The organism is Lysobacter silvisoli (assembly GCF_003382365.1).
Taxonomy (GTDB): Bacteria; Pseudomonadota; Gammaproteobacteria; order Xanthomonadales; family Xanthomonadaceae; genus Lysobacter; species Lysobacter silvisoli.
This window is the reverse complement of record NZ_QTSU01000002.1, coordinates 230,128-344,748: the sequence shown is the minus strand read 5'-3', so window position 1 is coordinate 344,748 and position 114,621 is coordinate 230,128. Positions and strand designations below refer to the sequence as shown.

At 69.5% G+C, this 114,621-nt stretch carries 93 protein-coding genes, 1 other RNA gene, 3 pseudogenes and 1 riboswitch (2 of these 98 cut by a window edge); of the genes and pseudogenes, 65 read left to right on the top strand and 32 right to left on the bottom strand.

What is annotated here, in order from left to right; all coding sequences use genetic code 11:
- The 3 genes from DX914_RS12690 to DX914_RS12680 form a co-directional block, all read right to left on the bottom strand.
- Positions 1–920: the 5' portion of an electron transfer flavoprotein subunit alpha/FixB family protein gene (locus DX914_RS12690; protein ID WP_115859491.1), read on the bottom strand. 19 nt of this gene lie to the left of the window's left edge; only the first 920 of its 939 coding nucleotides appear in the window; it begins with the start codon at positions 918–920; its stop codon lies off the left edge, out of view.
- Positions 920–1,666, bottom strand: coding sequence for an electron transfer flavoprotein subunit beta/FixA family protein (locus DX914_RS12685; protein WP_115859490.1), 747 nt, complete (start codon positions 1,664–1,666; stop codon positions 920–922). Before DX914_RS12685 ends, DX914_RS12690 begins: the two co-directional genes overlap by 1 nt.
- Positions 1,667–1,844: 178 nt before the next feature.
- Positions 1,845–2,636, bottom strand: a complete 792-nt coding sequence (locus tag DX914_RS12680) for a D-hexose-6-phosphate mutarotase (RefSeq protein ID WP_115859489.1) — start codon at positions 2,634–2,636, stop codon at positions 1,845–1,847.
- Between the two features lie 134 nt (positions 2,637–2,770).
- On the opposite strand from DX914_RS12680, the gene DX914_RS12675 reads away from it, so the two are divergent.
- The 3 genes from DX914_RS12675 to DX914_RS20035 all read left to right on the top strand — a co-directional run bounded on the left by DX914_RS12675 (position 2,771) and on the right by DX914_RS20035 (position 6,012).
- Positions 2,771–4,183, top strand: coding sequence for a mannose-1-phosphate guanylyltransferase/mannose-6-phosphate isomerase (locus DX914_RS12675; protein WP_115859488.1), 1,413 nt, complete (start codon positions 2,771–2,773; stop codon positions 4,181–4,183).
- A gap of 255 nt (positions 4,184–4,438) precedes the next feature.
- Positions 4,439–5,788, top strand: a complete 1,350-nt coding sequence (locus DX914_RS12670) for a hypothetical protein (protein WP_147300662.1) — start codon at positions 4,439–4,441, stop codon at positions 5,786–5,788.
- A gap of 20 nt (positions 5,789–5,808) precedes the next feature.
- Complete coding sequence (locus DX914_RS20035) at positions 5,809–6,012, top strand: hypothetical protein (RefSeq protein ID WP_147300661.1); 204 nt, start codon at positions 5,809–5,811, stop codon at positions 6,010–6,012.
- On the opposite strand, the gene DX914_RS12665 is transcribed toward DX914_RS20035, so the two are convergent.
- Positions 6,009–6,929 carry an ATP-grasp domain-containing protein gene (locus DX914_RS12665; RefSeq protein WP_115859486.1) on the bottom strand — a complete coding sequence of 307 codons (921 nt, stop codon included), beginning with the start codon at positions 6,927–6,929 and terminating at the stop codon, positions 6,009–6,011. The two genes, DX914_RS20035 and DX914_RS12665, sit on opposite strands and share 4 nt — an antisense overlap.
- 116 nt (positions 6,930–7,045) lie before the next feature.
- On the opposite strand from DX914_RS12665, the gene DX914_RS12660 reads away from it, so the two are divergent.
- Together DX914_RS12660 and DX914_RS12655 are read left to right on the top strand one after the other, a co-directional pair.
- A complete protein-coding gene (locus tag DX914_RS12660) occupies positions 7,046–7,783 on the top strand; it encodes a CoA transferase subunit A (protein WP_115859485.1) in 738 nt (245 codons plus the stop codon).
- A 36-nt stretch (positions 7,784–7,819) separates the two neighbouring features.
- The gene (locus tag DX914_RS12655; RefSeq protein WP_115859484.1) at positions 7,820–8,452 is read left to right on the top strand and encodes a CoA transferase subunit B; all 633 of its coding nucleotides are present in this window, start codon (positions 7,820–7,822) and stop codon (positions 8,450–8,452) included.
- Between the two features lie 65 nt (positions 8,453–8,517).
- On the opposite strand, the gene DX914_RS12650 is transcribed toward DX914_RS12655, so the two are convergent.
- Complete coding sequence (locus DX914_RS12650) at positions 8,518–10,146, bottom strand: electron transfer flavoprotein-ubiquinone oxidoreductase (protein ID WP_115859483.1); 1,629 nt, start codon at positions 10,144–10,146, stop codon at positions 8,518–8,520.
- 103 nt (positions 10,147–10,249) lie between these two features.
- Between DX914_RS12650 and DX914_RS12645 the strand changes: the two genes are divergently transcribed.
- Positions 10,250–11,068, top strand: coding sequence for a 4'-phosphopantetheinyl transferase family protein (locus DX914_RS12645; RefSeq protein ID WP_115859482.1), 819 nt, complete (start codon positions 10,250–10,252; stop codon positions 11,066–11,068).
- A gap of 150 nt (positions 11,069–11,218) precedes the next feature.
- On the opposite strand, the gene DX914_RS12640 is transcribed toward DX914_RS12645, so the two are convergent.
- From DX914_RS12640 to DX914_RS12620, 5 genes are read right to left on the bottom strand one after another with little or no spacing between them, the layout of a single operon-like run.
- Positions 11,219–11,881: an ABC-type transport auxiliary lipoprotein family protein gene (locus tag DX914_RS12640; RefSeq protein ID WP_115859481.1), complete on the bottom strand. Its 663-nt coding sequence runs from the start codon at positions 11,879–11,881 to the stop codon at positions 11,219–11,221.
- Positions 11,878–12,804: an MlaD family protein gene (locus tag DX914_RS12635; protein WP_115859480.1), complete on the bottom strand. Its 927-nt coding sequence runs from the start codon at positions 12,802–12,804 to the stop codon at positions 11,878–11,880. The genes DX914_RS12640 and DX914_RS12635 overlap by 4 nt, the downstream gene beginning before the upstream one ends.
- A 46-nt stretch (positions 12,805–12,850) precedes the next feature.
- Entirely contained in the window at positions 12,851–13,723 is an 873-nt protein-coding gene (locus DX914_RS12630) for a CPBP family intramembrane glutamic endopeptidase (protein ID WP_196778900.1), read from the bottom strand.
- 26 nt (positions 13,724–13,749) lie between these two features.
- Entirely contained in the window at positions 13,750–14,586 is an 837-nt protein-coding gene (locus DX914_RS12625; protein WP_115860168.1) for an ABC transporter ATP-binding protein, read from the bottom strand.
- Positions 14,583–15,734: an ABC transporter permease gene (locus DX914_RS12620; RefSeq protein WP_425480685.1), complete on the bottom strand. Its 1,152-nt coding sequence runs from the start codon at positions 15,732–15,734 to the stop codon at positions 14,583–14,585. Before DX914_RS12620 ends, DX914_RS12625 begins: the two co-directional genes overlap by 4 nt.
- 275 nt (positions 15,735–16,009) lie before the next feature.
- On the opposite strand from DX914_RS12620, the gene DX914_RS12615 reads away from it, so the two are divergent.
- Positions 16,010–17,260: a threonine/serine exporter family protein gene (locus DX914_RS12615; RefSeq protein WP_115860166.1), complete on the top strand. Its 1,251-nt coding sequence runs from the start codon at positions 16,010–16,012 to the stop codon at positions 17,258–17,260.
- A gap of 127 nt (positions 17,261–17,387) precedes the next feature.
- Here the strand turns inward: DX914_RS12615 and DX914_RS12610 are convergent, their stop codons facing one another.
- The 3 genes from DX914_RS12610 to DX914_RS12600 form a co-directional block, all read right to left on the bottom strand.
- Positions 17,388–17,762 (bottom strand): H-NS histone family protein, encoded by a 375-nt coding sequence (locus tag DX914_RS12610; protein ID WP_115859478.1) that lies wholly within the window; start codon positions 17,760–17,762, stop codon positions 17,388–17,390.
- A gap of 130 nt (positions 17,763–17,892) precedes the next feature.
- Positions 17,893–19,611: a proline--tRNA ligase gene (locus DX914_RS12605; protein ID WP_115859477.1), complete on the bottom strand. Its 1,719-nt coding sequence runs from the start codon at positions 19,609–19,611 to the stop codon at positions 17,893–17,895.
- Between the two features lie 361 nt (positions 19,612–19,972).
- Positions 19,973–20,395: a DUF4124 domain-containing protein gene (locus DX914_RS12600; protein WP_115859476.1), complete on the bottom strand. Its 423-nt coding sequence runs from the start codon at positions 20,393–20,395 to the stop codon at positions 19,973–19,975.
- 105 nt (positions 20,396–20,500) lie between these two features.
- Between DX914_RS12600 and pssA the strand changes: the two genes are divergently transcribed.
- The 3 genes from pssA to rimI are packed head-to-tail and all read left to right on the top strand — an operon-like array spanning position 20,501 to position 22,118.
- Positions 20,501–21,277, top strand: a complete 777-nt coding sequence (gene pssA / locus DX914_RS12595; protein WP_425480696.1) for a CDP-diacylglycerol--serine O-phosphatidyltransferase — start codon at positions 20,501–20,503, stop codon at positions 21,275–21,277.
- Positions 21,274–21,624: an alanine acetyltransferase gene (locus DX914_RS20385; protein WP_425480684.1), complete on the top strand. Its 351-nt coding sequence runs from the start codon at positions 21,274–21,276 to the stop codon at positions 21,622–21,624. Before pssA ends, DX914_RS20385 begins: the two co-directional genes overlap by 4 nt.
- A 53-nt stretch (positions 21,625–21,677) precedes the next feature.
- Positions 21,678–22,118, top strand: a complete 441-nt coding sequence (gene rimI / locus DX914_RS20380) for a ribosomal protein S18-alanine N-acetyltransferase (protein ID WP_196778925.1) — start codon at positions 21,678–21,680, stop codon at positions 22,116–22,118.
- Positions 22,119–22,802: 684 nt separating this feature from the next.
- On the opposite strand, the gene DX914_RS12585 is transcribed toward rimI, so the two are convergent.
- From DX914_RS12585 to DX914_RS12575, 3 genes are all read right to left on the bottom strand, one after another.
- Positions 22,803–25,853, bottom strand: coding sequence for a valine--tRNA ligase (locus tag DX914_RS12585; protein WP_115859473.1), 3,051 nt, complete (start codon positions 25,851–25,853; stop codon positions 22,803–22,805).
- A gap of 224 nt (positions 25,854–26,077) precedes the next feature.
- The gene (locus DX914_RS12580) at positions 26,078–26,503 is read right to left on the bottom strand and encodes a DNA polymerase III subunit chi (RefSeq protein WP_115859472.1); all 426 of its coding nucleotides are present in this window, start codon (positions 26,501–26,503) and stop codon (positions 26,078–26,080) included.
- 19 nt (positions 26,504–26,522) lie between these two features.
- Complete coding sequence (locus tag DX914_RS12575) at positions 26,523–27,992, bottom strand: leucyl aminopeptidase (protein WP_115859471.1); 1,470 nt, start codon at positions 27,990–27,992, stop codon at positions 26,523–26,525.
- Positions 27,993–28,155: 163 nt separating this feature from the next.
- Here DX914_RS12575 and lptF point away from each other — a divergent pair, with 163 nt between their 5' ends.
- Both lptF and lptG read left to right on the top strand, forming a co-directional pair.
- The gene (lptF, locus tag DX914_RS12570) at positions 28,156–29,241 is read left to right on the top strand and encodes an LPS export ABC transporter permease LptF (RefSeq protein ID WP_115859470.1); all 1,086 of its coding nucleotides are present in this window, start codon (positions 28,156–28,158) and stop codon (positions 29,239–29,241) included.
- Positions 29,238–30,341, top strand: a complete 1,104-nt coding sequence (lptG, locus tag DX914_RS12565) for an LPS export ABC transporter permease LptG (RefSeq protein ID WP_115859469.1) — start codon at positions 29,238–29,240, stop codon at positions 30,339–30,341. The genes lptF and lptG overlap by 4 nt, the downstream gene beginning before the upstream one ends.
- A 500-nt stretch (positions 30,342–30,841) precedes the next feature.
- On the opposite strand, the gene DX914_RS12560 is transcribed toward lptG, so the two are convergent.
- Positions 30,842–31,315 carry an RDD family protein gene (locus DX914_RS12560; RefSeq protein ID WP_115859468.1) on the bottom strand — a complete coding sequence of 158 codons (474 nt, stop codon included), beginning with the start codon at positions 31,313–31,315 and terminating at the stop codon, positions 30,842–30,844.
- 81 nt (positions 31,316–31,396) lie between these two features.
- Between DX914_RS12560 and xerD the strand changes: the two genes are divergently transcribed.
- The 22 genes from xerD (at position 31,397) to DX914_RS12450 (ending at position 65,272) form a co-directional block, all read left to right on the top strand.
- Positions 31,397–32,365: a site-specific tyrosine recombinase XerD gene (gene xerD / locus DX914_RS12555; RefSeq protein WP_115859467.1), complete on the top strand. Its 969-nt coding sequence runs from the start codon at positions 31,397–31,399 to the stop codon at positions 32,363–32,365.
- A gap of 764 nt (positions 32,366–33,129) precedes the next feature.
- The gene (locus tag DX914_RS12550) at positions 33,130–34,005 is read left to right on the top strand and encodes a DsbC family protein (RefSeq protein ID WP_115859466.1); all 876 of its coding nucleotides are present in this window, start codon (positions 33,130–33,132) and stop codon (positions 34,003–34,005) included.
- A gap of 157 nt (positions 34,006–34,162) precedes the next feature.
- Positions 34,163–38,113: a phosphoribosylformylglycinamidine synthase gene (gene purL / locus DX914_RS12545; protein ID WP_196778899.1), complete on the top strand. Its 3,951-nt coding sequence runs from the start codon at positions 34,163–34,165 to the stop codon at positions 38,111–38,113.
- A 319-nt stretch (positions 38,114–38,432) separates the two neighbouring features.
- Entirely contained in the window at positions 38,433–41,213 is a 2,781-nt protein-coding gene (locus DX914_RS12540) for a hypothetical protein (RefSeq protein ID WP_158549282.1), read from the top strand.
- Positions 41,214–41,274: 61 nt separating this feature from the next.
- Entirely contained in the window at positions 41,275–44,622 is a 3,348-nt protein-coding gene (locus DX914_RS12535; RefSeq protein ID WP_158549279.1) for an RHS repeat domain-containing protein, read from the top strand.
- Positions 44,623–44,926: 304 nt separating this feature from the next.
- Complete coding sequence (locus DX914_RS12530; RefSeq protein WP_115859462.1) at positions 44,927–47,713, top strand: RHS repeat domain-containing protein; 2,787 nt, start codon at positions 44,927–44,929, stop codon at positions 47,711–47,713.
- A gap of 222 nt (positions 47,714–47,935) precedes the next feature.
- A complete protein-coding gene (locus DX914_RS12525; RefSeq protein WP_158549277.1) occupies positions 47,936–51,001 on the top strand; it encodes an RHS repeat domain-containing protein in 3,066 nt (1,021 codons plus the stop codon).
- Positions 51,002–51,270: 269 nt separating this feature from the next.
- A complete protein-coding gene (gene gspE, locus DX914_RS12520; RefSeq protein WP_115860164.1) occupies positions 51,271–52,992 on the top strand; it encodes a type II secretion system ATPase GspE in 1,722 nt (573 codons plus the stop codon).
- Between the two features lie 38 nt (positions 52,993–53,030).
- Entirely contained in the window at positions 53,031–53,489 is a 459-nt protein-coding gene (locus tag DX914_RS12515; RefSeq protein WP_115859460.1) for a hypothetical protein, read from the top strand.
- A 44-nt stretch (positions 53,490–53,533) separates the two neighbouring features.
- On the top strand, positions 53,534–54,058 hold the full coding sequence (locus DX914_RS12510) for a hypothetical protein (protein ID WP_115859459.1): 525 nt from the start codon (positions 53,534–53,536) through the stop codon (positions 54,056–54,058).
- A 41-nt stretch (positions 54,059–54,099) separates the two neighbouring features.
- Positions 54,100–55,317 carry a type II secretion system protein XpsF gene (gene xpsF, locus DX914_RS12505; protein WP_115859458.1) on the top strand — a complete coding sequence of 406 codons (1,218 nt, stop codon included), beginning with the start codon at positions 54,100–54,102 and terminating at the stop codon, positions 55,315–55,317.
- Positions 55,318–55,579: 262 nt separating this feature from the next.
- On the top strand, positions 55,580–56,014 hold the full coding sequence (gspG, locus tag DX914_RS12500; protein WP_115860162.1) for a type II secretion system major pseudopilin GspG: 435 nt from the start codon (positions 55,580–55,582) through the stop codon (positions 56,012–56,014).
- 5 nt (positions 56,015–56,019) lie between these two features.
- Entirely contained in the window at positions 56,020–56,562 is a 543-nt protein-coding gene (xpsH, locus tag DX914_RS12495) for a type II secretion system protein XpsH (RefSeq protein ID WP_115859457.1), read from the top strand.
- The gene (gene xpsI / locus DX914_RS12490; RefSeq protein ID WP_115859456.1) at positions 56,559–57,020 is read left to right on the top strand and encodes a type II secretion system protein XpsI; all 462 of its coding nucleotides are present in this window, start codon (positions 56,559–56,561) and stop codon (positions 57,018–57,020) included. Before xpsH ends, xpsI begins: the two co-directional genes overlap by 4 nt.
- On the top strand, positions 57,017–57,664 hold the full coding sequence (locus tag DX914_RS12485; RefSeq protein ID WP_115859455.1) for a prepilin-type N-terminal cleavage/methylation domain-containing protein: 648 nt from the start codon (positions 57,017–57,019) through the stop codon (positions 57,662–57,664). Before xpsI ends, DX914_RS12485 begins: the two co-directional genes overlap by 4 nt.
- Positions 57,665–57,678: 14 nt before the next feature.
- Entirely contained in the window at positions 57,679–58,572 is an 894-nt protein-coding gene (locus tag DX914_RS12480) for a type II secretion system minor pseudopilin (RefSeq protein WP_115860160.1), read from the top strand.
- The gene (locus DX914_RS12475; protein ID WP_115859454.1) at positions 58,569–59,786 is read left to right on the top strand and encodes a PilN domain-containing protein; all 1,218 of its coding nucleotides are present in this window, start codon (positions 58,569–58,571) and stop codon (positions 59,784–59,786) included. The genes DX914_RS12480 and DX914_RS12475 overlap by 4 nt, the downstream gene beginning before the upstream one ends.
- A gap of 7 nt (positions 59,787–59,793) precedes the next feature.
- On the top strand, positions 59,794–60,459 hold the full coding sequence (gene gspM / locus DX914_RS12470) for a type II secretion system protein GspM (RefSeq protein ID WP_425480695.1): 666 nt from the start codon (positions 59,794–59,796) through the stop codon (positions 60,457–60,459).
- On the top strand, positions 60,449–61,276 hold the full coding sequence (locus tag DX914_RS12465; protein WP_115859453.1) for a general secretion pathway protein GspN: 828 nt from the start codon (positions 60,449–60,451) through the stop codon (positions 61,274–61,276). The genes gspM and DX914_RS12465 overlap by 11 nt, the downstream gene beginning before the upstream one ends.
- Positions 61,277–61,286: 10 nt before the next feature.
- Entirely contained in the window at positions 61,287–63,500 is a 2,214-nt protein-coding gene (gene gspD, locus DX914_RS12460; RefSeq protein WP_115859452.1) for a type II secretion system secretin GspD, read from the top strand.
- Positions 63,501–63,564: 64 nt separating this feature from the next.
- Positions 63,565–64,398, top strand: a complete 834-nt coding sequence (locus tag DX914_RS12455) for a glycosyltransferase family 2 protein (RefSeq protein ID WP_115859451.1) — start codon at positions 63,565–63,567, stop codon at positions 64,396–64,398.
- A complete protein-coding gene (locus DX914_RS12450; RefSeq protein ID WP_231118260.1) occupies positions 64,382–65,272 on the top strand; it encodes a glycosyltransferase family 2 protein in 891 nt (296 codons plus the stop codon). The genes DX914_RS12455 and DX914_RS12450 overlap by 17 nt, the downstream gene beginning before the upstream one ends.
- Positions 65,273–65,387: 115 nt before the next feature.
- Here DX914_RS12450 and DX914_RS12445 read toward each other — a convergent pair whose 3' ends face one another.
- The 4 genes from DX914_RS12445 to lpxO form a co-directional block, all read right to left on the bottom strand.
- Positions 65,388–66,344, bottom strand: coding sequence for an MBL fold metallo-hydrolase (locus DX914_RS12445; RefSeq protein WP_115859450.1), 957 nt, complete (start codon positions 66,342–66,344; stop codon positions 65,388–65,390).
- A 23-nt stretch (positions 66,345–66,367) separates the two neighbouring features.
- Positions 66,368–67,180: an orotidine-5'-phosphate decarboxylase gene (gene pyrF / locus DX914_RS12440; RefSeq protein WP_115859449.1), complete on the bottom strand. Its 813-nt coding sequence runs from the start codon at positions 67,178–67,180 to the stop codon at positions 66,368–66,370.
- A gap of 245 nt (positions 67,181–67,425) precedes the next feature.
- Entirely contained in the window at positions 67,426–69,087 is a 1,662-nt protein-coding gene (ettA, locus tag DX914_RS12435) for an energy-dependent translational throttle protein EttA (RefSeq protein ID WP_115859448.1), read from the bottom strand.
- 490 nt (positions 69,088–69,577) lie between these two features.
- Positions 69,578–70,480, bottom strand: a complete 903-nt coding sequence (lpxO, locus tag DX914_RS12430) for a lipid A hydroxylase LpxO (RefSeq protein ID WP_231118259.1) — start codon at positions 70,478–70,480, stop codon at positions 69,578–69,580.
- Between the two features lie 215 nt (positions 70,481–70,695).
- On the opposite strand from lpxO, the gene glyA reads away from it, so the two are divergent.
- The 11 genes from glyA to thiL all read left to right on the top strand — a co-directional run bounded on the left by glyA (position 70,696) and on the right by thiL (position 79,914).
- Positions 70,696–71,949 (top strand): serine hydroxymethyltransferase, encoded by a 1,254-nt coding sequence (gene glyA / locus DX914_RS12425; protein ID WP_115859446.1) that lies wholly within the window; start codon positions 70,696–70,698, stop codon positions 71,947–71,949.
- The gene (locus tag DX914_RS12420; protein ID WP_115859445.1) at positions 71,942–72,634 is read left to right on the top strand and encodes an energy transducer TonB; all 693 of its coding nucleotides are present in this window, start codon (positions 71,942–71,944) and stop codon (positions 72,632–72,634) included. Before glyA ends, DX914_RS12420 begins: the two co-directional genes overlap by 8 nt.
- 56 nt (positions 72,635–72,690) lie before the next feature.
- Positions 72,691–73,209 carry a transcriptional regulator NrdR gene (gene nrdR / locus DX914_RS12415; RefSeq protein ID WP_115859444.1) on the top strand — a complete coding sequence of 173 codons (519 nt, stop codon included), beginning with the start codon at positions 72,691–72,693 and terminating at the stop codon, positions 73,207–73,209.
- 16 nt (positions 73,210–73,225) lie between these two features.
- Positions 73,226–73,708, top strand: coding sequence for a hypothetical protein (locus DX914_RS12410; RefSeq protein ID WP_115859443.1), 483 nt, complete (start codon positions 73,226–73,228; stop codon positions 73,706–73,708).
- Positions 73,705–74,802: a bifunctional diaminohydroxyphosphoribosylaminopyrimidine deaminase/5-amino-6-(5-phosphoribosylamino)uracil reductase RibD gene (gene ribD, locus DX914_RS12405; protein ID WP_331250649.1), complete on the top strand. Its 1,098-nt coding sequence runs from the start codon at positions 73,705–73,707 to the stop codon at positions 74,800–74,802. The genes DX914_RS12410 and ribD overlap by 4 nt, the downstream gene beginning before the upstream one ends.
- Positions 74,803–74,954: 152 nt before the next feature.
- Positions 74,955–75,680, top strand: coding sequence for a class I SAM-dependent methyltransferase (locus DX914_RS12400; protein WP_158549275.1), 726 nt, complete (start codon positions 74,955–74,957; stop codon positions 75,678–75,680).
- A 186-nt stretch (positions 75,681–75,866) separates the two neighbouring features.
- A riboswitch (FMN riboswitch) is annotated at positions 75,867–76,016 on the top strand.
- Positions 76,017–76,139: 123 nt separating this feature from the next.
- Positions 76,140–76,745, top strand: a complete 606-nt coding sequence (locus tag DX914_RS12395; protein ID WP_115859440.1) for a riboflavin synthase — start codon at positions 76,140–76,142, stop codon at positions 76,743–76,745.
- The gene (gene ribB / locus DX914_RS12390) at positions 76,742–77,872 is read left to right on the top strand and encodes a 3,4-dihydroxy-2-butanone-4-phosphate synthase (protein ID WP_115859439.1); all 1,131 of its coding nucleotides are present in this window, start codon (positions 76,742–76,744) and stop codon (positions 77,870–77,872) included. Before DX914_RS12395 ends, ribB begins: the two co-directional genes overlap by 4 nt.
- A gap of 123 nt (positions 77,873–77,995) precedes the next feature.
- Positions 77,996–78,484 carry a 6,7-dimethyl-8-ribityllumazine synthase gene (gene ribH / locus DX914_RS12385; RefSeq protein WP_115859438.1) on the top strand — a complete coding sequence of 163 codons (489 nt, stop codon included), beginning with the start codon at positions 77,996–77,998 and terminating at the stop codon, positions 78,482–78,484.
- A complete protein-coding gene (gene nusB, locus DX914_RS12380; protein WP_115859437.1) occupies positions 78,481–78,942 on the top strand; it encodes a transcription antitermination factor NusB in 462 nt (153 codons plus the stop codon). The genes ribH and nusB overlap by 4 nt, the downstream gene beginning before the upstream one ends.
- An 18-nt stretch (positions 78,943–78,960) precedes the next feature.
- Positions 78,961–79,914: a thiamine-phosphate kinase gene (gene thiL, locus DX914_RS12375; RefSeq protein WP_115859436.1), complete on the top strand. Its 954-nt coding sequence runs from the start codon at positions 78,961–78,963 to the stop codon at positions 79,912–79,914.
- A gap of 132 nt (positions 79,915–80,046) precedes the next feature.
- Here thiL and DX914_RS12370 read toward each other — a convergent pair whose 3' ends face one another.
- The 4 genes and pseudogenes from DX914_RS12370 to DX914_RS12355 all read right to left on the bottom strand — a co-directional run.
- Positions 80,047–81,429: an FAD-binding oxidoreductase gene (locus tag DX914_RS12370; RefSeq protein ID WP_115859435.1), complete on the bottom strand. Its 1,383-nt coding sequence runs from the start codon at positions 81,427–81,429 to the stop codon at positions 80,047–80,049.
- Positions 81,426–81,965: a metal-dependent hydrolase gene (locus DX914_RS12365; RefSeq protein ID WP_115859434.1), complete on the bottom strand. Its 540-nt coding sequence runs from the start codon at positions 81,963–81,965 to the stop codon at positions 81,426–81,428. Before DX914_RS12365 ends, DX914_RS12370 begins: the two co-directional genes overlap by 4 nt.
- A 7-nt stretch (positions 81,966–81,972) precedes the next feature.
- The gene (locus tag DX914_RS12360; RefSeq protein ID WP_115859433.1) at positions 81,973–82,365 is read right to left on the bottom strand and encodes a YraN family protein; all 393 of its coding nucleotides are present in this window, start codon (positions 82,363–82,365) and stop codon (positions 81,973–81,975) included.
- A gap of 6 nt (positions 82,366–82,371) precedes the next feature.
- Positions 82,372–83,655, bottom strand: a pseudogene (locus tag DX914_RS12355) (penicillin-binding protein activator); the annotation flags it as partial.
- A gap of 208 nt (positions 83,656–83,863) precedes the next feature.
- Between DX914_RS12355 and rsmI the strand changes: the two are divergent.
- Together rsmI and rnpB are read left to right on the top strand one after the other, a co-directional pair.
- Positions 83,864–84,688: a 16S rRNA (cytidine(1402)-2'-O)-methyltransferase gene (rsmI, locus tag DX914_RS12350; RefSeq protein ID WP_115859431.1), complete on the top strand. Its 825-nt coding sequence runs from the start codon at positions 83,864–83,866 to the stop codon at positions 84,686–84,688.
- 113 nt (positions 84,689–84,801) lie between these two features.
- An RNA gene (rnpB, locus tag DX914_RS12345) (RNase P RNA component class A) lies at positions 84,802–85,162 on the top strand.
- Positions 85,163–85,406: 244 nt separating this feature from the next.
- Here rnpB and DX914_RS12340 read toward each other — a convergent pair.
- The gene (locus DX914_RS12340; protein WP_115859430.1) at positions 85,407–85,793 is read right to left on the bottom strand and encodes a bleomycin resistance protein; all 387 of its coding nucleotides are present in this window, start codon (positions 85,791–85,793) and stop codon (positions 85,407–85,409) included.
- Positions 85,794–86,304: 511 nt separating this feature from the next.
- Between DX914_RS12340 and mraZ the strand changes: the two genes are divergently transcribed.
- The 15 genes and pseudogenes from mraZ (at position 86,305) to lpxC (ending at position 103,413) form a co-directional block, all read left to right on the top strand.
- Positions 86,305–86,751, top strand: coding sequence for a division/cell wall cluster transcriptional repressor MraZ (gene mraZ, locus DX914_RS12335; protein WP_115859429.1), 447 nt, complete (start codon positions 86,305–86,307; stop codon positions 86,749–86,751).
- An 11-nt stretch (positions 86,752–86,762) separates the two neighbouring features.
- A complete protein-coding gene (rsmH, locus tag DX914_RS12330; protein ID WP_115859428.1) occupies positions 86,763–87,701 on the top strand; it encodes a 16S rRNA (cytosine(1402)-N(4))-methyltransferase RsmH in 939 nt (312 codons plus the stop codon).
- Positions 87,698–87,964, top strand: coding sequence for a cell division protein FtsL (gene ftsL, locus DX914_RS12325; protein ID WP_115859427.1), 267 nt, complete (start codon positions 87,698–87,700; stop codon positions 87,962–87,964). Before rsmH ends, ftsL begins: the two co-directional genes overlap by 4 nt.
- Complete coding sequence (locus DX914_RS12320) at positions 87,961–89,925, top strand: peptidoglycan D,D-transpeptidase FtsI family protein (protein ID WP_115859426.1); 1,965 nt, start codon at positions 87,961–87,963, stop codon at positions 89,923–89,925. The genes ftsL and DX914_RS12320 overlap by 4 nt, the downstream gene beginning before the upstream one ends.
- A 14-nt stretch (positions 89,926–89,939) precedes the next feature.
- Positions 89,940–91,400 (top strand): UDP-N-acetylmuramoyl-L-alanyl-D-glutamate--2,6-diaminopimelate ligase, encoded by a 1,461-nt coding sequence (locus DX914_RS12315; RefSeq protein WP_115860154.1) that lies wholly within the window; start codon positions 89,940–89,942, stop codon positions 91,398–91,400.
- Complete coding sequence (locus tag DX914_RS12310; RefSeq protein ID WP_115859425.1) at positions 91,397–92,803, top strand: UDP-N-acetylmuramoyl-tripeptide--D-alanyl-D-alanine ligase; 1,407 nt, start codon at positions 91,397–91,399, stop codon at positions 92,801–92,803. Before DX914_RS12315 ends, DX914_RS12310 begins: the two co-directional genes overlap by 4 nt.
- The gene (gene mraY, locus DX914_RS12305; RefSeq protein WP_115859424.1) at positions 92,793–93,878 is read left to right on the top strand and encodes a phospho-N-acetylmuramoyl-pentapeptide-transferase; all 1,086 of its coding nucleotides are present in this window, start codon (positions 92,793–92,795) and stop codon (positions 93,876–93,878) included. The genes DX914_RS12310 and mraY overlap by 11 nt, the downstream gene beginning before the upstream one ends.
- Positions 93,878–95,176, top strand: a complete 1,299-nt coding sequence (ftsW, locus tag DX914_RS12300; protein WP_115859423.1) for a putative lipid II flippase FtsW — start codon at positions 93,878–93,880, stop codon at positions 95,174–95,176. Before mraY ends, ftsW begins: the two co-directional genes overlap by 1 nt.
- Positions 95,173–96,285: an undecaprenyldiphospho-muramoylpentapeptide beta-N-acetylglucosaminyltransferase gene (murG, locus tag DX914_RS12295; protein ID WP_231118258.1), complete on the top strand. Its 1,113-nt coding sequence runs from the start codon at positions 95,173–95,175 to the stop codon at positions 96,283–96,285. Before ftsW ends, murG begins: the two co-directional genes overlap by 4 nt.
- The gene (gene murC / locus DX914_RS12290; RefSeq protein WP_425480683.1) at positions 96,282–97,727 is read left to right on the top strand and encodes a UDP-N-acetylmuramate--L-alanine ligase; all 1,446 of its coding nucleotides are present in this window, start codon (positions 96,282–96,284) and stop codon (positions 97,725–97,727) included. The genes murG and murC overlap by 4 nt, the downstream gene beginning before the upstream one ends.
- Entirely contained in the window at positions 97,724–98,701 is a 978-nt protein-coding gene (locus tag DX914_RS12285) for a D-alanine--D-alanine ligase (protein WP_115859422.1), read from the top strand. Before murC ends, DX914_RS12285 begins: the two co-directional genes overlap by 4 nt.
- Positions 98,698–99,393, top strand: a pseudogene (locus tag DX914_RS12280) (cell division protein FtsQ/DivIB); the annotation flags it as partial. The gene DX914_RS12285 and the pseudogene DX914_RS12280, both read left to right, overlap by 4 nt.
- A gap of 56 nt (positions 99,394–99,449) precedes the next feature.
- Entirely contained in the window at positions 99,450–100,688 is a 1,239-nt protein-coding gene (ftsA, locus tag DX914_RS12275) for a cell division protein FtsA (RefSeq protein WP_115859420.1), read from the top strand.
- Positions 100,689–100,855: 167 nt separating this feature from the next.
- Positions 100,856–101,930: pseudogene (gene ftsZ / locus DX914_RS12270) on the top strand (cell division protein FtsZ); the annotation flags it as partial.
- A gap of 574 nt (positions 101,931–102,504) precedes the next feature.
- Positions 102,505–103,413, top strand: coding sequence for a UDP-3-O-acyl-N-acetylglucosamine deacetylase (gene lpxC / locus DX914_RS12265; RefSeq protein WP_115859418.1), 909 nt, complete (start codon positions 102,505–102,507; stop codon positions 103,411–103,413).
- 221 nt (positions 103,414–103,634) lie between these two features.
- Here lpxC and DX914_RS12260 read toward each other — a convergent pair whose 3' ends face one another.
- Positions 103,635–104,084: a DciA family protein gene (locus DX914_RS12260; RefSeq protein WP_115859417.1), complete on the bottom strand. Its 450-nt coding sequence runs from the start codon at positions 104,082–104,084 to the stop codon at positions 103,635–103,637.
- A 7-nt stretch (positions 104,085–104,091) separates the two neighbouring features.
- On the opposite strand from DX914_RS12260, the gene DX914_RS12255 reads away from it, so the two are divergent.
- The 3 genes from DX914_RS12255 (at position 104,092) to DX914_RS12245 (ending at position 109,139) form a co-directional block, all read left to right on the top strand.
- On the top strand, positions 104,092–105,003 hold the full coding sequence (locus tag DX914_RS12255) for a M23 family metallopeptidase (protein ID WP_115859416.1): 912 nt from the start codon (positions 104,092–104,094) through the stop codon (positions 105,001–105,003).
- 301 nt (positions 105,004–105,304) lie between these two features.
- Positions 105,305–108,025, top strand: coding sequence for a preprotein translocase subunit SecA (secA, locus tag DX914_RS12250; RefSeq protein ID WP_115859415.1), 2,721 nt, complete (start codon positions 105,305–105,307; stop codon positions 108,023–108,025).
- A gap of 130 nt (positions 108,026–108,155) precedes the next feature.
- The gene (locus tag DX914_RS12245) at positions 108,156–109,139 is read left to right on the top strand and encodes a Nudix family hydrolase (protein WP_231118256.1); all 984 of its coding nucleotides are present in this window, start codon (positions 108,156–108,158) and stop codon (positions 109,137–109,139) included.
- A gap of 268 nt (positions 109,140–109,407) precedes the next feature.
- Here the strand turns inward: DX914_RS12245 and coaE are convergent, their stop codons facing one another.
- The 5 genes from coaE to DX914_RS12220 form a co-directional block, all read right to left on the bottom strand.
- Positions 109,408–110,019, bottom strand: a complete 612-nt coding sequence (gene coaE / locus DX914_RS12240; protein ID WP_115859413.1) for a dephospho-CoA kinase — start codon at positions 110,017–110,019, stop codon at positions 109,408–109,410.
- Between the two features lie 5 nt (positions 110,020–110,024).
- Positions 110,025–110,888 (bottom strand): prepilin peptidase, encoded by an 864-nt coding sequence (locus DX914_RS12235; RefSeq protein ID WP_115859412.1) that lies wholly within the window; start codon positions 110,886–110,888, stop codon positions 110,025–110,027.
- Between the two features lie 23 nt (positions 110,889–110,911).
- Complete coding sequence (locus DX914_RS12230; RefSeq protein WP_115859411.1) at positions 110,912–112,165, bottom strand: type II secretion system F family protein; 1,254 nt, start codon at positions 112,163–112,165, stop codon at positions 110,912–110,914.
- A gap of 3 nt (positions 112,166–112,168) precedes the next feature.
- Complete coding sequence (pilB, locus tag DX914_RS12225) at positions 112,169–113,896, bottom strand: type IV-A pilus assembly ATPase PilB (protein ID WP_115859410.1); 1,728 nt, start codon at positions 113,894–113,896, stop codon at positions 112,169–112,171.
- Between the two features lie 147 nt (positions 113,897–114,043).
- Positions 114,044–114,621 carry the 3' portion of a hypothetical protein gene (locus DX914_RS12220; protein ID WP_147300660.1) on the bottom strand. 1,351 nt of this gene lie beyond the right edge of the window, so only the last 578 of its 1,929 coding nucleotides appear in the window; its start codon lies off the right edge, out of view; it ends in the stop codon at positions 114,044–114,046.

Genomic DNA, 114,621 nt, shown 5'->3' with positions numbered 1-114,621 from the left:
TCCGGCAGCAACTGGAACAGATCCCCCACCAGGCCGATGTCGGCGATCTCGAAGATCGGCGCGTCGCCGTCCTTGTTGATGGCCACGATGGTGCCGGCGTCCTTGATGCCGGTCAGGTGCTGGATCGCGCCGCTGATGCCCACCGCCACGTACAGCTCGGGGGCGATGATCTTGCCGGTCTGGCCGACCTGCAGCTCGTTGGGCACGTAGCCGGCGTCGACCGCCGCGCGCGAGGCGCCGACCGCCGCGCCGAGCTTGTCGGCGAAGTCGTAGATGATCTTGAAGTTCTCCTGCGAGCCCACGCCGCGGCCGCCGGAGACCACGCGCTTGGCGCTCTGCAGGTCGGGGCGGTCGGACTTGCCGGCGGCCAGGCCGATATAGCGGGTGTGGCTGGGCAGGGCGGCGTCGACCGAGGCGGCTTCGACCGTGGCGCTGCCACCCTTGCCCGCTTCCGGCCAGGACGCGGTGCGCACGGTGGCGACCACGGCGTGATCGGCCGGAGCCTCGACGGTGACGATGGCGTTGCCGGCGTAGATCGGGCGCTTGAAGGTGTGGCTGCCTTCCACGGCCATCACGTCCGAGACCTGGGCCACGCCCAGCAGCGCGGCCACGCAGGGCATCAGGTCCTTGCCGAAGGTGGTCGAGGGGCCGAACACGTGGCTGTAGCCGGCGGCCAGCGCGGCGATCTGAGGCGCCTGCACCTGGGCGATGGCGTTGGTGTTGGCGGCGTTGGCCACGGTCAGCACCTTGGCCACGCCGGCGATCTGCGCGGCCTCGGCGGCCACGGCGGCCGGGTCGGCGGCGAGCACGACCACGTCGATGGACTCGGGCTTGAGCGCCTGCGCGGCGGACACGCACTTGGCGGTGGACGCGTTGAGCTTGCCGTCCAGATGTTCGGCGACGATAAGAACCTTGCTCATCACAGCAGCCCCTTAGCCTTGAGTGCGGCGACCAGTTCGGCCGCGTCCTTGACCATCACGCCCTTGCTGCGCTTCGGCGGCGGGGCGTAATGGGTGGTCTTGAGCGTGTCGCCGACATCCACGCCGAGGTCGGCGAACTGCACGGTCTCCAGCGGCTTGCTCTTGGCCTTCATGATGTCGGGCAGCTTGATGAAGCGCGGTTCGTTCAGGCGCAGGTCGGTGGTGACCACGGCCGGCAGCTCGACTTCCAGCGTTTCCAGGCCGGCGTCGACTTCGCGGGTCACGGTGGCCTTGCCGTCGGCTACTTCGAGCTTGGAGGCGAAGGTGGCCTGCGGCCGGCCCCACAGCGTGGCCAGCATCTGGCCGGTCTGGTTGGCGTCGTCGTCGATGGCCTGCTTGCCCAGGATCACGATGTCCGGCTGTTCCTTCTCGATCAGCTTGAGCAGGGTGCGCGCGGCGGTCAGCGGCTGGATCGGCTGGTCGCTGACCACGTGGATGGCGCGGTTGGCGCCCATGGCCAGGCCGTTGCGCAGGTGCGCCTGGGCGTCGGCCGGGGCGATCGTGGCGACCACGACCTCGGTGGCCACGCCCTTGTCGCGCAGGCGCAGCGCTTCTTCCAGGGCGATTTCGTCGAAGGGATTGGCCGACAGCTTGACGCCATCGGTGACCACGCCGGAGCCATCCGGCTTGACCTGAATGCGGACGTTGTAGTCCACCACGCGCTTATAGCCGACGAGGATCTTCATCGTGCGGGGGTTCCTTGGGAATGCCCTAGTGGGGGTGCGCGGCCCGGGGGCCGAGAACCGCCAATTCTAGCGGAGACCGTCGCGCGGCGCAGGCCGGCACGATACCGGAGACGGCAGGCAGGCGCGGGCTAAATGCCGTCAGTGTGCTGGCAACGTGCTTGGATCCGTGCCTAAGGGCTCAATCCGGTACGGTCAGGGTCTGGCGGCCGTGCCAGCGCTCGCCGGGGCCCAATCGCAGCGGCTGCGCCGCGGCGGCGGCCTCCACGCAGACGAAGCGCTCGTGCTCGCGGGGCCCCAGGTCGGCCAACTCGACGGCCAACGCCGGCCCCGGGTTCCAGACGACGGTGTCGGGGAAGCCCTCGGCGTCGATGCGCAGGCGGCGGCCGTCGTCGTCGAGCGCCAGGCCGCCGGCCGCGCCGGGGTAGAGGCGGTCGAGTTCGCCGGCGAAGGCCAGGGCCGCTTCGGTTTGGGTCGCGCGCGTGCCGCCGCGGGCCGCGTCGTAATAGGCGCGCCCGCCCAGGCCGTGCAGATGGGAGCCTGCCAGCGCATCCACCGCCAGATAGGTGTGCAGGGCAGCGGTGAACGCGAAGGCGTCATCGCCGGTGTTGGCCACGTCCAGGCCGACGCTCAGGGCGCGCGCCTGCAGCGACACCGTCAGTTCGAGCTCGAAGCCGTGCGGCCACAGGGCGCGCGTGGCGTCGTCGTCGCGCAGGCGCCAGCGGCCCTCGCCGGCCGGGGTCCAGGCGCGCACGCGGGCGAAACCGTGGCGCGGGCCGGGGCCGCGGTCGCCGAATTGGGGAAAGATCACCGGCACGCCGCCGCGGATGGCCTGACCGGAGGCGTGGCGGGCGCGCGGGCTCAGGTACAGGCGCTCGTGGCCGGCGCAGACCCAGGACAGCAACTGGCCGCCGTGGGCGCAAACGCGCGCGGTGGCGCCATCCGGGCCCTGCAGTTCGACGATGTCGCTCATGCGATCCGCGCCGTCCTGCGCACAAGCCGGGTGACTGCGGCCTGAGCGGTGGCGCCGGCCGGCCTGGCCCGAAGCCGGCGGTGCGCGGCCCCGATCCGGTACCCTTCACGGCGTAATCCCCATGCGGAGTCGAAATGTTGCACCCGGTCATCCTCAGCGGCGGTAGCGGTACCCGATTGTGGCCGCTTTCGCGACAGAACCAACCCAAGCAGTTCCTGTCGCTGATCGGGGACCACTCGCTGTTCCAGGAAACCGTGCTGCGCGCCAACGCCCTGCCCGACGCGCAGCCGCCGATCACGGTCTGCGCCGACGATCACCGCTTCATGGTCGGCGAGCAGTTGCAGGCCATCGGCGTGCGCAGCGGCGGCATCCTGCTGGAACCGGTGGCGCGCAGCACCGCGCCGGCGATCGCCGCCGCCGCCCTGCACGCGCTGGCCGGCGACCCGGACGCGCTGCTGCTGGTGATGCCGGCCGATCACCTGATCGAGGACGAGGCCGCGTTCCGCGAAGCCGTGTCCGCCGCGCGCCGGCTCGGCGACGAGCACTGGCTGGTCGCGTTCGGCATCCGCCCCGACTACGCCGAAACCGGCTACGGCTACATCCTGCGCGGCGCGGCGCTGGGCGAGGACAGCTACCGCATCGAGCGCTTCGTCGAAAAGCCCGACCTGGCCACCGCGCAGCGCTACCTGGACGAGGGCACCTACGCCTGGAACTCGGGCATGTTCCTGTTCCGCGCGCGCAGCTACCTGGACGAACTGGCGCAACGCGCGCCGGCGATCCACGCCGCCGCGCGCGCGGCCTTCGACGCCGCCCACGCCGACCTGGATTTCCTGCGCCTGGACGCCGATGCCTTCGCCGCCAGTCCCAGCGATTCGATCGACTACGCGGTGATGGAGAAGACCGACCGCGCCGCGGTGGTGCCGGTAAGCTGCGGCTGGAGCGACATCGGTTCCTGGTCGTCGCTGTGGTCGGTGGCGCAGCGCGACGCCGACGGCAACCGCCACGAAGGCGACGTGATCTCGGTCGACACCCGCGACAGCCTGGTGCGCGCCTCCGACCGGCGCATGATCGCCACCCTCGGCGTCGAGGACCTGGTGATCGTGGACACCGCCGACGCGACCCTGGTGGCGCGCAAGGACCGCGTGCAGGACGTCAAGATCATCGTCGATCAGCTCAAGGCCGCCGGCCGCACCGAGCACCTGTTCCACCGCAAGGTCTACCGCCCCTGGGGCAGCTACGACTCCATCGGCGTGGGTCCGCGTTTCCAGGTCAAGAAGATCGTGGTCAAGCCCGGCGCCGCGCTGAGCCTGCAGAAGCACGAGCACCGCGCCGAACACTGGATCGTGGTTTCGGGCGTGGCCGAGGTCACCTGCGACGAACGCGTGTTCGAACTGCGCGAGAACGAGAGCACCTACATCCCGCGCGGCAGCGTGCACCGCCTGCGCAACCGCGGCAGCGAGCCGGTGGAACTGATCGAGGTGCAGTCCGGCGGTTACCTGGGCGAGGACGATATCGTCCGGCTCGAGGATGTGTACGGGCGCAGTTGACCCCAGCTCAGTGGCGCGGCGAATTTGTCCGGTGCGCCACCGTTTTCGCGTCAAACATATGTTCGGCTTGCGCGCTTCTTGCGCGCCCGGCCTACCGTTCATCGCCGATCGCTTGTCAAGCCTCCCGCGCTGGGTTAATCCAAGCGCGGGGGATCCGATACGGGCGAACGCGAATTCGTGCAGATCTGAGCGGTACTGACGAATCCCATCCCTGGTCGGTCATGGACGACAACGCTGCCAGCATAGGGGAAGGCTATGGACGGCCGTCGGCATATCGCCGCTATTCGCGCTTTACTATGGATCCTGCTGCCTTGCGCCCTGTTGGGGTGCGCGACGTCGATACATCGCAGCTCGACGCCTTGGGGTAATCGGGCGCACATCCTCAGCATCGACGCGAAGCAACGCAACGTAATCAGCGCGATGGGTCAGCCCGTCGATGGCAAGACTTATCGCCGCTTTTGTTCGGAGCCACCGCCGGATGTGTTCACGGCCTTGGCTACCAGCCTTTCGGCGGGGGCCGAAGCCACGTTCTCGGCCGACAAAGCCCAGGCGCTGAGCGGGGAGATCAAACACGCCCTGTCGGAAAATGCAGCGACCATCGAGCGCACTCAGACGATCAACATCCTGCGCGAGGCGATGTTCCGCAATTGCGAGCGCTATCTCAGCGGTGCGGTCAGTACCGACGAGTTCATCGTGCAGGCCGCGCGCGATCAGCGTGCGATGGTGCATATCCTGGCGATCGAACAGATCACCGGCGTGGCCCGCGCGCAGTCCACCGCCTTGACCACGCTGGCCAAGGCCACCGACGCGGGCACCACGGAAGAAACCATCAAGCTGCTCGATGGCGCGCGTCAGCGCGAGGCCGATGCCAAGAAGGCCAGCGCGGCCGCGGCCAAGGCAGCATTCGATCAGGCGCCCGAAGGCGAATGCGCGAGCGCGCCGAAAGCCGCCAGCGGAGCCGTCACCGATGCGCAGATCAAGGAAAAGAAGGCCAAATGCGATGCGGCCGATGGTGCGGCTGCTGCGCACAAGGAAGCTGCCGCATATCAGGCAACGTTAGCGACAGCGTTGCAGCGGCAGGGCGAGGCCTTGGTGGCCGCGTGGGGTGCGGCGAGTTCGGCGCATAACAACGCGCCGGCGGCGGGTAGGGAGATCGCGCAGACGGTGCTGGAGATCGTGCGTCAGAGCGATGACTTCAACGAGATCGAGATGACCTGCGTGGTTCGTCTTCGCAACGGCCTGAAGATAGGAGACGGGGACAAGGAGTTCTACGATGCATGCCTGGGCCTGGTTAAACAGCTGGCGCAGACGCAGAGAGCTAAGGCCGAAAGCGAGGAGGCGGAATACAACGCTTTGGTGTCGAAGTTTCAATCGGCCTATCAAAAAGGCATAGCTGATCAAAGCGACATGCTTTGGGCCTACTTTGGGCAGGGTAGTAAGCTCGACGCGGTGAGGTTGGATGCGCTGGCGGCAAAGGCCGGGGTGCCGCTTGCGCACACCGATCGGCTTGATTTCCTAGCTGTCAAAAGCTTGTCCGACATGAGGGTGGTGGTGGCGAAATTGACCACATCAGAGGCAAATCGTCTCGCAGAAGCGACTCGATAATCTTTTGCTAGGGGGCAGCAATGTCCAGGATCATGATTTTCACTGGAAAAAAGGAACAAGTAAGAGCAAAAGAAAATGCTCTTGAGCACGCTGGGGTCGAGTTCAAGGTGTTGCTGCGACGTGGGCCATACGACAAGCTGCAGGCTGAAAAGCTCAACGATAATCCGCAAGATTGGACGGCCACCGATGACGACACCTGCTGCGCTGTCCTGGAGGTTTCCTAGGATGTGGCGCTGATTTTTATGGCCCGCTGCAGCACCGCCACGAACCGGTCGGCGCTGCCTTCGCCGTGCGGGAAGAACAGCGAGGGTTCGCACAACTCCAGCTCCAGCAGGCGCGGCGCGCCGTCGCTGTCGCGGATGAGGTCGACGCGCGCATAGGGCAGCGGTGCGTCCAGGTTCAGCGCGGCCGCGGCGGCTTCCAGCACGCGCTGGGCCAGCGTGCGTTCGTCGTCGCCGGGTTCGCGCGCCACGATCTGCTCCGGCGCGAACAGCGCCTCGGTGGCGCCGTCGTCGGGGCGCAGCAGGGCGCCTTTGCGAATGGCATGGCTGTAGACGCCGTCGAAGTAGAGCAGCGCGGTTTCGCCATCTCGGTCGACCGAGGCCAGGTACGGCTGCAGCAGCACGCTGCGACCGGCGTCGAGCAGGCGCGCGATGTGGTTGGCGGCGGCGAATTCCTGCGCGCGCGAATAACGCTGGGTGTCGCGCGAGCCGGCGCTGACGGTGGGCTTGACCACGTATTCGGCGGCGTCGGCGTGCGTAGCCAGGAAGGCCTGCAGCGCGGGCAACGGTTCCTCGCCTTCGGGTTCGACGAAGGCGCTGGGCACCACCGGTACGCCGCGCGCGGCCAGGTCGGCCAGATAATGCTTGTCGGTGTTCCAGCGCACCACCGCCAGTGGATTGAGCAGGCGCGATTGCGCGTCCACGCGCGCGCACCAGTCCAGGAACTCCGGCAACCGCTGGGTGTAGTCCCAGGGCGAACGCAGCAGTACGGCGTCGTATCGTGACCAGGCCACGGTGGGGTCGTCCCAGGCGCGCACGTCCGCCGACAGCCCGGCGCGTGCGCAGGCGTCGAGCAGCGGCACCATATCGGTGTCGGTTCCGGTGGCGGCGATGGCGGTGGCGAGGGCGAGTCGGCTCATACGCCGAGTCTAGCCGCGGCGCGTGTCGGGAAACGAGCGGGCCATTGCACCAATGGCCGGTGGGGCCCTGCCGCCCGGCACGGTAAACTGTGCCGGTCCCCGACAGGAGTTCCCCCATGGCTCAGGCCATTGCCGCGACGCGCAGCGCCGGCGCCGCGAAGAACAAGGTGTTTCCCAATGCCGACGAGGCCCTGCGCGGCCTGGTCGCCGACGGCCAGACCCTGGCCGTGGGCGGCTTCGGCCTGTGCGGCATCCCCGAGGCGCTGATCGCCGCATTGCGCGACAGCGGCGTCAAGGGCCTGACCGCGATCTCCAACAACGCCGGCGTCGACGGTTTCGGCCTGGGCCTGCTGCTGACCACGCGCCAGATCAAGAAGATGATTTCGTCCTACGTGGGCGAGAACAAGGAGTTCGAGCGCCAGTTCCTGTCCGGCGAACTCGAACTGGAATTCAACCCGCAGGGCACCCTGGCCGAACGCCTGCGTGCTGGCGGCGCGGGCATCCCGGCGTTCTACACCCGCACCGGCTACGGCACCGTAGTGGCCGACGGCAAGGAGACGCGCGAGTTCGACGGCCACCACTACGTGATGGAAACCGCGCTCAAGGCCGACGTGTCGCTGGTCAAGGCCTGGAAGGCCGACAAGGCCGGCAACCTGGTGTTCCGCAAGACCGCGCGCAACTTCAATCCCGCCTGCGCGATGGCCGGCAAGGTCTGCGTGGCCGAGGTCGAGCAAATCGTCGAAGTCGGCCAGATCGATCCCGACCACGTGCACCTGCCAGGCATCTACGTCGACCGCATCGTGCTCAATGCCGCGCCCGAAAAGCGCATCGAACAGCGCACCGTGCGCGCCTGACGCGCTGACGCGCGAACACTTACCAAGGAATTCGACATGGCTTGGACCCGCGATCAAATGGCGCAGCGCGCCGCGCAGGAACTCACCGACGGCGCCTACGTCAACCTCGGCATCGGCCTGCCGACGCTGGTGGCCAACTTCATCCCCGAGGGCATGGACGTGTGGCTGCAGTCCGAGAACGGCCTGCTCGGCATCGGCCCGTTCCCGACCGAGGACGAGGTCGACGCCGACCTCATCAACGCCGGCAAGCAGACCGTGACCGCGCGCGACGGCGCCAGCTATTTCGGCAGCCACGACAGCTTCGCGATGATCCGCGGCGGCCACATCGACCTGGCCATCCTGGGCGCCATGCAGGTCACCGACAAGGGCGACCTGGCCAACTGGATGGTGCCCGGCAAGATGGTCAAGGGCATGGGCGGCGCCATGGACCTGGTGGCCGGCGTCAAGCGCGTGGTGGTGCTGATGGAGCACAGCGCCAAGAACGGCGAGCACAAAATCCTGCCCGAGTGCACCCTGCCGCTGACCGGCCTGGGCGTGGTCAACCGCATCATCACCGAGCTGGCGGTGATGGACGTCACCGCCGACGGCCTGGTGCTGGTGGAAATCGCGCCGGACGTGAGCGAGGACGAACTGCGCGAGAAGACCGGCGTGGCGTTCAAGCGCGCCTGAGCGGCAGCGTCTCAGCAAAAAAAGCCGCCTTCGGGCGGCTTTTTTTGCGCGGTTGTGGCGCGCTGTTACAGATTCTGGTAATTCGGCCCCGAGCCGCCTTCCGGCGTGACCCAGGTGATGATCTCGTAGGGGTCCTTGATGTCGCAGGTCTTGCAGTGCACGCAGTTGGCGGCGTTGATCTGCAGGCGCTTGCCTTCGGCGTCCTCGACGATCTCGTACACGCCGGCCGGGCAGAAGCGGGTGCAGGGGTTGTCGTATTCCTCGGCGCAGCGGGTCACGCAGACCGAGGTGTCGGCCACCTTCAGGTGCGCGGGCTGGTCTTCGTCGTGCTCGGTGGCGGCGAAGTAGACGCCGGCCAGGCGGTCGCGCGGGGCGAGCGTGCGTTCGCTGTAGTCGCGCTTGGGGCTTTCGGCGTCCTTGAGCTTGTCCAGCGAGGACCAGTCGGCCTTGTTCTTCAGCGTCCACGGCGACAGGCCGCCGGTGACGGTTTCCCAGGCGGCGTTGAGCATGCCCCACCACAGGCCGCGCTTGAAGCCGGGCTTGATGTTGCGCACCTTCTTCAGTTCGTCCATCGCCGGCGAGGCGCGCAGCTTGGCGTCGAAGCCTTCCGGCGCGAGCTCGGAGGCGGCCAGGTGCTCGGCGGCGAGCATGCCGCTACGGATCGCCTGGTGGGTGCCCTTGATCTTGGGCACGTTGAGCAGGCCGGCGGTGTCGCCGATCAACAAGGCGCCGGGCATCTCGACCTTGGGCAGCGACTGCCAGCCGCCGGTGACGATGGCGCGCGCGCCGGCCGAGACCAGGTTGCCGCCGTCCAGCAGCGGCTTGACCATGGGGTGGTTCTTCCACTGCTGGAACGCTTCCCAGGGCTTGTACTCGGGGTCGGCGTAGTCCAGGCCGCTGACGTAGCCCAGGGCGATGCGGCCCTTGTCCAGGTGATAGAGGAAGCTGCCGCCGTAGATGCGGCTGTCGGCCGGCCAGCCGAAGCTGTGCACGATCTTGCCGGGCGTGACCCGGTCTTCCGGCACCTGCCACAGTTCCTTGATGCCGATCGAATAGCCCTGCGGATCGCTGTTCGCGTCCAGGCCGAAGCGCTTGATCAGGCGCTTGGTCAGGTGGCCGCGCGCGCCTTCGGCGAACACGGTGACCTTGGCGCGGATGTCGATGCCGGCGGTGTAGCCGGGCTTGTGCGATCCGTCCTTGGCCACGCCCATGTCGCCGATGCGCACGCCCAGCACGCGGCCGTCGGCGTCGTGCAAGGTTTCGGACGCGGCGAAGCCGGGGTAGATCTCCACGCCCAGCGCTTCGGCCTGCGGCGCCAGCCAGGCGCACATGGCGCCCAGGCTTACGATCACGTTGCCTTTGTTGTGCATGCCCGGCGGCAGCGGCAGCTTGCGTCCGCCGGTCTTGGACAGCAGCCAGAACTCGTCCTCGGTCGCGGGCACGCAGATCGGCGGCGGGTTGTCGCGCCAGTTCGGCAGCAGCGCGTCCAGCGGGCCGGTCTCGATGACCGCGCCGGACAGGATGTGCGCGCCGATGGTGCTGGACTTTTCGATCACGCAGACCGAAATGTCGGGGTTGAGCTGCTTCAGGCGGATCGCGAACGACAGGCCGGCCGGACCGGCACCGACGGTGACGACGTCGTACTCCATGACGTCGCGCTCGACCTCGGCGGGGTGGGGGCTGTGTTCGCTCATGCTGGCTCTCCGCTTGCTGAGGCCGAATTGTCGCGGGTTTGCGCCGCCGACTCAAAGCCGGGCGGCGCCGGTATGCTCGGCGACGGCGCCTCAGAGCCCGCGCATGACCTCAACCGCCACCCCGATCACGCCCACCCCCGGCCGCGCGGCCGGCGCGGCACGGCTGTTCCTGGCGGAGGTCGACCCGGCGCACGATCCGCTGTACGAGGCGCAGCTGGGTCTGCTGGACGCGCAGGAGCGCGCGCGGCTGGAACGGCTGCGGCTGCCCGAGGTGCGCCGCGAGGCGCTGGTGGCGCGCTTGCTGGTGCGCCACGCGCTGTCGGCCTGCGTGCCGCGTGCGCCGCAGGACTGGCGCTACGCGCGCGGGCCGTATGGCGCGCCGCGCGCGCTGGACGCCGGGGGCTGGGGTTTCAGCCTGTCGCACTGCGCCGGCCGGGTCGGCTGCCTGGTCGCGCCCGGCGGCCGCGCGGGCTTGGATCTGGAGCGGCGCGGCAGCGACACCTCCGAGCTTTGGCAGGGCCCGAGCCTGGACCCGCGCGAACGTGAGGCGCTGCTGGCGCTGCCGCAGGCGCAGCGCGGCGATGCGTTCCTGCGCCATTGGACACTGAAGGAGGCCTGCGCCAAGGCCGGCGGCCGCGGTCTGCGGCTGCCGCTGCGGCGGTTGGCGTTCGCGTTCGACGGCGAGGGTGGGACGCCGCGTTGGCTGGGCGAGCGAGCGGCCGCGCCGGCGTGGCGGTTCTGGAGTTTTCGCCTGGATGTGGACTATGTGGGCGCGATCGCGCTGCGGCGGCGGCGCGTGGCGGCGGATACGGTTGCGGTCGAGCGGGTGGCGGCGTTGCCGTATGCGGGGGTGGATTTGGGGCGGGTGTTGCGGGTTGGGGAAGCAACGGCAACAGCAACAGCAACAGCAAATCCCCCCTAGCCCCCCTTTTTCAAAGGGGGGAACAGATGCGAAGGGGGCGGATAGCGATAGACATGAGCGATGTGCCGCTCTTTAGCCCCCTTAGAAAAAGGGGGCGGGCGTCCGCGCAGCGGACGACGGGGGATTTGCTTTTGCTGTTGCTTCCCAGCCTCAGCGCCGCGCCGCCGGCCGCGAATGCTCGCTGCGCTCGTGCTCGTTGCCGCTGCTCAGGATCCAGCCGCCCATGTCGCGGGTCAGCGCCGACAGCGCGCCGTCGAAGGCGTTCACCACGTCGGGCACCGCGGTGCTGGTCGCGCGTTGGCGCTGGACGAAGGTGCGCGCGGCGGCGATGCGCTGGTCGCTGCTGTGCAGCAGCTTGGCGCTGACCTCGATGGTGGCCGAAGGCAGTTCCTCGCCGGCGTAGTCGGATTCGAAACGGCGCAGGTCCAGCACCAGCTTATAGTCGGCGGCGATGCCGCTGCCCTGGCGCGCGACCGCGCCGATCCGGCCGGAATCCTCCAGCGCGCGCAGCAGCGCGTCCTGCAGCATCTCGCCCGGCGGCTTGGCCCAGTTGGCGCCCTTGTAGACCTGCAGCTCGTTGGGCGTGGGCCGTACCGCGATGCGCAGGCTGTCGATCATGCGCGCGGCGCTGGGCGGGGTCAGCGACAGCTGCCAGCTCGCCTGCGGCCAGGACGGATCGGCCTGCACGCGCGGGTCCGGCGCGTAGATGGTGGAGCGTTCCTTGGGCTTGTCGCCCAGCAGCGAGCAACCGGCCAGGGCCAGCAGCAGCGCGGCGCCGAGCAGGCGGCGGGGGGCGAGGGGGCGCGTGGTCATTGCGGCTCGAACTCCTTCTGGGCGTCGCGGCCGAGCAGGTAACGGGTCGGGTTGCTTTCCAGGCGGTCGCTGATGCGGCGTAGGTCGCGCACCAGCACGCGCAGCTCGGACAGCGTCGGGCCGAGCTGGGCCAGACCGTCGTTGGCGAAACTGTTGATCGCCGCGCGGTTGTCGTTGAGCAGGTTGTTGGCGCCGTTGGCGGCCGAGTCAAGCCGGCCCAGGGTGCTGTCGAGCTTGGCGATCAGGCCCGGCAGCTTGGCCACCAGTTCGCGGTCCACGCTCTTCACCGCCTGGTCGGTGGTGGCCAGGGTGGCCGACAGCTGTTCGCTGGACTTGCGCGCGTTGACGATCAGCGCGCGCAGGTCCTCGCGCTGGTCGGCGATGGAGCCGGTCATGGCTTCGATGTTGCTGAGCGTGTTCGACACCCGCTTCACGTTCTCGTCGCTGAGCACCTGGTCCAGGCGCGCGACCAGGCGGTTGGCGGTGTCGGCGATGTTCTGCAGCGCCGAGGCCTCGGTCTGGATCACCGGAATCTCGCGCCGGTCGACGTCGGCCAGCGCCGGGCTGCCGGGGCTGCCGCCGGTGAGCTGGATGATCGGGCTGCCGGTGATGCCGGTCATCGACAGCTTGGCGCGGGTGTCGGCCTTGATCGGCGCGTCGGCCTGCAGGCGCAGCTGCGCGATCACCCGGCGCGGGTCGTCCGGCGCCAGCCGCAGCGCCTGCACCGTGCCCAGCGAGATGCCGTTGTATTGCACGCTGCTGCCTTCGGACAGGCCGGTGACCGGCTCGTTGAAGATCACCGCGTACTCGCGCCAGCTCTTCTCCGAGGAGTACTTGGCGGCCCACAGCGCGAACAGCAGCAGGAACAGCGTCACGATGATCGTGAACGCACCGATGAGGACGTAATTGGCCTTGGTTTCCATCAGGCACCTGCAACGGGGAACGCCGGGGGGCGGATCGTGACGGTCATCATGCCAGCATGGGATAGCTGAGCGCGGTGAAGTGAATCAGGTTCAGGCCGAAGTGCGCCAGCATGGCCGCTTGCAGGCCGCCGCGGCGGTAGGCCAGGCCGTAGCCCGCGCCGGCCGCGGTGGCCAGCAGCGCCCAGGCCCAGCCGCCGGCCCAGTGCACCAGGCCGAAGGCGACCGCGGCCACCGCGATCGCGGCGGCATCGCCCCAGCGCCGTTCGCGCCAGCGCCGCATCAGGCCTTCCTGCAGGTAACCGCGGAACAGCGCTTCCTCGGCCAGGGTCACCAGCAACAGGTTGTTCAGCGCCCATAGCGTGCCCCAGGCAGGCCATTTCGGTGCCCAGGCGACCAAGCCCAGCACATAGGCGATGCCCAAACACAGCAGCGCCGCGCCCAGGCCGGCCGGCAGCGCGGCTTTGAACCAGTCGACCGGCGGCCGCGCGCGCTGCGCGCCGCCCCAAACCAGCAGCAGCCAGAACCCGACCAGCGGCTTGTCCAGGTTGAGGTACATGCTGAATTCGATCGCGTCGGCGGTGATGCGCGTGGGCGGCACCGCCAGTGCGTTGTGGAAGCCCGGCGCGACGTGGAAGCCCAGCGCCAGCGCCACCAGCACGAACAGCGCATGCCCGCCTATGCGCGCCGCGCGCGCCCGCGTCGGCGCGATCATCCAGCCGGCCAGGGCCAGCAGCGCCAGCGCGATCAGCGCGCGCGCGTCGAGCTGGCCCAGGGCGAAGCCGGCCGCGCCCGCGGCCGCGAGCAGCGCCAGGCTGGCAGCGCGCAGCTTGGGCCACCACAGCAGCAGCGAGGCCAGCGCGAGCAGGGCCCAGGGCAGGTGGGCGAGAGGCGTGAGGTGGTCGGACAGCAGCGAAGGCAAACGGGGGCGTCCTTGCGGGGTTTCGGTCAGGCGGAACGGGCGTTGCGCTCGCGCGCGACCTGCGCGGCGCGTGCGCGCGGGCCGTGGAAATACTCGTGCGCCCAGGGATGGTCGAGCTGTTCGATCTCGGCCATCGGCGCGCAGGCGATCACTTTCTTGTCGGCCAGCACCGCGATGCGGTCGCAGATCGCGTACAGGGTGTCCAGGTCGTGGGTGATCAGGAACACGGTCAGGCCCAGCGCCTGCTGCAGGGTGCGGATCAAACGGTCGAACGCCGCCGCGCCGATCGGGTCCAGGCCGGCGGTGGGTTCGTCCAGGAACAGCAGCGGCGGGTCCAGCGCCAGCGCGCGCGCCAGGCCGGCACGCTTGCGCATGCCGCCGGACAGCTGCGAGGGCAGCTTGTTGATCGCGTCCGCGGGCAAGCCGGCCAGCTTGACCTTGAGCAGGGCCAGCTCGTAACGCAGCGTGTCGGGCAGGTCGCCGTGATACTCCTTCAGCGGCACCTGCACGTTCTCGCCCACGGTCAGCGACGAGAACAGCGCGCCGTCCTGGAACAGCACGCCGGTGTTGCGCTCGATCTCGCGGCGCCGCGCCGGATCGTCGCTGCGCGCGTCGATGCCGAGCACTTGGATGTCGCCTTCATCGGGCCGGCGCAGGCCCAGGATCGAGCGCATCAGCACCGACTTGCCGGTGCCCGAGCCGCCGACCACGCCGATGATTTCGCCGCGGCGCACGTCCAGGTCCAGGCCGTCGTGCACGGTCTGTTCGCCGAAGCGGTTGACCAGACCGCGCACGCGGATGATCGGCGCGCCGTCGTCGGCAGGCGCGGGATGGGGGGCGTCGTCGGCGCGGGCGTGGCTCAGAACCCGACCTCCATGAACCAGATCGCGGCGAAGGCGTCGATCACGATCACCAGCGAGATCGCCTGGACCACGCTGGAGGTGGTGCGTTCGCCCACCGACTGCGCGGTGCCCTGCACCTGCAGGCCTTCCAGGCAGCCGATCAGGCTGATCAGCAGGGCGAAGATCGGCGCCTTGGACAGGCCCACCAGCACGTGGCGCAGCTCCATGGTGTCGTGCATCCGCGCCAGGTACTGCTGCGGCGGAATATCCAGGTTGTAGGCGCCCACGGTCAGGCCGCCGAGCAGGCCGGCGATCATGGCGATGAAGGTCAGCAGCGGCAGCATCACCAGCAGCGCCAGCACGCGCGGGATCACCAGCAGGTCGATCGGGTCCATGCCCAGGGTGCGGATCGCGTCCACTTCCTCGCGGCTGACCATGGCGCCGATCTGCGCGGTGAACGCGCTGGCGGTGCGGCCGGCCAGCACGATCGCGGTCAGCAGCACGCCGAACTCGCGCAGGAAGGCGATGCTGACCAGTTCGACCACAAAAATGGTGGCGCCGAAGTCGCGCAGGATGGTCGCGCCCAGGAACGCCACCACCGCGCCGACCAGGTAGCACAGCAGCGCGATCAGCGGCACCGCATCCAGGCCCACCTGCTCCATGTGGTGGACGGTGGCGGTGGGGCGGAAGCGGCCGGGCTCCTTGAACAGGCGCAGCATCTTGACCAGGGTTTCGCCGAAGAAGGCGACCAGGGCCAGCACTTCCTTCCAGTTGTCGGTGACCGCGTAGCCCAGGCGCGCCAGCGCCGCGTAGACGCCGTACTCGCGCTTCTTCTTGGGCCGCTCGTCGGCCACGTCCTCGATCGCCACGACCAGGGCGCGGTGCGCTTCGTGGAATTCGAAGGCGTCGAAGTCCAGCTCGCGCCGGCGCGCGAAGCGCATCAGCTGCAGCACGCCCAGCGAGTCCAGCCGCTCCACGCCGGTGGCGTCCACGCTGACCTCGCCCGCGGGCGCGCCGTGCAGCGCGGCGGAGATGGCGTGCGCGTGGTCCAGGGTCCAACGCCCGGAAAGGCGCAACCGCGACGGCGTCTGGGCGTCGGCGGCGATCTGCGGCGCGTGCGTGGACGGTTCGGTCATAGGGCCTCGGGGCGCAGGATACAGGCTAGCCATGGCCAGGTGAGCAAGTTGTGGGCTTGGGGGCGGATAGACCTCGGTGTCATGCCTGGATGCAGCCCTGGGTTTCCGCGTTCGCGGGAACGACGGTGGGTGGGGCGCGGCGAATTCCACAACCGTCATTCCCGCGAACGCGGGAATCCAGTGGCTTCAGCGGCATGCCTCCCATCGCCCTGCTTCGATGAACCAACATCGCCATGCGACGGCAGCGTTGCGCCCACGCCGCCTATCCGGCCGTCCCAAACCGGCCGGCGCATGCGATGCTTTCGCGCATGTCCACGCCCGCCCCTTTGAGCGCGACCAGTTACGCCGCACGCATCGCGTTCGTGGTCGAGCTGGCCGAGCGCCTGCACGCCTACGGCACCACCGCCCAGCGCCTGGAGGGCGCGGTCACCGCGGTGGCGCAACGCCTGCGCCTGGAATGTGAGCCCTGGTCCAACCCCACCGGCCTGATCCTGACCTTCAGCGATCCCCACCGCGCGCCCGGCGAAAGCGACACCACCCGGGTGATCCGGATGCCGCCGGGCGAGAACGACCTGTACAAGCTCAGCGAAACCGACCGCATCGCCGAAGACGTGATGGCCGGCCGCCTGGACCTGGCCGCGGGCCACGCCGCGCTGCAGGCGCTGGACCGGCCGCGCAGCGCGCGCTGGCGGGCGATGCAGGTGATCGCCTTCGGCCTGGCCGCGGCGGCGGTGGGCGCGCTGCTGCGGCTGCCGTGGCTGGACATCGCCGTGGCCGGCGTCAACGGCCTGATGATCGGCCTGCTGATCGAACTGTCCGGCATGCGCCCGCGCCTGAAGGAAGCGGTGGACGCGGTGGCGGCGATGCTCGCCGCGGGCATGGCGGTGCTGGTGGCCAGCTTCGTCGGCCCGCTCAACCAGAACACCGTGATCATCGCCTCGCTGATCGTGCTGCTGCCCGGCATGGCGCTGACCAATGCGGTCAACGAACTCACCAGCCAGCACCTGGTCTCCGGCACCGCGCGCTTCGCCGGCGCGCTGACCACGGTGGTCAAGCTGGCCGTGGGCACCATCATCGCCCTGTACCTGGCCGACCTGCTCGGGCTCAAGCCGCTGATCCAGGCCTCGCGGCCGCAGCCGGCCTGGGTGGAGTGGGTGGGCCTGGCCCTGGCCGCCTACGCCTTCGCGGTGCTGTTCCGCGCCCACCGCAGCGATTACCCCAAGGTGATGGCGGCCGCGGCCGGCGGTTATCTGATTTCGCGCTTCGCCGGCGAGGCCTGGGGCAGCCCGGCCGGCATCTTCCTGGCCGCGCTGTGCCTGACCGCGGCCGGCAATGCCTACGCGCGCTGGGGCAAGCGCCCGGGCGCGATCGTGCGCGTGCCCGGCATCATCATGCTGGTGCCCGGCAGCGTGAGCCTGCGCGGCCTGCTGACCCTGATCCAGCAGCAGGACATGGAGGTCGGCCAGGACGCGGTGCTGGCGGTGATCAACATATTGCTGGCGCTGATCGCCGGCCTGCTGTTCGGCAATTTGTTGCTGCCGGCGCGGCGGAATCTCTGAGCCGAACAGGGCGAAATAATCGGCCGCATATCGGACGGGTCGGCCAGATTTATCCCGTAGATAATCCAGGAAACGCAAACAAAAACGCCGGCTTGCGCCGGCGTTTTCGCAAGCGGGCCTTAACGGCTCACTTGATCAGGAATTCGTCGAGCTTGCGGCCGGCGCCGGTGTAGGCGGCCAGCCAGCGCGGCTGCTTGCCGCGGCCGGTCCAGGTCTCGCCGGTGTTGGCCGGATTGCGGTACTTGGGGGCGACCTTGCCCAGCGGCTTGCGCGCCTTGCGCGCGGCGGCCGGCTTGGCGGCGGCGGACTTGGCCGCACGCGGGGCGGCGCCGTTGCCGAACAGCTCGGCGATGTCGTAGCCCTCGGCCTTGGCCAGCTGGGTCAGCTTCTTGCGCACCGTGGCGATCGGCTTGCGCTTGTTCAGCGTGGTCTTGCGCTTTTTCGCCTGCGCGATCAGCGATTCGAGTTCTTTCGCGGACAGCGAGTTCAGGTCGATCGACATGGAGCCTCCGGAATAATGGGGGTGGATAATCGGCCGGTCCATGGCATGCCCCCGGATAATAATCGGGGGCGCGCGCGGCGTAAATCTCCCTGGGGGTTTTCCCAGGGGGTGCGGGGGTTTGCCGGGGGACTTAGGCCGGCTGGCCCAGGCGCTGGAACAGGCGCTCGCGGTCCAGGTTTTCGGCCTCGGCGGCGCGGCGCTGGCGGTATTCGTAGGTGCCCGCGGCCAGGCCGCGTTCGGACACCACGATCCGGTGCGGCACGCCGATCAATTCCATGTCGGCGAACATCGCGCCCGGGCGCAGGCCGCGGTCGTCGAGCGCGGTTTCCACGCCGGCGGCGTTGAGGTCGCGGTACAGCGCCAGCGCGGCCTCGGCCACGGCGGCGTCGTTCTTGGGGTTGATCACGCAGACCACGGCCGCCCACGGCGCCATCGCCTCGGGCCAGCAGATGCCGGCCTCGTCGTGGTTCTGCTCGATCGCCGCGGCGACGATGCGCGACACGCCGATGCCATAGCAGCCCATGGCCGGGGTGGCGGCCTTGCCGGTTTCGTCCAGCACGGTCAGCTTCATCGCCTCGGCGTACTTGCGGCCCAGCTGGAACACGTGGCCGACCTCGATGCCGCGGGCGATGCCCAGGGTGCCCTGGCCGTCGGGCGAGGGGTCGCCGGCCACGGCGTTGCGGATGTCGGCGACCTCGCCGGGTTCGGCCAGGTCGCGGCCCCAGTTCACGCCAGCCAAGTGGTAACCGTTGTCGTTGGCGCCGACCACGAAGTCGGCCAGGGCCGCCACGCTGCGGTCGGCGATCACGCGAATCGGCTTGGCCGGCGCGACCGGGCCCAGGAAGCCCGGGTTGGCGCCCAGGTGCTCGAGGATTTCGGCCTCGGTGGCCAGGCGGTACTCGCCCAGACCCGCCAGCTTGGACAGCTTGATCTCGTTGACCGTGTGGTCGCCGCGCACCAGGGCCAGGGCGAACTGCGGCTGGCCTTCGCCGTCGGCGCCGACGATGGCCACCGACTTGACCGTGCGCTGCAGGGCGATGCCCAGCAGCGCGGCCACGTCCTCGCAGGTCTTCTGGGTGGGCGTGTCGACGCGGCGCAGGGCCTCGGCGGCGGCCGGGCGCGGGCCGGGCGAGACCGCCTCGGCCAGTTCCACGTTGGCGGCGTAATCGGAGCCGTCGGAGAAGGCGATGGCGTCCTCGCCGGAGTCGGCCAGCACGTGGAACTCGTGCGAAGCGCTGCCGCCGATGGCGCCGGTATCGGCGAATACGGCGCGGAACTTCAGGCCCAGGCGGGTGAAGATGCGGCCGTAGGTGTCGTACATGTTGCGGTATTCGCGGCCCAGGTCCTCGTCGCTGACGTGGAAGGAATAGGCGTCCTTCATCAGGAATTCGCGCGCGCGCATCACGCCGAAGCGCGGGCGGATCTCGTCGCGGAACTTGGTCTGCACCTGGTAGAAATTCACCGGCAGCTGCTTGTAGCTGGCCAGTTCGGTGCGGGCGAAGTCGGTGATGACTTCCTCGGCGGTGGGGCCGTAGCAGTACCAGGCTTCCTTGCGGTCCTGGATCTTCAGCAGCTGGCCGCCGAACTTCTCCCAACGCCCGGTCTCCTCCCACAGTTCCTTGGGCTGCACCGAGGGCATCAGCACCTCGATCGCGCCAGCGGCGTCCATTTCCTCGCGCACCGCGCGCTCGACCTTGCGCAGCACGCGCAGGCCCAGCGGCGACCAGGTGTACAGGCCGGCGGCGAGCTTGCGGATCATGCCGGCCTTGAGCATCAGCTTGTGGCTGACGATTTCGGCTTCGGCGGGGGTTTCCTTGCTGGTATGGAGGTGGAACTGCGACAGACGCATCGGCGGGGGCTGGGCAAGTAGGGAAGCGGCCATTTTGCCGTGCGCGGGGCTTGGGCGCGAATGGGGTGGGGTAAAAACCTGCCTGGCCGAGGCTCAGGGGCCTCTTGAGTGGCTTTGCGTTTTGCTCCCTCCTTTGAAAAAGGGGGAGAGCGTGCGTTTGCGAACCGCAGGTTCGCGCACGGTCGAGCGCCGGCAAGCCCAGCTTGCCGGCTGGGCGGGCTGGGGAGGATTTGCTTTTTTCGCTCGGATGGCGGCGGGGCGCCAAAGAGCAAATCCCCCTCCGATCCCCCTCTCTTTTAAAGGGGGAGGCAGGTTCGGAGAATTGCTTGGGAGCGGCGCGGACGCCGCTCGCGACTGCTCGTTACTGAGCCGCCGGCACCGCCGGCTTGCAATATGCCGCCACCGAGGCCTCGGCCAGCTTGGTCTGCGCGGCGCGCTGCTCGGAGGTGAACACCGCGTCGGCCTTGCCGTCCTTGTCGGCGTCCAGGCCCAGCGGGGTGGTGCCCTGCAGCTGCTTGAGGTTGGTGCGCGCGGTGGTGCAGTCGGCGCTTTCGGCGGTCTTGGCCTGGGTGACCGAGGGCGTGCCGGTCTTGGGCACGATCAGGCGGCTCTTGGCGTTGCCCTGGTTCGGCGGCGGCGAATCGGAGTAGTGGGTGACGCCGTTGGCGTCCTTCCACTGGTACACCTCGCCGGCCAGGGCGGGCAGCGCCAGCGCGCACAGCGCGGCGCCCAGCCACGTCGAACGCAGCGCACGGGCGAGGGCAGGGGGAATGGGGCGGGTCATGGTCGGCTCCGGGCAGGACGGTGCTGGAACGGGTATTGCGGGGGAATGCCGATTGCAGCACCGCGCCGCCGCGCAGGCAAGCGCTACACTTCGGTTATGGAACCCATGCCTACGCCTACGCCCCGACCGCGCGGACGCGGCATCTATTTGCTGCCGAATCTGTTCACCACCGGCGGCCTGTTCGCCGGTTTCTACGCCATCATCGCCGCCACCCAGGGGCGCTACGGCACCGCCTGCGTGGCCATCTTCATCGCCGCCATCCTGGACGGCGTGGACGGCCGCGTCGCGCGCCTGACCAACACCCAGAGCGAGTTCGGCGTGCAGTACGACTCGCTGGCCGACCTGATCAGCTTCGGCCTGGCGCCGGCCCTGGTGATGTTCCACTGGGCGCTGGAGTCGATGAAACACGACGGCCCCATGCCCGGCAAAATCGGCTGGATCGCCGCCTTCCTGTACGCCGCCTGCGCCGCGCTGCGCCTGGCGCGGTTCAATTCCCAGGTGGGCCAGGTCGACAAGCGCTGGTTCATCGGCCTGGCCAGCCCGGCCGCGGCGGGGCTGGTGGCCAGCTTCGTCTGGACCTGCGACGAACTGGGCTGGACCGGCGAGGAGCTGCGCTATTTCGCCCTGGCCGTGACCGTGATCGCCGGCCTGCTGATGGTCAGCCGGCTGCGTTACTTCAGCTTCAAGGGCGGCGGCCCCAAGCACGACCGGGTGCCGTTCCTGGCGATCCTGATCGTGGTGGTGGTGGTGATCGCCATCGCCATCGATCCGCCCAGCGTGTTGCTGCTGATCTTCGCGCCTTATGCGCTGTCCGGGCCGGTGTACGCGCTGTACCGGCGTGCGCGCCGGCTGCCGCCGGCCGACGTGGGGACGTCCCCGTGAGTTTGTGGAGCGCGCAGCAGCGCGAGTGGCTGCAGGCGCTGGGGCATCCGGCGATGGTGCTGGCGGGCGCCGAGCCGGTGCGGGCGGCCGAGCCTGCCCCTGTGTCGCCGCCGCCGCGTGCGTCGGCACCGGTTGCCGCGCCCGCGCGCGCTGCGGCGCCGCCCGCGTCCGCCGCCCAGGACCCGTTGCTGCGCGCGGTGCTGCGCGCGGCCGGCGTGCGCGCCGGCGAGGCGCCCGACAGCCAGGTGCTGGCCCTGTACGACGCGGCCGCCCTGCGCGGTGCGCCCGCGGCCAAGCGCGCGCTGTGGCCGCTGCTGCGCGGCCTGCGCCGGAGCCGCCGCAGGTGAACGCGCTGGCCGCCGACCTCGACCGCGAGGCGCCGGCCGCCGGCCTGCGCCCGATGCGCGAGGCCGACCTGGAGGCGGTGCACGCGATCGAGATCCGCGCCTACGAATTCCCCTGGACCCTGGGCATCTTCCGCGACTGCCTGCGCGCCGATTATCCGTCGTGGGTGCTGTACCGCGGCGAGTGCATCCTGGGCTATTTCCTGATGAGCCTGGCCGCCGGCGAGGCGCACGTGCTCAACGTCTGCGTGACGCCCGACGAACAGGGCCACGGCCACGGCCGTCGCCTGCTGCTGGCGCTGCTGCAGATCGCGCGCGGCCGCGGCGCTGAGCGCGTGTTCCTGGAAGTGCGCCCGTCCAATCCCAACGCGATCGCGCTGTACCACGCCGAGGGTTTCAACGAGATCGGCAGGCGCCCACGCTATTACCCGGCCCGCGATGGGCGCGAGGACGCGCTGGTGATGGCGATGGAGCTGCTGCCGCCCGAGGCGCCGTAACGGGTCGAACGCTTCCTGTAGGTACTGCGCAGGCTGCGGCCGCGAACCCGCAACTACTGCGACGTCCCCACCAGCCTTGGGGTAGGAGCTGCGCAAGCTGCGACCGCGAACCCGCGATTACGACGAACGCTCCGGTCTCTGTGAGATCTGCGCCTTCTGTAGGAGCGGCGTGAGCCGCGATCAGCTCCGAGCTCGCGAAGGAGTGTGGGTGTGCTGCTTTGAAGCAACAGCAACAGCTTCCGTCCGCAAGCGGCCGGGTTACTTTCTTTTGATAAGCGTCAAAAGAAAGTAACCAAAGAAAAACGCTACGCCAGAGCTCCCGTGCGAGAACGGAGTTGGCGCCGGGATTTTTCGATAGGCCATCCCTGGCCTAGCGAAAAACGGCACACATCCTGTGCGCCGCCCTCCGGGTCTTCTGTTGGCGCAGCGAGTTCGGCGCTCGAGCGAGGATCAAGAGCATTCGCGCTTTGCGCTCACCCCCTCACCCTAGCCCTCTCCCGCAAGCGGGGTGAGGGGCGGCGCTTGCGAGCCACTGGCTCGCGCCGCACCGAACGCCCGACCGCTATGCGGTCGGGCCGGGGTGCTGGTTGAAGTCGGCGGTGATGATGCCTGCTTTAGCCCCTCTCCCGCTTGCGGGAGAGGGGTTGGGGTGAGGGCCGCTTTGGGCTCGAAAGCCGGCCAGCCTCAGCCCAGCTTGTCCCGCTGCGCCTGCAAGGCCTCCAGCTGCTGGCGCCAATCGGCCAGGCGCTTGCGCTCCTGTTCGACCACCGCCGCCGGGGCGTTCTGCACGAAGGTTTCGCTGGACAGCTTGCCCTCGCATTTGCCGATCTCGCCCTGCACGCGCTTGAGTTCCTTGTCCAGCCGCGTACGTTCGGCGCCCAGGTCGACCAGGCCTTCCAGCGGCACCAGCAGGGTCAGCTCGCCGACCACGCCGGTGGCGGCGGCCGGGCTCGCGGCGCCCGCGGCCAGCGCTTCCACGCGCTCCAGGCGGGTCAGGAAGCGCAGCTGCGAATCGAAGCGCGCCGCGCGCGAGCGGTCGCTGTCGTTGCCGCCGGACAGCAGCAGGGTCACGGTCTTGCCGGGGGCCACGTTGAGCTCGCTGCGGATCTTGCGCAGCGCGGTCACCATCGCCTTCAGCCACTCCACGTCGGCTTCGGCCGCCGAGTGATCGGCGCCGGTGTCGCCGGCCTGCGGATACGGGCGCAGCATCACCGTGGTTTCGGCGATGCCCAGCTTGGGCGCCACCTGCTGCCACAGCTCCTCGGTCACGAACGGAATCAGCGGGTGCAGCAGCGACAGCAGGCGCTCGAGCACGTACAGCAGGGTGTGGCGGGTGCTGTCGGCGGCGGCCTGGTCCTCGCCCTGCAGCGCCGGCTTGGCCAACTCCACGAACCAGTCGCAGAACTCGTTCCAGGCGAACTCGTACAGCGCCTGCGCGAGCAGGTCGAAGCGATAGGCGGCGAACTGCGTGTGGGCCTCGGCCGCCACCTGCGCCAGGCGCGAGAGGATCCAGCGCTCGGCGTCGGTCTTGGGCTGCGGCGCGCCGCTGTAGCTCGCGCCTTCGGTGTTCATCAACACGAAGCGGGTCGCGTTCCACAGCTTGTTGCAGAAGTTCTTGTAGCCCTCGGCGCGGCCCAGGTCGAACTTGATGTCGCGGCCGGGGCCGGCCAGCGCGGCCATGGTGAAGCGCAGCGCGTCGGCACCGAAGGCCGGAATGCCGTCGGGGAATTCCTTGCGCGTGGCCTTTTCGATCTTCGGCGCGTCCTGCGGCTTCATCAGGCCGGTGGTGCGCTTGCTCACCAGCGCCTCGGCGGTGATGCCGTCGATGATGTCCAGCGGGTCGAGGATATTGCCCTTGGACTTGGACATCTTCTGGCCGTCCTTGTCGCGGACCAGACCGGTGATGTAGACGTCGCGGAAGGGCACGCGACCGACCAGCTCGTCGGTCATCATGATCATGCGTGCGACCCAGAAGAAGATGATGTCGAAGCCGGTGACCAGCACGCTGGTCGGCAGGGCGACATCGAAGCCCAGTTCGCCCATCTGGTCTTCGTTGGGCCAGCCCTGGGTGCTGAACGGGAACATGGCCGAGGAGAACCAGGTTTCCAGCACGTCCGGGTCCTGGACCAGCTCGATGCCGTCCTTGACCTTCTCGTAGTTGTCGCGGCCCAGCTTGGCCAGCAGCAAGGCGTGCGCGGACGCCTCGGCTTCCGCCTCGGTGCGCGCGACCACCTCGCCGATGAGCAGGGTGAAATCCGTCTCGCCCGAACGCACGTTCCAGGCCGGAATGCGGTGGCCCCACCAGAGCTGACGCGAAATGGTCCAGTCCTGGATGTTCTCCAGCCAGTGGCGGTAGGTGTTGATCCAGTTCGACGGCACGAACTTGATCTGGCCCGACTCGACCAGTTCCAAGCCGCGCTGGGCCAGCGTGTCCATCTTCACGAACCACTGGTCGGTCAGGTAGGGCTCGATCACCTGGCCGCTGCGGTCGCCGCGCGGCACCTGCAGGCGGTGCGCCTTGACCTCCACCAGCAACTCGGCCACGTCGAGGTCGGCGACGATCATCTTGCGCGCCTCGAAACGATCCAGGCCGCGGTAAGCCGCCGGAATGTACTTCTCGACGATCGCGGCCATGCCGTGTTCGCTGAACAACGCGAAATCGTCCGCGTACTGCTTCTGCTGCGGCGTGGCGCTGTCGAAGTCGATCTTGGTGAAGTTCGGGTCGGCCGACGACAGCACATGCTTGAGCGCGGTCGGGCCCGCGGCGGTCCAGACCGACGCATCGGGCGCGAAGACGCTGATCGACAGCAGCGAATGGCGCAGGCCCACCGCGTAGTCGTTGAAGTCGTGCGCAGGGGTGACCTTGACCACGCCGGTGCCGAACGCGCGATCGACGTAGTCGTCGGTGATGACCGGGATGCGGCGGCCGGTCAGCGGCAGGTCGACGAACTTGCCGTGCAGCGCCGTATAGCGCTCGTCCTGCGGATGCACCATCACCGCGGTGTCGCCGAGCATGGTTTCCGGCCGGGTGGTGGCGACCACCACGTAGTCGCGGGTCTCGCGCAGGACCTCGTTGCCGTCGGCGTCGCGCTCCACGTATTCGTAGGTGACGCCGTCGGCCAGCGGGTAGCGGATCGACCACATGTGGCCGTTCTCTTCCTCGCTGCTCACTTCCAGGTCGGAGATCGCGGTCTTCAGCACCGGGTCCCAGTTGACCAGGCGCTGGCCGCGGTAGATCAGGCCCTTTTCGTGCAGGCGCACGAAGGCTTCGGTGACCGCATTGGACGCCATCGGGTCCATGGTGAACACGCTGCGCGACCAGTCGCCGCTGGCGCCCAGGCGGCGCATCTGGCGCTCGATGGTGTCGCCGGAGTGCTGCTTCCACTCCCAGACCTTGCCGATGAAGCGGTCGCGGCCGAGCGAGTCGCGGGTGTCGCCCTTGCCTTCGATCGCCAGGTTGCGGCTGACCACCATTTCCGTGGCGATGCCGGCGTGGTCGGTGCCCATCTGCCACAGCGTGCGATAGCCGCGCATGCGGTGGTAGCGGATCAGCGCGTCCTGCAGCGTGTGCTGGAAGGCGTGACCCATGTGCAGGGTGCCGGTGACGTTCGGCGGCGGCAGCAGGATGGTGTAGGCCGGGCCCTCGCCGCGCGGCTGGAATACCCCGCTGTTCTCCCATTGCGCGTACAGGCGGGCTTCGAACTGCTTGGGGTCGTAGCTGGAGACGAGGGACATAGGGCGGGGGCTCGTGATTCGTGATTCGTGGTTCGTGATTTGCAAAAGCTCGCAATTTGCAAAAGCTGATGCCGGGCTTCCGCTTCTGCTCGTCATCCCCGCGAAGACGGGGGTCCAGAGACTTCAGCGTCGTGCCTGGATGAGGCCCTGGATCCCCGCCTTCGCGGGGATGACGGATCGGGGCCATGCCGGCCGCCGTCGTTCCAAAGCCTCGAATCCGACTGCTACATATCGTGCTTCTTCAACTCGAAGCCGCGGGCCTGGTACTGCTTCCAGCGCTCGCGCAGCGGGCCGCGCGCGTCGGCGTCGGCGGGCACCACTTCCAGCACGCGGTCGAACGTGCCCTGCACGGCTTCCGGGCGCAGGTTGATGACCAGCGGGCGCAGCGCGGCGTCGGTGTCCGGCGCGCTGATCAGCACGTCGGCCTCGTCCTCGTCGACGTCGGCGCCGGCGATCTGGTGCGGGATGTAGACGTCCTCGCCCATGTCCCACAGCAGGTCGTCCAGCGCCTCGGCCTGGGCCGCGTCGCGGGCCAGGATCAGCGTGGACAGGCCGGCGTCGCAGGCCTTGCGCGCCAGCTCGCCCACCAGCCGCAGCGGTTCCTCGCGGAAACGCGCGGTGGTGATCAGGTAGAAGTCGGCGCGCGCCACCGGCTGCAGTCCGCGGAGCTCAGGCCGTGCGGTCCAGCAGCCACTGGCTCAGCATGCCGACCGGCCGGCCGGTGGCCAGGCCGCGCTTGCCTTCGTCGTTGGCCACGCCGGCGATGTCCAGGTGCGCCCAGCGCTGGCCTTCGGTGAAGCGCGCCAGGAAGCAGCCGGCGGTGATCGCGCCGGCCCAGCGGCCGCCGATGTTGTAGACGTCGGCGAAGCTGGATTCCAGCTGGGTCTGGTACTCGTCCCACAGCGGCAGGCGCCAGGCGCGGTCGAACACCTGTTCGCCGGCGCCGAGCAGCTCGGCGGCCAGGTCGTCGTCCTTGCTCATCAGGCCCGAGGCGTACTTGCCCAGCGCGACCACGCAGGCGCCGGTCAGGGTGGCCACGTCGAGCAGGGCCTGCGGCTCGAAGCGCTGTGCGTAGGTCAGCGCGTCGCACAGGATCAGGCGGCCTTCGGCGTCGGTGTTGCCCACTTCGATGGTCTTGCCGGACATGCTGGTGAGCACGTCGGAGGGGCGGTAGGCGTCGGCGTCGGGCATGTTCTCCACCGCCGGCACCACCACCACCAGGTTGATCGGCAGCTGCATGCCCACCGCGGACACGAAGGTGCCCATGACCGTGGCCGCGCCGCACATGTCGAACTTCATTTCCTCGATGCCGCCCTGCACCTTGAGGTTGATGCCGCCGGTGTCGAAGGTGATGCCCTTGCCGACCAGCACGTAGGGCTTGGCGTCGCCGCCGTTGTTGTACTTGAGCACGATCAGCTTGGGCGGGTTGGCCGAACCGCGCGCCACCGCCAGCAGCGAGCCCATGCCCAGCGCCTGCATCTGCTCGCGGTCCAGCACTTCGCAGCTGGTGGTGGGGAAACGCGCGGCGAAGGTCTGCGCCTGCTCGGCCAGGTAGGCCGGGTTGCAGATGTTCGGCGGCAGGTTGCCCAACTCGCGGGCGAAGGCCACGCCGGCGGCCACGGCCTGGCCCTGGGCCAGGGCGGCGGCATCGCTGCCGGCGATCGACAGCCGGCGCAGGCCGGGGTCGTCCTTCTTCTTGCCCAGGGTGGCGGTGTAGCGGTAGCAGGCGTGGTCGGCGGCGATGGCGGCCTGGCGGATCGCCCAGGCGGCGTCGCGGCCGGCCACCGGCGCTTCGGACAGGGTGAAGACCGCGTGTTCGACCGGGCCCGACTTGAGCGCGCGGGCGGCGTCGGCCGCGGCCTTGAGGTACTGCGGGACGCCGAACTTGCCGGCCTCGCCCAGGCCCACCACCAGCACGCGCGGCGCGGTCACGCCGGCCAGATCGTGCAGCAGGGTGGTCTTGCCGGTCTTGCCGCTGACGTCGCCACGCTCCAGCAGCGCGCTCAGACGGCCGCCGCTGGCGGCGTCCAGGGCCTGGCCGGCCGCGGTCAGGCTGCGGTCGGCATAGGCGCCGACCACGATGCAATCGGTCTTGACGGCGGCGGGCGCATCGCGGTTCAGGTCGAATTCGAGGGTCATCCAACAGATTCCCGAGTCAAAGTGCAGCGAAAGGAAGTGAGTTCCGTACAATCGGGCGGCTTCCGGGGCTGCGGCCGCGGGCTAGGCGCCCGTTGCCGGCTGTCCCGCGCCGTCGAACGAACCCCCGAGTTTAACGCAAGCCCCGTCACGATGCCGAAGCCCCATGCCCAAGCTTGACCGCTACTTGCTCAGCGAATTCGCCCAGGCGACCTTCGCCACCCTGACGGTGCTGCTGATCGTCAGCATCGGCGGCGCCTTCACCGACGTGCTGGGCGACATCGCCCGCGGCCGGGTGCCGGCGGGGATGATGCTGGCCCAACTGGGCCTGGTCCTGCTGAAGTGGCTGCCGCTGATCCTGCCCTTGTCGCTGATGCTGGGCCTGATGCTGGCCGTGGGCCGGCTGTACCGCGACTCGGAAATGCCGGTCATCGCCTCGATCGGCGTGGGCCCCAAGCGCCTGCTCAAGCCGCTGCTGATGGTGGTGGCGCCGATCGTGCTGGTGGTGGCGGCCTGCTCGCTGTGGCTGGGCCCCTGGGCCGAGCGCCTGTCCAAGCAGATGATCAGCGAGGCCAACCGCAACCTGATCGTGGCCGGCCTGGAGCCGGGCAGCTTCACCGAGCTGCCGGGCGGGCAGGGCGGGGTGATCTACGTGGGCGCCATGTCCAATGACGGCAGCCGCTTCCAGCGCGTGTTCGTCTACCGACAGGGCGAGGACCGGCGCGAGATCACCACCTCCAACGACGGCGTGCTCAACGTCGACGCCGACGGCAACCGCTACCTCACCCTCAATAACGGCTTCCAGGTCGAGGGCCCGCGCGACAACGGCCTGGATTTCCGCATGATGCATTACGCCAGCAACGAGCTGCTGCTGCCGGCCGGCGAGACCAAGTTCGACCCCAAGAATCCGGAACTGATGGGCACCCTGGATCTGCTCGGCGACAACCGCCGCGAGGCCGGCGCGCAGCTGCACTACCGCCTGGCGCCGCCGCTGCTGACCCTGGCCTTCGCCCTGATGGCCATTCCGCTGGCGCGCAGCATGCCGCGCCAGGCGCGCTACGGCCGCATCCTGATGGGCTTCCTGGCGTACGTGATCGGCATCAACCTGATGATCGCCGGCACCGGCTGGCTCGAGGACGGCAAGATCGCGCTCGGCCTGGGCCTGTGGTGGCTGGTGCTGCCGGCCTTGGCGCTGGCGCTGTGGCTGTACTTCGGCGACGGCCGCCTGCGCCGCGCGAGGGCGCTGGCATGATGCCGTTTCCGAAAATCCACGACGTCTACGTCGGCCGCATCGTGCTGGGCACGGTGCTGCTGACCTGGACGGTGATGATCGGCCTGGACGTGATGCTGGGCTTCGTCAGCAGCGAGCTCAGCGACATCGGCAAGGGCAACTACGGCCTGGTCGAAGCGCTGACCTACATGCTCTACACCATCCCGCGCCGCGCCTACACGCTGTTCCCGACCTCGGCGGTGATCGGCGCGCTGATGGCGCTGGGCCAGTTGGCCGCGAGTTCGGAGCTGACCGCGCTGCGCGCGGTGGGCCTGTCGCGCCGGCGCCTCAGTCTGGCGGTGGCCGGCGCGCTGACCGTGCTGACCCTGCTGATGGTGATCAACGGCGAAACCCTGTCGCCCTGGGCGCAGCGCAGCGCCGACGCGCTCAAGGCCTCGGCCAAGTCCAAGAACATGATCGTGGCCCAGTACTCGGGCCTGTGGGCGCGCGAGGGCGATTTCATCCTCAACGCCGGCAGCGGCCAGGACCGCAGCAACGGCCAGGACAGCTGGCTGGAACTGCGCGACGTGTTCTTCTACGAGTTCGCCCAGGACGGACGGCTGAAGTCGGCGGCGATCGCGCACATCGCCGAGCACCGCCCCGGCGGCTGGACGCTGCGCGACGTGACCCGCACCCGCTTCGGCGAGAAGTCGGTGACCCAGGAGCACGTGAAGCAGGAGCGCTGGGAATCCAAGCTCGACGGCGCGGCGCTGATGGCCGGTTCGGAGCGGCCGCGTTACCTGAGTTCGGCGGCGCTGGCGCATGCGGTGGCCTACCGCGAACGCAACGGTCTGGATGCCGGCGAGTTCAAGGAGCACTACTGGGGGCGCTGGTTCTACCCGGTCAACGTGCTGGCGCTGTGCTTGGCCGCGATCCCGTTCGCGTTCGGCGCCCTGCGCAGCGGCGGCATGGGCAAGCGTTTGTTCGTCGGCATCGTGTTCGCGCTGATGTTCTGGCTGCTGCAGACCCAGTTCGTGAAGCTGGCCAGCGTGTACAAGTTCGACTTCCGCCTGGCCTATCTGATGCCTACCGTCATCATGGTCGGCGTCTCCGCCTTCCTGTTCAAAAAGCGCTCGGGCTAACGGGGCCGCTGCCGTCGTACGCGCCGCTCCCCTGGGCTTCCGCCTCTGCTTGTCTTCCCCCTTGTAAAAGGGGGATTGAAGGGGATTTGCTTTTAGGGGCAACAGCAACAGCTTCCGTCCGCAAGCGGCCGGGTCACTTTCTTTTGATAAGCGTCAAAAGAAAGTAACCAAAGAAAAACGCTGCCCCAGAGCTCCCGTGCGAGAGCGGAGTGGGCGCGGGGATTTTTCGATGGCACATCCCTGTGCCAGCGAAAAACGGCGCACCTCCTGTGCGCCGCCCTCCGGGTCTTCTATTGGCATGGCGAGTTCGGTGCCCGAGCGAGGATCAAGAGCATTCGCGCTTTGCGCTCACCCCCCTCACCCTAGCCCTCTCCCGTGAACGGGAGAGGGGGCGCATCCGCCGCCGCTGTTGCTTTAGCCCCTCTCCCGCTTGCGGGAGAGGGGTTGGGGTGAGGGCAGCTCGCAAGCCACTAGCTCGCGCCGTACACCCGATCGCCCCGTCAGCCCCGCTTAGGCTCCCGCACCATCCGCGTCCCGCTAACCCGGTCGTGCCAAGTCAGCCGATCGCGGTCCAGCCACGCCCACCAGAATCCCAGGCCCCCGGCCAGGGTGGACGCCGTGGCCACGACATAGCGCAGCAACAGCGCCTGGAACCCCGGCGCCGCGCCATCGGCGCCGACGATGCGCAAGCGCCACGGCCGCATGCCCAGGGTCTGGCCGCCGCGGCGCCAGCTCAGCAGCGCGTAGGCCCCGGTGATCGCCCAGCAGCACAGCCATAGCAGCCACTGCAGCGCGCTCAGCGGCGCGATGTTCTCGCGCGCGGCGTGGCCGGACAGGATGTAGCCGACGGTGAACGCGGCCGAGACCAGCATCCACAGCGCCAGCACCGGCCAGAAGTCGTAGAGCAGGGCCAGCAGGCGCCAGCCGATCAGGGCGGCAGGGCGGGCGGAAGCGGGTGCGGCGGTGTCGGTCATCGCAAAAGCATAGCGGCCCGGCGGCGCCGACCGTAGCGCGCGCTTGCGCGCGACGCCGCCGCTGGGGGAACCTTCGCGGCGATGAGTTCCGCCAAGCCGCGTAAATCCACCCCCGCCGAGCGCCGCAGCCTGGCGATGTCGCTGCCGCCGCTGCCCGACGCCGACCAGAGCGCTATCGCCGCGTTCCTGGATGCGATCTGGGCCGAGAGCGGGCTGGCCCAGCAGACCCTGGACAGCTACCGCCGCGACCTGGAGGGCCTGGCGCGCTGGCGCGGCGGACGCGACGGCGGCCTGGCCGGCGCCGACCGCGCGACCCTGTTCGACTACCTGGCCTGGCGCGCGCGCGAAGGTTATTCGCCGCGCAGCAACGCGCGCCTATTGTCGGCGCTGCGCGCCTTCTATGCCCTGCGCCTGCGCCGCGGCGAGCGCAGCGACGACCCGACCGCGCTGCTGGAACCGCCGCGGCTGCCGCGCTCGCTGCCCAAGGCGCTGGCCGAAAGCCAGGTCGACGCGTTGCTGGCCGCGCCCGATATCGACAGCCCGCTGGGCCTGCGCGACCGCGCCATGCTGGAACTGATGTACGCCGCCGGCCTGCGCGTGAGCGAACTCGTGCACCTGCCCGCGACCGCCGTCAACCTGCGGCAGGGTGTGCTGCGCGTGACCGGCAAGGGCGGCAAGGAGCGCCTGGTGCCGCTGGGCGAGGAGGCGCAGCACTGGCTGGAGCGCTACCTGGCGCAGTCGCGCCCGGTGCTGGCCGGCAAGCGCGCGCTGGCGCCGTTGTTCCTGGGCACCCAAGGCGAAGCGCCGAGCCGGCAGCAGTTCTGGCAACTGGTGAAGCGCTACGCCGGCGCCGCCGGCATCGACCCTGCCCGCATCAGCCCGCACGGCCTGCGCCACAGCTTCGCGACCCACTTGCTCAATCGCGGCGCCGATTTGCGCGCGCTGCAGATGCTGCTCGGACACAGCTCCCTGTCGACGACGCAGATCTATACCTTGGTCGCCCGCGAGCAGCTGAAGCAGCTGCATGCGAAGCATCATCCGCGCGGGTAGCAGGCCTGATTCGTTGTTCGCGCTGTTGCCTGCGGCGTCGCGTGCCCTCACCCCAACCCCTCTCCCGCAAGCGGGAGAGGGGCTAAAAGCGACAGCGTCGGATCAGTCCCCTCTCCCGCCTGCGGGAGAGGGCTAGGGTGAGGGGGTGAGCGCGCAGCGCGAATGCTCTTGATCTTCGCTCGGGCCCCGAACTCTCTGTCCCAATAGAAGACCCCAAAGGGCGGCGCACAGGATGTGCGCCGTTTTTCGCTGGCACAGGGATGTGCCATCGAAAAATCCCCGCGCCAACTCCGCTCTCGCACGGGAGCTCTGGCGAAGCGTTTTTCCTTGGTTACTTTCTTTTGACGCTTATCAAAAGAAAGTGACCCGGCCGCTTGCGGACGGAAGCTGTTGCTGTTGCTTAAGAGCAAAAGCAAATCCCCCTCAATCCCCCTTTGTCAAAGGGGGAAGACAAGCAAAGGGCGAAGCGGAAGACTGGGCATGCGCCGTCGTTGCGGATTCGCGGTCGCAGCTTGCGCAGCTCCTACAAGGGGTTAGTGTGCCTTGCGTGATGGTTGGGGGCGTGGTCGCGGCCGCTCCCCTGACCGCTGTCGCCTGCTTTAGCCGTCACCCCCAACGTCGCAAAACCGCCAACCCCGTCGCGCTCGTCCGCCCTGGGGGGCGGGCGGCCCGGCGCCCCTGGTGGCCGGCCGTGCGACAATCGCGGAACCCCTTCCTCGCCGTGCGGTCCAAGCCCACGACGACCCGACCCTAGGACCCGATCGATGAAGTACGCCTTGTTCGCCGTGCTCGGAGCGCTCAGCCTGTCGGCCTGCGCCGAGGCCCCCAAGCCCGCCGCCGAGGCCAAGGCCCCCGCCGGCCAGGCCGCCGCGGCCCAGCCCGCGGCCGCCAAGGCCGCCGCCGGCACCCCGGACGCGCGCGCGATCGAAGCGATCCGCGTACTCAATTCGCGCGTCACCGTCGAACGCGTCGGCGCCGCGCCGCTGCCGGGCTTCCGCGAGGCGATCGTCGCCGGCCAGGTGGTCTACGTCAGCGACGACGGCCGCTACCTGTTCCTGCCGGGCCCGGGCGGCGCCCTGTTCGACACCACCGCCAAGAAGAACCTCAGCGAAGTGGCCCTGGCCGGTATGCGCAAGGAGGCCCTCAAGGTCATCCCCGCCAGCGAGCGCATCGTGTTCGCCCCGGCCAATCCGAAGTACACCGTGCAGGTGTTCACCGACGTGGAATGCGGCTACTGCCGCAAGCTGCACAGCGAGATCGCCGAGTACAACCGCCAGGGCATCGCCATCGAATACCTGGCCTTCCCGCGCGCCGGCATCGGCAGCCAGGATTTCAACAAGATGGTGTCGGTGTGGTGCGCGCCGGACCGCCGCAAGGCCCTGACCGACGCCAAGAGCGATCACACGGTGCCGAACAAGAACTGCAAGAACAGCATCACCATGCAGTACGACGTGGGCCAGCGCGTGGGCCTGACCGGCACGCCGATGATCCTGGCCGCCGACGGCACCCAGCTGGGCGGTTACGTGCCGCCGGCCGCGCTGCGCGAGGCCCTGGACAAGCTGGCCACCGACGGCAGCGCCAAGCCGGCCGCCACCGGCCCGGTGGACGCGGTGCCGGCCACCACCGCCGGCGGGGCCTGAGCTTCCGCGGCCCGGCCGCCGGGCCGGGTCCGGCCGTCGCGAATGCCGCCCCCGGGGCGGCATTCGCCGTTTTGGGGCGGCCGAAGCGTCCCAGCCAAGGCAGCGGCGCGGGCGCTTGGATACAATGTCGGGCCCGACGTTGCACGGTTCCCCGGACATGATCGTCCTCGAGGGCCTTTCGGCCCTGTCTCCGTTCCGCCGCGAACGGCTCCAAGCCCGCCTGCAAGCCATCCATCCCGAAGTCCGCCTGATCGACGCCTGGCCGGTGTACTGGGTCCGGCCGGATCAGGGCGCGCAGCCCGACGACGCCACCCTGCGCCGCATCCTGCAGGCCGAACCGGCCGCCGCGGCGCGCGCCGACGGCGCCGTCTCCCGCTACGTGACCCCGCGCTTGGGCACCCTGTCGCCCTGGGCCAGCAAGGCCACCGAGCTGTTGCGCGGCGCCGGCCAGCCGGTGGCGCGCGTGGAACGCGGCACCCGCTACGACCTTGGCGGCTGGCCCGCCGACGCGGCCACCCAGGGCGCGCTGGCCAAGGCCCTGCACGATCCGATGACGCAGTCGCTGCTGGACGCGCGCGAGGACGCCGCGGCGCTGTTCGCCGTGCCCGCGCGCGGCGAACTCGAGCGCATCCCGCTGGCCGAGCTGGAGCAGGCCAACGGCCGCCTGGGCCTGGCCCTGGCCGCCGACGAGATCGCCTACCTGCGCGAGCGTTACGCCGCGCTGGGCCGCGAGCCCTCGGACGTGGAACTGATGATGTTCGCGCAGGCCAACTCCGAGCACTGCCGGCACAAGATCTTCAACGCCTCTTGGACCATCGACGGGCGCGAGCAGAACAGCTCGCTGTTCAAGATGATCAAGCACACCCACGCGCAGACGCCGGAGAACACGCTCTCGGCCTACAGCGACAACGCCGCGGTGGTGGAGGGCTACGCCAGCCGGCGTTTCCGCCCGCAGCCGGGTAGCCAGGCCTACCGCGCCGAGGCCGAAACGCCATCGGCGTTCTGCATCAAGGTCGAAACCCACAACCACCCGACCGCGATCGCGCCGTTCCCCGGTGCCAGCACCGGCAATGGCGGCGAGATCCGCGACGAAGGCGCGACCGGTCGCGGCGGCCGCCCCAAGGCCGGCCTGTGCGGTTTCAGCGTGTCGCATCTGCGCATCCCGACCCTGCCGCAGCCCTGGGAAGGCGCGCGCGCGCTGAACCCGCGCATGGCCCCGGCGCTGGAAATCATGCTCGACGGCCCGATCGGCGCGGCCGCGTTCAACAACGAATTCGGCCGGCCCAACCTGGTCGGCTATTTCCGCAGCTTCGAGCTGTCCGAAGGCGCGTTCGCGCGCGCGTACGACAAGCCGATCATGCTCGCCGGCGGCCTGGGCGCGATCGACCGCCCGCAGGTGGCCAAGCTGGGCCTGAAGCCCGGCTACGCCGTGGTCGTGCTCGGCGGCCCGGCCATGCTGATCGGCCTGGGCGGCGGCGCCGCCAGTTCGGTGGCCTCCGGCGACAGCGCCGAGGACCTGGATTTCGCCAGCGTGCAGCGCGACAACCCGGAAATGGAGCGTCGCTGCCAGGAAGTGATCGACCGCTGCGTCGCCATGGGCGCGGACAATCCCATCGCCAGCGCCCACGACGTCGGCGCCGGCGGCCTGTCCAACGCCATTCCCGAACTGCTGCACGACTCGCAGCTGGGCGGCGTGATCGACCTGGCGCGCGTGCCCAGCGACGATCCTTCGCTGTCGCCGATGCAGCTGTGGTGCAACGAATCGCAAGAGCGCTACGTGCTGGGCCTGCCGGCCGACCGCGTGGCCGATTTCACCGCGATCTGCGAGCGCGAGCGCTGTCCGTTCGCGGTGGTCGGCTATGCCACCGCCGAAGAACATCTGGTGGTGGGCTACGGCGCCACCGTCGAGAGCGTCGCCGAGGCCGGCCACGATTGGCCGATCGATCTTCCAATGGACGTGCTGTTCGGCAAGCCGCCGAAGATGCACCGCGACACCCGCCGCCCGCCGGCCGCGCCGTGGCCGGCGCTGCAGTGGCGCGGGCTGGACCTGCGCCAGGCCGCGCTGCGCGTGCTCGCGCACCCGACCGTGGCGTCCAAGCAGTTCTTGGTCACCATCGGCGACCGCAGCGTGGGCGGCCTGACCGCGCGCGACCAGATGGTCGGTCCCTGGCAGCTGCCGCTGGCCGATTGCGCGATCACCCTGTCGGGTTTCGACGGCTACGTCGGCGAAGCCATGGCGATCGGCGAACGCACGCCGCTGGCGCTGCTGGACGCCGCTGCCGCCGCGCGCATGGCCGTGGGCGAGGCGATCACCAACCTCTGCGCCGCGCCGGTGGAATCCTTGAACCGGATCAAGCTGTCGGCCAACTGGATGGCCGCCGCCGGCCACCCCGGCGAAGACGCGCTGCTGTTCGACGCGGTCAAGGCCGTGGGCCTGGAGCTGTGCCCGGAGCTGGAGCTCAGCATTCCGGTGGGCAAGGACTCGCTGTCGATGCAGGCGCAGTGGCAGGACGGCGGCGCGGCGCACAAGTCGGTCTCGCCGGTGTCGCTGATCGTCAGCGCGTTCGCGCCGGTGGTCGACGTGCGCCGCCAGCTCACGCCGCTGCTGCTGCGCGACGGCGACAGCGAGCTGTGGCTGATCGGCCTGGGCGCGGGCAAGCAGCGCCTGGGCGGTTCGGTGCTGGCGCAGTGCCATCCCGACGCCGGCGCCGACGGTCTGCCGGCCTTCGCCGGCCCGTCCGCCGACGGCGACCGCGACGACCTGGGCGTGCCCGACCTGGATCACCCGCAGCGCCTGCGCGATTTCTTCGAACTGATCCGCGAGGCGCGCGAGGCCGGCCTGCTGCTGGCCTACCACGACCGCAGCGACGGCGGCGCCTTCGCCGCGCTGTGCGAAATGGCGTTCTGCTCGCGCCTGGGCCTGGACATCAGCCTGGACGGTTGGGGCGAGGACCCGTTCCGCACCCTGTTCAACGAGGAACTGGGCGCGATCGTGCAGATCTCGGCCGAGGACCGCGCCGAGTTCGCCGACCTGGTCTCGCGCCACGGCCTGATCGACTGCGCCCAGCGCATCGCCAAGCCGGTGCTCAGCCGCGTCGACGGCCCGAACACCGCGCCGGCGATCCGCGTGCGCGAGGACGGCGAGACCCTGGCCGAGTGGCGCTGGGACGAGCTGTTCGACGCCTGGTGGTCGGTGAGCCATGCGCTGCAGAAGCTGCGCGACAACCCCGAATGCGCCGACGAGGAGCGCGCGATCGCGCGCGACTTCGCCGCGCCGGGTCTGAAGCCCAAACTCAGCTTCGATCCGGCAGAGGACGTGGCCGCGCCCTTCATCAACACCGGCGCGCGACCCAGGGTCGCGATCCTGCGCGAGCAGGGCGTCAACGGCCAGATCGAAATGGCCGCGGCCTTCGACCGCGCCGGCTTCGAAGCCTTTGATGTGCACATGAGCGACCTGATCGCCGGCCGCGTCTCGCTGCAGGACTACAAGGGCTTCGCCGCCTGCGGTGGCTTCAGCTACGGCGACGTGCTCGGCGCGGGCCGCGGCTGGGCCACCAGCGTGCTCGAGCGCAGCGCGCTGCGCGATGCCTTCGCCGCGTTCTTCGCGCGTGAGGACAGCTTCTCGCTGGGCGTATGCAACGGCTGCCAGATGCTGGCCCAGCTCAAGCCCATCATCCCGGGTGCCGAGCATTGGCCGCGCTTCCTGCGCAACCGCAGCGAACAGTTCGAGGCGCGCCTGGGCCTGTTGGAAGTGGGCGAATCGCCTTCGCTGTTCTTCCGCGGCATGGCCGGTTCGCGCATCCCGGTGTCGGTGGCGCACGGCGAAGGCCGGGCCAGCTTCGACAGCAACCTGGATCAGAACGCGGCCGACATCAGCCTGCGTTACGTGGACGGCGACGGCCGCTTGGCCGAACGCTACCCGCTCAACCCCAACGGTTCGCCCGACGGCGTCGCCGGCCTGACCTCGCGCGACGGCCGCGCGACCATCCTGATGCCGCACCCGGAACGCACCCTGCGCAACGCCAACTTCAGCTGGGCGCCGCGCGACTGGGACGGCGACTCGCCGTGGATGCGCATGTTCCGCAATGCGCGGGTGTGGGTGGGCTGATTCCGGCCGCACGCCGCGAGCAACGAGTCAGGGCGTCCGCGAGGGCGCCCTTTCTTTTTTGGACGATCGTCGCGCAGGCGTGCGCCCGGACGTGCGCGCTCTGCGCCCGGACGGGCCCTTAGCCGCGGCAACCCACTCGACAATGCGATCGCCGGTCATCGCGTCGCGCTGACCGCCACCGCTCTGGGGAAGGGGATACGCCGTGCGCTATCGGATCGAAGCGTTGTGGGCTGCTGCACGTAAGCAAACGACCATGTCGGCCGATGGGCGATCGCGAGGGCGGCGTGTGGCCCTGCCGCTCGCGCTCGCGATTGCGGCGATGCCCGCCATGGCGGCCGACTACCGCCAGGAATACGAGAAGCGGGTGAAATCGGCCACCGACATCGTAGCCCTGCAGGTCGACAACGCATCCGGCGAGAAGCTCTCGCTCTACGACGGGCGGCTGCAGTTCCACAACGTCGACATCGACATTCCCGGCAACTCGGCGCTGCCGGTGCGGCTGGCCCGCAGTTGGAAACTGGATCGGCAGGCGCGCAACGGCCCGCGCGCGTTCGACGATTGGGACCTGGACGTGCCCTATCTGTCGGGCATCTTTACCGCCAGCAAGGGCTGGACCATGCAATCGGGCGGACGCTGCGGCAGCGCGGCAGGCCTGCTGGCCAACGCGCCGGCCTACTACGCGCACCTGGTCGAACCCCAGGGCGATTCCGCCCAAGCCCAGGGTGCGTACTACGTCTACTTCGAGCCGCGCCTGTTCTGGCACGGCTACAACCTGCACGTCGACGGCGGCGAGCAGACGCTGCTGGTCAGGCATGCCGGCAATCCGAACGGGCCTTCCGCCGCCCACACCTGGAGCACGCAGGAGGGATGGGCGTTTTCCTGTATCCCCGCCGACAACGGCGAGGGTTTCCTGGGGCTCGACACCAAAGGCAACAAGTACTATTTCGATCACGTAGCCGCGTTGCCGTACGAACCGGTGCATCAGGCCGTGGCCAACCCGTACGCGCCGCCCTGCGAGCTGGGCTGCGATTACCCGCGCTACGTCAGCGCGCCGCTGGGACCGAAGCTCATGCGCAGCCAGGTCCGCCTGCTCGCGACCAAGGTGGAAGACCGCTTCGGCAACTGGGTGGCCTACGACTACGACGGCGCCAAGCTACTACGCATCCGCAGCAACGACGGGCGCCAGATCGACCTGGTCCACGATGCGCGCGGGCGGGTGACCCAGGCCACGGCCAGCGGCAGAACCTGGACCTACGGCTATCAGCAGGTGGCCGCGCCGGCGAGCGACAAGAGCGATCAAGTGCTCAAAAGCGTGACCTTGCCCGACAGCAGCAGCTGGACCTACACCCTGGACCGGCTGGGCTACGCCGAGTCCGTTCCGAAGGCGGACGACGGCTGGCGCACGGACGAGCTCGATTGCGGCCAGCTCGGCCCCGAGCCGGACCTGTTCAACGGCAACGAGGTGTTCGCCGCCAGCGTGGTGACGCCGTCGGGGGCGCGCTACGACTACAAGGCCCGGCCCACCCGTCATCACCTGACCTATGTCACCGAAGCGCCGGTGTTCGGCGGCGTGTGCCTGGGCGGTTCGGCCATTCCGCGCCTGTTCGACGTCGTGTCGGTGTTCGAGCGCACGGTCAGCGGGCCGGGCGTGCCGGCCAGAACCTGGAGCTACGCCTACCAGCAACCCGAACGCAAGTTCCGCTACGAGTGCGACGCGGCCCCCGCGTCCTGCGCCGACCGCAAGACGGTGCTCATCACCGAACCCAGCGGCACCGTGCGCAAGCAGTACTACGGGGTCAAGGAGAACGCGAACACCGGCCTGTTGCTGGGCGAAGAGGTATGGAAGGACGGGGCGCTGTATCGCGTCACCGGGCAGATCTACCAGGAAACGCCGGCAGGGCAGCCGTATCCGGCGTTGCAGGGATTGACGCCCACCGAGCTCGACCTCTATGCCGATGGCGAATGGCCCGGCGGCCGCAACCGGCCGCTCAAACAGGCGTGGATCGATCAGGACGGCGTGCGTTTCACCCGCGACACGGCCTCGTTCGACCGGTTTGCGCGGCCCACGGCGATCAGCCGCTACAGCACGCTGGGCTACTCGGCGGCCGAAACCACCCAGTACGCCGACGATACGGGCCGCTGGATCCTGGGGCAGGTGGTGCGGTCGACGCAGGATGGCGTGGAAACCACGCGCGCGGACTTGGACGCGAACCTGCTGCCCTGGCGCACTTACAACCATGGCCAGTTGCTCGAAACCCTGGCTTACGCAGCCGACGGGACGCTGTTGACCAGCACCGACGCCAAGAACCGCGTCACCTCGTTCTCGCAGTGGAAGCGCGGCTTGCCGCAGCGGATACAGTACCCGCCGACGCCCGAAGCGCCGGCCGGCGCCAGCCAATCGGCGGTGGTCGACGACTCGGGTTGGATCACCTCGACCACCGACGAAAACGGCTACACCACGGCTTACAGCCACGACGCCATGGGACGCTTGGCCACGCTGACCCATCCCGGTGGCGACAGCGTCGCCTGGCTGCCGACCACGCAAAGCTTCACGGTATCGCCTTCCGCACAGCATGGACTGCCGGCCGGACACTGGCTGCAGACGGTCACCACCGGCAATGCGCGCAAGACCACGCACTACGATGCGTTGAGGCGGCCGGTCGTGACGGTGGAGCAGGATTTGAACGATCCGGCGGGCACGACCCGCTGGTCGGCCCAGCGTTACGACGAGATGGGCCGAGTGGAGTTCGCCTCGTACCCGATCAACCCGTATGCGAGCGGTTGGAAAAGCTACGCGGACGCCACGTTGGCCGGCGTGCTCACCCGCTACGACGCCCTGGACCGGCCCGTGCGCAGCGTGCAGACCTCCGAGCTCGGCGATCTGACCACGACGATCGAATACCTGTCCGGTTTGAAGCGCCGCACCGTGAACCCGCGCGGCATCGCCACCGTCGAGGCCTTCCAGGCCTTCGATCAGCCCGGCTACGACAGCGTGATCCGCATCGACGCCGCAGCGGGCACCGCGGATGCGGTGCGCACCGTGATCGACCGCGACAACTACGGCAAGGCCAAGGAGGTGTCGCGTGGCGCTGGTGAATGACAGCTTGCCGGCGGCGCGCCCGGCTACGCCGGCTCTACGGCGCGCGCGACGAATGGCCCCCTTGGGCTGGCTCCTGGCGCTGTTGTTCGCAGCGCCGATGGCGCACGCGGACTGCCCGGTACCGGACTTCAACAACCCCGACTGCGTCATCCAGCCGCCGGCCGAGCGCGACGCCAATCCTTCGGCCATGTCCGTGCCGACCGTGATGCAGCCCGGTCGGTACTACCCGGTGTCGGTGACGTTCCGCAACACCGGCGCGGCCACCTGGACCGCAGGGGATGGCTACAAACTCGGATCGGCCGGGCCGCAGGACAACTGGACCTGGGGCTTGTCGCGGGTGGCGGTGCCCGGCGCGATCGGGCCGCAGCAGGAGGCCACGTTCCACTTCACCGTGCGCGCGCCGGACACACCGGGCCGTTACACCTTCCAGTGGCGCATGCTGATGGAGGGAGTGGAGTGGTTCGGGCCGTCGACTTCGGGCGTGTGGGTCGACGTCTATGCCGGTTCGATTTCCGCCTCGCCTGCGACCTGCACGATTCCGTGGGGCGCCAACGCCTGCTACACCACGGTCAGCTGGAGCTCGAACGCGCCGAACGCGAAGGTCTGGTACTCGCTGCCGGACGGCAGCCTGATGACCCAGTGGGCCAGTGGGCAGAACGGCTCGGCGGTCGGCGGTATCGACACCCGTGGGCTGCGCTTCCACCTCAAGAGCGGCGACCTGACCCTGGCGACCGTGGACGCGAGCGCGGTGCCGACCCACAACAGCGCCCCTTCGGTGGCGCTGACCGGTCCCGGCAATAACCATGTCTACCAGATCGGCAGCGCGGTGGCGTTCACCGCCAATGCCTCCGACTCCGACGACGGCGTGCAGCGGGTCGAGTTCCTGATCGACGGCGTCAAGATGGGCCAGGACACCAGCGCGCCCTACGAGTTGCATTGGACCGGCACCGACGGCGGCCACAGCCTGGTCGCGCGCGCGTTCGACACCCGCGGTTACCACACCGATTCGGCGGCGATGTGGATCGCCGCCAACGGCCTGCCCAACATCGCCCTGACCAGTCCGGTCAACGGCGCCCGCACCACGGAACCGGCGAGCTTCCTGCTCAAGGCGGACGCCTCGGACGTGGACGGCGTGCAGCGGGTGGAGTTCTACGCGAACAACGTGCTGGTCGCCAGCGATACCGTCGCGCCTTACGAGGCGACCTGGTCGGGTGCGGGCGTAGGCACGCATGCGCTGCATGCGGTCGCTTACGACGTCATGGGCGCATCGAAGCGCTCGGCTACGTCCAGCGTCGGCGTGGACCGGTTGGTGACCGGGCCTGCCGGCCTGTCCCGACGATGGGTCTACGACGCGCAGCAAAGGCTGTGCAAGACCATCGATCCGGAAGCCGGCGCGACCGTGATCGAGTACGACGAGGTCGGCAACGTGGCCTGGAGCGCCGCCGGCCTGAACCTGCCCGATCCCTCGTCCTGCAATCGCACCGAGGCGGCCGGCTCCGGCCGCGCGGTCGGGCGCAGCTACGACGGACGCGATCGTCTGCAAGCACTGAGCTTTCCCGACGGGCGTGGCAACCAGACCTGGGAGTACTACGCCGACGGTTTGCCCAAGACGGTGACCACGTCCAACGAAGCGGCGGGGCAGGGTGTCGTCGTCAACACCTACCACTACGACAAGCGCCGCCACTTGACCGCCGAAGCGCAAGCGCAGCCGGGGTGGTACAGCTGGTCCAGCGGCTACGGCTACGAGCCCGACGGCCACTTGCGCTGGCACAGCTATCCCACCGGCGCGGTGATCGACTACGCGCCCAACGCCCTGGGGCAGCCTCGCCAGGTGGTGACCTCGGCGCAGACCTACGCCAGCAACGTGCGCTACTACCCGAACGGCGCGATCTCGCAGTTCACCTACGGTAACGGCATCGTCCACACCATGAGCCAAAACGCGCGCCAGCTGCCGGAACGCAGCGTCAGCGCCGGTGTGCTGGATTTGCGAACCGGCTACGACCACGTAGGCAACGTCGTCGAGATCCGTGATCTGGTCCGCGGCGACACCTACAGCCGTTGGATGGCCTACGACGGCCTCGATCGCCTGATCGCGGCCGGCTCCTGCAGCTTCGGCGGCGACTGCTGGCACCGCTATACCTACGACGCCCTGAACAACCTCAAGACCTGGTCGCTGGGCGGGATCAAGGACCACCGTTACTACTACGACGCGGGCAACCGGCTGACCAATATCCAGAACGCCAGCGGCGCCAGCGTGATCGGCCTGGGCTACGACCCGCAAGGCAACCTGGACAACAAGAACGGCCAGGCCTATGTCTTCGACTACGGCAACCGCTTGCGCCAGGTGACCGGAAAGGAAGCCTATCGCTACGACGCCCTGGGCCGGCGCGTGATGTCGGCCAGCGCCGACTGGGCCACGGTCCGTCGCCTGTCGATGTACAACAAGGCCGGGCAGATGATCTATACCGAGGCGGGAAATCCGCGCAAGTCGCTCGAGCACTATTACCTGGGCGAGTCGCTGCTGGCGATCCGCGAGATCGACTTCAGCCCGGGCGTTCCCGCTGTGGTGCGCTATCAGCATACCGATGCGCTGGGCAGCCCAGTGGCGGTGACCGATGCCGCCGGCGCGGTGGTCGAGCGTACCGATTGGGAACCCTATGGCGCGGCGATCGGCAAGCCGAACTACGACGGCGTCGGCTACACCGGCCACGTCATGGACGGGGCTTCAGGTCTTACGTACATGCAGCAGCGTTACTACGACGAGGACGTAGGCCGCTTCCTGAGCGTGGACCCGGTGACGGTCGACACGGCCACCGGCTTCAACTTCAACCGTTACGGCTACGGCAACAACAACCCCTATCGCTTCACCGACCCCGATGGACGGCAGAGCGAGGAGAACGATAAACATAGCGTTTGCGAGAACGGCGGCGGCTACTGCGGCGAACGGTTCGTCGCTGAGGCCTCCGATGCCATCATGAAACCCTTGATCGCCGGGCACGGCGCGTTCGTGCGCGCCGTGGAAGCTACAGCGGCCGCCATCAACGACAACGTGGGCGTCAAGTTCGAGCTGAGCGGAGGTGCTGTGGTGGCCGGGTCGCTCACTCAGAACCTGTTCACCTCGTGGGAAGGCGATGTTTCGATCGAAAGAGGCGCGGTGGGCGGACTTCAAGGCGGACTGTACCTGGAGAACAAGAATCCGCTGACGCTGGACATGCCGTTCAGCACGCCTTTGGATTTTTCGAGCGGCTTCAGTGTTGGCGCCATCGTGGGCGGTGGCGTGGACGTCGACTTCAAGGGCAGCACCGCCGAGGTCAAATTCAAGGGCGGCCTTTCCTTCGGCGCCAAAGGCAAGCCGTTCTCGATCGGAACCAAGGTGCTCGAGTGGAACAAGAGCCCGAAAACCAAGTAGGGCCGCTGGTCTTAGCTGTAAGCGGCAGGAACGAAGCGCATGATGCAAGAGCCCCGCAATGCGGGGCTTTTTTTTTGCGTAAACGCCTGCGGCCTGTGCTCGATCAGGGCAGGGCCGCCATGCGGCAAACCGGGCTCGCGTTGCTGCGAAACGCCGGACCTTGCGGAAGTTTGCCACCCGATGCGCTCTGGCGTGCACGCGCTGCGCCGAGTCGTGCCCTATCGCGTCGCGGCCGCTTCGACAATGCACACCACGACCGCCGCGCCTGCGGCGGTCGCATCCACTCTGGGGAAAGGGACACGTCATGCGTTATCTGGTCGGTACGTTGCTTGCGCTCGCCTGCGGTGCGGCCTGCGCGGGAAGGGCGCCGTGGGAGGAGTACGACAAGCTGGTCAAGTCGGCGCAGACGCTCAAGTCGGAAGGGCCCACGCTGTTCGGCGACTCGGTGAATCTGTACACCGGCGCGACCAGCTTTGCGGCCACGGACGTGTCGATCCCCGGCAATTTTCCGATCCCGGTGGCTTTGGGGCGGCGTTTCTCGAATGGAACCGATGCACGCAATCGCCCGTTCGGGGACTGGGACTGGGATGTGCCCTATGTCAGCGGCACGTTTAGTAGCGCGGAAGGTTGGGTCCTGGGTCCGTCCCCGCTGAGCTCGACGGCCAATCGTTGCTCGTCGCCGACCAGCGTGGCGACGGCGCGCCCACCGTCGGTGAAGATCCAAAGTTCCACGCCGATACGCGCGCCGGCTGTGGAACCCTGGGAATACTGGAGCGGCTACCGGATGTCGGTGCCCGGCGGCGACCAGGAGTTGCTGCTCGCCACCGCCGAAACCCGGCCGCGCCCTACCGACGGCGGCACCTATCCCTGGGTGACCAACAAGCATTGGCATCTCTCCTGCCTGCCCAGCCTGCAGAGCGGCCAGGCGGGCGAGGGCTTTCTGGCGCGCTCGCCCGACGGCACCCGCTACCGCTTCGACTGGATGGTGGTCCGTCAGTCCGACGACCTGCTCAAGCCGGTGACGGCGGACGGCAAGGTGTTGCAGCGCCCGGTGCCGCGCGACGAAATCCGTCTGTACCCGACCCGCATCGAGGATCGCTTCGGCAACTGGGTCGCCTACCAGTGGAGTGGTGCGCAGTTGCAGTCCATCACTTCCAGCGACGGCCGCCAGCTGTCCTTCACTTGGGAAAGCGCCAATGGCTACGACCGGGTGAGCAAGGTGACGACCGATACCGGACGCGAATGGCGCTATGGCTATTCCGCCTATTCGCAGCTGACTTCGGTGGTCCTGCCGGACAACAGCAGCTGGAGCATCGACTTCCATGCGCTTTGGGGCAGTCCCTACTACAGCAACGACATGGATCCGGCGATTCCCGGCGGACAAACCCATTTGCAGGACAAGGCGCTGACCTGCAGTTGGATGCGAGCCCTGGTGCCGCTGACCCGTAGCGCCTCGATTACCCATCCTTCCGGCGCGCGCGGCGAGTTCGTGTTCCAGACGGTTAGGCACGGCCGGCAGAACGTACCGCTGGATTGCATGTTTCCGCCGGACATGAGCGCGCGCCCCCAGCCCGATTACGAGCCGACCGAAGACGCCTACACCGCGATGGTGCCCGCGCGCTTCGATGTGCTGGCGATTCGCAGCAAAAGCGTGACCGGACCTGGCCTGCCGGGCTACACCTGGACCTACGATTACACGACTCCGGTCGGCAGTTGGGAAGGCACCTGCGGCGGCTGTGCGACCACCAAGACCACCACGGTGGCAAGCCCAGGCGGCGAGCGCACCGTCAACACCTATGGCGTGGTGTTCAACGAAAACGAAGGCCAGTTGCTGCAGGTCGATACCTACGCCGGCAGCGCATTGCTGCGCAGCGCCACGACCACCTACCTCAGCAACGCCGCGGCGCCTCATCAGGCCTTCGCCGACCGCATGGGCCAGAATCCGCAAATCCGCATGGATTCGTTTTCGTCCGAGCGCCAGCGTCCGCAGACGGGCGGCTCCATCCAACAGGACGGCGTGCGCTTCGATACGGCCAACGAAACCTTCGACGAGTTCGCCAAAGTCACCCGTATCGGGCAGTCGAACACCTTGGGCTATACGCGTACCGACTCGACCGAATACTACAACGACAAGTCGCTGTGGGTGGTCGGTCAAACCGCCAAGCAGACCAATGTCAACACCGGCGTGATCGTGTCGCGTACCGACTATCACGCAGCCAGTGCGCTGCCGTTGCGCACCTACGCCAACGAGAAGCTGCAGCAAACCCTGGGCTATCACCCGGATGGCACGCTGGCCACCCTCACCGATGGACGGAACCTGACGGCTACGGTCTCCGACTGGAAGCGCGGTACGCCGCAAACGGTTACTTTCCATGACGGCGCACAGAAGCGCGCCGTGGTGGACGGCAATGGCTGGTTGACCTCGTTGATCGACGAGAACGGCTACGCCACCGGTTACGGTTACGACGCGATGGGGCGGATCAATCGGATCACCCCGCCCGCCGGCGACGAGGTGGCCTGGAATGCGACCAGCGCCGTGTTCGAGCAAGTCGGCACCGACGAGTACGGCTTGGGGGCCGGACATTGGCGCCAGGTGAGCACTACCGGGAACTACCGCAAGACCGTGTTCTTCGATGCGCTCTGGCGCCCGGTCGCCGAGCAGGAAGACGACGCGGCCGACAACGCCGGCACGCTGCGCTGGAGCGCCAAGCGCTACGACCATGACGGACGGGAGGTGTTCGCGTCCTACCCGCGCAACCCGCATGTGGACGGCTGGGTCAACTTTTCCGATGCGGGTTTGAAGGGCAACCATACCGTTTACGACGTGTTGGATCGTCCGATCCGCAACCTGCAGGATGCGCAAGGAGGCCAGTTGACGCGCGTGACCGACTATTTGCCGGGGTTCCGCCGCCTGACCACCGATGCGCGCGGTACCAAGACCGTCGAGAGTTTCCAGGTCTACGGACAACCCAGTTACGACCAGCCGGCGATAGTCGAGGCGGCGGTGGACAGCGCCGACGCGGCGCGGACCACCATCGTGCGCGACGTGCTGGGCAACACCAAGCAGATCGTGCGCGGTCCGGGCGGTTGATCCGGCGTTAGCCAATGGGGCGCGGTCTGCTCAGGCGGATCGCGGCACGCAGAGAACGAACGGCCGGACTCGGCCTCAAGGTCGGTTATGCACAAGTCATACGATGTAAAGCGCGTCCGCGCCGCGCTGGCGAAGGCGTCTGCACGGTGGACAGTCGGGTTGTTGCTGCTGGTCTCGGCACTGCTGCCGGGATTGGCCTGCGCTGCCGGCCCGGATCCGACGTTGAGCTTCAACTACCCTGCGGCGCCGGAGATGACCTTTGCTGCGCCGGCCAGCGTCAAGATTCAGCTCAGCGCGACCGCCGGCTGCGGTCCGATCAACATCTTCGTCAGCGGGCCGGGGCTGGATACCTCGGTCACCAACGGCCAGGTGCTCAACGATCTGCCGCCCGGCCGCTATTTCATCGATGCCTCGTTCGAGATGTGCGACCGCCGCTGGGTCGATCCGGTCAGCGCCGGTCGGGCATTCACCGTGCTCGGCGGCAGCATTACGGCTTCGCCGACCACGTGCACCATCCCCTGGGGCGCGAACGCCTGCTACACCAATGTCAACTGGAGTTCTAACGCGGCCAATGCCACCGTCTGGTATTCGTTGCCGGACGGCAGTCTGATGACCCAGTGGGCGACCGGACAGAACGGCTCGTCCGTCGGCGGTATCGACAGCCGCGGACTACGCTTCCACCTCAAGAGCGGCAGCCTGACTCTGGCCACCGTGGACGTGAGCGCGGTGCCCACTCAGAACAGCCCGCCCGCGGTCAGTCTGACCGGCCCCGGCAACAACTATGTCTACCCGGCCGGCAGCGCCGTCGCGTTCACCGCCAATGCCTCGGATGCCGACGACGGCGTGCAGCGAGTCGAGTTCCTGGTCGACGGCACCAAGATGGGCGAGGACACCAGCGCGCCCTATGAGTTGCACTGGACCGGTCTGGTGGGCGGCCACAGCTTAGTCGCGCGCGCGTTCGACACCCGCGGCTATTACACGGATTCGGCGGCGATGTGGATCGTCGGCAACGGCCCGCCTAGCGTGAGCCTGACCAGCCCCGCCGACGGGACCCAAGCCAGCGTGCCCGCCAGTTTCCTGCTGCAGGCGAACGCATCCGACGCAGACGGCGTGAACCGGGTGGAGTTCTACGCCGACAACCAACTGATCAACACCGACAGCGCCGCGCCCTACGAATACACCTGGTCGGGCGCGAGCGTCGGCCCGCACGCGGTGCATGCGGTCGCGTACGACAGCCGGGGTCTCTCGGCGCGCTCGGCCACGGCCAGCGTGACCGTGAAGCTGCCAGACTCGGGTCCAAGCGGGCTGACGCGGCAGTACGTCTACGACCAGTACCAACAGCTGTGCAAGATTCTCGAGCCCGAAACCGGCGCAACGGTGATGGCCTACGACGCCTCCGGCAACCTGGCCTGGTCGGCCGCCGGATTGAACCTGCCCGATCCGAACAACTGCAACCTGGCCGAAGCCGAACAGTCCGGTCGCCGCGTCGACCGCAGTTACGACAGCCGCAACCGTCTGGCCACGCTGACGTTTCCTGATGGTCGCGGCAATCAGACCTGGGCTTACACGCCCGACGGGCTGCCCTACGAAGTGGTCACCAGCAACGAAGGCCCCGACCTGGGCAAGGTGATCAATAACTACACCTACAACAAGCGCCGCCTGGTCAATGCCGAGGCGCAGACCCTGGTGGGCCGGTACGTGCGCTCGGCCACCTATGGCTACGACGCCAACGGCCACCGTAACCGTTACACCACGCCGGACGGATTGCCCGTCAATTACGCGACCAATGCCCTAGGTCAGCCCACCGCGGTCAGTTCGACCTGGGGCAACCATGCCACAGGTATCAGCTATTACCCCAATGGCGGGATGAAGCGCTACGTCTACGGCAACGGCATCGTGCACACGATGACGCAGGATGCGCGGCAGTTCCCGGCGCGGGTGACCGATGCCGGTGTCTTCGATCACACCTACGCCTACGACGAGAACGGCAATATCGCCGCCATTCGCGACGTGAACGCGGTGCAGGGCTTGTACAGCGGCAATCGCGACATGCTCTACGATCGCCGCGATCGCTTGATTCAGGCGCACCTGCATTGGCTGACCGTGCGCGGCTTCGGCTACGACCCGCTGGACAACATTCGCTACAAGAGCAATTTCAACGGCTCGACCACGGTCACGGACTACTACTGGTACAACGAGAAGAACCATCTGACCAACCTGCGCAACGACCAGGGCGCCACCACCATGGGCCTGGGTTACGACGAGCAGGGCAATCTGAAGAACAAGAACGGGCAGGGGTACGAGTTCGACCTCGGCAATCGCTTGCGCATATCGACGGGCAAAGAGACTTACCGCTACGAGGCCCACGGGCGTCGCGTCACCAGCGAAAGCCTCACGGATACGAGGTACTCGGTGTCGTTCTACAACACCGACGGCCAGTTGCTGCAGCGCGAGGAACACCACAGCGGCGAGGCGGACAACGACAGCTACCCTGAGCTGACCATCCCGCATATCTATTTGAATGGCAGCCTGCTGGCGACCATCGAATGGGATCGCGCCTCCAACAGCGGCAAGCTCAAGTACCAGCACACCGATGCCTTGGGCAGCCCGATCGCGGTGACCGATGCCGCGGCCACGGTGCTCGACCGCACCCATTGGGAGCCGTACGGCGCGGCGATCAACAAGCCCGCTTACAACGGCGTGGGCTATACCGGTCACGTGATGGACGGCGCGACCGGCCTGACCTACATGCAACAGCGCTACTACGATCCTCAGCTCGGCAGGTTCCTGAGCGTGGATCCGGTGACGGCGCTGGAAAAGCCGCTCGCTCACTTCATCCGCTACGCCTACGCCTACAACAATCCGTACAAGTTCACCGACCCGGACGGGCGCGAAGGCGCCGCGCTGCGCCAGATGGAACGCGACATGGACGACTTGGCGAGCGGCAAGATGTCGCGCGCCGAGTTCCACGAGCGATCGGCGGCGCGAGGGGCCGGCGCCGCTGCGGGGTTGACGCTGGTGGCGGGCGGCGCCGGCACCTTGCGCGCAGGTGCCTGGTTGACGATGACCAAAAGCGGTCGGGAAACCCTGTTCGTGGTGCTCAGCATTCTTTCCCGCAACAAGGACGAGTTGAAGACGCTCGGCAAGCGCGTGCACAAGGAATCGATCGTGCAGACGATGAAGGATTCGCGTAGGAACGCGGTAACCGAATCGCAGCAGAGGGGAAAGATCACGCCGCGCGAACCGCCCAAACCGCCGGATCCCAAGACGCCCGATCCGCTCAAATGATGGGGCCGATGCCCGCTGCCGGAGGTCGGCGTTCAGGTGGCGGTGCCGGGCTGGAATGCCGAGCATCGGTACGTGCCCAAGGCCGATCGGCGCGTGCGCGGGGGCGATTGGCGAATCTGGAATATCCGGTGGCGGATGGGGTCGAGTAACCGACCGAAACTGCTAAAGTCCGAGTTCACGCGCAGGAGGGTGACGTGAACGCAGTAGCCACCACCACGGAGGGGCCCGGGCACGATCCGTCGGGCCTCAACCAGGCCGGACCCGGCCAGATCGGGCCCGGCCCGGCCGACGCCGGCCCGCAGGCCGCCGTCGACGCGGCCATCGTCGAGGCCCTGCTGGCCAAGGGCCGGCTCAAGGAAACCGACCTGGGCCGGGCCAAGCGGCTGCAGGAGGAGACCGGCGGCAGCCTGCTGGCGCTGCTGGCGCGGCTGGGCCTGGTGTCCGAGCGCGACCACGCCGAAACCGTGGCGGCGGTGCTGGACCTGCCCCTGGTCAGCGTCAAGGACGCACCGGAATTACCCCCTGAGGGCGTAGTTTTGACGCCCAAGTTCATGAAGCAGTTCGCCGTCTGCCCGGTCCGCGAGAGCGAGCAGGCGGTCGAGGTGCTGATGGCCGACCCGCAGGACGTCTACACCCTGGACGCCCTGCGCCTGGCCGCCGGCCGCGACATCCGCCCCTACGTGGCGCTGCGTTCGGAGATCGGCGACCTGATCGAGCGCTGGCACGGCCAGGGCCGCAGCGCCATGGGCGCGATCGTCGAGACCGCCGAGGGCGAGGGCAGCGGCGACCTGGACGACGTCGAGCACCTGCGCGACCTGGCGTCCGAGGCGCCGGTGATCCGGCTGGTGAACCTGGTGATCCAGCGCGCGGTGGAACTGCGCGCCTCCGACATCCATATCGAACCGTTCGAGAACCGGCTCAAGGTGCGCTACCGCGTCGACGGCGTGCTGGCCGAGGGCGAGAGCCCGCCGGCCAACCTGACCGCGGCGGTGATCAGCCGCATCAAGATCATGGCCAAGCTCAACATCGCCGAGCGCCGCCTGCCGCAGGACGGCCGCATCATGCTGCGCGTGCAGGGCAAGGAGCTGGACCTGCGCGTGAGCACGGTGCCCACCGCGCACGGCGAGTCGGTGGTGATGCGACTGCTGGACCGCGAGACGGTGGTGTTCGACTTCAAGAAGCTGGGCTTCACCGACGCCTTCCTGCCGCAGTTCCAGAAGGTGCTGGACCAGCCGCACGGCATCCTGCTGGTCACCGGCCCGACCGGTTCGGGCAAGACCACCACGCTGTACACGGCGCTGAGCAAGCTCAACACCAGCGACGTGAAGATCATCACGGTCGAGGACCCGGTCGAGTACCAGATCGAGGGCATCAACCAGATCCAGGCCAAGCCGCAGATCGGCCTGGATTTCGCCCACGCCCTGCGCTCGATCGTGCGCCAGGACCCGGACATCATCATGATCGGCGAAATGCGCGATCTGGAGACGTGCAAGATCGCGATCCAGTCGGCGCTGACCGGCCACCTGGTGCTGTCCACGCTGCACACCAACAACGCCGCCGGCGGCATCACCCGCCTGCTCGACATGGGCGTGGAAGACTATCTGCTGACCTCGACCATCAACGGCATCCTGGCCCAGCGCCTGGTGCGCCGGCTCGAGCCCACGCATGCCGAGCGCTATTTGGCCTCGCCGGAGGAGATCGACAAGTTCGGTCTGCGCCGCTACCAGCCGCAGGGCGAGATCTACCTGTACCGTCCGCGCCCGTCGGCGCTGGCGCCCAGCGGTTACCACGGGCGCACCACCATCATGGAATTTCTGGTGATGAACGACGAGCTGCGCCGCGCGGTGATGCGCCACGCCGGCATGGGCGAGATCGAGCAGATCGCGCGCGAGACCGCGGCCATGCGCACCATGTACGAGGACGGCATCGCCAAGGCCTTGGACGGACAGACCACGATCGAAGAAGTGCTGCGAGTGACCGAAGACGCGTGAGAGGGAACCTCGCGCGAAACAACCAGGGGAGGTGGGCGATGAACACGATCAAGACCCTAGCGGCGCGGGCCGCGCTGGCGGCCACGCTGGTGCTGGCCCTGGGCGCGGCGCAGGCGGCCGGCCCGGCCAAGTCGCTGAGCAAGGCGCAGATTCCGGCCGGTTTCGCGGTGGGCAGCGGCAAGCCGCCGCTGAGCCTGCGGGTGGAGCTGGCCGACGGCAAGGCCCGCAGCGCGTCGGTGGCCGCGGCCACGCCGGGCAACGTCACCGCCAGCGGCAGCAGCGACGCCGAGCAGACCATGCTGACCATCCGCCACGACCTGGACGTGGCGCTGAAATTCGACCTGTACGTGTCCTCCGACGGCGAGCGCTTCGAGTACGCCAGCTCCTGCGCGGTCACCCCGGGCATTTCCAGTTTCGAGATGTGGTCGCGGCCGATCCGCGCCTTCGCCCTGGGCAATCCGCGCGTGGTCGATGCCGGCCGCATGGCCTGCGACTGATGGCCGCGATGACCTCCATGACCCGACTTCGCTGCGGAGCCGCGATGAAGCCTGCCTTTTTGAAGCCCACCTTCGCCGCCGTACTGAGCCTGTTCCTGCTGCTGTCCGCGCCCGCCGCCTTCGCCGGCCTGGGCCCCAAGACCATCTCCAGCCAGGAGTTCGATCCCGGCAGCAGTCTGGTGTTCCAGGCCAACGCCGCCGACGTGGCCGCCGCGGTCAAGGCCTTCGTCGCCGACAAGAAGTGGAAGCTGCTGTACGAAGGCGCGGAACTGCCGAAGAAGAACCACGGCTATTTCGCCAACACCTACGCCTTCAGCGGCCGCAGCGCCGACAAGGAGGCCTGGGCCAAGGCCGGCGCGGCCGAACTCAAGCCCGCGGCCTACCTGCAGGCCAAGACCCCGACCAGCGCTTTCAGCTTCGGCGCCGAGCTGTTCGTGGTGGTCTACGAGCAGCCCGAGGGCGGCGCGATCGTGTCCATCGCCGCCTCCACCAGCCAGATCGCCGAGAAGAAGAAGCTGGAAGGCTATATCGGCGAACTCGCCGCGGCCTTGAACGAGAAACTGGACTGATGCCAGCGCGCGTCCGCCCGCGCCTGGCCTACGATTGAGCCATGGCCCTCTATCACTACAAAGCGCTCAACGCCCGCGGCGAAATGCTCGACGGGCAGATGGAAGCGGCCAGCAACGCCGAGGTCGTGCAGCGCCTGCAGGAGCAGGGCCATCTGCCGGTCGAGGCCAAGCTGGCCAGCGAGGGCGGCGGCGCCTCGGTGTGGAGCGGGCTGTTCAAGCCCAAGCCCTTCGCCGGCGCGCGCCTGGTCCAGTTCACCCAGCAGCTGGCGACCCTGCTCGGCGCCGGCCAGCCGCTGGATCGTGCCCTGACCATCCTGCTGGAGCTGCCCGAGGACGAGGCGGCCAAGCGCACCGTGACCGACGTGCGCGACGCGGTGCGCGGCGGCGCTTCGCTGTCGGCGTCGCTGGAGCGCCAGCACGGCACCTTCTCGCGCCTGTACATCAACATGGTCCGCGCCGGCGAGGCCGGCGGCAGCCTGCACGAGACCCTGTCGCGCCTGGCCGACTACCTGGAGCGCAGCCGCGCGCTGCAGGGCCGTGTGATCAACGCCCTGATCTATCCGGCGATCCTGCTGCTGATGGTCAGCGGCAGCCTGCTGTTCCTGCTGGGCTACGTGGTGCCGCAGTTCGCGGTGATGTACGAAAGCCTGGATGCGCCGCTGCCGCTGTTCACCAGCATCGTGCTGGCGGTGGGCCTGTTCGTGCGCGACTGGTGGTTCCTGCTGATCGCGCTGCCGGCGCTGGGGCTGTGGTGGTTCGACCGCAAGCGCCGCGATCCGGGCTTCCGCGAGGCGCTCGACGCCTGGCTGCTCAAGCGCAAGTTCGCCGGCTCGCTGGTGGCCAAGATCGAGACCGCGCGCCTGGCCCGCACCCTGGGCACCCTGGTGCGCAACGGCGTGCCGCTGATGACCGCGCTGGGCATCGGTCGCAACGTGCTCGACAACAGGGTGCTGGCGGCCGACGTCGACGCCGCGGCCGAAGAGGTCAAGAACGGCGTGGCCCTGTCCACCGCGCTAGGCAAGGGCAAGCGCTTCCCGCGCCTGGCCCTGCAGATGATCCAGGTGGGCGAGGAGTCCGGCGCGCTGGACACCATGCTGGTCAAGACCGCCGAGACCTTCGAGCACGAAACCGGGCTGGCCCTGGACCGCATGCTCGCCGCGCTGGTGCCGGTGATCACGGTGGTGCTGGCGGCGGTGGTCGGCACCGTGGTGCTGGCCGTGCTGACCCCGCTCTACGACCTGACCAATGCGATTGGCTGATGATGGCGGTTGGGGGTGGAAAAGTGAGACACCGTTCCCCGTTCAGCCGGCACGGCACGGGGCCGGCCACGGCCGGTTCCGCCGTTTTGAACGCAAGCTGTACCGCCGCCGGCGCCGCTGAGCCGGCGACGGCATCGCGGCACAGAATCGGGATCGACCACGCCGCGGCGGAACCGGCTTCCGCCCGCTGCGGTCGGAGTAAAGGAATCGGGGGCGGCGGTATTGCCTTCTGTGTGCAACCCACTTTCTACGGATGACCGAAATGCGAAATCCCCGTTCCCTGCGCCGCCCGTCCGCCGCCCTGCAGCGCGGCATGAGCCTGATCGAAATCATCATCGTGATCGTGCTGATCGGCCTGGTGGCGACGGTGGTCGGCACCAAGGTGTTCGGCGCCGGCGACCAGGCCAAGTTCAAGCTGGCCAAGTCGCAGGTCGAAGCGCTGGCGATCAAGGTCGAGTCGTTCAAGGACGACACCGGCCGCCTGCCCAATTCGCTGGACGAACTGATCAAGGCGCCGTCCGACGCCAGCGGCTGGCTCGGCCCGTACGTGAAGAAGGAAAGCGACCTCAAGGATCCCTGGGGCCATGCGGTGGAATACCGGGTGCCGGGCGAGGGCCGCGACTTCGACCTGATCGTCCTGGGCAAGGACGGCAAGGTCGGCGGCACCAGCGTCGACGGCGACATCAAGTACGAGTAAATCGCATGAGCTCGACGCGGCATCGCCCTTCCGTCCCCGCGAAGGGGAACGGGGGCAGTGCCGCGCGGCGCGCGGCGCTGCGTCTTGGCGCGGGCGGTCGCAGGGCGCGCGGCTTCAGCCTGCTGGAAATGCTGCTGGTGGTGGCGCTGATCGCCGCACTGGGCGTGCTGGCCGCGTTCGCGGTCAGCGGCGGCCTGTCCGGCATGCAGCTGCGCAGCAGCGCCAAGGAACTGGCCGCGCAGTTGCGCTACGCCCGCACCCAGGCCATCGCCACCGGCCGCAAGCAAACCTTCACCATCGATCCGGCCGCGCATACCTGGAGCGGCGCCGACGGCCGCTCGGGCGAGATTCCGCAGTCCTTGAAAGTGAGCTTCACCGGCGCGCGCCAACTGCAGCCCAATCGCGGCCAGGGCGCGATCGCGTTCTTCAACGACGGCGCCTCCACCGGCGGGCGCATCCAGGTCGCCAGCCAGCGCGCGGCCTGGAACGTGGACGTGGCCTGGCTGACCGGCGAAGTGAAGCTGCGGCGTGTGGAGGCGCGGCGATGAGCGCGGCCGGCCTGCGCCGTCGTGCGCCGCGCGGTCCGCGCGCCGCCGCCGGCTATACCTTGCTCGAAGTCATCATCGCCTTCGCCCTGCTCGCCGCCGCGCTGACCCTGCTGCTGGGCACGCTGTCGGGCGCGAGCCGGCAGGTGCGCATGTCCGGCGAGGCCGGGCGCGCGGCGCTGCACGCGCAGTCGCTGCTGGATCAGGTCGGCGTGGGCCAGCCGCTGGCGCCGGGCCAGGAAAGCGGCGACTTCGAAGATGGCCGCTACCGCTGGACCCTGGGCGTGCGGCCCTGGCGCGATCGCGCGGTGGCCGCGGCGCGGCAGCCGGTGGACGTCAACGGTCCGCAATTGTTCGAAATCACCCTGGCGGTGGAGTGGGGCGAAGGCGGTCCCGGCCAGCGCCTGCTGTTGCGCAGCCTGCGCACCGCGTTGGCCGGCCCCGAGGCGGTGATGCAATGAGCCGCCGCGCCGCCGGTTTCACCATGGTGGAAATGCTGCTGGCCACGGTGCTGCTGGCCGCGGGCCTGGCGCTGGCCTTCGCCACGCTCTCGGCCGCGACCCAGACCGCGACCCGCGGCGAGTCCATCGCCCAGCGCAGCGAGCGCCAGCGCGCGGTCGAGAATTTCCTGCGCAAGCGCCTGACCGGCGCGCGCCCGGTCGCGTTCGGCTTCGACCAGGCCAGCGCGGTCCCGCAGCGTTTCATCGGCGAACCCGAGCGCATGCGCTTCGTCGCCGACCTGCCCGACTACCTGGGCCGCGGCGGCCCCTACCTGCACGACTTCGCGATCGAGTCCGACGGCGAGCGCACGCGCATGACCCTGGCGCTGTCGATGGTGCTGGCCGGGCAGACCGTGGAAGAGGAACAGGAGCGTCCGCCGGAACTGCTGGTGGAACAGCTGAAATCGGCGCGTTTCCGTTACCGCGCGCTGGATGAAACCGGCAAGCTCGGCGACTGGCAGGAGCGCTGGACCAGCGCCGAACTGCTGCCGCTGATGGTGGAAGTGGAACTCACCGACGCCGACGGCCGCGACTGGCCGCCGCTGGTGGTGTCGCTGCCGCTGGCCGCCGGCGTGGCGCGCGGCATCGTGCCGGGGCAGCTGTGAGCGTGCGCGCCGCCATGCGTGATCACCAACGCGGCGCCGCGCTGCTGCTGGTGCTGTGGTTGATCGCCATGCTCACCGCGCTGGTCGGCGCCTTCGCCATGACCGCGCGGGTGGAGAACCTGCAAGGGCGCGTGCTCACGCGCGGCCTGGTCGCGCAGAACGCCGCGCGCGCGGGCATGGAATACGCGCTCACCCGCGTGGGCCAGAGCGATCCGCGCCTGCAGTGGCGCCCGGACGGCACCGCGTACCGCTGGTCCTACGCCGGCGCGCGGGTCGAAGTGAAGCTGATCGACGAGAACGGCAAGGTCGATCTGAACCAGGCCGATGCCAACCTGCTGACCGCGCTGATCCAGAGCGCCGGCGGCATCGAACAGCAGGCCGACGCCGCGCAGCTGGCCTCGGCGATCATGGACTGGCGCGATCCCGATCCGCTGACCCAGATCGCCGGCGGCGCCGAAGACCCCGACTACGCCTCCGCGGGGCTGCCCTACGGCGCCAAGGACGCGGAGTTCGAAAGCGTGGCCGAATTGCAGCAGGTGCTGGGCTTCACCCCGGCCTTGTACGCCAAGCTCGAGCCCTACCTGACCGTCTACAGCGGTCGCGCCCAGCCCGATCCCGCGTTCGCCGCCGGGCCGGTGCTGGATGCGATGGGCCTGAACGGCACCGAATTGGTGGCGCAACGTAACCGCCGCAACAGTAACGGCATGCCAGAAGCCGGCTCCGGCATACCCGGCGAGCTGCCCGGTCTCGTCGGCGAAGGCAGCGGCACCTATAGTATCGACAGCCGCGCGCGGCTCTCCGATGGCCGCGAGTCGGTACTGCGGGTAGTCGTGCGCGCGGGGGGAGGGGCCGTGCCGGGCATGGCCTATACGCCGCTGCGTTGGGAGGAGGGAGCTTCACCACGATGAACTCGCAAGTCGAAAGCCGGCCGGGAAGCTGGTCGACGGATCATCCGTTACGCCGCCTGGGCACCCGTCTGGTGCCGGGCGCGGGCGGATTTTTGTCGTGGTGGGGACGCAATCTCGCGGCCTGGCTGCCGCAACGCGCGCGCCAGGCGCTGGGCATGGACCGCGGCCGCCTGCTGCTGCAGGTGCAGGGCGAAGCGCTGACGCTGCGCCTGCAACGCGGCGCCGAACTGCGCGACCTGGGCGTGCTGCCGGGCCTGGCCGACGCCAGCGGCCCGGACCTGGCCGCGCTGGCCGCGCCCGGCACCACCGCCGCGCGCCCCAGCGACCCGCTGGCGCCGCTGCTGCCCACCGGCCTGGCCGACCTGCCGCGCTGGCTGCTGCTGCCCGCCGCCAGCAGCCTGCGCCGCCGCCTGCAGCTGCCGGCCGCCGCGGCCGAGCGCCTGCGCGACGTGGTCGGCTTCGAGATCGACCGGCAGACCCCGTTCGCCGCCGATGCGGTGGCCTTCGACGCGCGCGTGCTGGGCAAGCGCGAGAGCGACGGCCAGATCGACGCCGAACTGGTCGCGGTGCCGCGCCAGGCCCTGAATCCCCAGCTGGCCGCGGTCGGGCCGCTGGCCGACACCCTGGCCGGCGTGGACGTGGCCGGCGCCGACGGCGCGCCGCTGGGCGTGAACCTGCTCGCGCCGGCGCAGCGCCGCCGCCACAGCGACCCCTTCCGCACCTGGAACCTGGCCCTGGCCGCGATCGCGCTGATCGGCATCGCCGCCACCCTGTGGCAACTGCTGGAAAACCGCCGCGCCGCCGCCGACCAGTTGCAGCAGACGATTTCCTCGCACGCCAAGGAAGCGCGCGAGGTCGCGGCCAAGCGCCAGGAACTGGTCGGTTTGATCGAAGGCCAGGCGTTCCTGGACCGCACCCGCGCCGAGCGCCCGAGCACGGTGGAGCTGATCGACGAACTCAGCAAGCGCCTGCCCGACAGCACCTATCTGGAAAAGCTCGCCATCGAAGACAACAGCCTGCTGGTGATGGGGCTGAGCCGCGAAGCGTCCTCGCTGATCGCGCGCATGCAGGGCACGCCGCTGTGGCGCACGCCGGCGCTGACCGGCGCGGTCCAGCCCGATCCCACCACCGGCCGCGACCGTTTCACCCTGACCGCCGAGATCGGTGCCGTTCAAAGCGGTCCGCCGCGCACGGAGGCCGCTCGTGGCCAGTGACGCGCGCCTGTTCGGCATCGAACGCGACCGCTGGGCGGCGCTGGGCCTGCTGCTGGCCGCGCTGGCGCTGGCCTATGCGGTGCTGATCCACCCCTGGTGGACGGTGCCGATGCTGGAAGCCAACGAACGCGTGGAAACGCTGCGCGAGCGCGAACTGCGCCAGCGCATGCAGCTGCAGCAGAAGACCGTGGTCGAGCAGCGCCTGCAGCAGGTGCGCCAGCAACTGGCCGGCCAGCCGGGCTTCCTGCCCGAAGCCAGCGCCGAACTGGCCAGCGCCGCGCTGGTGCAGCGCCTGGAGAACGTGGTCCAGCAGGCCAGCCCGGGCAACCGCAGCTGCCGCATCGACAACCGCTCGCCGCTGGCCGACGCGCGCCGCGACCGCTACGCGCGCGTGGTGGTGCAGGTGCGCCTGCGCTGCGGCACCAGCGAAACCGCGACGGTGCTGCACACCCTGGAAACCGGTTCGCCGCGGCTGTTCGTCGGCAACCTCAACCTGCTCTCGGCGCGCGGCTACTTCGTGCCGGGCACCGGCCGGCCCTCGTCCGACGGCGGCCTGGACGTGAGCTTCGACCTGTACGGTTACCTGCGCCCCGGCCCCGCCGCCGCGGCGCCCGCGCAGGCGCGCAACGCCGCGCCCAACGTCGACATGCCGGGGGCCGACGATGCGCCTTGACGCCGCCACCCCGCGCACCTGGCTGCTGGCCGCCGTGGCCGGCTGGGCCGTGCTGTCCTGGCTGCTGGCGCTGGCCGGCATGGGCCGGCAGGCGCAGCTGCTCGATCCGGACCCCAGCCTGAGCCAGGCCCTGCCGCAGCTGCGCGCGCCGGCCAAGCCGCGCCTGGGGCCGATCACCCAATACGCCGAAATCGCCAACCGCCCGCTGCTGATGGAAGACCGCCGTCCGCGCGCGTTCTTCGTCCAGGGCAAGGGCGACGAGGCCGCGCAGGCCAACACCTTCGACTACGTGCTGACCAGCGTGCTGATCACCCCGCAGGTGCAGATGGCGATCCTGCAGCCGGCCGACGGCAGCGAGTCGGTGCGGGTCAAGCTGGGCGAAGTGCCCGAATCGCACCCCGCTTGGCGTTTGACCTCGTTGGACCCGCGCAAGGCCGTGTTCGAGGGCCCCGAGGGCCGGCGCGAAATGGACCTGCGCATCTTCAACGGCCAGGGCGGCCAGCCGCCGACGGCGGTGGCGGTGCCGCCGGCCGCCGCGCCGCCGCAGACCACCGGGCCGGGCTCGGTCGCGGCGCAGCCGCCCACGCAGGCGCCGCGCCCGCAGCAACCCGTGCGGCCGCCCAACCAGGCGCCGGTACCGGCGCCGCCGCCGGCGCCTGGCCCGGTCACCAATTCCGTAGGACCCGTCGTCGACACATCGGGCAACCAGCCGATGACCGAGCAGGCGCAAATGGAAGCCATCCGCAAACGGATCGAGGCGCGTCGCGCCCAATTGCGGCAGCAACAGCAACAGCAACCCCCGGCCAAGACGCCGTGAGAGTGAACGCATGAAGCTACGTCACAACCCCATCGCGTCGCGCGCCATCGTCGCCGCTTCCATCGCCAGCCTGCTGGCCGCCTGCGCCAGCGCGCCGGTGCCCAGCGTGCGCCGCGATGCCGACCCGGCCGCGCTGCGCGGCCGCGCCGCCACCGCGGGCACGCCCGCGTCGGACGGCGTGAGCTCGCAGCCCTTGAACGAGGAGCCGCAGGGCCCGAAGCCGCAGATCCGCCGCGGCAACGGCCAGGTCATCAACCGCAGCGCGGCCGCCGAGGCGCCCCCGGGCATCGGCGCCACCAGCGGCACGGCCACCTTCAATTTCGAAGGCGAGTCGCTGCACGCGGTGGTCAAGGCCATCCTCGGCGACATGCTCGGCCAGAACTACGTGATCGCGCCGGGCGTGCAGGGCACCGTGACCCTGGCCACGCCCAAGCCGGTCAGCGCCGCCGGGGCGATGAATCTGCTGGAAATGGTGTTGGGCTGGAACAACGCGCGCCTGGTCTACAGCGGCGGCCGCTACAACATCGTGCCCGCCGACCAGGCCCTGGCCGGCACCGTCGCTCCGCGCACCGGCGCGCCCTCGGCCGCGCGCGGCTTCGAAGTGCGCACCGTGCCGCTGCGCTACATCTCGGCCACCGAGATGGAAAAGATCCTCAAGCCCTATGCGCGGCCCAACGCCATCGTCAACGTCGACGGCGCGCGCAACGTGATCAGCATCGGCGGCAGCCGCGCCGAGCTGGAGAACTACCTGCGCACCATCGAGATCTTCGACGTCGACTGGCTGTCGGGCATGTCGGTGGGCGTGTTCCCGCTGCAGTCGGGCAAGGCGACCAAAGTGGTGGCCGACCTGGAGAAGGTCTTCGGCGAGCAGAGCAAGTCGCCGGTGGCCGGCATGTTCCGCTTCATGCCGCTGGAAGGAGCCAACGCGGTGCTGGTGATCAGCACCCAGGCCGACTACCTGGACGACATCCAGCAGTGGCTGGAGCGCATCGACGGCGCCGGCGGCGACACCCAGCTATTCACCTACGAACTCAAGTACATCAAGGCCAAGGAACTGGCCCAGCGCCTGTCGGAAGTGTTCGGCGGGCGCAGCGGCAGCGGCGGCGACAGCGGCGGCGGGCCGACCAGCCTGATGCCGGGCCTGGACCCGGTGGAGCTGCAGGACGGCGGCAACGGCTCGGTCGCCAATATCGGCGGCAAGGACGGCGGCACCGGCGGTACCGGCGGCAGCGGCGGCGAGATGTCGCTGGGCACGCGTCAGAGCGGTAACGGCAGCGTGACCCTGGAAGTGGACGGCGCGCGCGTGGGCGTGGCCGCGGTGGAAGAGACCAACTCGCTGCTGGTGCGCAGCAGCCCCGGCGCCTGGCGCTCGATCCGCGACGTGATCGACAAGCTCGACGTCATGCCGATGCAGGTGCACATCGAGGCGCAGGTGGCCACGGTGCAGCTGCGCGGCGACCTGGCCTACGGCGTGAACTGGTTCTTCGAGCGCGCGGTCACCGACAACGGCCTGCCCGATGCGGTCGGCCGCACCACCTGGAGCACCCTGGCCGGCAGCATCAAGCCGGTGGACACCACCAACGGCACCGGCGGCCTGGGCTGGACCTTCCTCGGCCGCAACGCCGCGGCGGTGATCAGCGCGCTGGACGCGGTCACCGACGTCAAGCTGCTGCAGTCGCCGTCGGTGCTGGTGCGCAACAACGCCGAGGCCACGCTCAACGTCGGCAGCCGCATTCCGATCTCCTCGGTCACGGTCAATCCGGGTTCGAACAACGACAACACCTACAGCCAGGTGCAGTACCTGGACACCGGCATCATCCTCAAGGTGCGTCCGCGCGTGAGCAAGGACGGCATGGTGTTCCTGGACATCGTGCAGGAAGTGAGCAGTCCGACCGGCAATCCCGACCGCAACGGCAACGTCCGCATCGACACCCGCAAGCTCAAGACCGAGGCGGCGATCCAGAGCGGCGACACGGTGCTGATGGCCGGCCTGATCAGCGACCAGCTCGGCCGCGGTTCCTCGGGTTTTCCGGGCTTGAGCCGGATTCCGGTGATCGGCGGGCTGTTCGGCCGCCAGTCCTCGACCAACGAGCGCCTGGAAACCATCATCCTGCTGACCCCGACCATCGTGCGCAATCCGCAGGAAGCGCGGAACCTGACCGACGAATACGGCCGCCGTTTCCGCGCGCTGGAACCGCTGCAGCCCAGGCCGCCCAAGCGTTGAGGGCGGCCGCGGCTTGACGGAGCTGGCTTGACGAAGCGTCGAGCGATCGCGGATCGTCTGCGCCATGCACGAACTGCCCATCGTCGTGGTCCCGGTCGGCGTCGACGACGACGCGCTCGACGCCTGCCTGGCCGCGCTGGACCTGTGCACGCCGCCGGGCACGCGGGTGTGGCTGGCCGACGACGCCCAGGCCGGGCCGCGCGGCCACGCCATCGTCGAACGCTGGATGGCGCGCACCCCGCTCAAGGCCGACTACACCCGGCGCCAGCGCCCGATCGGCGAAGCCGCGCATCTGGGCGAGGCGCTGGACGTATGCGGCGATGCCGACGTGGCGGTGCTCGCGCCCGACGCCGTGCCCGCGCCCGGCTGGCTGAGCCGGCTCAGCGGCTGCCTGGCCGCCGACCGCGCGATCGCCACCGCCACGCCCTGGAGCAACGCCGGCGAGGCCGCGTCCTGGCCGCGCATCGGCGAGATCGATCCGCTGCCGGCCGATCTGGACCGGCTGGCGCGCGCGGCGCAGGGCATGCCCACGCTGTATCCCGAACTGCCGGCGGCGATCGGCCACGCGGTGCTGCTGCGCGGCAGCGCACGCAAGCGCGCCGGCGGCGTCGACGGCGCCAGCTACGGTTCCTGGTATGCGGCGCTGATCGACCTGTCGCTGCGCCTGTCCGGGTTGGGCTGGCGTAATGTGCTGTGCGACAGCGCCTTCGTCGCGCGCCACGGCGAGGGCGTGCCCGGCGATGGCGACATGGACACCTTGGCGGTGCGCTGGCCGGACTGGCACGCGCGCCTGGCCGGCTTCCTCATGAGCGATCCGCTGCGCGGCTCGCGCGAACGACTGACCGAACTGCTAGCGGGCGTGGGCCCACCGGATCCGCAACGTGACCTCTTCCACTGACACCGACGCTCCCGCCACCGACCCGCGCGACGGCATCGCCGCGGTGGTGGTCAGCTACCAGAGCGCGGCGACCATCGACGACTGCCTGATCCGCCTGCGCGCGGCCGAAGGCGTGGTCGCGATCCGCGTGGTCGACAACCATTCCAGCGACGGCACGCTGGAGATCGTGCAGCGCCACGCCGCCGGCGATGCGCGCGTGCGCTTCATCGACAATCCCGACAACCCCGGCTTCGGCGTGGGCTGCAACCAGGGCGTGGCCGACCTGGGCGCGGTGCGCGCGCCGTGGCTGGCCTTCGTCAACCCCGACTGCCTGCTCGAGCCCGAGGCGCTGGCGCGGCTGCGCGCGCTGGCGCAGCCGCTGGGCGCGGCGCTGCTGGGCGCCGACCTGGTCGACGACGAGGGCGAGCGCGACGGCGCCGCGCGCCGCAACGATCCCGACTTCGCCGCCATGCTCGCCGCTGCGCTGCGTTTCTCCTCGCCGCCGCCGATGAACCTGGAGCCCGACGACACCCAGGCGCTGCAGCGCGTGCAGGCCGTGTCCGGCGCGCTGATGCTGATGCCGCGCGCGCTGTACGCGCATCTGGGCGGCTTCGACGAGGGCTACCGCCTGCACGCCGAAGACCTGGACCTGTGCCGGCGCGCGCGCGAGGCCGGCGCCGCGGTGGCGGTGGCCAACCACGTTCGCGTGCTGCACGTGCGTGGCGTGTCCAGCCGCTCGCGGCCGCTGTTCGTGGAGTGGCACAAGCACCGCGGGCTGTGGCGCTATTTCCGCAAGTTCGAGTACGGCCGTCGCGGCGTGTGGACCCGCATGGGCGTGTTCGCGGCGATCTGGCTGCGGTTTCCGGTGGCGGCGGTGCGGGCTTGGCTGCGTTGAAGGCAAAAGCAAATCCCCCTAACCCCCTCTACAAAGACGGGAGTCAAAAGCGGGACGTCGCTGCTGCTGCTCCCCCCTTTGTAGAGGGGGTTAGGGGGGGATTTGCTCTTGCCCCTCAAACCTCCAGCAAATCCCGCCCTACGATCAACTCTCCCTTGAAGTGCGGCGCCACCGCCTCGCGCCACACCGCATCCGTCAGGGACGCGTCGCCGCCGGGCACGAAGTGCGACAGCACCAAGGTCTTCACCCCGGCCTCGGTCGCCAGCCGGCCGACCTGTTCGGTGGTGGTGTGGCTGTCGAGCAGGTGCTGGCGCAGGCGCTGCGCATTGGGTTCGCTGGCGATCAGCCGCTCCAGCGCGGGCAGGTACATGACCTCGTGCACCAGCACGTCGGCGCCACGCGCCAGTTCCACCAGGGCCGGGCAGGGGCGGGTGTCGCCGGAGAACACGATGGAGCGGTCCGGTCCGTCGAAGCGGTAGGCGAACGCCGGCGCGACCGGCGGGTGCTCGACCAATGCCGCGGTCACACGCACGCGCTCGTCGCGCATCACCTCGCCGCCCTGACGCAGTTCGTGCGCGCGGATCAGCGGCGCCAGCGGCGGGCGGCCCTCGTCGGCGATGCGGGTGCGGATGTCGGCGTCGTTCATGGCCAGGAACTGACGGGTCATGCGCTTGAGCGGCGGCGGCCCCCAGGTGTCGACGGGGCGACGCAGGTCGGCGGCCCAGGCCAGCCACAGCAGGTTGCCGTAGTCGGCGTTGTGATCGGAGTGGTGGTGGCTGAGAAAGACGTGGCGGATCGCGCCCGGCGACACGCCGGCTAGCGCGAGCTGGCGGGCCACGCCGTTGCCGCAGTCGATCACGTAGACCGTGCCGTCGACGACCACCGCATTGGCCGGCGCCGCGCGCAGCGCCTTGGGCGTGGGGCCGCCGGCGGTGCCCAGCAGGATCAGGCGCGTGCGCTTGCGCGCGATCGCGCTGGCGCTGGCCGTGGCCAGTGGCAGGGCGCCCGCCGCCAGCGCGTAGGGCGCGGCGGCGAGCAGGCGGCGGCGGGAGCGGTTGGCGGGAGCGTCCATGCCCGCAGCCTAACGCGGCGCGCTCAGCGGTGCGCGTTGATCTCGTCGCGCAGCGCGCGCGCGGCGCGGGCGGCGGCTTCGGCGTAGTCCGCACCCGAGGATGCGTACAGGATCGCGCGCGAGGAACTCACCATCAGGCCGGTGCCGTCGGCGGTCTTGGCGTTGCCCACCACCGCGGCCGCGTCGCCGCCCTGCGCGCCCACGCCGGGCACCAGGAAGGGCACGTCGCCGACGATGGCGCGCACTTCGCGCAGCTGCTGCGGCCAGGTCGCGCCGACCACCAGCGCGCAATTGCCGTGGCCGTTCCATTCGCGCGCGACCTTCTCGGCCACGTGCTGGTACAGCGGACGTCCGTCGATGCTCAGGTCCTGCAGGTCGCCGGCGCCGCGGTTGGAGGTGCGGCACAGCACCACCACGCCGCGGTCGGCGCGGTCCAGGAACGGCTGCACCGAATCGCGGCCCAGATAGGGATTGGCGGTGACCGCATCGGCGCCGTAGCGATCGAAGGCCTCGGCCGCGTAATGCTGGGCGGTGCTGCCGATGTCGCCGCGCTTGCTGTCCAGGATCACCGGCACGCCCGGATGGGCGACGTGGAGGTGGGCGATCAGACGCATCAGCGCGTCTTCGGCGCCCAGGGCGGCGAAGTGGGCGATCTGCGGCTTGAATGCACAGGCGTATTCTGCGGTGGCGTCGGCGATGTCGCGGCAGAAGGCGAATACGGCGTCGGCGTCATCGGCGAACCGGGCCGGGAACTTGGCCGGCTCGGGGTCCAGGCCGACGCAGACCAGGGAGTCGGCGGATTGCCAGCGTGCGCGGAGTTGTTGGATGAAGCTCATGGCGCCTCGCTTGTTTTTGCTGGTTGATCCCACGCTTTCAGCCCGTCATTCCTGGGCTTTCGCTCGTCATTCCCGCGAAGGCGGGAATCCAGAGTGCGTCGTTGTCGCCCCGGCCATCGGGCATAGCCCGATGGCGCTCAGCGCCGCGCGAGCCAGTGGCTCGCAAGCAGCGGCGCTTCGCCCCCGCCTTCGCGGGGATGACGTACTGGCAAAGCCGGCCGCGCATGCGCGGCCGGGCCAGTACGTCACTTCAACGCCTTGAACCGCAACCGATGCGGCTTGGCCGCCTCGTCGCCCATGCGGCGCTTCTTGTCTTCCTCGTACTCGCGGTAGTTGCCCTGGAAGAACTCCACGTGCGAGTCGCCTTCGAAGGCGAGGATATGGGTGGCGATGCGGTCCAGGAACCAGCGGTCGTGCGAGATCACGAAGGTGTTGCCCGGGAACTCCAGCAACGCGTCTTCCAGCGCACGCAGGGTTTCGATGTCCAGGTCGTTGGACGGTTCGTCCAGCAGCAGCACGTTGCCGCCCTGCAGCAGGGTCTTGGCCATGTGCAGGCGGCCGCGTTCGCCGCCCGACAGCGAGCCGACCATCTTCTGCTGGTCCTGGCCCTTGAAGTTGAAGCGGCCGATGTAGGCGCGCGACTGGATCTCGATGCCGTTGATGTTGAGGATGTCCAGGCCGCCGGAGACTTCCTGGAACACGTTGTGGTTGCCTTCCAGTTTGTCGCGGCTCTGGTCCACGTAGGCCAGCTTCACGGTCGAGCCCATGTCGATCTCGCCCGCGTCCGGCTTTTCCTGGCCGGTGATCATCTTGAACAGGGTCGACTTGCCGGCGCCGTTGGGGCCGATGATGCCCACGATCGCGCCCGGCGGCACCGAGAACGACAGGTTTTCGATCAGCAGGCGGTCGCCGAACTTCTTGCTGACGTTCTTGAACTCGATGACCTTGTTGCCCAGGCGCTCGCCCGGCGGGATGAAGATCTCGTTGGTTTCCTGGCGCTTCTGGTAATCCACCGCCTGCAGCTCTTCGATGCGGGCCAGGCGCGCCTTGCCCTTGGAGCGGCCGCCCTTGGCGTTCTGCCGCGCCCATTCCAGTTCCTTCTGGATGGCCTTCTGGCGCGACTTCTCCTGGTTCTCTTCCTGCTTCAGGCGCTCGTCCTTCTGCACCAGCCACTCGGTGTAGTTGCCCTTCCACGGAATGCCGCGGCCGCGGTCGAGTTCGAGGATCCACTCGGCGGCGTTGTCGAGGAAGTAGCGGTCGTGGGTCACGGCCACCACGGTGCCGGTGTAGCGGGCCAGGAACTGCTCCAGCCATTCCACCGACTCGGCGTCGAGGTGGTTGGTGGGTTCGTCGAGCAGCAGCATGTCGGGCTTCTGCAGCAGCAGGCGGCACAGCGCCACGCGGCGCTTCTCGCCGCCGGACAGGTTGCCGATCTTCGCGTCCCACGGCGGCAGGCGCAGCGCGTCGGCGGCCACTTCCAGCTGGTTTTCCAGGGTGTGGGCGTCGCCGGCGGCCAGGATCGCCTCCAGGCGCTCCTGTTCCTTGGCCAGGGCGTCGAAGTCGGCGCCTTCCTCGGCGTAGGCGGCGTACACCGCTTCCAGCGCGGCCTGGGCGTTGATCACGTCGCCCACGCCTTCCTCGACCGCTTCGCGCACGGTCTTTTCCGGATCCAGCTGCGGTTCCTGCGGCAGGTAGCCGACCTTGATGCCGGGCTGCGGGCGCGCTTCGCCGACGAAGTCGGTGTCCACGCCGGCCATGATCTTGAGCACGGTGGACTTGCCGGCGCCGTTGAGGCCGAGCAGGCCGATCTTGGCGCCGGGGAAGAAGGACAGCGAGATGTCCTTGATGATCTGGCGCTTCGGCGGCACGACCTTGCTGACGCCGTTCATGGTGTAGATGTATTGCATGCGGATTCCGAAGCGTGGACGCGCCGAGCCGGGCCGGGGATGGCCGTGGAGGCGGGGCGGGAAGCGCCAATTATCCCGCAGGGCCGCGCGGGGTGCCAGCGCGGGGCCGGCGGGCGGCTGAATCGGGGGTGGGGAGCGCGACGGCCAGGGCCCCGGCATGTGCTTTTTGGCCGTCGTTCCCGCGAAGGCGGGAATCCAGAGACTTCGGAGCCATGCCTGGATGAGGCCCTGGGTTCCCGCCTGCGCGGGAACGACGATGGTTAAGTTCGCGTCGAACTCCGAGCCGTCATCCCCGCGAAGGCGGGGATCCAGAGACTTCAGAGCCATGCCTGATGAAGCCCTGGGTTCCCGCCTGCGCGGGAACGACGATGGGTCAGTTCGCGGCGAACTCCGAGCCGTCATCCCCGCGAAGGCGGGGATCCAGGGACTTCAGCGTCATGCCTGGGTGCAGCCCTGGGTTCCCGCCTTCGCGGGAACGACGGTAGGACCCTTACAGCCAGATCACGAACGCCACCGCCGCCAGCACCAGCGCGTACTTGAGCGCGTAATACAGGGTCTTGTTGCGCTCGCGCAGGCCCTTGGCCTTCAGGCGCAGGGCGTAGAAATACTTGAACAGGCGGTTGATGCCGCCGGTCTTGTCGCCTTCCATGTTCGGCGAGGCGCCGGCGGCGATGAAGTGCTTGGCCACGAAGCGGTTGATGCCGCGCGCCCAGGCGAAGCGCATCGGCCGCTCGATGTCGCAGAACAGGATGATGCGGTTGGCCTGCGAGGCGTTCTGCGCCCAGTGGATGTAGGTCTCGTCGAACATGGTCCATTCGCCGTCGCGCCAGCTGTAGCGCTGGCCGTCCACGTCGATGAAGCAGGCGTCGTCGTTGGGGGTATCCAGGCCCAGGTGCAGGCGCAGGGAGCCGGCGAAGGGGTCGCGGTGCGGGCGCAGTTCGCCGCCCGGCGGCAGCTCGGCGAACATCGCCGCCTTCACCGCCGGGATCTGCCGCAACAATTCGGTGGTGCGCGGGCACAGCTCGGCGGCCGAGGGGTGGGCCTCGTCGTACCACTTCAGGTAGAAGCGCTTCCAGCCGCGGCGGAAGAACGAGTTGAAGCCCACGTCGTTGTAGCCGTCGGCGGCCTTGATGTGCTGCAGCTCGCGCAGGTGCAGGGCTTCCTCGCGGATCTCGCGCCAGCGCGCGCGCAGCGGTTCCAGCTCGGGGAAGTGGCGGTCGGGCTCGATGAAGGGGCTGGTGGGCACCCGCGAGCAGGCGTACATCAGCACGTTGATCGGCGCCATGAAGGTCGAATGGTCCAGCAGCTGCCGGCCCAGACGGTGGCGTACCTTGCCGCGCAGGTGCACGTAGACCGCGCTGGCCAGGAACAGGAAGACGAAGACCCATTTCACGGTCGGGGCATCCAAAACGTAGGGCGTAGGAGGGGAGGGGCGGACTCCGCCGCCGGGCGCGGCCGCCGGGGCCGGCATCGGCGGTTGGCCGCCATACCCCGCTAGGCTAACATTTCGCGTCTCCCGTCAAGCCTGCCCGCGGGTTAACGCTGGCCGCGGCCTGACGCGGTGTCCTCCCCCTCCCGTCACGCTCCACCTTCCCCGAGGCCGCGTTAATGTTCCCAAGCCAGACCCGTATCGCCGGATTCGACGACGAACTCGCCCAGGCCATCGCCGACGAGGCGCGCCGGCAGGAAGACCACGTCGAGCTGATCGCCTCGGAAAACTACGCCAGCCCGCGCGTGCTCGAAGCCCAGGGCAGCGTGCTGACCAACAAGTACGCCGAAGGCTATCCGGGCAAGCGCTATTACGGCGGCTGCGAGTACGTCGACATCGCCGAGCAGCTGGCGATCGACCGGGTCAAGCAGCTCTATGGCGCCGACTACGCCAACGTGCAGCCGCATTCGGGCTCGCAGGCCAACCAGGCCGTGTATTTCGCCCTGCTCGAACCGGGCGACACCATCCTGGGCATGAGCCTGGCCCACGGCGGCCACCTCACCCACGGCGCCAAGGTCAACGCCAGCGGCAAGCTGTTCAACGCCGTGCAGTACGGCGTGAACGACCAGGGCCTGATCGATTACGACGAAGTCGAGCGCCTGGCCCTGGAGCACAAGCCGAAGATGGTGGTGGCCGGTTTCAGCGCCTATTCGCAGGTCGTGGATTGGGCGCGCTTCCGCGCCATCGCCGACAAGATCGGCGCCTACCTGTTCGTGGACATGGCCCACGTCGCCGGCCTGATCGCCGCCGGCGCCTACCCCAGCCCGCTGGCGCACGCGCACGTGGTCACTTCCACCACCCACAAGACCCTGCGCGGCCCGCGCGGCGGCATCATCGTGGCCAAGGACCCGTCCGAGGACCTGGTCAAGAAGCTGCAGAGCATCGTTTTCCCCGGCATCCAGGGCGGTCCGCTGATGCACGTGATCGCGGCCAAGGCGGTGGCGTTCAAGGAAGCGCTGCAGCCGGAGTTCAAGGCCTACCAGGAGCAGGTGGTCAAGAACGCCCAGGCCATGGCCAAGACCATCATCGCGCGCGGCTACAAGATCGTCTCCGGCGGCACCCAGAACCACCTGATGCTGGTGGACATGATCGGCAAGGGCATCACCGGCAAGGACGCGGAAGCCGCGCTGGGCCGCGCCCACATCACGGTCAACAAGAACGCCGTGCCCAACGATCCGCAGAAGCCGTTCGTGACCTCCGGCCTGCGCATCGGCACCCCGGCGGTGACCACCCGCGGCTACAAGGAAGCCGACTGCGTGGCCCTGGCCGAGTGGATCTGCGACGTGCTCGACAACCCCAAGGACGAGAACGTCATCGCCGGCGTGCGCGAGAACGTGACCAAGCAGTGCGCGCAGTTCCCGGTGTATGGCTGAAGCGGGATTGCGGCTGACGGCCGCCGGCTGGCTTGCATGCCTGGGCATGCAGGCCGCGATGATGATCGGTGCCGCCATGCTTTCCCCTCGCAACCATGACCGTGCCGCCGTCGCCGGACGGCCCGGCCGGAACCGTGGTCTGGGCGCGGCGTTGTGCCTGACCTGGCTGCTGGCCACGACGGCCGCCTGGGCCCAGGAGGGGGCGCCGACGCGCCCGCCGATGGTGCAGGTGGTGCGCGAGCCCATGCCGCCGGATGCGCCGCTGCCGCCGGCTCCACCCAGCCCTAACGCCGCCACGCCTGCGATCGCGTTCGCCGACGACGGCGAGTTGTACGTGTGCGGTCGCGGCAGCGCGGTGCATTACGCGGCCGAGTACCGCGCGTTCGAGGCGCGGCATCGCCCGCGCGGCGTCGATGAAAGCAAGCAGTACGTAGCCGCGCGCGAGTCGCATATTCCGACGCCGGAAGTTCCGCCGGAGCGGCTGCGCCCCGGCTACGTGATGCTGCGGGTCGCGGTGACGGCGGAGGGCAAGGTCGGCGACGTCCTGGTCGCCTGCAGCACCGACGTCTACTTCAACGATGCGGCCGCAGCCGCAGTAAGATCAGCGACGTTCGTCCCCGCCACCTCGCGCGGCGTCGCCGTGGCGAGCGTGGAGTCCGTCGAATACTGGTATCCGCGGTTCTGAGCGCATGAGCACCGCGAAGGCCGAACCACCGCTGCCGTCCAGCCAAGGCTAATCCTTTGCACTGTCCCTTCTGCCAGCACCAGGACACCCGCGTGATCGACTCGCGCGTGTCTGACGACGGCGCCACCATCCGCCGCCGCCGCGTTTGCGAGGCCTGCGGCGAGCGCTTCAGCACGCTGGAGACCATCGAGCTCAAGCTGCCGGTCATCATCAAGGGCGACGGCCGCCGCGAGGCCTTCGACGCGCGCAAGCTGCGCGCCGGCTTCGACCGCGCGCTGCAGAAGCGGCCGGTGTCGGAAGAGCAGATCGAGGCCGCCGTGCGCGCGGTGGTCCACCACCTGCGCATGACCGCCGAGCGCGAGCTGCCCTCGCGCCGGGTCGGTGAGTTCGTGATGGCCGAGCTGCGCAAGCTCGACCACGTGGGTTATGTGCGCTTCGCCTCGGTGTACCGCTCGTTCGAGGACGTGGCCGATTTCCGCGAGGAACTCGACCGCCTGGAGCGCGACATTCCCGGCGACGGCCAGCTGCCGTTGCTGGGCGAGGACGAGCCGCGTCCGGACAAGAAGAAGCGCTGACAGGGAGAGCCGGACGATGGCGGTGCGTAAGTTCCGTTTCGTGCGCGAAGACTTGCGCCGCAGCCATACGCGCTACGCCCGCTCCGGCGCGCTCCTGCTGGCCCTGGGCGCGGTCGCGCTGGGCCTGCTGGGCGCTTTGAGGCAGCCGCCGGTGCTGGCGACCCTGCTCGGCCTGGCGGTCGCGCTGGCGCTGGTCGCCCTGTACGAGCGCAGGATCGAGGCGCGTTACTGGGCCCTGCACGAAAGCGCCGGCCTGTGGTTCGGCGACGGCCGGCTGCACTGGGGCGATGCGCGCCATGAAGTCAGCGAAGCACTGGCCGATTTCGTCCGCGTGCGCATCTACACCCTGCGCGGCCGGGTGCACCGGCTGATCGGCGAGCACCGCGACGGCATGGATCGCGAGTACCGCGCCCTGGACAACATGGATGCGTTCCTGGCCGAGTTCCGCCGCCACGCGCCGCACGCGCAGTTCGGGCCCGTCCACAATCAATGGCTATGACCGGATTCACCGCCACCGACCACGCCCACATGGCCCGCGCGCTGCGCCTGGCCGAGCGCGGCGCCTACACGACCAAGCCCAATCCCATGGTCGGCTGCGTGATCGCGCATGGCGACGAGGTGGTGGGCGAGGGTTGGCACGAGCGTGCGGGCGAGCCGCATGCCGAGGTTCACGCCCTGCGCGCGGCCGGCGAACGCGCGCGCGGCGCGACCGCCTATGTGACCCTGGAGCCTTGCGCGCACACCGGCCGCACCGGGCCGTGCAGCCAGGCCTTGATCGCCGGCGGCGTGGCGCGCGTGGTCGCGGCCATGCGCGATCCGTTCCCGCAGGTGGACGGCGCCGGTTTCGCCCAGTTGCAGGCGGCCGGCATCGCCGTGTCCAGCGGATTGATGGAAGCGCAGGCGCGCGCGCTAAATCGCGGCTTCCTGTCGCGGGTCGAGCGCGGCCGGCCCTGGCTGCGGGTCAAGCTGGCGACCAGCATCGACGGCCGCAGCGCCTTGGCCAGCGGCGAGTCCAAGTGGATCAGCGGCGAAGCCTCGCGCCTGGACGTGCAGCGCTGGCGCGCGCGCGCCGGCGCCATCGTCACCGGCGCCGGCACGGTGCTGGCCGACGACCCTTCGTTGACCGTGCGCCTGGGCGACGACACCCCGTTCGTGGCGCCGCTGCGCGTGGTGCTGGACCCTGGGCTGGCCACGGTCGCGCGCGGCCGCGTGCGCGAGGGCGACGCGCCCACCCTGTACCTGCATGCGCCCGACGCCAAGCCGCCGCGCGGCCTGGACGCGCAGCACGCGGCGGTGAGCCTGCGCGAGGGCCGTTTCGACCTGGGCGCGGTGCTGCGCCTGCTGGCCGAGCGCGGCGTCAACGAGATCCAGCTCGAAGCCGGCGCCACCCTGGCCGGCGCCTTCCTGGCCGAAGGCCTAGTCGACGAGGTGCTGCTGTACGTGGCGCCGGTGCTGCTGGGCGGCGACGCGCGGCCGCTGTTCGACGGCCTGCAGATCGAGGCCATGACCCAGAAGCTGGCGCTGGACATCGTCGAGTCGCGGCGCATCGGCGAAGACGTGCGTTTGCTGTTGCGGCCGGGAACCAAGAGCTAGGAGATGGCAGGTAGGAGGTAGTGGTGAGCGGTAACAACGGCAACAGCGACGGCGATCGTCGACGGGGCATCGCGGCGGGCGACGTCCCGCTTTCGCTATCTCCCGACTCCTCCCCGCTAACGCCTGCTCCCTTCAAGGATCACTTCTCTGGCGTGGCCGACGCCTACGCGGCGGCGCGCCCGGAGTACCCCGATGCGCTGTTCGATGCCCTGATCGCGGTGGCGCCGGCGAGCGCGACGGTGTGGGAGCCCGGTTGCGGCAGCGGCCAGGCCACGCGCGGCCTGGCCGCGCGCTACGCGCGCGTGCACGCCAGCGACCCCAGCGCCTCGCAGGTCGCCCAGCACTGGGCCCAACACGGCGCCGCCAACGTCGAGTTGGCGGTGGAGCCGGGCGAACGCACGGCGCTGGCCGACGCCAGCGTCGGCCTGGTCGCGGTGGCCCAGGCGCTGCACTGGTTCGAGCGCGAGACCTTCTTCGCCGAATGCGCGCGGGTGCTGACGCCGGGCGGCGTGCTCGCGGCCTGGGGCTACCAGGACTTCCTGCCGCCGGAGGGCATGCTCGAGCCGGTGGCCGCGTTCCGCGCCCAAATCGAGGCCTACTGGCCGCCCGAGCGCGCCCAGATCGACGCCGCCTACGCCGGCTACGCCTGGCCGTTCCCGGCGCTGCCGGCGCCGCCGCTGTGGCTGGAGGCGCAATGGACCCTGCCGCGTTTCCTGGGCTACCTGGCCAGCATGTCGGCCACCGCGCGCTGCCGCGCGGCCACCGGCGAGGATCCGGTGGCGCGGCATGCGCCGGCGTTGGCCCAGGCCTGGGGCGAGGCGGGGGATGAGCGGACGATCCAGTGGCCGCTGTTTTTGCATTTGCGGCGGAAGGCCTAAAGGCAAATCCCCCTCAATCCCCCTTTTTCAAAGGGGGAAGCTGTAGCCCCCCCCCTTTGAAAAAGGGGGGCTAGGGGGATTTGCTTTCAGGCGCAGCCGATTCGCCCCACCCCGCAGAACACTCCATCCGCCCCGGCTCTCCCCGCCCCAGTGCTAAAATCCCCGTGCCGGTTCGCCGGCATCACATAACGTCTTCAGGGCGGGGCGAAACTCCCCACCGGCGGTAGGCGCAGTCCCTGCGCGAGCCCGCGAGCGCCTGCGGCACCCGCCGCAGGGTCAGCAGATCCGGTCCGACGCCGGAGCCGACGGTCACAGTCCGGATGAAAGAAGACGGCTTGCGCGTGGCGCCTTGCGCCGCGCGTTCGCTCCGTTGCCTTGCGGCGTTTTTCGCTCACCATCATGCGGGAAACGTTCCATGTCCAAGCTTCAGCACGCGCGCACCCCGCGGGGGATGCGCTGATGTTCACCGGCATCATCGAAGGCGTCGGCGCGCTCGCCGGCCGCCAGGCCCTGGGCGGAGACGTGCGTTTGCGCGTGACCACCGGCAGCCTGGATTTCGTCGCGCCGCGCCTGGGCGAGAGCATCGCCGTCAACGGCGTGTGCCTGACCGTCATCGCCTTTGGGCAGGACTGGTTCGAGGCCGACGCGTCCACCGAAACCCTGTCCCTGACCACCCTGGGCGGCCTGCGCGAGGGCGCGGTGCTGAACCTGGAGCGCGCCATGCGCCCCAGCGACCGTTTGGGCGGCCATCTGGTCAGCGGCCACGTCGACGGCGTGGGTCAGGTGTTGTCGGTGCACGAGGACGCGCGCGCGCAGCGCTGGCGCTTCCGCGCGCCGGCGCCGCTGCTGCGCTACATCGCCAAGAAGGGCTCGATCTGCGTCGACGGCGTCAGCCTGACCGTGAACGAGGCCGACCACGAAGGCTTCGAGGTCGCGCTGATCCCGCACACCGTCGCCCACACCGCCTTCGCCGCCACCGCGGTGGGCGATGCGGTGAATCTGGAGATCGACCTGGTGGCGCGCTACGTCGAACGCCTGCTCGGCGCACGGGAGGCGCAGGCATGAGTTTCGCCAGCATTCCCGAACTGCTCGAGGAAATCCGCGCCGGCCGCATGGTGGTCATCGTCGACGACGAGGACCGCGAGAACGAAGGCGATCTGATCATGGCCGCCGAACTGGTGCGGCCCAGCGACATCAACTTCATGGTCACCCACGCGCGCGGACTGGTCTGCCTGTCGCTGATGCGCGAGCGCTGCCTGCAGCTGGGCCTGGGCCCGATGGTGCGCGACAACACTTCGCAGCACCACACCAACTTCACCGTCAGCATCGAAGCCGCCGAGGGCGTGACCACCGGCATTTCCGCCTACGACCGCGCCCACACCGTGCGCACCGCGGTGCGGCCGGACGCCAAGCCCGCCGATCTGTCGCAGCCTGGCCACATCTTCCCGCTGATGTCGCAGCCCGGCGGCGTGCTCAACCGCGCCGGCCACACCGAGGCGGCCAGCGACCTGGCCCTGCTCGCGGGCCTGGAACCGGCCGGCGTGCTGGTGGAGATTCTCAACCCCGACGGCAGCATGGCGCGGCGCCCGCAGCTGGAAGCCTTCGCCGCCGAGCACGGGCTCAAGATCGGTTCGATCGAAGACCTGATCCGCTACCGCCTGGCCACCGAGCACACGGTCGAGCGCGTGGACGAGCGCGAGATCGACACCGAGTACGGCCCGTTCCGCCTGATCAGCTACCGCGACCGGCTCAGCCACGCCTTGCATTTCGCCCTGTTGCGCGGCCGGCCCGAGCGCGACACGCCGACCCTGGTGCGCGTGCACATGCCCAACCCGCTGGCCGACGTGCTGCGCTGGCGCCGCCCGGACTTCGGCCCGGCGGTGGGCGACGTGCTGGCCGCGATCGCGCGCGAGGAGCGCGGCGCGCTGGTGCTGCTGGGCGGCGACGCCCCCGACGCCGAGGCCCTGCTGGCGCGCGTGCGCGAGCGCGCGGGCGCGCACGAGGAGCCGGCGGCCGCGCCGGCCCCCAGCCGCGGCCACGCCCTGGCCGAATGGCGCCGCAACGGCGCCGGCGGCCAGATACTGGCCGATCTGGGCCTGGGCAAGCTGCGCGTACTGGGCACCCCGCGCCGGCAGATCGGCCTGGCCGGCTTCGGCCTGGAAGTGGTGGAGTACGTGGAACCGCGCCACTGACCGCTTTGCTTTTGAGCCCCTCTCCCGCTGTGCGGGAGAGGGGTTGGGGTGAGGGCCGCCCGCCCGCAACCCGGCCTCCCACCCAAGCGGGTTAAACTGCCCGCCCTTTCCGAAGACCGCCCCATGTCCCACTACGAAGGCGACCTGCGCAGCCCCGCCGGCGCGCGTTACGCGATCATCGCCAGCCGCTGGAACCCGCGTATCACCGATACGCTGGTGGCCGGCGCGCGCCGCACCTTCGCCGAGCACGGCGTGGCCGAGGACGCGATCGACGTGGTCCGCGTGCCCGGTGCCTGGGAACTGCCCGTGGTCGCCGCGCGCCTGGCCGCCTCCGGCGCGCACGCCGCGGTGGTGGCGCTGGGCTGCGTGGTGCGCGGCGACACCCGCCACTACGAGCAGGTCGCCGACGATTGCGCCGACGGCCTGATGCGCGTGGCCCTGGACTACGGCCTGCCGGTCGCCAACGGTGTGCTCGCGGTGGAACGCCACGAGGACGCCGAGGCCCGCGCCGGCGGCAGCCACGGCAACAAGGGCGAGGAAGCCGCATTGGCGGCGCTGGAAATGGCCCACCTGCTGGCGCAGGCGCCGTTCGCAACCAAGGAGTCCCGATGAACCGCCGCCGTCACGATGGCATAGACCCGGTCGCGCGTTCGCGCGCCCGCCGCCGCGCGCTGCAGGCGGTCTACGCCTGGCAGCTGTCGGGCACGCGCGTGGACGAGGTGATCGCCCAGTTCGCCCACGAACAGGCGCATGAAGTGGCCGACCTGGTCTATTTCGAAGACCTGGTGCGCGGCGTCGACAAGCACTGCGACGAACTCGACGCGGCGCTGGCGCCGTTCCTGGATCGCGACATCGACCAGGTCGACCCGATCGAGCGCGCGGTGCTGCGCATCGCCGCCTACGAGCTGCGCCGCCGCCCCGACGTGCCTTACCGCGTGGTGCTCAACGAGGCCATCGAAACGGTCAAGCGCTTCGGCGCCGAGCACGGCCACACCTACGTCAACGGCGTGCTGGACCACGCCGCCGCGGCCTGGCGCCCGGTGGAAGTGCAGGCGCCGCGCGCCAAGTAGCGCGCGGCAGCAGCTGCCATGGCGGCCGCCGAGTTCGACCTGATCGAGCGCATCCGCCGGCGCGTGCCCGCGCGCGCCGACGTGGTGCTGGGCATCGGCGACGACGCCGCCCTGCTGCGCGTGCCGGCCGGCCGCGAGCTGGTGGTGGCGATGGACACGCTCAACGCGGGCGTGCATTTCCCCGACGGAACCGCGCCGGCCGACATCGGCTGGAAGGCGCTGGCGGTGAACCTGTCGGACCTGGCGGCGATGGCCGCCGAGCCGGCCTGGTGCACCTTGTCCCTGTCGTTGCCGCAGGCCGATCCGGCCTGGCTGGACGCATTCCTCGACGGCTACTTGGCTCTGGCCGCGCAGCACGGCGTGGCCCTGGTCGGCGGCGACACCACGCGTGGCCCCTTGTCGATATGCGTGACCGCGCACGGCATGGTCGAACCCGGCCGCGCGCTGCGCCGCGACCGCGCACGCGAAGGCGATACGGTCTGGGTCAGCGGCACGTTGGGCGATGCCGCCGGTGCGTTGGCGCAGTGGCGCGCGGGCGGGGCGATCGATGCCGCGCTGCGCGCGCGTCTGGATCGGCCGACGCCGCGGCTGGCGCTGCGCGCGGCGTTGCGCCATGCGCATGCGGGCATCGATGTGTCGGACGGTTTGCTGGCCGATCTGGGCCATGTCTGCGCCGCCAGCGGCGTGGGCGCCGAAGTGATGCTGTCCGCGTTGCCGACCTCGGCGGCGCTGGCGGCCGCGTTCGCGCCGGATGCGCAGCATGCGCTGCAGGCCAGCGGGGGCGATGACTACGAACTGTGTTTCACCGCGCCGCCTGAGGCGCGCGATGCGTTGCGGCAGGCCGCTGCCGAGGCAGGCGTGGCCATCAGCGAAATCGGCCGAGTGATCGCGGGCGAGGGAGTGCGTGCGCTGCACGACGACGGGCGTGAGTGGGTAGCTGCGCAAGGCGGCTACGATCATTTTCGCGGCTAGGCGAAAAGCAAATCCCCCTCAATCTCCCTTTTCCAAAGGGGGAAGACAAGCAGGGCGCTGATGCTCGTACCGTTCCACCTTCGTGTAGTTCCCCCCCTTTGAAGAAGGGGAAGGGGGGATTTGCTCTTGGCCTCAATCCGGCAACAACTTCCCCGGATTCAATATCCCCTCCGGATCGAACACCGCCTTCAGCTGTCGCATCAGGCTCAGCGTAGGCGCGCTCACCGCCTGCGGCATGAAATCGCGCTTGGCCAGGCCGATCCCATGCTCGCCCGACAGCGTGCCGCCCAAGTCCAGCGCCAGCGCGAACACCCGCGCCATCGCCGCCTGCGCGCGTTCGCTCTGCGCCGCGTCGGCGGGGTCGTAGAGCAGGTTCACGTGCAGGTTGCCGTTGCCGGCATGGCCGAAGCAGACGATGGGCAGGGCGAACTCCTGCGCCAGCGCCTGCACGCCGTCGACCAGTGGCGGGATGCGCGACACCGGCACCACCACGTCTTCGTTGATCTTGCCCGGCGCCAGCGTGCGCAAGGCCGGCGACAGCGCCTTGCGCGCGGCCCACAGGCGCTCGCGCGCGGCCTCGTCGGCCGCCTCGTCCAGCGCCAATAGACCGTCGCCGGTGGCCGCGCGCGCCAATGCTTCGACCGCGTAAGGCAAGGTCGCGGCATCGCCGTCGGCTTCGATCATCAACAGCGCGCCGGCATCGGCGGGCAGGTCGGCACCGCCCACCTCGCGCGCCAGGCGCACGCATGGGGCGTCCATGAATTCCAGCATCGACGGCGTCACCGGCTGCGCCATCAGCCGCGCCACCGCGCGCGCCGCCGCCGACACGTCGCGGTAGACCGCGCGCAACGCGCGGCGCTGCTGCGGCGCCGGCGTCAGGCGCAGGCTGGCTTCGACGATCAGGGCCAGCGTGCCCTCGCTGCCCACCAGCAGGCGGTGCAGGTCGTAGCCGGTGGAGCCCTTGGTGGTGGCGGTGCCGCAGACGATGAGCTCGCCTGCGCCGGTCACCGCGGTCAGCGCCAGCACGTTGTCGCGGCTGGCGCCGTACTTCACCGCGCGCGGGCCGCCGGCGTTGCAGGCCAGGTTGCCGCCCACGGTGCTGAAGGCTGCGCTGGTGGGATCGGGCGGCCAGAACAGGCCGTGTGGCGCCAGCGCGGTTTGCAGTTCGCCGTTGAGCACGCCGGGTTCGACGACAGCGCAGCGGTCGCCTGAGCGGATATCGAGGATGCGGTTCATGCGTTCGAACGAGACCACCACGCCCGCGGCCACCGGTACCGAGGCGCCGGTGGTGTTGGTGCCGCGCCCGCGCGCGACCACCGGCACCCGATGCGCGCGGCAGGCGCGCACCAGCGCCTGCGCCTGCTCGCGCGTGCTTGGTAGCGCCACCGCGTCGGGCAGGGCCTCGCGGCGCGAGTTGTCGTAGGCATAGGCCAGGCGCTCGCCGGGATCGGTGCGCCAGCCCTCGCCCAGCAGCGCGGCCAGCTCCTGCGCCAGGCCCGGCGGCAGCGCGCTCATCGCGCCGGCTCAGGCGTGCGCCGCGCGCGCAGCAGCGCCCAGGGCGCGGCCAGCGCCAGCAGCGGCAGCCACACCCACAGCGCTTCCGACCACAGCACGCGCAGGCCGCGCAGGCTGAAGAAACCGGCGCCGATCGGCGACACCGCGATCGGCCGCCACGGCGCGAACCAGCGCGCGTCCGACCACGGCCACAGCAGGGCCACGCCCAGACCGCCGTTGGTGCAGGCATCGAGCAGGGGATGCGAGAGCGTGCACAAGGCCAGCCATAACGCCGCCCACAACGGCGGCGCGCGCAACCAATGGCTGGCGAGCGCGCCCAAGGCGCCTACCGCCAGCGCGAACACGATGGAATGACTGGTGCCGCGGTGGCCGAACGCGTCGGCGTAGGCGATGCCCAGCTTGAACGCGACCACGTCAGCGTCGGGCAGCATGGCCGCGAGCACGCCGGCGGCGAGCAGGCGGCCGCTCACTTTGCGCGGTCCCAGGGCCCAACCCAGGGCCAGCGGTACGGCGGCGTGGGCGATCACGGTGGGCATGCGTGGCTCAGACCTCGTCGGCGCGAAAGGCGTCGCGCAGCCAATGCAGCTGCGGCGACTCGGGATCGCCGTCGGCTTCGATCACGTCGAAACGGCAGGGCGCGTCGGCATAGGCGCGGTGCGTGGCGAGGAAACCTTGCGCGGCGCGCACCAGCTTGCGCCGCTTGCCGGCATCGACCGAGGCCGCCCCGCCGCCGTAGGCGTGGCTGCGGCGGTAGCGCACTTCCACGAACACCACGCAGGCCTCGCGCCCGCCCGGGTCCAGCATCACCAGGTCGAGTTCGCCGTAGCGGAACAGCGCGTTGGCGGCGATGTCGCGCAGGCCTTGCGCCAGCAAGTAGGCGCGCGCCGCCGCTTCCACCATCGCGCCGCGGCTGCGCCGGTCGGTGGGCGCGGCCATGGCCGCTTACTGCCGGGCCGCGTCGCTCAGCGAAACCGCGACGCCGCTGCTGAACACCGACCACGAGGGCGTGCGCAGCACGTTGCCGAAGCCGTCCACGCGCAGGGTGCCGGTGGCGCCGTCGACCTCGCCGTCGGTGGAGGTGGCCAGGCGTTCCAGGTAGGCCGACAGCAGCCAAGCGTCGTAGCCGAAGGCGAACAGGCGCGCGGCCGGGCCGCGCGCGGTGGGCAGGGTCTGGCCGGCCGACGAGGCCGCGGGCAGGCCGCGCACGCCGCGCGTGGTCCAGGTTTCGGACGGGAACACGATGCCGTCCAGCACGCGGTCCTGCTCCGGCTTGCCGGTGCCCGACAACACGTACGAGGTCGCCACGCGCGGCTTGCCGCCCAGGCCGGCCAGGGCCAGCTTGGGCATCAGCGTGCGCGCCGAGGCGCCCTTGACCGCCAGGAACAGCGCGTCCACGCCGCCGTCCTTGTTCGCGAACGGGGCGAAATCGGCGGTGCCTTCGCCGACCACGTCGGTGACCGTGGCGCCGCGCTCGTTCAAGCGCGCGCGCAGCGACGCCACCGCGCGGTTCTGGCCGTCGTCGCCGCCGCCCACCACCAGCACCCGGCGCGCGCCGCGGCCGAGCAGGTAGTCGGCCGCGGCCAGGCCTTCGTCTTCCGGCGACAGCGAGAAGCTGGCGGTGCCCGAGGGCGGCGCGACCGTGCCGCGGTTCAGCGCCAGCACCGACACCGGCAGCGCGCCCTTGCCGAACAGCGCGCTGACCTCGTCGCGGCCCAGCGGGCCGACCACGAAATCGTTGCCTTCGGCGGCGGCCTTGTCGTACGCGGCCAGGGTGCCGCCGGCGGTGCCCTGGGTGTCGTAGAACACGACCTCGGGACGGCGGCGGTTTTCGGCGTAGTAGCCGGCCAGGAAGCCGTCGCGCACCGGCGAGGCGGCGGTGGCCAGGCTGCCCGACAGCGGCAGCAGCACCGCGATCTTGCTCGGCGGGCGGTAGCCGTCGTGGTCGGCCGGCGGACGCTTGGGATCGAAGCGCCAGCCTTCGCCGCGGTCGAACGGACGCGGCAAGGCCAGGCCGCGGCGCAGCAGCGCGCGGCCGGCGTAGTTGTAGAGCGGGTCGCCGGCGGGCAGGGCGGCGGTTTCGCGCGCCAGGCTGTCGTTGTCCAGCTGCGCCAGCAGGCGCTCGATCTGGCTGTCGTTCTCGCTGCGCGCGGCGCCGCTGAGGGCCGCGCCGTTGCGCGCCAGCTCGCCGGCCTGCACGAACAGCGGATGGCTGACGGTGCGCGCGGCCACCGGCTTGCTGCCCTGCGTGGTCACCGTGCCGCAACCGGCCAGGGCCGCGGCCAGCGCGAGCGCGCTCAGCGCGGTGCGGGCCAGTCGGGCGCGGGAGGGGCGGGCGGTGGCGATCTGGTGCTGGCGCATCGGGCTGCATCCGCCGCTACGCGGCGTTCCTTGGGGGACCGGTTAGGATTCTACCCGGCCCCGACACGGAAGCACGATGCAAAGCCCCGGTACCCTTCACGTGGTCGCGACCCCGATCGGCAACCTCGGCGACCTGTCCGCACGCGCGCTAGAGACCCTGCGCACGGTCGACGCGGTCTGCGCCGAGGACACCCGCCACACCCGCCAACTGCTGTCGCACTTCGGCCTGGAACGGCCGCTGCTGGCCCTGCACCAGCACAACGAGGACGCGCAGGCCGCGCAACTGGTCGCGCGCCTGCAGGCCGGCGAGTCGCTGGCCCTGGTCTCCGACGCCGGCACGCCGCTGGTCAGCGACCCGGGTTACCGCCTGGTGCGCGCCGCGCGCGCGGCCGGCATCCGGGTATCGCCGGTGCCCGGCGCCTGCGCCGCGATCGCCGCGCTCAGCGTGGCCGGTCTGGCTTCGGACCGGTTCGCGTTCGAAGGCTTCCTGCCGGCCAAGACCGCCGCGCGCCGCGACCGCCTGAGCGCGCTGGTCGCCGAGCCGCGCACCCTGCTGTTCTACGAATCCGCGCACCGCATCGAAGAGACCCTGGACGACCTAGTCGTGGCCTTCGGCGGCGAGCGCCCCGCGGCGATCGCGCGCGAGCTGACCAAGCTGTTCGAAACCGTGCTCGACGGCCCGTTGGCGCAGTTGCGCGAACGCGTGGCCGCCGACCCCAACCAGCGCAAGGGCGAGTTCGTGGTGATCGTGCAAGGCGCCGGCGACGACGCCGATGCGCAGGTCGCCGAGGGCAAGCGCCTGTACGCCAAGTTGGTCGACTACCTCAAGCCCTCGCAGGCGGCGAAGCTGGCAGCCGAACTCAGCGGCGCGCCGCGCAAGGCGCTGTACGGCGGGGAATAGGCGGCCCGGTGCACGCCGGGGCCCGCGTGGATCCAATGGTCAGCGGCGCAGGCGGCGTTTGCTGAACCGCCGTTGGCGCGCGCACGACGGAACAATGCGACAATGCGTGCGGCGGAGTCGGCCAAGCAGTCGCGTCATCGGATCGCAAGATCCGGTGCCGAGGAAAGTCCGGGCTCCACAGGGCACGGTGCCAGGTAACGCCTGGGCGGCGCGAGCCGACGGAAAGTGCAACAGAGAGCAAACCGCCGAACGGCGTCGCAAGACGTGCGTGGTAAGGGTGAAACGGTGCGGTAAGAGCGCACCGCGAGTCCGGTAACGGACCGGCACGGCAAACCCCACCGGGAGCAAGGCCAAATAGGGAGACTTTGCCGCGGCCCGCGGTGTCTCCGGGTAGGCTGCTTGAGCGTAGCGGCGACGCTGCGCCTAGAGGAATGACTGCTCACGACAGAACCCGGCTTATGGTCGGCTCCGCCGCTTCTTTGATGCCTTGGGCATCAAAGAAGCCCCAAAGTTTGCTTTAGCAAACTTTGGGCCCCAGGCCTCTTTTTCCAAATCCCCGCCGCTTCGCGGCGCCCCCTTTACTAAAGGGGGCTCTCCACATCGTGGCTGCGCCGCGGTCATGTGGCTCTGAGTTTTGAGCTTTTGCTTTTGGCCCCCTCTCCCGCTTGCGGGAGAGGGTTGGGGTGAGGGCGCGCGGGGCTTCGCGGTTGCGTCGCGGCTAGGGTGTGCTGGTGTCGTCCGCATTGGTCGGCGTCACGTCGGTCGCGAATCGCAGGCGGTTGCCGTCGGGGTCGGCGACGAGCATTTCGCGGGTGTCCCAGGGAGTGTTTTCGGGCGGTTCCGCGATGGCTACGCTGTTGGCCACGAACGCGCGGTGGCACTCGTCCACGTCGGGCACCACGAAGTACACCGCGCCGCCCACTGCGCAGTCGTCGCGGTGTTCGCTGAGGAAAATGGTCTGGCCGGCGCGGGTGAGCTGCACGAACAGCGGGAAGCCGGGTTCGAACTGGTGCTGCCAATCCAGGTTGAAGCCCAGGCGTTCGTAGAAGGGCAGGCTGATGCTCGCGCTGAGCATGCGAAGTTGCGGAATGACGGTCTGGGCCAAGGCGGTGCGGTCCTGTCGATGCAGCTCTGCGCCGGATGCTCGCCCGCGGCGTGGTGCGCGCCAAGTGCCGGCCCGCTTCAGCGTGCCTGTTCAGGATTGCGGTCTGGCGGCCGATGCGGCCCGTTCCGGCGGCCAAGCCGGCCGCCGACCGTCCCAATTCCAATGCTGCTGCGCAGCATGTGCGTCGCTCGCTCGCCCCAGGACTGCGACCCCGATCAAAGTAATCGCTCTAATCTCAAAATATGAGACGAAACAAAGGTTAGTGGATAAGTCTTGAATAAGACTCTGAAGATTGCCGCAAGCCATTGATGCGCCTAGCGAAATTCCGTCCCGAAAGTTGTTGACAAGCCTGTGGGCGGTGCTAAGGTGGGCATCCGAGGGAAAACCGGGTTTTTTGTGGTTTTTTCGGAGGCCTTGGCTCCCGGTAGGGGGCCAGAACGCAGGTAGTCCGCCGCGAGGCGGGCCTAACCGGTGACCCGTCCGGTAGAGAGGGGCGCCGACAAGGTGGGCAATGTTCCAGGGCGAAACCGCCATCACGATCGACGACAAGGGCCGGCTGGCGGTGCCCACCGCCTACCGTGAGCTCGTCGCGCGCGAATGCGGCAACCGCCTGGTCATCACCTACAACCCGTTCGAGGCCGGCAGCCTGTACCTCTATCCGCTGGCGGTCTGGGAGCGCGTGCGCGACCAGGTCAACGCCCTGCCCAAGGCCAAGAAGGTCAACCGCAACATCCAGCTCAAGCTGGTCGGCGCGGCCTCTTTCGTCGAACTCGACGGCAACGGCCGCATCAGCGTGCCGGCCAGCCATCGCGCCGCCGTGGGCATAGAGAAGAAGGCGGTGCTGCTGGGCATGGGCGACAAATTCGAGTTGTGGAGCGAGCAGGCGCACCACGCCCAGATCCGCCAGACCATCGGCGATGAGGATCTGAGCGACGAGCTGCTCGATCTGCAGCTGTGACGGGCGGTGGCATGGAGCGCCCGGGAGCGCGGTCCGGCCACCTCCCCGTGATGTATCGGCAGGTCCTGGACGGCCTGCAGGTCAACGGGAGTGGGACGTACCTGGACGGGACGTTCGGCCGCGGCGGGCATGCGCGCGGCGTACTCGATCAACTCGGCGCCGGAGGCCGGCTGCTGCTGATGGATAAGGACCCCGAAGCGATCGCCGTGGCCGAACGCGAGTTCGGCGCCGATCCGCGCGTGTCCATTTTCCGCGGCAGCTTCGCCCATATCGCCGACTGGGACGCGGCCGCGGCCGGCCTGGACGGCGTGCTGCTGGACCTGGGCGTGTCCTCGCCGCAGCTGGACGTGGCCGAGCGCGGCTTCAGCTTCGGCAAGGACGGTCCCCTGGACATGCGCATGGACCCGGACAGCGGCCAGAGCGCGGCGCAGTGGCTGGCGCAGGCCTCCGAGCGCGAGATCGCCGACGTGCTGTGGACCTACGGCGAGGAGCGCATGAGCCGCAAGATCGCGCGCACCCTCGTCGCTCGCCGCGCCGAGCAGCCGATCCTGCGCACCGCCCAGCTGGCCGAGCTGATCGCCTCGGTGATGCCGCGCGGCGACAAGATCCACCCGGCCACGCGCAGCTTCCAGGCCATCCGCATCCATATCAACCGCGAGCTGGCCGACCTGGAGACCGGGCTGGACGGCGCGCTGGCGCGCCTGAACGTCGGCGGCCGCCTGGCCGTGATCAGCTTCCATTCGCTGGAAGACCGCATCGTCAAGCAGTTCATCGCGCGTCACAGCAAGGCGCCGCCGAGCAACCGCCGCCTGCCGGTGGAGGTCGCTTTCACCCCGAGCCTGCGTGCCATCGACGGCGCGCAGAAGGCGCTGGACGAGGAAACCGCCGGCAACCCGCGCGCGCGCAGCGCGGTGCTGCGCGTGGCCGAGAAGCTGGAGGCCGCGGCATGACCTGGCGCCTGCTGCTGACCGTGCTGGTGGTGGCCAACGTGGCCTCGGCCCTGGCCGTGGTCTATGCGCGCCATCAGCACCGCCAGTACTTCGTCCAGCTCAACAAGCTCGACCGCGAGCGCGACGATCTCAATATCGAGTTCGGCCGCCTGCAGCTGGAACAGGCGACCTGGGCCGAGAGCAACCGCATCGACCAGGTCGCGCGCGACCGCCTGGGCATGAAGTTCCCCGAGGGCGCCGAAACCGTGGTGATCAAGCCATGAGCCGCCGCGACGATTCGCGCCGCGACGAGCGCCGCAGCGGGCCGCTGGAGCGCCTGCTGGGCGAGCGCGGCAAGGCCGGCCCGGCGCGCGGCGGCGATCGCGGCGCCGGCAAGCCGCGCGGCCGCGCGCGCTTCGACCTGCGCAACCGCCTGATCCTGGTCGGCGGCGCGCTGGGCCTGTGCGCCATGGCCCTGGTCGGGCGCGCGTTCTACCTGCAGGTGCTGGGCAACGATTTCTACCGCCAGCAGGGCGACGCGCGCGCGCTGCGCGAGATTCCGATCCCGACCTCGCGCGGCATGATCACCGACCGCAACGGCGAGCCGTTGGCGGTGTCCACGCCGGTGGAATCGATCTGGGGCAATCCCAAGGAACTGCTGAAGAACCCGGCGCGCCTGCCCGAGCTGGCCAAGGCCCTGGGCGTGCCGGTGGATCACCTGACCCGCAAGCTCAGCCAGCGTTCGGGCAAGGAGTTCCTGTACCTCAAGCGCCGGATCAATCCGGACGAGGCGCACCGCATCCTGGCGCTGAAGATTCCCGGCGTGTTCTCGCAGCGCGAGTTCCGCCGCTTCTACCCGCAGGGCGAGGCGCTGGCGCACGTGTTGGGCTTCACCAATGTCGACGACCGTGGCCAGGAAGGGCTGGAGCTGGCCTTCGACGACTGGCTGCGCGGCAAGCCCGGCGCCAAGCGCGTGATCCGCGACGGCGCCGGCCGCATCATCGAGAACGTGGACCTGGTCAAGTCGGCCGAGCCCGGTCAGGACCTGACCCTGACCATCGACCGCCGCATCCAATACCTGACCTACCGCGAACTGCGCCGCGCGCTGCTGGAAACCGGCGCGAGTAGCGGTTCGGCGGTGGTGCTGGACGTGGACACGGGCGAGGTGCTGGCGATGGCCAACCTGCCCACCTACAACCCCAATCTGCTGGGCGCTGGCAATCCCGAAACCCACCGCAACCGCGCGCTGACCGACGTGGTCGAGCCCGGCTCGACGATGAAGCCGATCACCGTGGCCGCGGCGCTGAAGACCGGCCGGGTCACGCCCAACACCATCGTCGACACCACGCCGGGCTGGATGCCCAACGGCCGCTACCGCATCACCGACACGCACAACTACGGCGTGCTCAACGTCACCGGCGTGATCACCAAGAGCTCCAACGTGGGCGCGGCCAAGCTCGCGCTGCCGTTGCCGAACGATTACTACTACCAGTTCGTCAAGAGCTTCGGTTACGGCAGCAAGCCCGAGAGCGGCTTCCCCGGCGAATCGGCCGGCGTGGTGCTGTCGCCGGATCGCTGGAGCGGCACCACCAAGGCGACCATGTCCTACGGCTACGGCCTGTCGGCCACGCCGCTGCAGATCGCGATGGCCTACGCGGCCATGGCCAACGGCGGCAGGCTGATCGCGCCGACCTTCGTGCGCGGCCAGCGCAACGAGCCGCGCCAGGTGCTGGAGCCGGAAATCGCGGGCGAGGTCATGCGCATGATGCAGACCGTGACCGAGCCGGGCGGCACCGCCAAGGGCGTGGCGATCCTGGGCTACCACGTGGCCGGCAAGACCGGCACCGCACGCAAGTTCAGCGCCACCGGCGGCTATTCCAACAAGTACATCTCGCTGTTCGCCGGCGTGGTGCCGGTGAAGAACCCGCGCTTCTCGATGGCGGTGGTGGTCAGCGAACCCGATCCGGCGATGCGCGGCTATTACGGCGGCCTGGTCTCCGGCCCGGTGTTCCGCAACGTCATGGAAGGCGCGCTGCGCCTGATGGACGTGGCGCCGGACGACATCGACACCTGGCTGGCGGCGCAGGCCGCGGCCGAGGCCAAGCGGCTCAAGGCCAACGGCGGCAAGCCCAACGGGCCGGTGCTGCCGGTGGACGTGGATTCGGCGGAAACGCCGGAGGAACTGCCCGCCGATCTGCCGCCGGTCGCGGCCGGCGCGATGCTGCCCACGGGAGGCGCGCGATGAGCGCCTCCCGCCGCATGCGCCTGGCCGAACTGCTGCCCGACGTGGCCGCGGTGCCGGCCGAGCTCGACATCACCGGGCTGACCCTGGACAGCCGCGCGGTGCGTCCCGGTCATGCCTTCGTCGCCATCGCCGGCTTCGGCGCGCACGGGCTGAAGTTCGTCGCCCAGGCGCGCGCCGCCGGCGCCACCGCGGTGCTGTTCGAACCGCCCGCGCCCGAGGACCTGCCCGCGCCGGACGACGCCATCGCCGTGCCCGGCCTGCGCGCACGCCTGGGCGAACTTGGCGATCGTTTCCATGGCCGCGTCAGCGAGGCCATGACCATGGTCGGCGTGACCGGCACCAACGGCAAAACCTCGACCGTGCAACTGCTGGCTCAGGCCTGGACGCTGCGCGGCCTGCGCTGCGGCACCATCGGCACGCTGGGCGCGGGCCTGTACGGCCAGGTCGTGCCGACCGGTTTCACCACGCCGTTGGTGCTGCAACTGCACCAGCTGCTGGCCGACATGCACGACGCCGGCGCGCGCGCGGTGGCGATGGAAGTCAGCTCGCACGCGCTGGACCAGGGCCGCGTGGACGGCGTGCATTTCGACGTGGGCGTGTTCACCAACCTCACCCGCGATCATCTGGATTACCACGGCGACATGGCCAGCTACGGCGCGGCCAAGGCGCGTTTGTTCGATTGGCCGGGGCTGCGGGCCGCGGCGATCAATCTGGACGACGACTACGGCCGTCAGCTGCACGCGGCGCTGCCGGCGACGGTGCGCGCGGTGGGTCTGAGTTCGCGCGGCGCCGACGGCGCCACGTTGTCGGCGCGCGAACTGCGCCTGGACAACCGCGGCATCGGCTTCGAACTGGTCGCCGATGGTGGCGCCTGGCCGGTGACGTCGCCGCTGCTGGGCCGCTTCAACGTCGACAACCTGCTGGCCGTGGCCGGCGCGCTGTATGCGCTGGGCGACGCGCCCGAGCGCATCGCCGACACCCTGAGCCGGCTGCAGCCCATCCACGGCCGCATGAACCGCCTGGGCGGCGAGAGCGGCAGGCCGCTGGTGGTGATCGATTACGCCCACACCCCCGACGCGCTGGAGCAGGCGCTGGCCTCGCTGCGCGGCCACGCGCGCGCGCGCCTGGTCTGCGTGTTCGGCTGCGGCGGCGAGCGCGACCGCGGCAAGCGCCCGCAGATGGCGGCCATCGCCGAAGCCGGCGCCGACCTGGTGGTGGTGACCGACGACAACCCGCGGCGCGAGAACGGCGACGCGATCGTGGCCGACATCGTCGCCGGCTTCGCCCATCCCGAGCGCGCGATCGTGCTGCGCGACCGCGCCGCGGCGATCGCGCGCGCGGTGGCCGAGGCCGGCGCGGACGACATCGTGCTGGTGGCCGGCAAGGGCCACGAGCCTTACCAGGAAATCGACGGCGTGCAGCACCCCTTCGACGACACCGACGTCGCGCGCGCGGCGCTGGAGGCCAGGCGATGAAGCCTATCCGCCTGAGCGAGATCGCGCGCATGACCGGCGGCCGCCTGCACGGCGAGGACGCGCAAGTCGCGGCCGTGGTCACCGACACCCGCGCCTTGGGCGAGGCGGGCGCCGCGCTGTTCGTGGCGCTCAAGGGCGCGCGTTTCGACGGGCACGATCACGTCGCCGCCGCGGCCGCCGCCGGCGTGGCCGGCGCTCTGGTCGCGCGCGCGGTGGACGCGCCGCTGCCGCAGGTGGTGGTGGCCGACACCGAACGCGCGCTGGCCGATTTCGCCGCCGCCGTGCAGCGCCAGCGCCGCGACACCATCACCCTGGCCATCACCGGCAGCAGCGGCAAGACCAGCGTCAAGAACCTGACCCAGGCGATCCTGGAGCGGGCCGGTCGCGCTTACGCCACGCCGGGCAACCGCAACAACGAGATCGGCATGCCGCTGGCGGTGCTGGCCGCGCCCGAGGACGCGCAGTACGCGATCTACGAGATGGGCACCGGCGCGCCGGGCGACATCGCCTATCTGACCGCGATCGCGCCGGCGCAGGTGGCCCTGGTCAACAACGTGGCGCCGGCGCACCTGGAGCGCATGGGCAGCCTGCTGGCCATCGCCGACACCAAGGCCGCGGTCTACGACAGCCTGCCGCCGGACGGCGTGGCGGCGATCAATGCCGACGATGCGTTCGCACCGTATTTTGCCGAGCGCGCGCACGGGCGCCGCCTGATCCGCTTCGGCCTGGACGCCAGCGCCGACGTCGGCGCGCGCGACATCCGCCTGGACGAAGAGGGCTCGCGGTTCGTGCTGACCACGCCGCAGGGCGAGGCCGCGATCGCGCTGGCCATTCCCGGCCGCCACAACGTGCGCAACGCCCTGGCCGCCGCGTCGCTGGCGCTGGGCGCGGGCGTGGCGCTGGGGGTCATCGCCGCCGGCCTCAACGCCGCGCGTCCGGTGTCCGGGCGCCTGGTCACCCACCGCCTGCGCAGCGGCGCGGTGCTGGTGGACGACAGCTACAACGCCAATCCGGGTTCGCTGGCCGCGGCCATCGACACCCTGGCCGACGCCACCGCGCACGGCCGCAAGGGCGAGGGCTGGCTGGTGCTGGGCGACATGCGCGAACTCGGCCCCGACGGCGCGGCGATGCACGCCGAAGCCGGGCGCCGGGCCAAGGACGCCGGGCTCAAGCGCCTGTACGCCCTGGGTGCGCTCAGCGCCTACGCCGCTCAGGCCTTCGGCGAGGGCGCCACGCATTACGACAGCCACGACGCCCTGGCGCAGGCGCTGCGCGCGCAGTTGCGCGACGGCGTGCGCGCGCTGGTGAAGGGCTCGCGCGGCAGCGCGATGGACAAGATCGTGACCGCGCTGCTGGCCAGCGACGCGTCGCCGCAAGGGGAGGAGACGACGCATGTTGCTTGAACTGACGCGCTGGCTGGAGCAACTGCAGAGCCTGTTCGGCCTGTTCGGTTACCTCACCTTCCGCGGCATCCTCAGCGCGCTGACCGCGCTGGGCCTGTCGCTGTGGTGGGGCCCGGCGGTGATCCGCAAGCTGGCCCAGTACAAGGGCGGCCAGCCGATCCGCAAGGACGGCCCGCAGAGCCACTTCTCCAAGGCCGGCACGCCGACCATGGGCGGCGCGCTGATCCTGATGACGGTGCTGGCCTCGGTGCTGCTGTGGGGCGACCTGCGCAACCGTTACGTGTGGCTGGTGATCGCGGTGATGCTGGCCTTCGGCGCGATCGGCTGGTACGACGACTGGATCAAGATCGTGCACCGCGATCCCAACGGCCTGAAGTCGCGCTGGAAGTACCTGCTGCAGTCGATCTTCGGCCTGGCCGCCGGCGTGTTCCTGTACTACACCGCCGACGCCCCGGCCGCGACCACGTTCTATATCCCGATGTTCAAGACGATCGCCCTGCCGCTGGTGGGCGTGACCTTCATCGCCATCGCCTATTTCTGGATCGTGGGCTTTTCCAACGCGGTCAACCTGACCGACGGCCTGGACGGCCTGGCGATCATGCCCACGGTGCTGGTGGCCTGCGCGCTGGGCGTGTTCGCCTACGCCTCGGGCAATGCGGTGTTCTCCAACTACCTGCAGATTCCGCAGGTGCCGGGCGCGGGCGAGCTGGTGATCATCTGCGCGGCCATCGCCGGCGCCGGATTGGGCTTTTTGTGGTTCAACACCTATCCGGCCATGGTCTTCATGGGCGACATCGGCGCGCTGGCGCTGGGCGCGGTGCTGGGCACCATCGCCGTGATCGTGCGCCAGGAGCTGGTGCTGGTGGTCATGGGCGGCGTGTTCGTGATCGAGACCCTGTCGGTGATGATCCAGGTGGCCTCGTTCAAGCTCACCGGCAAGCGCGTGTTCCGGATGGCGCCGATCCATCACCACTTCGAGCTCAAGGGTTGGCCGGAGCCGCGCGTGATCGTGCGCTTCTGGATCATCTCGGTGGTGCTGGTGCTGGTCGGCCTGGCGACCTTGAAGGTGCGCTGATGACCGACGCCGCCCGCCAAGCGACGCGACTGGACGCCATCCACGGGCGCTACGACCCGTGGCTGCTGGCGGTGTCGTGCGCGCTGGCCTGCGTCGGCGTGGTCATGGTCGGCTCGTCCTCGATCGGCGTGGCCGAGAGCCTGGAGGTGGCGCCGTTCTACTTCCTGACCAAGCACGCCATGTTCCTGGCGGTGGGCCTGGTCGCGGCGGCGTGGCTGATGCGCACCGAGCTCAAGACCATCGAACAGCACAGCCAGCTGCTGCTGCTGGTGTGCGTGGTGCTGCTGCTGGCGGTGTTCGTGCCCGGCCTGGGCAAGAGCGTCAACGGCGCGCGCCGCTGGCTCAACTTCGGCGTGATGGGCTTCCAGGCGGTGGAAGCGGTCAAGCTGTTCTATATCGTCTGGCTGGCCAGCTACCTCAAGCGTTTCAGCGAGGACATCTCCGCGACCTGGATCGCGATGCTCAAGCCCATCGGCGTGGCCGTGGTGCTGGTGGGGCTGTTGCTGATGCAGCCGGACTTCGGTTCGTCCTCGCTGATCCTGGCCATCACCGCCGGCATGCTGGTGCTGGGCGGGGTCAACATGCCGCGCATGTTCGGCCCGGTGCTGGTGGGCCTGCCGGTGCTGGCCATCGTCGCCATCGCCGAGCCTTACCGGGTGACCCGACTGACCTCGTTCCTGGATCCGTGGTCGGACCCGTTCAACACCGGCTACCAGCTGACCAATGCCTTGATGGCGGTGGGCCGCGGCGAATGGCTGGGCGTGGGCCTGGGCGCGTCGGTGCAGAAGCTGTCCTACCTGCCCGAGGCGCATACCGACTTCATCCTGGCGGTGATCGCCGAGGAGTTCGGCTTCCTGGGCGTGTGCATCGTGATCGGCCTGTACGCGCTGCTGGCCGGGCGCGCGTTCTGGCTGGGCCTGAAGTGCGTGGAAATGCGCCGCCACTTCTCCGGCTACGTCGCCTTTGGCATCGCCCTGTGGATGAGCCTGCAGAGCTTCGTTTCCATCGGCGTGAACCTGGGCCTGCTGCCGACCAAGGGCCTGACCCTGCCGATGATTTCCTCCGGCGGCTCCAGCGTGATCCTGACCTGCGCCGCGTTGGGCGTGCTGCTGCGCGTGTCCTACGAGCTCGACCGCGCCCAGCGCCAGGTCGCGCGCCTGCGCAGCGAAGCCGGGCAGCCCTCGACGGGCGTGCCGGCCACGGCCAATCCGCTGCCTTCGGGCGTGGCCGCCGACCCGGTGCGCGGCACCAGCCGCCTGCGCCAGCGCATCGAACCTAGCCTGGGGAGGACGGCATGAGCCAGCACGGCGCCGACTCCGACACGCGCCCGGTGATGATCCTGGCCGGCGGCACGGGCGGGCATATCTTCCCGGGTCTGGCCGTGGCCCAGGCGCTGCGCGAACGCGGCGCGCCGGTGCAGTGGCTGGGCGCCGAGGGCGGCATGGAAACCCGGCTGGTGCCGCCGCAGGGCATCGCCATCGACACCATCGCCGTGCGCGGCATCCGCGGCAAGGGCGCGGCCACGCTGCTGGCGGCGCCGTTCAAGCTGCTGGGCGCGGTGCGCGCGGCGGCGCGGGTACTGCGCGCGCGCAGGCCGCGCGCGGTGATCAGCTTCGGCGGTTACGCCGCGGGCCCGGGCGGCATCGCCGCGCGACTGGCCGGCATCCCGCTGGTCGTGCACGAACAGAACCGCGCGCCGGGCATGACCAACCGCGTGCTCGCGCGTTTCGCGCGCGCGGTGCTGACCGGCTTCCCGGACACCTTCGAAGGCCGCGACGAGCAGGTGGTCGGCAATCCGGTGCGCGCGCCGATCGCGGTGTTGCCGCCGCCGGAGCAGCGTTTCGCCGACCGCAGCGGCGCGCTGCGCCTGCTGGTGCTGGGTGGCAGTCAGGGCGCGCGCGCGCTCAATGCCGCCGTGCCCAAGGCCGTGGCCGGGCTGCGCGGCCGGCTCAACTGCGAAGTGCGCCACCAGTGCGGCGAGAAGCTGCGCGAGGACGCCGAGCGCGCCTACGCCGAGGCCGGCGTGAGCGCCTCGGTCGAACCCTTCATCGCCGACATGGCCGCCGCCTACGCCTGGGCCGATCTGGTGATCTGCCGCGCTGGCGCGCTGACCCTGGCCGAGCTGTGCGCGGCCGGCGTGGGCAGCGTGCTGGTGCCGTTCCCGCAGGCGGTGGACGACCACCAGACCAAGAACGCGCAGTTCCTGGTCGACCGCGGCGCGGCGCAGCTGCTGCCGCAGAGCGGCGACCTGGCCGAGCGCCTGTCGGCCACCATCGAGATTTTGGGCGAACGCGAAGGCCTGCTGCAGATGGCCAAGGCGGCGCGCGCGCTGGCCCGGCCGGATGCGGCCGAGCGCGTCGCCGCCATCGTCCTGGACATCACCACCACTATGAGGAAGCCGGCATGAGCACGGCATTGCGCCGCCGGCTGCAACACACGGGCGACCTGGCCAAGGCGTTCCCGCGCGTGCATTTCGTCGGCATCGGCGGCACCGGCATGAGCGGCATCGCCGAGGTCATGTGCACCCTGGGCTACCAGGTCTCCGGTTCGGACATGGCCGACAACGCGGTCACCCGCCGGCTGGCCTCGCTGGGCATCGCGGTGCACCGCGGCCACGCCGCGGCCAACGTGCTGGGCAGCGACTGCGTGGTGGTGTCGTCGGCGATCAAGCGCGACAACCCCGAGCTGATGGAAGCGCGCGCGCAGCGCATTCCGGTGGTGCCGCGCGCGGAGATGCTGGCCGAGCTGATGCGCTTCCGCCGCGGCATCGCTGTGGCCGGCACCCACGGCAAGACCACCACCACCTCGCTGGCCGCCAGCGTGCTGGGCGAGGGCGGCATCGACCCGACCTTCGTCATCGGCGGGCAGTTGCTCGCCGCCGGCGCCAACGCGCGCCTGGGCGGCGGCCAGTGGCTGGTGGCCGAGGCCGACGAGAGCGACGGCAGCTTCCTGCGCCTGAATCCGCAGATCGCCATCGTCACCAACATCGACGCCGACCATCTGGAAAACTACGGCGGCGACTTCGCCAAGGTCCAGGCGGCGTTCGAGGAATTCCTGCACCGGCTGCCGTTCTACGGCCTGGCGGTGCTGTGCATCGACGATCCCAAGGTCGCCGCGCTGGCCGCCGAAACGCCGCGCCACGTGATGACTTACGGTTTCGACGCCGCCGCCGACGTGCGCGCCGAGGACGTGGAGCAGCACGGCGGCCACATGCGCTTCACCTTGTGCTTGCCCGACGCCACCCGCACCGCGGTGACCCTGGCGTTGCCGGGCCGGCACAACGTACAGAACGCGCTGGCCGCGGCCGCGGTGGGCTGGCAGCTGGGCGTGCAGCCTGAGGCGATCGCGCGCGCGCTGCAGAACTTCGCCGGCATCGGCCGCCGTTTCAACCTGCTCGCGCAGCTGCGCACCGCCAAGGGCGCGACCGTGCAGCTGGTCGACGACTACGGCCACCACCCCAAGGAGCTGGAAGCCGTGTTCGCCGCCGCCCGCGGCGGCTGGCCGGACAAGCGCCTGGTGGTGGCGTTCCAGCCGCACCGCTACAGCCGCACACGCGATCTGTTCGACGAATTCGCCGCGGTGCTGTCGTCGGTGGACGCGCTGGTGCTGACCGAGGTCTACCCGGCCGGCGAGGCGCCGATCGCCGGTGCCGACGCCAAGTCGCTGGCGCGCGCGATCCGCGCGCGCGGCCGCATCGATCCGGTGGTGGTCGGCGGCGCCGGCGAACTGTCGGGCGTGCTGCCCGACGTGCTCAACGACGGCGACCTGCTGCTGATGATGGGGGCCGGCGACATCGGCCACGCCGCGCAGCAGATCGCCAGCCAAGGTTTCCAGGGAGAACCCAAGTGAGTCTGCAGTTCGCTCCGCTCCGCGTCACCGATCCGGCCGTGTTCGGCCGCGTCGCCGTGCTCATGGGCGGCACCAGCGCCGAGCGCGAGGTGTCGCTGGATTCCGGCCGCGGCGTGCTCGAGGCGCTGCGCTCGCGCGGCGTGGAAGCCTTCGCGGTGGACGGCATTCCCGCGCTGATCGAGGCGATCCAGTCCGGCCGCGTCGACCGCGTGTTCAACATCCTGCACGGCAACAAGGGCGGCGGCGAAGACGGCGTGCTGCAGGGCGTGCTGGAGGCCCTGGGCGTGCCCTACACCGGCTCGGACGTGCTCGGCTCGGCCCTGGCCATGGACAAGATCCGGACCAAGCAGGTGTGGCTGGCCGAAGGCCTGCCCACGCCGCGCTACCAGCGCATCGCCAAGGGCGAGGACGTGCACGCCGCGGCGCAGAAGATCGGCCTGCCGGTGATCATCAAGCCCTCCAGCGAAGGCTCCAGCGTGGGCGTGTCGCGGGTGCTCAAGGACGCCGACATCGACGAGGCCGTGGACCTGGCCGCGCGCTATCCCGGCGAAATGCTGATGGAGCAGATGGTGATCGGCGACGAGCTGACCGTGGCCGTGCTGATCAACGGCGAGGGCTACACCGCGCTGCCGTCGATCCGGATCGTGCCCAAGGGCGAGTGGTACGACTATCACGCCAAGTACATCGCCGACGACACCCAGTACCTGTGCCCCGGTCTGGAAGGCGAGGACGAGGCGCGCATCCGCGATTTCGCCATGCGCGCCTTCGTCGCCGCCGGCTGCAAGGGCTGGGGCCGCGTGGACGTGATGCGCGACCGCGACAGCGGCCAGCTGTACCTGATCGAGGTCAACACCGCGCCGGGCATGACCAGCCACTCGCTGGTACCCAAGGCCGCGCGCCAGGTCGGCATCGAGTACGACGAGCTGTGCTGGCGCGTGCTGGAAGCGACCGTGCAAGGAGGCGCGACGGCGTGAACGCCATGCTGCGCCTCATCGGTTGGCTGCTCGCGCTGGCGCTGGTCGCGCTGCCGGTGGTCGCCGTGCTCAACGGCTGGATCGGCGCCGGCCAGTGGCCGCTGCGCAAGCTGCGCGTGACCGGGCAGTTCGATCGGGTCGACGAGGCGCTGCTGCGGCGCACGCTGCTGCCTTACGCCCAGCGTGGCTTCTTCGCCGTGGACCTGGCCACGGCCCAGGACGCGGTGGCCAAACTGCCCTGGGTCGAGCACGCCGAGGTGCGCAAGCGCTGGCCGGACGTGCTGGAAGTGCGCGTGGTCGAGCACCGCCCGATCGCGCGCTGGGGCGCCGACCGCCTGCTGTCCGAGCAGGGCCGGCTGTTCCCGGCCAAGGGCATCGAAGTGCCCAAGGGCCTGCCGCAGTTCGCCGGCCCCGACGCGCGGGTGGGCGAGGTGGTGGCGATGTACAACGAATCGCGCGCGATGTTCGCGCCGATCGGAATGGAAGTGCAGCGGGTGGAGATCGACCAGCGCGGCAGTTGCACGCTGGGCCTGGTCAACGGCGCCGCGCCGGGCGGCACCGAGGTGGTGGTGGGCCGCGAGCAGGCGCGCGCGCGGCTGGGCCGGTTCGTGCGGCTGATGCCGCGCCTGCTGGCGCAGCGGGTGCAGATCCTGGCCCGCGCCGACCTTCGTTACACCAATGGATTCGCGCTGTCCTGGGCGCCGGCGACGGCACCCGCGGCGGCGACGCAACAGCAGCAGGAACAGTCATGAATCGCAAAGGCGACAAATCGCTGATCGTCGGTCTCGACATCGGCACCTCGAAGGTGGTGGCCCTGGTAGGCGAGTACTCGCCGGGCAACCCGATCGAGGTCATCGGCATCGGCTCGCACGAATCGCGCGGGCTCAAGCGCGGCGTGGTCGTCGATATCGAGTCGACTGTGCAATCGATCCAGCGCGCGATCGAGGAGGCCGAGCTGATGGCCGGCTGCGAGATCCGCTCGGTCTACGCCTCGATCTCGGGCAACCACGTGCAGTGCCGCAACTCGCAGGGCATCGCCCCGATCCGCGACGGCGAGGTCACCTACGGCGACCTGGACCGGGTGCTGGAAGCGGCCAAGGCGGTGGCGATCCCGGCCGACCAGAAGATCCTGCACGCGATCCCGCGCGACTACGTGCTGGACGATTCGCAGGAAGGCATCCGCAATCCGGTCGGCATGACCGGCGTGCGCCTGGAGGTGCACGCGCACCTGGTGGTGTGCGCGCAGTCGGCCGCGGCCAACATCAGCAAGTGCGTGCAGCGCTGCGGCCTGCAGGTGGACGACCTGATCCTGAGCGTGCTGGCCTCCAGCACCGCGGTGCTGACCAGCGACGAGCGCGAACTGGGCGTGGTGCTGGTGGACATCGGCGCCGGCACCACCGACATCGCGGTGTTCGTGCAGGGTGCGATCGCGCACAGCGCCAGCCTGCCGATCGCCGGCGACAAGGTCACCGAAGACATCGCCCACATGCTGCGCACACCCACGCCCGAGGCCGAGCAGATCAAGGTGCGCTACGCCTGCGCGCTGGCGCAGATGGCCACCGCCGAAGAATCGATCCAGGTGCCCAGCGTCGGCGACCGGCCGCCGCGGCGCATGCCGCGCCACTCGCTGGCGCAGGCGGTGCAGGCGCGCTACGAGGAGATCTTCGAAATGATCCAGGCCGAGCTGCGCCGTTCCGGTTTCGAGCAGCACGTGCGCGCCGGCATGGTCCTGACCGGCGGCGCGGCCAAGATGGAAGGCGTGGTCGAGCTGGCCGAGGAAATGCTGCAGATGCCGGTACGTGTGGGCATACCGCAGCACGTGACCGGCCTGGGCGAAGTGGTCGGCAACCCGGTCCACGCCACCGGCGTGGGCCTGTTGCTGATGGGCAGCCAGATCGAACACCCGCGGCGCAGTTCGGTGATCCCCACCGGCCGCGCCGGCAGCTTCTTCAACAAGCTCAAGAACTGGTACCGCGGCGAGTTCTGACCGGCGACGGCGGAAGCGGCGGTGCATGCGGAATCGAGCCGGACCCAGCGGCGCCGATTCCCGCTGCGGGCAAGGGCCCGCAGCGTGCGGAAGGCGAGGCGAGGCGAACGAAATTTCAAGCGGTAACCACAGCTCCATCACTAGCAACACATAACGAGGACGAGGACATGGCACATTTCGAACTGGTTGAAAAAATGGCCCCGAACGCGGTGATCAAGGTCGTGGGCGTGGGCGGCGGCGGCGGCAACGCCGTGGCGCACATGGTCAGCGGCAACGTCGACGGCGTGGAGTTCATCACCGCCAACACCGACGCGCAGGCGATCAAGAACTGCGGCGCCAAGCTGCAGTTGCAGTTGGGCAGCAACGTCACCAAGGGCCTGGGCGCGGGCGCCAATCCGGAAGTCGGCCGCCAGGCTGCGCTGGAAGACCGCGAGCGCATCATGGACGCGCTGACCGGCGCCGACATGGTGTTCATCACCGCCGGCATGGGCGGCGGCACCGGCACCGGCGCCGCACCGGTGGTGGCGCAGCTGGCCAAGGAGATGGGCATCCTGACCGTGGCCGTGGTCACCAAGCCGTTCCCGTTCGAGGGCCGCCGCCGCATGCAGGTCGCGCTCAAGGGCATCGAGGAGCTGAGCCACCACTGCGACTCGCTGATCACGATCCCGAACGAGAAGCTGATCACCGTGCTGGGCCGCAACGCGACCATGATCCAGGCCTTCCGCGCGGCCAACGACGTGCTGCTGGGCGCGGTCCAGGGCATCGCCGATCTGATCGTGCGTCCGGGCCTGATCAATGTCGACTTCGCCGACGTGCGCACCGTCATGTCCGAAATGGGCCTGGCGATGATGGGCACCGGTTCGGCGCGCGGCGACGATCGCGCCCAGGCCGCGGCCGAGTCGGCGATCCAGAACCCGCTGCTGGACGACGTCAACCTGTCCGGCGCCAACGGCATCCTGGTCAACATCACCGCCGGTCCGGACTTCACCATGGCCGAGTTCGACGAGGTCGGCCGCACCATCGAGAACTTCGCTTCCGAAGACGCCACCGTGGTCATCGGCACCGTGCTCGACCCGGACATGCAGGACGAGGTCAAGGTCACCGTGGTCGCCACCGGCCTCAACCGCGTGGCCGCCAAGCAGTCCGTGCGCGGCCACGGCCACGCCTACGAGCGCGAAGCCCAGCGTTCGCCGATCCAGCTGGTGCGCAACGCCACCACCGGCCAGCCGGAGTTCTCGGCCATGGACGAGATGCCGTCGGCGCCGATGCCTAGCTTCGGCGGCAGCCTGCGCGGCAGCTCGCGACCGGTCGAGACCCAGTCGCCGGCCGTGGCCGATTTCGGCAGCGACAGCAGCTATCTGGATATTCCGGCGTTCCTGCGCCGGCAGGCCGACTGAGGCTAGGAGTTAGCGAATAGGAGTTAGGGGGTAGAAGAAGCTTCTGCACCTGCTCCCGTCGTATCCCCGGGCCGGACTCGTCCCCTGGCCCCGGGGCGTTATGCCGCCGCGCGCGCTGGCGCGCGGCGTTTGGACCGGCCGGCCCCGTCCCTAGGCGGGGTCGGCCGGCCGGTTTCTCCGCGGCTCCGTACGGGCCGGAGAAGCCAGAGGACAGCAGCGGGCGCCCACGGCCGCGGCCGCGCCTGTCCCCTGGTTTCTGGCCGCCCTGGCGGCGGATAGGACACTGCGTCCTTTCCGTTCAGGTTCAGGATCCTGCGTGCTAACCTTGCGCGGTTTCGACCCCGTCCCGATAGTGTGGGAACCGGCATCGAAACCGACCCTCCGCCGCTTCCCCCATCGAGCAGGCACGCTTTCCGTCCATGTTGCGTCAGCGCACTCTCAAGAACGTGATCCGCGCCACCGGCGTGGGCCTGCACAGCGGCGAGAAGGTCTTTCTCACCCTGCGCCCGGCCCCGGTGGACACCGGCATCGTGTTCCGTCGCGTCGACCTGGACCCGGTGGTGGAGATTCCGGCCGCCGCGCAGCTGGTCACCGAGACCGTGCTGTGCACCGGCCTGACCCAGGGCGCGGGCAAGGTCATGACCGTCGAGCACCTGCTGTCGGCGCTGGCCGGCCTGGGCGTCGACAATATCTATGTGGAGCTGTCCGCGGCCGAAGTGCCGATCATGGACGGCTCCGCCGGCCCCTTCGTGTTCCTGCTGCAGTCGGCGGGCATCGCCGAGCAGGAGGCGCCCAAGCGCTTCATCCGGATCAAGCGTCCGGTGGAAGTGCGCCAGGGCGACAAGGTCGCCCGCTTCGAACCCTACGACGGCTTCCGCCTGGGCTTCACCGTGGTCTTCGACCATCCGGCGATCCCGGCCTCGCAGTCGCGCGCGGAAGTGGAGTTCTCCACCGAGAACTACATCCGCGAGGTCAGCCGCGCCCGCACCTTCGGTTTCATGCGCGACCTGGAGTACATGCGCGAGCGCAACCTGGGCCTGGGCGGCTCGATGGACAACGCCATCGTGCTGGACGAGTTCCGCGTGCTCAACGACGACGGCCTGCGTTACGCCGACGAATTCGTGCGCCACAAGATCCTCGATGCGGTCGGCGATCTGTACCTGGCCGGCCACCCGATCATCGGCGCCTACGAGGGCTACAAGTCCGGTCACGCCCTCAACAACCAGTTGGTGCGCGCCCTGCTGGCCGAGCGTTCGGCCTGGGAAGAAGTGACCTATACCAGCGCCGACGCGCCGCCTGTCGCCTACGGCGAACCCGCGCTCGCCTGAGTGCAAACCCCCATGCCGGCGCAAGGCCGGTTCAGGAATGACCCCAACGTGCCAGGGGTCACAGACGTGAATGATGGGTGACGGTTTAACGGAAATTTAACGATATCTTTCCGTTTCCTTAGTAACTATTTAACAAATTCAAGGGTTTAGGCCGTTAGCATGCCCCGACCCGGCCCCTCGCCGGCGGCGAGCACGGATCGTGCCAGCGCCTGCAACGGGGGTCAGGCGGTCTCATCCGGACTCGAAGGATCGGGTTCCTTGAGCGAGGCCAGGGCGTCCGCCAGCGCTTTCTGCGCGGCCGCCGACATGGGTAAGGCTTTCCGGCTGGGCTGCGCAGGTGCGGTCGCCGGTGCTGTCGTTTTGACGATCAGTTCAGCTGCATCCAGCCCGACGGAACGGGCCGCGTCGAGCAGTTCCGGAGCCGCGAGCCGCAGCTTGGCCCGCCACACCGGAGCGTCGACGACAAATACGAGCTTGCCGTGTTCGAAATTCGCCAGCCGCGCGTGCGCGGCCAGCGAAGGCGGCAGGAGGGGGCGTAACCGTCGGTCCAGACCGTCCAGCCAAAGCGCTCGACGGATCGGGTTTCCCGCCGGCTCGGCGAGCAGCGCTTCCAGCGCGTCGCGAGGAGTCGAGGGGGGGCGCGAGGGCGGTTTGGGCTTGGAATCAGACATAGAGCAGATGACCTACCAATCCATCGTAAACAAATCGCGGAGCAAGCTGGGCATGTTGTTCCAGCATGCCGGCCATTTAGGCGCGCAGCGCCCCGCGGTCGCCGTGGCCCTGCTGTTGGGCACCGGCGTGGCGATCGGCGCAGGCGCCGGTATCGCCGACAACGCCATGCTGCGCGCCCAGGTGCGCGACCAGCAGGTCCAGATCGAAGCCGGCCGTCGCGACGCCCAGCGCGAGATCAACGCCCTGGCCGCCCGCATGGGCGAGCTGCAGGCCGAGGCCAACCGCCTCAACGCCCTGGGCGAGCGTCTGACCCGCATCGGCCAGCTGCAGGACGGCGAGTTCGATTTCGACAAGCCGGTCGGCCAAGGTGGCGCGGGCCCGGTCCGCGACATGCCCAAGGCCGAATTATCGGCGGGGATGGGGCGCCTGGACTTACAGTTCAAGGCCTCCGGCGAGCAGCTCTCGGTGCTGGAGTCGCTGCTGTTCAACCGTCAGCTGGACATGAACGCGGTGCCCTCGCGCGCGCCGATCGCCAACAGCTACATCACCTCCGGTTTCGGCGGCCGCGCCGATCCGTTCAACGGCGGCAGCGCCTTCCACAAGGGCATCGATTTCGAGGCCGACGTGGGCGATCCGGTGCTGGCCGTGGCCGACGGCGTGGTCAGCTACTCGGGCGTGCGCTCGGGCTACGGCAACGTGGTCGAGGTCGATCATGGCAACGGCTACGTGACCCGTTACGCGCACAATTCGCGCCTGCTGCTGAAGGTGGGCGAGTTGGTCCGCGCCGGCCAGGAAGTGGCCAAGGCCGGCTCCACCGGCCGCTCCACCGGCGCGCACGTGCATTTCGAGGTGTGGGAGAACGGCCGGGTCGTGAATCCGGTCAAGTTCTTGAACCAGCAGTCGCCCTTGCGGGGCTGATTGCGGCGGGGCGCTTGACGGCGTAACCGGCCTCCAGCGACGGCGCCTGCGGGCGCCGTCCGCATTTGCGGCCCGGCGCATGAATCCGGGGCCTGGTCCCCCTTGCAAGCGCTCGGGCCCGGCCCAAGCTAGAATGAGCGTTGGCTTAAGACCAGGCTCGTGCGATCGGGGCGCCAGGCGCCCCGATTCCGTCTCTGGACTTTCTTCCTCCGGACTTCCTTAAAACTGGGAACTCGCGGGCGCGGCAGCGTTCTTAAACGCTTCGGCCTTCGGATACCCGTTCCGCTTCTCGGACCCGTTCATGCTCAACAGCCTGCTTACCCGCGTTTTCGGCAGCCGCAACGATCGCCTGCTGCGCCAACTGCAACGCTCCGTCGTCAAGATCAACGCGCTGGAAGCGGAGATGGAGAAGCTCTCCGACGCGCAGCTGCAGGCCAAGACGCCCGAATTCCAGCAGCGCATCGCCGACGGCGAGTCGCTGGACAAGCTGCTGCCGGAGGCCTTCGCGGTCTGCCGCGAAGCGTCCAAGCGCGTGCTGGGCATGCGCCACTACGACGTGCAGCTGATCGGCGGCATGGTGCTGCATCTGGGCAAGATCGCCGAAATGCGCACCGGCGAAGGCAAGACCCTGGTCGGCACCCTGCCGGTCTACCTCAACGCCCTGGAAGGCAAGGGCGTGCACGTGGTCACGGTGAACGACTACCTGGCCCGCCGCGACTCGGCCTGGATGGGCCGCCTGTACAACTGGCTGGGCCTGAGCGTGGGCGTGGTCTACCCGGGCATGCCGCACGGCGACAAGCACGCCGCCTACGCCAGCGACATCACCTACGGCACCAACAACGAATTCGGCTTCGACTACCTGCGCGACAACATGGCGCTGTCGAAGGACGACCGCTTCCAGCGCGGCCTGCATTACGCGATCGTCGACGAGGTCGACTCGATCCTGATCGACGAGGCGCGCACGCCGCTGATCATCTCCGGCCCGGCCGACGAGTCGCCGGAGCTGTACATCAAGGTCAACCGCATCGTTCCGTCGCTGATCCGCCAGGAGAAGGAAGACGGCGAGGGCGATTACTGGGTGGACGAGAAGGGCAAGCAGGTGCACCTGTCCGAAGCCGGGCAGGAACACGCCGAAGACCTGCTGCGCCGCGCCGGCATCCTGCAGGGCGAGGAAGACAGCCTGTACGGCGCCGGCAACCTCAGCGTGGTGCATCACCTCAACGCGGCGCTGCGCGCGCACGCGATCTACCAGCGCGACGTGGACTACATCGTGCGCGACGGCGAAGTGGTCATCGTCGACGAGTTCACCGGCCGCACCCTGGCCGGCCGCCGCTGGTCCGACGGCCTGCACCAGGCGGTGGAGGCGAAGGAAGGCGTGCCGGTGCAGCGCGAGAACCAGACGCTGGCCTCGATCACCTTCCAGAACCTGTTCCGCATGTACAAGAAGCTGGCCGGCATGACCGGTACGGCGGACACCGAAGCCTACGAGTTCCAGAGCATCTACGGCCTGGAAGTGATCGTGATCCCGACCCACCGGCCGATGGTGCGCAAGGACCATCCGGACCAGGTGTTCCTCAACCGCAACGGCAAGTACCGCGCGGTGCTCAACGAGATCAAGGACGCGCACGGCCGCGGCCAGCCGGTGCTGGTGGGCACCACCTCGATCGAAGTGTCGGAAATGCTGAGCCAGCAGCTCAAGGCCGCCGGCGTGGCGCACGAGGTGCTCAACGCCAAGCAGCACGAGCGCGAGGCCAACATCGTCGCCCAGGCCGGCCGCCCCGGCGCGATCACCATCGCCACCAACATGGCCGGCCGCGGCACCGACATCGTGCTCGGCGGTTCGCTGGAGAACGAGCTCAGCGAGCTGGCCGCGCAGAACGGCGGCCAGCCGGTGGACGAGGTGACCCACGCGCGCCTGAAGGCCGAGTGGCAGCGCCGCCACGACGCGGTCAAGGCCGCCGGCGGCCTGCACATCGTCGGCACCGAGCGCCACGAGTCGCGCCGCATCGACAACCAGCTGCGCGGCCGCGCCGGCCGCCAGGGCGACCCGGGTTCCTCGCGCTTCTACCTGTCGCTGGAAGACAACCTGATGCGCATCTTCGCTGCCGACTGGGTGCAGCGGGTGATGGCGCGCATGGGTCTGAAGGAAGACGACATCATCGAAAGCCCGCTGGTGACCAAACAGATCGCCAACGCGCAGCGCAAGGTCGAGGCGCACAACTTCGACATCCGCAAGAACCTGCTCGACTTCGACGACGTCAACAACGACCAGCGCAAGGTGATCTACGGCCAGCGCGACGAGCTGCTGGAAGCCGAGAGCGTGCAGGAGAACGTGGACGGCATCCGCGACGACGTGGTCGCCGAGCTGGTGGTGCGCTACGTGCCGCAGAACTCGGTCGACGAGCAGTGGGACCTGCCGGGCCTGGAAGCGGCCGTGGCCGAGGAATTCGGCGTGCAGGTGGGCCTGGTCGATTTCGCCCGCCAGCACGACGAACTCGACGCCGACGGCGTGGCCGCGCGCGTGATCGAGGCGGTCAACCGCCACTTCGAGGAGCGCGAGGTCCAACTGGGCGGCGAGACCATGCGCATGCTGGAAAAGCACATCATGCTCAACGTGCTCGACCAGAACTGGAAGGAGCACCTGGCGCGCATGGACTACCTGCGTCAGGGCATCCACCTGCGCGGCTACGCGCAGAAGCAGCCCAAGCAGGAATACAAGAAGGAAGCCTTCGAGCTGTTCTCGGACATGCTGGAGAAGGTCAAGCGCGAAGTGATCACCCTGCTGGCGCGCGTGCGCATCCGCAGCGAGGAAGAGATCGCGGCGCTGGAGGCGCAGGAGCGCGCGCAGGCCGAGGCCCAGGCGCGGCAGATGCAGTTCCAGCACGCCAGCGCCGGCGGCTTCGGCGCCGACGAGGAGGCCGCGCAGGTCTCCGAGGAAGCCTTCGCCAATGTCGGCCGCAACGATCCCTGCCCCTGCGGCAGCGGCAAGAAGTACAAGCACTGCCATGGGCAGCTGGCCTGAAGCCGGCACCGAAGATTCGGCTCTTGCTCGTCATCCCCGCGAAAGCGGGGATCCAGGGACTTCGGCGTCATGTGGCGGTAACGCCCGCCATCCCCGTCCGCGCGGGGATGGCAGGCCGGACGATCGGCTAGTGTCATCCCAGCCCCGCCAGATCCACGTCGTCGCCGCGGTCGTGCGCGACGCGCGCGGCCGGGTGCTGCTGACCCGGCGCACCGAGGGCCGCGACCTGGCCGGGCTATGGGAATTCCCCGGCGGCAAGCGCGAGGCCGGCGAGACCGCCGAAGCGGCGCTGCAACGCGAACTGCACGAAGAGCTGGGCATCGACTGCGAGGTCGGCGCCGCGGTGATCGACGTGCCGCAGATCTACCCCGACAAGCGCCTGCGCCTGGACGTGCGCGAACTGCGCCAGTGGCGCGGCAGCGTGCGCGGCCGCGAAGGCCAGGCCCTGGCCTGGGTGCCGCCGGCCAAGCTCAGCGCCTACGCGATGCCGCCGGCCGACCGGCCGGTGGTGGCGGCGCTGCTGCAGCCCGACCGCTATCTGGTCACGCCCGATCCGGCCACGACCACCGACGCCGACTGGCTGGCCGCGCTGGACCGCGCCCTGGCCGCCGGCGTGCGCCGGGTGCAGCTGCGCGCGCCGGCCACGCCCGCGGCGCGTTGGAAGCCGCTGGCCGCCGCCGCCGCGCTGCGCTGCCGGCGCGCGCGCGCGCAGGCGCTGCTCAGCGGCGACGCCGCGCTCGCGGCCGAGCTTGGCATCGGCCTGCACCTGCGCGCCGCGCAGCTGCGCGAGCACGCGCAGCGACCGCTGCCGGCCGGCCAGGCGCTGGCCGCGTCCTGCCACGACGCCGAAGAGCTGCGCGCAGCCCAGGCCCTGGGCTGCGATTTCGCCGTGGTCGGCGCGGTCCAGGCCACGCCCAGCCACCCCGGCCAAGCCGGCATCGGCTGGGACGGCTTCGCCGCCCTGCGCGAGACCGTCTCGCTGCCGATCTACGCCATCGGCGGCCTGGGCCCCGAAGACCTGGCCCAGGCCCGCGCCCACGGCGCCCAGGGCATCGCCGCCATCCGCGCGCTGTGGCCCGCGCAAGCCACGACCGCCCCTGTGGGAGCGGCGTAAGCCGCCATTGCCCAGCCGCGATGTTGCTGCGCATTTCCCTGTAGGAGCGGCGCAAGCCGCGACTGCGGTCCCGAAGATTGCCGCGAATCCGCCCGTTGCCTGCGGGCAAGCGTCTTTACGCGCTGGAGGTCTTTCGGCGACCCCAGGACACGCAATGCTTCGCCAAATGGCGGTCGCGGCTTGCGCCGCTCCTACAGCGGGATGTCGGGCGGCGTCGGTGGGTGGGGATTCATCGCGGCTTACGCCGCTCCCACAGACAGCGCCGCGCTCAGCCGCCGGCCAGGGCCCGATAGCGCCGGTCCAGATCGGCCACGTGCCGGTCCAGCGCCTCCAGCGGCCCGTCGTTGACGACCACGTCGTCGGCGATGGCCAGGCGCTGCGCGCGCGTGGCCTGGGCCGCGATCATGCGTTCGGCCAGATCGGCCTCGACCCGGTCGCGCGCCATCACCCGCGCGCGCTGCACCGCGGTGGGCACGTCGACGACCAGGATCCGGTGCAGCCACGGATAGGCCTCGCGGCCGCCGCCTTCGGCCAACAGCGGAATCGCGGCGATGGCGTAGGCGCCGGGCGCCGATTCGCATTGCCAGCGCAAGGCCTCGCGCACGCGCGGGTGGACGATGGCTTCCAGGCGGCGGCGCGCGGTCTCGTCGGCGAACACGCGCCGGCGCATGGCCGCGCGGTCCAGGCCGCCATCGGCGTCCAACACGTCCGCGCCGAATGCAGAGACCACCTCGCGCAGGCCGTCCGAACCGGGTGCCACCGCGGCGCGCGCGGCCAGGTCGGCGTCGGCGACCCGCACGCCCAAGGCTTCGAAACGGCGGGTGACTTCGCTCTTGCCCGAGGCCACGCCGCCGGTCACGCCGACGCAGAACGCGGCCATGGCACTCAGCGCAATCCGGCGTACTGCGTGTACGCGCCCAGGATCAGCTCGCCCCAGAAGAACACGATCCAGCCGGCGATGGCCAGATAGGGACCGAACGGAATCGTGGTCGCGCGGTCCTTGCCGCGCGCGGCCAGCCAGATCGAGCCCAGGATGGCGCCGACCAGCGAGGACAGCAGCACCGTGGGCAGGATGCCCTTGAGCCCGACCCAGGCGCCGATCGCGGCCAGCAACTTGAAGTCGCCGTGGCCCATGCCTTCCTTGCCGGTGAGCTGTTTGAACACCCACCACACCGACCACAGGCTCAGATAACCGGCCATCGCGCCGAGCAAGGCCGGTTTGGTCGGGAAATACAGGTTGTCGGAACTGGCCACCAGACCCAGCCACATCAAGGGCAAGGTCAGTTGGTCCGGCAGCAGCTTGGTGCGGAAGTCGATGCCCGACAGCGCGATCAGGAAGGTGCTGAACACGATCGCGCCGAAGCCCTGCCAGCCGAAGCCGAAGCGCCAGACGCAGGCCAGCACCGCCAGCATGGTGATCAGTTCCACCAGCGGGTACTGCGGCGAGATCGGGGTCTTGCAGCTGCGGCAACGGCCGCGCAGGAACAGGTAGCTGAAGACCGGGATGTTCTCGTACCAGCTCAGCTGGTGCTTGCAGTGCGGGCAGTGCGAGCGCTCGACCACGATGCCCGGCGGCGGCGGGTCGTAGATTTCCGGCAGCTCCAGGATCTCGCGCGCATCGCGCTTCCACTGCCATTCCAGCCGCTTGGGCAGGCGCAGGATGACCACGTTGAGGAAACTGCCGACCAACAGCCCGAGGCCGGCCGCGAGGGGATACCCGAGGCCGGGGTTCTGATCCAGGAATGCCATGCGCGAAGGATAAGCCTAAGCGGTCAGATCGTCGCGGCCAGCTTGAAGATCGGCAGGTACATGCCGATGACCATGCTGCCCACCACCACGCCCAGCACCACCATGATCAGCGGTTCGAGCAGGCTGGACAGCGCGTCGACGGCATTGTTGACCTCTTCCTCGTAGAACTCGGCCACCTTGAACAGCATGGTGTCCAGCGCGCCGGCCTCTTCGCCGATCGCGGTCATCTGGATGACCATGTGCGGGAACAGGTTGACCTGCTTCATCGACATGTTGAGCTGGTAGCCCACGGCCACGTCGTCGCGGATGCGGCGCACGGCCTGCTCGTAGACCACGTTGCCGGTGGCGCCGGCCACCGTGTCCAGCGCCTCCACCAGCGGTACGCCGGCCTTGAAGGTCACCGCCAGGGTGCGCGAGAAGCGGGCGATGGCCGAGTTGTGCAGGATCTGGCCGACCACCGGAATCTTCAGCATCATCCGGTCGAGGAAATGGGCGAAGGCCGGCGAGCGGTTCTTGGCCATGATGAAGCCTATGATCGTGCCCACCACCAGGAACAGTACCAGCCACCACCATTTGATCATGAAATCGCTGGCCGCGATGATCATCAGCGTGAAGGCGGGGAGTTCGGCGCCGAAGCTTTCGAACGTTTTCTGGAACTGCGGCACCACGAAGATCAACAAGATCGCCGAGACCAGGATCGCCACCGCTATGACCGTGGCGGGATAGAACAGCGCCTTCTTGATCTTGCCCTTCAGGCTTTCGATGTTTTCCTTGTAGCTGGCCACGGTGTCCAGCACCGTTTCCAGCACACCGGCCGATTCGCCGGCCTTGACCAGGTTGCGGTAGAGCTCGTCGAACTGCACCGGGTGCTTGCTCAGCGCCTCGTGCATGGACGAGCCGCTTTCCAGGTCGGAGCGGATCGTGTTGATCAGATTCTTCATCTTCTGATTCTTCTGGCCGCCGGCCATGATCTCCAGCGAGGTCACGATCGGCACGCCGGACTTCATCATGGTCGCGATCTGGCGGCTGAAGATGGCGATGTCGCGCGGGGTGATGCGCTTGCCGGCGCCGCCGAACAGCGGCTTGCCCTTGGGCTTGACCGTGCCGGGGGTGATGCCCTGGCGGCGCAGCTCGGCGCGCAGCATGTTGGCGTTCTTGGCCGCCTGCTCGCCCTTCATGACGACGCCGCGCTTGTCCTTGCCCTCCCAGACGAAGAGTTCGAGCGGGTTGGGGCGGCGGGCGGGGGCCTGCTTGGTCGCGGAGCGGGTCGCGGACATGGTTTAGTCCTTGGTAACGCGGTTGATTTCGGAAAGGCTGGTGACGCCGTTGCGCACCTTCATCAGCGCCGACTGGCGCAGGTCGCGGATGCCGGAACGCTGCGCGGCGGCGGCGATCTGTATGGCGTTGCCGCCTTCCAGCACGATCGCCTGGATCTCTTCGGTCATGGGCATGACCTGGTAGATGCCGGTACGGCCCTTGTAGCCTTCGGTGCAGTCCGGGCAGCCGCCGGCCTCGTAGACCTTCAGGCCGCCGACGATCTCGTCGTGGCTGAAGCCCTCGGCCAGCAGCGCGTGCTCGGGCAGGTGGACCTCGCGCTTGCAGTCGTGCAGGCGGCGGGCCAGACGCTGGGCGATGACCAGGGTCACCGAGGAGGTGATGTTGTACGGCGCCACGCCCATGTTCATCAGGCGCGCGATGGTCTGCGGCGCGTCGTTGGTGTGCAGGGTGGACAGCACCATGTGGCCGGTCTGGGCGGCCTTGATCGCGATCTCGGCGGTCTCGAGGTCGCGGATTTCGCCGACCATGATCACGTCCGGGTCCTGGCGCAGGAAGCTGCGCAGCGCGGCGGCGAAGGTCATGCCGCGCTTGACGTTCATCTGCACCTGGTTGATGCCCGGCACGCGGATTTCGACCGGGTCCTCGACGGTGGAGATGTTGCGCATGTCGTCGTTGAGGATGTTCAGCGCGGTGTACAGCGACACCGTCTTGCCCGAGCCGGTCGGGCCGGTCACCAGGACCATGCCGTAGGGCTTGACCACGGCGCCGACGAACAGGTCTTTCTGGTCTTCCTCGTAGCCGAGCTTGTCGATGCCCAGCTTGGCGGCGCTGCCGTCGAGGATACGCAGCACGATCTTCTCGCCGAACAGGGTCGGCAGAGTGCTGACGCGGAAGTCGATCTGCTTGGTCTTGGACAGGTTGAGCTTGATGCGGCCGTCCTGCGGCACGCGCTTCTCGGCGATGTCCAGCTGCGCCATGACCTTCAGGCGCGCGGCGATGCGCGGAGTCAGCTTGACCGGCACCTTGGCGACCTGCTTGAGGATGCCGTCGATGCGCAGGCGCACGCGGTATTCGGTTTCGTAGGGCTCGAAGTGGATGTCCGAGGCGCCGCGGCGGATCGCGTCCACCAGCACCTTGTTGACGAACTTCACCACCGGGGTATCGTCGCCCTTGGCGTCCACGCCGCTGTCGCCGGCGGCCGTGAGGTCGTCGTCGCCGCCGCCGACGTCCAGGGTTTCCAGGCCTTCTTCGGTGACGCCGTCGCCCAACGCGTCGGCCGACTCCAGCCACTGGTCCAGGCTGCGCCGGATGGTGTCGTCGTCGACCAGGATGGCCTCGATCACCAGGTTGGTCTGGAACTTGATCTCGTCCAGGGCGCGGGTGTTGGTCGGATCGGACAGGCCCACGAACAGCTTGTTGCCGCGTTTGAACAGCGGCAGCACGTTGTGCTTGCGGATCAGTTCCTCGTTGACCAGCTTCACCGCCGACTGCGAGGCGTCCAGCGCGCTGGCGTCGAAGATCGGCACGCCGAACTCGATGGAGTTGGCGGCCGCCAGCTGGCTGGCGCTGACCAGGCGCTTTTCCGCCAGGTAGGTCGCGATCGGCTTGCGTTCGCTGGTGGCGCCGGTCATGGCCTCGCGGGCCGCGGATTCCTCCAGGGCACCATCCAGCACCAAGCGCCGGGCAATGCCGGTGATTCCCACCAAGTTGGCGGTCGCGACGCTAGACATCGCAGTCCTCGGTTTTTCCCCAGGCCGACTTTACCCCAATCCTTGGGTCACGCGAGCGGACAACGGTCGCCTTTTCGCTCCTCCAAAGGCCGTTATGACGCCAATTTCGGGCTTACGCAATCTTGGACCGCATCGATTACCAACGGTTCAATGGGTCTGAATGCGGCCACGCAGCTGGGCGATCAGGGCCTGGCCGGCGCGGTCGTAGGGGCGGGTGCGCGCCTGTATTTGCCGCAGCACGCGCTCGGCGTCCTGGCGACGTCCGTTGGCCAGATAGGCTTGGACCAGCACGTCGGCGACCTCGAGCGGCGCCTGGGTGGTCCAGGCACCTTCGGCCTGGGCCTGGGCTCCGGCCCAGTCCTGGGAGCGGGCCAGGACCAGGGCCGCGATCAGGTGCAGTTGTCGCCTGGGATGGGCGGCCGGGTCCTGCGTCGGGGCGGCGCGCAACAAACCCAGTACCAGTGCGGACACCTGCGGCGAGGCGACCCCGGGGCAGCGATCGCCCGCGGAGGCTTGGGCGAGCAAGTCGACGACCAGCACCTCGTCCAGGGTTACCTTGGCCTGGGCATCGGTCAGCGCCCGCGTCAATTCGGACGGATCGGCTGGGCGTCCCGCCAGGCAGGCGATGGACACTGCGTCGATCCGCGCCAGCAGGCGCGTGCGGGGCTGGGCGCTGCGCTGCAGGCGGTGCATCTGGGCCAGCGCCGCGTCCGTACGGCCTTCGG

What these genes read in the sequence shown, in the direction of transcription:
- DX914_RS12360 (WP_115859433.1), bottom strand. Translation starts at nt 82,365, where the DNA reads ATGGCCGCGCCCACCGACCGGCGCAGCCGCGGCGCGATGGTGGAAGCG.
- purL (WP_196778899.1), top strand. Translation starts at nt 34,163, where the DNA reads ATGATCGTCCTCGAGGGCCTTTCGGCCCTGTCTCCGTTCCGCCGCGAA.
- DX914_RS12260 (WP_115859417.1), bottom strand. Translation starts at nt 104,084, where the DNA reads ATGTCTGATTCCAAGCCCAAACCGCCCTCGCGCCCCCCCTCGACTCCT.
- DX914_RS12455 (WP_115859451.1), top strand. Translation starts at nt 63,565, where the DNA reads ATGCACGAACTGCCCATCGTCGTGGTCCCGGTCGGCGTCGACGACGAC.
- DX914_RS12675 (WP_115859488.1), top strand. Translation starts at nt 2,771, where the DNA reads ATGTTGCACCCGGTCATCCTCAGCGGCGGTAGCGGTACCCGATTGTGG.
- pssA (WP_425480696.1), top strand. Translation starts at nt 20,501, where the DNA reads ATGCCTACGCCTACGCCCCGACCGCGCGGACGCGGCATCTATTTGCTG.
- DX914_RS12615 (WP_115860166.1), top strand. Translation starts at nt 16,010, where the DNA reads ATGTCCACGCCCGCCCCTTTGAGCGCGACCAGTTACGCCGCACGCATC.
- thiL (WP_115859436.1), top strand. Translation starts at nt 78,961, where the DNA reads ATGGCGGCCGCCGAGTTCGACCTGATCGAGCGCATCCGCCGGCGCGTG.
- DX914_RS12660 (WP_115859485.1), top strand. Translation starts at nt 7,046, where the DNA reads ATGGCTCAGGCCATTGCCGCGACGCGCAGCGCCGGCGCCGCGAAGAAC.
- ftsA (WP_115859420.1), top strand. Translation starts at nt 99,450, where the DNA reads ATGAATCGCAAAGGCGACAAATCGCTGATCGTCGGTCTCGACATCGGC.
- DX914_RS12230 (WP_115859411.1), bottom strand. Translation starts at nt 112,165, where the DNA reads ATGTCCGCGACCCGCTCCGCGACCAAGCAGGCCCCCGCCCGCCGCCCC.
- glyA (WP_115859446.1), top strand. Translation starts at nt 70,696, where the DNA reads ATGTTCCCAAGCCAGACCCGTATCGCCGGATTCGACGACGAACTCGCC.
- coaE (WP_115859413.1), bottom strand. Translation starts at nt 110,019, where the DNA reads ATGGCCGCGTTCTGCGTCGGCGTGACCGGCGGCGTGGCCTCGGGCAAG.
- DX914_RS12640 (WP_115859481.1), bottom strand. Translation starts at nt 11,881, where the DNA reads ATGACCACGCGCCCCCTCGCCCCCCGCCGCCTGCTCGGCGCCGCGCTG.
- DX914_RS12680 (WP_115859489.1), bottom strand. Translation starts at nt 2,636, where the DNA reads ATGAGCGACATCGTCGAACTGCAGGGCCCGGATGGCGCCACCGCGCGC.
- DX914_RS12420 (WP_115859445.1), top strand. Translation starts at nt 71,942, where the DNA reads ATGGCTGAAGCGGGATTGCGGCTGACGGCCGCCGGCTGGCTTGCATGC.
- DX914_RS12600 (WP_115859476.1), bottom strand. Translation starts at nt 20,395, where the DNA reads ATGACCCGCCCCATTCCCCCTGCCCTCGCCCGTGCGCTGCGTTCGACG.
- DX914_RS12465 (WP_115859453.1), top strand. Translation starts at nt 60,449, where the DNA reads ATGCGCCTTGACGCCGCCACCCCGCGCACCTGGCTGCTGGCCGCCGTG.
- rimI (WP_196778925.1), top strand. Translation starts at nt 21,678, where the DNA reads ATGCGCGAGGCCGACCTGGAGGCGGTGCACGCGATCGAGATCCGCGCC.
- DX914_RS12310 (WP_115859425.1), top strand. Translation starts at nt 91,397, where the DNA reads ATGAAGCCTATCCGCCTGAGCGAGATCGCGCGCATGACCGGCGGCCGC.
- DX914_RS12235 (WP_115859412.1), bottom strand. Translation starts at nt 110,888, where the DNA reads ATGGCATTCCTGGATCAGAACCCCGGCCTCGGGTATCCCCTCGCGGCC.
- DX914_RS20035 (WP_147300661.1), top strand. Translation starts at nt 5,809, where the DNA reads ATGTCCAGGATCATGATTTTCACTGGAAAAAAGGAACAAGTAAGAGCA.
- lptF (WP_115859470.1), top strand. Translation starts at nt 28,156, where the DNA reads ATGCCCAAGCTTGACCGCTACTTGCTCAGCGAATTCGCCCAGGCGACC.
- pyrF (WP_115859449.1), bottom strand. Translation starts at nt 67,180, where the DNA reads ATGAGCTTCATCCAACAACTCCGCGCACGCTGGCAATCCGCCGACTCC.
- DX914_RS12410 (WP_115859443.1), top strand. Translation starts at nt 73,226, where the DNA reads ATGGCGGTGCGTAAGTTCCGTTTCGTGCGCGAAGACTTGCGCCGCAGC.
- secA (WP_115859415.1), top strand. Translation starts at nt 105,305, where the DNA reads ATGCTCAACAGCCTGCTTACCCGCGTTTTCGGCAGCCGCAACGATCGC.
- lpxC (WP_115859418.1), top strand. Translation starts at nt 102,505, where the DNA reads ATGTTGCGTCAGCGCACTCTCAAGAACGTGATCCGCGCCACCGGCGTG.
- DX914_RS12605 (WP_115859477.1), bottom strand. Translation starts at nt 19,611, where the DNA reads ATGCGTCTGTCGCAGTTCCACCTCCATACCAGCAAGGAAACCCCCGCC.
- xpsF (WP_115859458.1), top strand. Translation starts at nt 54,100, where the DNA reads ATGGCCCTCTATCACTACAAAGCGCTCAACGCCCGCGGCGAAATGCTC.
- xpsI (WP_115859456.1), top strand. Translation starts at nt 56,559, where the DNA reads ATGAGCGCGGCCGGCCTGCGCCGTCGTGCGCCGCGCGGTCCGCGCGCC.
- lptG (WP_115859469.1), top strand. Translation starts at nt 29,238, where the DNA reads ATGATGCCGTTTCCGAAAATCCACGACGTCTACGTCGGCCGCATCGTG.
- DX914_RS12540 (WP_158549282.1), top strand. Translation starts at nt 38,433, where the DNA reads ATGCCCGCCATGGCGGCCGACTACCGCCAGGAATACGAGAAGCGGGTG.
- DX914_RS12585 (WP_115859473.1), bottom strand. Translation starts at nt 25,853, where the DNA reads ATGTCCCTCGTCTCCAGCTACGACCCCAAGCAGTTCGAAGCCCGCCTG.
- ftsW (WP_115859423.1), top strand. Translation starts at nt 93,878, where the DNA reads ATGACCGACGCCGCCCGCCAAGCGACGCGACTGGACGCCATCCACGGG.
- DX914_RS12395 (WP_115859440.1), top strand. Translation starts at nt 76,140, where the DNA reads ATGTTCACCGGCATCATCGAAGGCGTCGGCGCGCTCGCCGGCCGCCAG.
- DX914_RS12255 (WP_115859416.1), top strand. Translation starts at nt 104,092, where the DNA reads ATGACCTACCAATCCATCGTAAACAAATCGCGGAGCAAGCTGGGCATG.
- DX914_RS12685 (WP_115859490.1), bottom strand. Translation starts at nt 1,666, where the DNA reads ATGAAGATCCTCGTCGGCTATAAGCGCGTGGTGGACTACAACGTCCGC.
- DX914_RS12370 (WP_115859435.1), bottom strand. Translation starts at nt 81,429, where the DNA reads ATGAGCGCGCTGCCGCCGGGCCTGGCGCAGGAGCTGGCCGCGCTGCTG.
- gspG (WP_115860162.1), top strand. Translation starts at nt 55,580, where the DNA reads ATGCGAAATCCCCGTTCCCTGCGCCGCCCGTCCGCCGCCCTGCAGCGC.
- DX914_RS12510 (WP_115859459.1), top strand. Translation starts at nt 53,534, where the DNA reads ATGAAGCCTGCCTTTTTGAAGCCCACCTTCGCCGCCGTACTGAGCCTG.
- DX914_RS12530 (WP_115859462.1), top strand. Translation starts at nt 44,927, where the DNA reads ATGCGTTATCTGGTCGGTACGTTGCTTGCGCTCGCCTGCGGTGCGGCC.
- ftsL (WP_115859427.1), top strand. Translation starts at nt 87,698, where the DNA reads ATGACCTGGCGCCTGCTGCTGACCGTGCTGGTGGTGGCCAACGTGGCC.
- DX914_RS12655 (WP_115859484.1), top strand. Translation starts at nt 7,820, where the DNA reads ATGGCTTGGACCCGCGATCAAATGGCGCAGCGCGCCGCGCAGGAACTC.
- murG (WP_231118258.1), top strand. Translation starts at nt 95,173, where the DNA reads ATGAGCCAGCACGGCGCCGACTCCGACACGCGCCCGGTGATGATCCTG.
- DX914_RS12665 (WP_115859486.1), bottom strand. Translation starts at nt 6,929, where the DNA reads ATGAGCCGACTCGCCCTCGCCACCGCCATCGCCGCCACCGGAACCGAC.
- DX914_RS12445 (WP_115859450.1), bottom strand. Translation starts at nt 66,344, where the DNA reads ATGGACGCTCCCGCCAACCGCTCCCGCCGCCGCCTGCTCGCCGCCGCG.
- DX914_RS12550 (WP_115859466.1), top strand. Translation starts at nt 33,130, where the DNA reads ATGAAGTACGCCTTGTTCGCCGTGCTCGGAGCGCTCAGCCTGTCGGCC.
- gspD (WP_115859452.1), top strand. Translation starts at nt 61,287, where the DNA reads ATGAAGCTACGTCACAACCCCATCGCGTCGCGCGCCATCGTCGCCGCT.
- mraZ (WP_115859429.1), top strand. Translation starts at nt 86,305, where the DNA reads ATGTTCCAGGGCGAAACCGCCATCACGATCGACGACAAGGGCCGGCTG.
- nusB (WP_115859437.1), top strand. Translation starts at nt 78,481, where the DNA reads ATGAACCGCCGCCGTCACGATGGCATAGACCCGGTCGCGCGTTCGCGC.
- ribH (WP_115859438.1), top strand. Translation starts at nt 77,996, where the DNA reads ATGTCCCACTACGAAGGCGACCTGCGCAGCCCCGCCGGCGCGCGTTAC.
- rsmH (WP_115859428.1), top strand. Translation starts at nt 86,763, where the DNA reads ATGGAGCGCCCGGGAGCGCGGTCCGGCCACCTCCCCGTGATGTATCGG.
- ettA (WP_115859448.1), bottom strand. Translation starts at nt 69,087, where the DNA reads ATGCAATACATCTACACCATGAACGGCGTCAGCAAGGTCGTGCCGCCG.
- ribB (WP_115859439.1), top strand. Translation starts at nt 76,742, where the DNA reads ATGAGTTTCGCCAGCATTCCCGAACTGCTCGAGGAAATCCGCGCCGGC.
- DX914_RS12635 (WP_115859480.1), bottom strand. Translation starts at nt 12,804, where the DNA reads ATGGAAACCAAGGCCAATTACGTCCTCATCGGTGCGTTCACGATCATC.
- DX914_RS12575 (WP_115859471.1), bottom strand. Translation starts at nt 27,992, where the DNA reads ATGACCCTCGAATTCGACCTGAACCGCGATGCGCCCGCCGCCGTCAAG.
- DX914_RS12610 (WP_115859478.1), bottom strand. Translation starts at nt 17,762, where the DNA reads ATGTCGATCGACCTGAACTCGCTGTCCGCGAAAGAACTCGAATCGCTG.
- DX914_RS12315 (WP_115860154.1), top strand. Translation starts at nt 89,940, where the DNA reads ATGCGCCTGGCCGAACTGCTGCCCGACGTGGCCGCGGTGCCGGCCGAG.
- murC (WP_425480683.1), top strand. Translation starts at nt 96,282, where the DNA reads ATGAGCACGGCATTGCGCCGCCGGCTGCAACACACGGGCGACCTGGCC.
- xpsH (WP_115859457.1), top strand. Translation starts at nt 56,020, where the DNA reads ATGAGCTCGACGCGGCATCGCCCTTCCGTCCCCGCGAAGGGGAACGGG.
- rsmI (WP_115859431.1), top strand. Translation starts at nt 83,864, where the DNA reads ATGCAAAGCCCCGGTACCCTTCACGTGGTCGCGACCCCGATCGGCAAC.
- DX914_RS12480 (WP_115860160.1), top strand. Translation starts at nt 57,679, where the DNA reads ATGCGTGATCACCAACGCGGCGCCGCGCTGCTGCTGGTGCTGTGGTTG.
- DX914_RS12560 (WP_115859468.1), bottom strand. Translation starts at nt 31,315, where the DNA reads ATGACCGACACCGCCGCACCCGCTTCCGCCCGCCCTGCCGCCCTGATC.
- DX914_RS12485 (WP_115859455.1), top strand. Translation starts at nt 57,017, where the DNA reads ATGAGCCGCCGCGCCGCCGGTTTCACCATGGTGGAAATGCTGCTGGCC.
- DX914_RS12475 (WP_115859454.1), top strand. Translation starts at nt 58,569, where the DNA reads ATGAACTCGCAAGTCGAAAGCCGGCCGGGAAGCTGGTCGACGGATCAT.
- mraY (WP_115859424.1), top strand. Translation starts at nt 92,793, where the DNA reads ATGTTGCTTGAACTGACGCGCTGGCTGGAGCAACTGCAGAGCCTGTTC.
- DX914_RS12620 (WP_425480685.1), bottom strand. Translation starts at nt 15,734, where the DNA reads ATGGCTAGCCTGTATCCTGCGCCCCGAGGCCCTATGACCGAACCGTCC.
- DX914_RS12650 (WP_115859483.1), bottom strand. Translation starts at nt 10,146, where the DNA reads ATGAGCGAACACAGCCCCCACCCCGCCGAGGTCGAGCGCGACGTCATG.
- DX914_RS12645 (WP_115859482.1), top strand. Translation starts at nt 10,250, where the DNA reads ATGACCTCAACCGCCACCCCGATCACGCCCACCCCCGGCCGCGCGGCC.
- xerD (WP_115859467.1), top strand. Translation starts at nt 31,397, where the DNA reads ATGAGTTCCGCCAAGCCGCGTAAATCCACCCCCGCCGAGCGCCGCAGC.
- DX914_RS12365 (WP_115859434.1), bottom strand. Translation starts at nt 81,965, where the DNA reads ATGCCCACCGTGATCGCCCACGCCGCCGTACCGCTGGCCCTGGGTTGG.
- ribD (WP_331250649.1), top strand. Translation starts at nt 73,705, where the DNA reads ATGACCGGATTCACCGCCACCGACCACGCCCACATGGCCCGCGCGCTG.
- DX914_RS12320 (WP_115859426.1), top strand. Translation starts at nt 87,961, where the DNA reads ATGAGCCGCCGCGACGATTCGCGCCGCGACGAGCGCCGCAGCGGGCCG.
- DX914_RS12670 (WP_147300662.1), top strand. Translation starts at nt 4,439, where the DNA reads ATGGACGGCCGTCGGCATATCGCCGCTATTCGCGCTTTACTATGGATC.
- DX914_RS12515 (WP_115859460.1), top strand. Translation starts at nt 53,031, where the DNA reads ATGAACACGATCAAGACCCTAGCGGCGCGGGCCGCGCTGGCGGCCACG.
- pilB (WP_115859410.1), bottom strand. Translation starts at nt 113,896, where the DNA reads ATGTCTAGCGTCGCGACCGCCAACTTGGTGGGAATCACCGGCATTGCC.